Annotated in this window: 114 protein-coding genes (2 of these 114 cut by a window edge); 41 read left to right on the forward strand and 73 right to left on the reverse strand. The window is 67.4% G+C overall.

Going from position 1 to position 110,717, the window contains the following annotated elements; all coding sequences use genetic code 11:
- A protein-coding gene (locus ACYVG2_RS12825; protein ID WP_460781349.1) for an aminomethyl transferase family protein crosses the window boundary here: on the forward strand, nt 1-211 show its final stretch. 1,157 nt of this gene lie to the left of the window's left edge; only the last 211 of its 1,368 coding nucleotides appear in the window; the start codon falls outside the window, past its left edge; it ends in the stop codon at nt 209-211.
- A gap of 65 nt (nt 212-276) precedes the next feature.
- Nucleotides 277-1,113, forward strand: coding sequence for an IclR family transcriptional regulator (locus tag ACYVG2_RS12830; protein WP_460781350.1), 837 nt, complete (start codon nt 277-279; stop codon nt 1,111-1,113).
- Between the two features lie 30 nt (nt 1,114-1,143).
- Here ACYVG2_RS12830 and ACYVG2_RS12835 read toward each other — a convergent pair whose 3' ends face one another.
- Genes ACYVG2_RS12835 through ACYVG2_RS12845 form a run of 3 tightly spaced genes read right to left on the reverse strand, consistent with a single transcriptional unit; the run spans nt 1,144 to nt 4,797 of the window.
- Nucleotides 1,144-2,256: a 5-methyltetrahydropteroyltriglutamate--homocysteine S-methyltransferase gene (locus tag ACYVG2_RS12835; RefSeq protein WP_460781351.1), complete on the reverse strand. Its 1,113-nt coding sequence runs from the start codon at nt 2,254-2,256 to the stop codon at nt 1,144-1,146.
- Between the two features lie 54 nt (nt 2,257-2,310).
- On the reverse strand, nt 2,311-2,757 hold the full coding sequence (locus ACYVG2_RS12840) for a MarR family winged helix-turn-helix transcriptional regulator (protein ID WP_448964767.1): 447 nt from the start codon (nt 2,755-2,757) through the stop codon (nt 2,311-2,313).
- Nucleotides 2,758-2,787: 30 nt separating this feature from the next.
- On the reverse strand, nt 2,788-4,797 hold the full coding sequence (locus ACYVG2_RS12845; RefSeq protein ID WP_460781352.1) for a chorismate-binding protein: 2,010 nt from the start codon (nt 4,795-4,797) through the stop codon (nt 2,788-2,790).
- 186 nt (nt 4,798-4,983) lie between these two features.
- Between ACYVG2_RS12845 and ACYVG2_RS12850 the strand changes: the two genes are divergently transcribed.
- The 5 genes from ACYVG2_RS12850 (at nt 4,984) to folE (ending at nt 9,453) form a co-directional block, all read left to right on the forward strand.
- The gene (locus ACYVG2_RS12850; protein ID WP_460781468.1) at nt 4,984-5,790 is read left to right on the forward strand and encodes a methylenetetrahydrofolate reductase; all 807 of its coding nucleotides are present in this window, start codon (nt 4,984-4,986) and stop codon (nt 5,788-5,790) included.
- 19 nt (nt 5,791-5,809) lie between these two features.
- A complete protein-coding gene (purU, locus tag ACYVG2_RS12855; RefSeq protein WP_448964769.1) occupies nt 5,810-6,694 on the forward strand; it encodes a formyltetrahydrofolate deformylase in 885 nt (294 codons plus the stop codon).
- 44 nt (nt 6,695-6,738) lie between these two features.
- Nucleotides 6,739-8,145 carry a vanillate/3-O-methylgallate O-demethylase gene (gene ligM / locus ACYVG2_RS12860; protein ID WP_448964770.1) on the forward strand — a complete coding sequence of 469 codons (1,407 nt, stop codon included), beginning with the start codon at nt 6,739-6,741 and terminating at the stop codon, nt 8,143-8,145.
- Between the two features lie 104 nt (nt 8,146-8,249).
- Nucleotides 8,250-8,858 carry a PadR family transcriptional regulator gene (locus tag ACYVG2_RS12865; protein ID WP_460781353.1) on the forward strand — a complete coding sequence of 203 codons (609 nt, stop codon included), beginning with the start codon at nt 8,250-8,252 and terminating at the stop codon, nt 8,856-8,858.
- Nucleotides 8,845-9,453, forward strand: coding sequence for a GTP cyclohydrolase I (folE, locus tag ACYVG2_RS12870; RefSeq protein ID WP_460781354.1), 609 nt, complete (start codon nt 8,845-8,847; stop codon nt 9,451-9,453). The genes ACYVG2_RS12865 and folE overlap by 14 nt, the downstream gene beginning before the upstream one ends.
- Before the next feature lie 13 nt (nt 9,454-9,466).
- Here folE and ACYVG2_RS12875 read toward each other — a convergent pair whose 3' ends face one another.
- From ACYVG2_RS12875 to ACYVG2_RS12900, 6 genes are all read right to left on the reverse strand, one after another.
- Nucleotides 9,467-10,642, reverse strand: a complete 1,176-nt coding sequence (locus tag ACYVG2_RS12875) for an acyl-CoA dehydrogenase family protein (protein ID WP_460781355.1) — start codon at nt 10,640-10,642, stop codon at nt 9,467-9,469.
- Nucleotides 10,639-11,514 carry an amidohydrolase family protein gene (locus ACYVG2_RS12880; RefSeq protein WP_460781356.1) on the reverse strand — a complete coding sequence of 292 codons (876 nt, stop codon included), beginning with the start codon at nt 11,512-11,514 and terminating at the stop codon, nt 10,639-10,641. Before ACYVG2_RS12880 ends, ACYVG2_RS12875 begins: the two co-directional genes overlap by 4 nt.
- A gap of 21 nt (nt 11,515-11,535) precedes the next feature.
- On the reverse strand, nt 11,536-13,128 hold the full coding sequence (locus ACYVG2_RS12885; protein ID WP_460781357.1) for an AMP-binding protein: 1,593 nt from the start codon (nt 13,126-13,128) through the stop codon (nt 11,536-11,538).
- Nucleotide 13,129: 1 nt separating this feature from the next.
- Entirely contained in the window at nt 13,130-14,035 is a 906-nt protein-coding gene (locus ACYVG2_RS12890; RefSeq protein WP_460781358.1) for an SDR family oxidoreductase, read from the reverse strand.
- Nucleotides 14,032-14,496 carry a MaoC family dehydratase gene (locus tag ACYVG2_RS12895; RefSeq protein WP_460781359.1) on the reverse strand — a complete coding sequence of 155 codons (465 nt, stop codon included), beginning with the start codon at nt 14,494-14,496 and terminating at the stop codon, nt 14,032-14,034. Before ACYVG2_RS12895 ends, ACYVG2_RS12890 begins: the two co-directional genes overlap by 4 nt.
- Nucleotides 14,497-14,663: 167 nt before the next feature.
- Nucleotides 14,664-16,016 (reverse strand): aminomethyl transferase family protein, encoded by a 1,353-nt coding sequence (locus tag ACYVG2_RS12900; protein WP_460781360.1) that lies wholly within the window; start codon nt 16,014-16,016, stop codon nt 14,664-14,666.
- A 140-nt stretch (nt 16,017-16,156) separates the two neighbouring features.
- On the opposite strand from ACYVG2_RS12900, the gene ACYVG2_RS12905 reads away from it, so the two are divergent.
- Nucleotides 16,157-17,083 (forward strand): LysR family transcriptional regulator, encoded by a 927-nt coding sequence (locus ACYVG2_RS12905; protein WP_460781361.1) that lies wholly within the window; start codon nt 16,157-16,159, stop codon nt 17,081-17,083.
- 24 nt (nt 17,084-17,107) lie between these two features.
- Here ACYVG2_RS12905 and ACYVG2_RS12910 read toward each other — a convergent pair whose 3' ends face one another.
- On the reverse strand, nt 17,108-17,995 hold the full coding sequence (locus ACYVG2_RS12910; protein WP_460781362.1) for a bifunctional methylenetetrahydrofolate dehydrogenase/methenyltetrahydrofolate cyclohydrolase: 888 nt from the start codon (nt 17,993-17,995) through the stop codon (nt 17,108-17,110).
- Between the two features lie 94 nt (nt 17,996-18,089).
- Nucleotides 18,090-19,493 (reverse strand): vanillate/3-O-methylgallate O-demethylase, encoded by a 1,404-nt coding sequence (gene ligM / locus ACYVG2_RS12915; protein ID WP_460781363.1) that lies wholly within the window; start codon nt 19,491-19,493, stop codon nt 18,090-18,092.
- Nucleotides 19,494-19,717: 224 nt separating this feature from the next.
- Here ligM (ACYVG2_RS12915) and ACYVG2_RS12920 point away from each other — a divergent pair, with 224 nt between their 5' ends.
- On the forward strand, nt 19,718-20,665 hold the full coding sequence (locus ACYVG2_RS12920) for a VOC family protein (RefSeq protein WP_460781364.1): 948 nt from the start codon (nt 19,718-19,720) through the stop codon (nt 20,663-20,665).
- A 32-nt stretch (nt 20,666-20,697) separates the two neighbouring features.
- On the opposite strand, the gene ACYVG2_RS12925 is transcribed toward ACYVG2_RS12920, so the two are convergent.
- Genes ACYVG2_RS12925 through ACYVG2_RS12960 form a run of 8 tightly spaced genes read right to left on the reverse strand, consistent with a single transcriptional unit; the run spans nt 20,698 to nt 28,222 of the window.
- On the reverse strand, nt 20,698-21,435 hold the full coding sequence (locus ACYVG2_RS12925; protein WP_460781365.1) for an alpha/beta fold hydrolase: 738 nt from the start codon (nt 21,433-21,435) through the stop codon (nt 20,698-20,700).
- A 52-nt stretch (nt 21,436-21,487) separates the two neighbouring features.
- Nucleotides 21,488-22,186, reverse strand: a complete 699-nt coding sequence (locus ACYVG2_RS12930; RefSeq protein ID WP_460781366.1) for a substrate-binding domain-containing protein — start codon at nt 22,184-22,186, stop codon at nt 21,488-21,490.
- Nucleotides 22,183-23,157: an aldo/keto reductase gene (locus tag ACYVG2_RS12935; RefSeq protein WP_460781367.1), complete on the reverse strand. Its 975-nt coding sequence runs from the start codon at nt 23,155-23,157 to the stop codon at nt 22,183-22,185. Before ACYVG2_RS12935 ends, ACYVG2_RS12930 begins: the two co-directional genes overlap by 4 nt.
- A complete protein-coding gene (locus ACYVG2_RS12940; protein WP_460781368.1) occupies nt 23,154-24,107 on the reverse strand; it encodes a Gfo/Idh/MocA family oxidoreductase in 954 nt (317 codons plus the stop codon). Before ACYVG2_RS12940 ends, ACYVG2_RS12935 begins: the two co-directional genes overlap by 4 nt.
- 33 nt (nt 24,108-24,140) lie before the next feature.
- Nucleotides 24,141-25,547 carry a protocatechuate 4,5-dioxygenase subunit alpha/beta gene (locus ACYVG2_RS12945; RefSeq protein ID WP_460781369.1) on the reverse strand — a complete coding sequence of 469 codons (1,407 nt, stop codon included), beginning with the start codon at nt 25,545-25,547 and terminating at the stop codon, nt 24,141-24,143.
- A gap of 1 nt (nt 25,548) precedes the next feature.
- A complete protein-coding gene (locus ACYVG2_RS12950; RefSeq protein ID WP_460781370.1) occupies nt 25,549-26,484 on the reverse strand; it encodes an amidohydrolase family protein in 936 nt (311 codons plus the stop codon).
- 2 nt (nt 26,485-26,486) lie between these two features.
- A complete protein-coding gene (gene ligK, locus ACYVG2_RS12955) occupies nt 26,487-27,179 on the reverse strand; it encodes a 4-carboxy-4-hydroxy-2-oxoadipate aldolase/oxaloacetate decarboxylase (protein WP_448964789.1) in 693 nt (230 codons plus the stop codon).
- A gap of 11 nt (nt 27,180-27,190) precedes the next feature.
- Entirely contained in the window at nt 27,191-28,222 is a 1,032-nt protein-coding gene (locus ACYVG2_RS12960; protein WP_460781371.1) for an amidohydrolase family protein, read from the reverse strand.
- Between the two features lie 119 nt (nt 28,223-28,341).
- Here ACYVG2_RS12960 and ACYVG2_RS12965 point away from each other — a divergent pair, with 119 nt between their 5' ends.
- Nucleotides 28,342-29,259 carry a LysR family transcriptional regulator gene (locus ACYVG2_RS12965; protein ID WP_460781372.1) on the forward strand — a complete coding sequence of 306 codons (918 nt, stop codon included), beginning with the start codon at nt 28,342-28,344 and terminating at the stop codon, nt 29,257-29,259.
- On the opposite strand, the gene ACYVG2_RS12970 is transcribed toward ACYVG2_RS12965, so the two are convergent.
- Nucleotides 29,256-29,906 (reverse strand): nucleotidyltransferase domain-containing protein, encoded by a 651-nt coding sequence (locus tag ACYVG2_RS12970; RefSeq protein WP_460781373.1) that lies wholly within the window; start codon nt 29,904-29,906, stop codon nt 29,256-29,258. The two genes, ACYVG2_RS12965 and ACYVG2_RS12970, sit on opposite strands and share 4 nt — an antisense overlap.
- Before the next feature lie 67 nt (nt 29,907-29,973).
- Between ACYVG2_RS12970 and ACYVG2_RS12975 the strand changes: the two genes are divergently transcribed.
- Together ACYVG2_RS12975 and ACYVG2_RS12980 are read left to right on the forward strand one after the other, a co-directional pair.
- The gene (locus ACYVG2_RS12975; protein ID WP_460781374.1) at nt 29,974-30,723 is read left to right on the forward strand and encodes an IclR family transcriptional regulator; all 750 of its coding nucleotides are present in this window, start codon (nt 29,974-29,976) and stop codon (nt 30,721-30,723) included.
- 108 nt (nt 30,724-30,831) lie between these two features.
- Complete coding sequence (locus ACYVG2_RS12980) at nt 30,832-32,028, forward strand: 4-hydroxybenzoate 3-monooxygenase (RefSeq protein ID WP_460781375.1); 1,197 nt, start codon at nt 30,832-30,834, stop codon at nt 32,026-32,028.
- Here the strand turns inward: ACYVG2_RS12980 and ACYVG2_RS12985 are convergent.
- From ACYVG2_RS12985 to ACYVG2_RS13005, 5 genes are read right to left on the reverse strand one after another with little or no spacing between them, the layout of a single operon-like run.
- On the reverse strand, nt 32,021-32,854 hold the full coding sequence (locus ACYVG2_RS12985) for a DUF72 domain-containing protein (protein WP_460781376.1): 834 nt from the start codon (nt 32,852-32,854) through the stop codon (nt 32,021-32,023). The two genes, ACYVG2_RS12980 and ACYVG2_RS12985, sit on opposite strands and share 8 nt — an antisense overlap.
- Before the next feature lie 12 nt (nt 32,855-32,866).
- Nucleotides 32,867-33,439, reverse strand: coding sequence for a Dps family protein (locus tag ACYVG2_RS12990; RefSeq protein ID WP_460781377.1), 573 nt, complete (start codon nt 33,437-33,439; stop codon nt 32,867-32,869).
- A gap of 57 nt (nt 33,440-33,496) precedes the next feature.
- Entirely contained in the window at nt 33,497-36,016 is a 2,520-nt protein-coding gene (locus tag ACYVG2_RS12995; protein WP_460781378.1) for a glycoside hydrolase family 2 protein, read from the reverse strand.
- Entirely contained in the window at nt 36,013-36,852 is an 840-nt protein-coding gene (locus ACYVG2_RS13000; protein ID WP_460781379.1) for a tryptophan-rich sensory protein, read from the reverse strand. Before ACYVG2_RS13000 ends, ACYVG2_RS12995 begins: the two co-directional genes overlap by 4 nt.
- A gap of 30 nt (nt 36,853-36,882) precedes the next feature.
- On the reverse strand, nt 36,883-38,166 hold the full coding sequence (locus ACYVG2_RS13005; protein ID WP_460781380.1) for a serine hydrolase domain-containing protein: 1,284 nt from the start codon (nt 38,164-38,166) through the stop codon (nt 36,883-36,885).
- A gap of 99 nt (nt 38,167-38,265) precedes the next feature.
- Between ACYVG2_RS13005 and ACYVG2_RS13010 the strand changes: the two genes are divergently transcribed.
- Together ACYVG2_RS13010 and ACYVG2_RS13015 are read left to right on the forward strand one after the other, a co-directional pair.
- Nucleotides 38,266-38,580: a DUF2470 domain-containing protein gene (locus ACYVG2_RS13010; protein WP_460781381.1), complete on the forward strand. Its 315-nt coding sequence runs from the start codon at nt 38,266-38,268 to the stop codon at nt 38,578-38,580.
- A gap of 46 nt (nt 38,581-38,626) precedes the next feature.
- Entirely contained in the window at nt 38,627-39,274 is a 648-nt protein-coding gene (locus tag ACYVG2_RS13015; RefSeq protein ID WP_448964801.1) for a biliverdin-producing heme oxygenase, read from the forward strand.
- Nucleotides 39,275-39,278: 4 nt separating this feature from the next.
- Here ACYVG2_RS13015 and ACYVG2_RS13020 read toward each other — a convergent pair whose 3' ends face one another.
- Nucleotides 39,279-40,661 (reverse strand): ATP-dependent DNA helicase, encoded by a 1,383-nt coding sequence (locus tag ACYVG2_RS13020; RefSeq protein WP_448964802.1) that lies wholly within the window; start codon nt 40,659-40,661, stop codon nt 39,279-39,281.
- Between the two features lie 81 nt (nt 40,662-40,742).
- Here ACYVG2_RS13020 and ACYVG2_RS13025 point away from each other — a divergent pair, with 81 nt between their 5' ends.
- Nucleotides 40,743-41,801 (forward strand): hypothetical protein, encoded by a 1,059-nt coding sequence (locus ACYVG2_RS13025; RefSeq protein ID WP_460781382.1) that lies wholly within the window; start codon nt 40,743-40,745, stop codon nt 41,799-41,801.
- Nucleotides 41,802-41,805: 4 nt separating this feature from the next.
- Here ACYVG2_RS13025 and ACYVG2_RS13030 read toward each other — a convergent pair whose 3' ends face one another.
- From ACYVG2_RS13030 to ACYVG2_RS13110, 17 genes are all read right to left on the reverse strand, one after another.
- Complete coding sequence (locus ACYVG2_RS13030) at nt 41,806-43,812, reverse strand: cytochrome c oxidase assembly protein (RefSeq protein ID WP_460781383.1); 2,007 nt, start codon at nt 43,810-43,812, stop codon at nt 41,806-41,808.
- Between the two features lie 131 nt (nt 43,813-43,943).
- On the reverse strand, nt 43,944-44,231 hold the full coding sequence (locus tag ACYVG2_RS13035) for an HU family DNA-binding protein (RefSeq protein WP_033105720.1): 288 nt from the start codon (nt 44,229-44,231) through the stop codon (nt 43,944-43,946).
- A 369-nt stretch (nt 44,232-44,600) separates the two neighbouring features.
- A complete protein-coding gene (gene rpsN, locus ACYVG2_RS13040) occupies nt 44,601-44,906 on the reverse strand; it encodes a 30S ribosomal protein S14 (RefSeq protein WP_033105719.1) in 306 nt (101 codons plus the stop codon).
- 2 nt (nt 44,907-44,908) lie between these two features.
- A complete protein-coding gene (rpmG, locus tag ACYVG2_RS13045) occupies nt 44,909-45,079 on the reverse strand; it encodes a 50S ribosomal protein L33 (RefSeq protein WP_147038276.1) in 171 nt (56 codons plus the stop codon).
- Nucleotides 45,079-45,315 (reverse strand): 50S ribosomal protein L28, encoded by a 237-nt coding sequence (rpmB, locus tag ACYVG2_RS13050; protein ID WP_307359928.1) that lies wholly within the window; start codon nt 45,313-45,315, stop codon nt 45,079-45,081. Before rpmB ends, rpmG begins: the two co-directional genes overlap by 1 nt.
- Nucleotides 45,316-45,447: 132 nt before the next feature.
- A complete protein-coding gene (locus ACYVG2_RS13055; protein ID WP_460781384.1) occupies nt 45,448-46,110 on the reverse strand; it encodes a DNA-3-methyladenine glycosylase in 663 nt (220 codons plus the stop codon).
- A 4-nt stretch (nt 46,111-46,114) separates the two neighbouring features.
- A complete protein-coding gene (locus ACYVG2_RS13060; protein WP_460781385.1) occupies nt 46,115-47,833 on the reverse strand; it encodes a hypothetical protein in 1,719 nt (572 codons plus the stop codon).
- Complete coding sequence (locus ACYVG2_RS13065) at nt 47,823-48,620, reverse strand: TIGR03943 family putative permease subunit (RefSeq protein WP_460781386.1); 798 nt, start codon at nt 48,618-48,620, stop codon at nt 47,823-47,825. Before ACYVG2_RS13065 ends, ACYVG2_RS13060 begins: the two co-directional genes overlap by 11 nt.
- Nucleotides 48,613-49,578, reverse strand: coding sequence for a permease (locus tag ACYVG2_RS13070; RefSeq protein ID WP_460781469.1), 966 nt, complete (start codon nt 49,576-49,578; stop codon nt 48,613-48,615). Before ACYVG2_RS13070 ends, ACYVG2_RS13065 begins: the two co-directional genes overlap by 8 nt.
- A gap of 74 nt (nt 49,579-49,652) precedes the next feature.
- Nucleotides 49,653-50,072 carry a Fur family transcriptional regulator gene (locus tag ACYVG2_RS13075; protein ID WP_448964809.1) on the reverse strand — a complete coding sequence of 140 codons (420 nt, stop codon included), beginning with the start codon at nt 50,070-50,072 and terminating at the stop codon, nt 49,653-49,655.
- Nucleotides 50,073-50,081: 9 nt separating this feature from the next.
- A complete protein-coding gene (locus ACYVG2_RS13080; protein WP_460781470.1) occupies nt 50,082-50,966 on the reverse strand; it encodes a metal ABC transporter permease in 885 nt (294 codons plus the stop codon).
- A 148-nt stretch (nt 50,967-51,114) separates the two neighbouring features.
- Nucleotides 51,115-51,954 (reverse strand): metal ABC transporter ATP-binding protein, encoded by an 840-nt coding sequence (locus ACYVG2_RS13085; protein WP_460781387.1) that lies wholly within the window; start codon nt 51,952-51,954, stop codon nt 51,115-51,117.
- Nucleotides 51,951-52,988 (reverse strand): metal ABC transporter solute-binding protein, Zn/Mn family, encoded by a 1,038-nt coding sequence (locus ACYVG2_RS13090; protein ID WP_460781388.1) that lies wholly within the window; start codon nt 52,986-52,988, stop codon nt 51,951-51,953. The genes ACYVG2_RS13085 and ACYVG2_RS13090 overlap by 4 nt, the downstream gene beginning before the upstream one ends.
- 101 nt (nt 52,989-53,089) lie before the next feature.
- The gene (locus ACYVG2_RS13095; protein ID WP_460781389.1) at nt 53,090-54,793 is read right to left on the reverse strand and encodes a glycoside hydrolase family 13 protein; all 1,704 of its coding nucleotides are present in this window, start codon (nt 54,791-54,793) and stop codon (nt 53,090-53,092) included.
- 47 nt (nt 54,794-54,840) lie between these two features.
- On the reverse strand, nt 54,841-55,716 hold the full coding sequence (locus tag ACYVG2_RS13100; RefSeq protein ID WP_460781390.1) for a carbohydrate ABC transporter permease: 876 nt from the start codon (nt 55,714-55,716) through the stop codon (nt 54,841-54,843).
- A complete protein-coding gene (locus ACYVG2_RS13105) occupies nt 55,716-56,609 on the reverse strand; it encodes a carbohydrate ABC transporter permease (protein WP_460781471.1) in 894 nt (297 codons plus the stop codon). The genes ACYVG2_RS13100 and ACYVG2_RS13105 overlap by 1 nt, the downstream gene beginning before the upstream one ends.
- 59 nt (nt 56,610-56,668) lie before the next feature.
- Complete coding sequence (locus ACYVG2_RS13110; protein WP_460781391.1) at nt 56,669-57,994, reverse strand: ABC transporter substrate-binding protein; 1,326 nt, start codon at nt 57,992-57,994, stop codon at nt 56,669-56,671.
- 100 nt (nt 57,995-58,094) lie between these two features.
- Between ACYVG2_RS13110 and ACYVG2_RS13115 the strand changes: the two genes are divergently transcribed.
- Nucleotides 58,095-59,315, forward strand: coding sequence for an ROK family protein (locus ACYVG2_RS13115; protein WP_460781392.1), 1,221 nt, complete (start codon nt 58,095-58,097; stop codon nt 59,313-59,315).
- 20 nt (nt 59,316-59,335) lie between these two features.
- Here the strand turns inward: ACYVG2_RS13115 and ACYVG2_RS13120 are convergent, their stop codons facing one another.
- The 4 genes from ACYVG2_RS13120 to ACYVG2_RS13135 all read right to left on the reverse strand — a co-directional run bounded on the left by ACYVG2_RS13120 (nt 59,336) and on the right by ACYVG2_RS13135 (nt 63,952).
- Entirely contained in the window at nt 59,336-60,667 is a 1,332-nt protein-coding gene (locus tag ACYVG2_RS13120) for a dihydrolipoamide acetyltransferase family protein (RefSeq protein ID WP_460781393.1), read from the reverse strand.
- A 21-nt stretch (nt 60,668-60,688) separates the two neighbouring features.
- The gene (locus tag ACYVG2_RS13125; RefSeq protein WP_460781394.1) at nt 60,689-61,669 is read right to left on the reverse strand and encodes an alpha-ketoacid dehydrogenase subunit beta; all 981 of its coding nucleotides are present in this window, start codon (nt 61,667-61,669) and stop codon (nt 60,689-60,691) included.
- A complete protein-coding gene (locus ACYVG2_RS13130; RefSeq protein WP_460781395.1) occupies nt 61,666-62,799 on the reverse strand; it encodes a thiamine pyrophosphate-dependent enzyme in 1,134 nt (377 codons plus the stop codon). Before ACYVG2_RS13130 ends, ACYVG2_RS13125 begins: the two co-directional genes overlap by 4 nt.
- Nucleotides 62,800-62,884: 85 nt before the next feature.
- Nucleotides 62,885-63,952: a histidinol-phosphate transaminase gene (locus ACYVG2_RS13135; protein WP_460781396.1), complete on the reverse strand. Its 1,068-nt coding sequence runs from the start codon at nt 63,950-63,952 to the stop codon at nt 62,885-62,887.
- A 64-nt stretch (nt 63,953-64,016) separates the two neighbouring features.
- Here ACYVG2_RS13135 and ACYVG2_RS13140 point away from each other — a divergent pair, with 64 nt between their 5' ends.
- Complete coding sequence (locus tag ACYVG2_RS13140) at nt 64,017-64,418, forward strand: phage holin family protein (RefSeq protein ID WP_448964822.1); 402 nt, start codon at nt 64,017-64,019, stop codon at nt 64,416-64,418.
- A 49-nt stretch (nt 64,419-64,467) separates the two neighbouring features.
- Here ACYVG2_RS13140 and ACYVG2_RS13145 read toward each other — a convergent pair whose 3' ends face one another.
- Together ACYVG2_RS13145 and ACYVG2_RS13150 are read right to left on the reverse strand one after the other, a co-directional pair.
- Nucleotides 64,468-65,754, reverse strand: coding sequence for a hypothetical protein (locus tag ACYVG2_RS13145; protein WP_460781397.1), 1,287 nt, complete (start codon nt 65,752-65,754; stop codon nt 64,468-64,470).
- On the reverse strand, nt 65,751-66,014 hold the full coding sequence (locus ACYVG2_RS13150; protein WP_460781398.1) for a hypothetical protein: 264 nt from the start codon (nt 66,012-66,014) through the stop codon (nt 65,751-65,753). Before ACYVG2_RS13150 ends, ACYVG2_RS13145 begins: the two co-directional genes overlap by 4 nt.
- Nucleotides 66,015-66,218: 204 nt before the next feature.
- Between ACYVG2_RS13150 and ACYVG2_RS13155 the strand changes: the two genes are divergently transcribed.
- Both ACYVG2_RS13155 and purB read left to right on the forward strand, forming a co-directional pair.
- Nucleotides 66,219-66,683 carry a low molecular weight protein-tyrosine-phosphatase gene (locus ACYVG2_RS13155; RefSeq protein ID WP_460781473.1) on the forward strand — a complete coding sequence of 155 codons (465 nt, stop codon included), beginning with the start codon at nt 66,219-66,221 and terminating at the stop codon, nt 66,681-66,683.
- Nucleotides 66,684-66,706: 23 nt separating this feature from the next.
- Nucleotides 66,707-68,089 (forward strand): adenylosuccinate lyase, encoded by a 1,383-nt coding sequence (gene purB / locus ACYVG2_RS13160; protein ID WP_460781474.1) that lies wholly within the window; start codon nt 66,707-66,709, stop codon nt 68,087-68,089.
- Between the two features lie 124 nt (nt 68,090-68,213).
- Here purB and ACYVG2_RS13165 read toward each other — a convergent pair whose 3' ends face one another.
- Entirely contained in the window at nt 68,214-68,579 is a 366-nt protein-coding gene (locus tag ACYVG2_RS13165; protein WP_448964825.1) for a hypothetical protein, read from the reverse strand.
- Entirely contained in the window at nt 68,576-69,235 is a 660-nt protein-coding gene (locus ACYVG2_RS13170) for an acyl-CoA synthetase (RefSeq protein ID WP_460781399.1), read from the reverse strand. The genes ACYVG2_RS13165 and ACYVG2_RS13170 overlap by 4 nt, the downstream gene beginning before the upstream one ends.
- Before the next feature lie 301 nt (nt 69,236-69,536).
- Between ACYVG2_RS13170 and ACYVG2_RS13175 the strand changes: the two genes are divergently transcribed.
- The 5 genes from ACYVG2_RS13175 to ACYVG2_RS13195 are packed head-to-tail and all read left to right on the forward strand — an operon-like array spanning nt 69,537 to nt 75,529.
- Nucleotides 69,537-70,652, forward strand: coding sequence for a LacI family DNA-binding transcriptional regulator (locus ACYVG2_RS13175; protein ID WP_460781400.1), 1,116 nt, complete (start codon nt 69,537-69,539; stop codon nt 70,650-70,652).
- Nucleotides 70,639-72,264 carry an FAD-dependent oxidoreductase gene (locus ACYVG2_RS13180; protein ID WP_460781401.1) on the forward strand — a complete coding sequence of 542 codons (1,626 nt, stop codon included), beginning with the start codon at nt 70,639-70,641 and terminating at the stop codon, nt 72,262-72,264. Before ACYVG2_RS13175 ends, ACYVG2_RS13180 begins: the two co-directional genes overlap by 14 nt.
- A 48-nt stretch (nt 72,265-72,312) precedes the next feature.
- A complete protein-coding gene (locus tag ACYVG2_RS13185) occupies nt 72,313-73,620 on the forward strand; it encodes an ABC transporter substrate-binding protein (protein ID WP_460781402.1) in 1,308 nt (435 codons plus the stop codon).
- A gap of 6 nt (nt 73,621-73,626) precedes the next feature.
- Nucleotides 73,627-74,601, forward strand: coding sequence for a carbohydrate ABC transporter permease (locus ACYVG2_RS13190; RefSeq protein ID WP_460781403.1), 975 nt, complete (start codon nt 73,627-73,629; stop codon nt 74,599-74,601).
- Nucleotides 74,591-75,529 carry a carbohydrate ABC transporter permease gene (locus ACYVG2_RS13195; RefSeq protein WP_460781404.1) on the forward strand — a complete coding sequence of 313 codons (939 nt, stop codon included), beginning with the start codon at nt 74,591-74,593 and terminating at the stop codon, nt 75,527-75,529. The genes ACYVG2_RS13190 and ACYVG2_RS13195 overlap by 11 nt, the downstream gene beginning before the upstream one ends.
- 115 nt (nt 75,530-75,644) lie before the next feature.
- Here the strand turns inward: ACYVG2_RS13195 and ACYVG2_RS13200 are convergent, their stop codons facing one another.
- The 4 genes from ACYVG2_RS13200 to ACYVG2_RS13215 form a co-directional block, all read right to left on the reverse strand.
- Nucleotides 75,645-76,274, reverse strand: a complete 630-nt coding sequence (locus tag ACYVG2_RS13200) for a DUF6226 family protein (RefSeq protein WP_460781405.1) — start codon at nt 76,272-76,274, stop codon at nt 75,645-75,647.
- Nucleotides 76,275-76,278: 4 nt separating this feature from the next.
- Entirely contained in the window at nt 76,279-77,121 is an 843-nt protein-coding gene (locus ACYVG2_RS13205; protein WP_460781407.1) for a sulfurtransferase, read from the reverse strand.
- A 112-nt stretch (nt 77,122-77,233) separates the two neighbouring features.
- Entirely contained in the window at nt 77,234-79,060 is a 1,827-nt protein-coding gene (locus tag ACYVG2_RS13210; protein WP_460781408.1) for a beta-xylosidase family glycoside hydrolase, read from the reverse strand.
- Between the two features lie 183 nt (nt 79,061-79,243).
- A complete protein-coding gene (locus ACYVG2_RS13215; protein WP_460781409.1) occupies nt 79,244-80,026 on the reverse strand; it encodes a helix-turn-helix domain-containing protein in 783 nt (260 codons plus the stop codon).
- Nucleotides 80,027-80,137: 111 nt separating this feature from the next.
- On the opposite strand from ACYVG2_RS13215, the gene ACYVG2_RS13220 reads away from it, so the two are divergent.
- Nucleotides 80,138-80,491, forward strand: a complete 354-nt coding sequence (locus tag ACYVG2_RS13220) for a nuclear transport factor 2 family protein (RefSeq protein ID WP_460781410.1) — start codon at nt 80,138-80,140, stop codon at nt 80,489-80,491.
- 99 nt (nt 80,492-80,590) lie between these two features.
- Here the strand turns inward: ACYVG2_RS13220 and ACYVG2_RS13225 are convergent, their stop codons facing one another.
- Nucleotides 80,591-81,985, reverse strand: coding sequence for a cell division initiation protein (locus tag ACYVG2_RS13225; RefSeq protein ID WP_460781411.1), 1,395 nt, complete (start codon nt 81,983-81,985; stop codon nt 80,591-80,593).
- A gap of 243 nt (nt 81,986-82,228) precedes the next feature.
- Here ACYVG2_RS13225 and ACYVG2_RS13230 point away from each other — a divergent pair, with 243 nt between their 5' ends.
- From ACYVG2_RS13230 to ACYVG2_RS13240, 3 genes are all read left to right on the forward strand, one after another.
- Nucleotides 82,229-83,200 carry an acetylxylan esterase gene (locus tag ACYVG2_RS13230; RefSeq protein WP_460781412.1) on the forward strand — a complete coding sequence of 324 codons (972 nt, stop codon included), beginning with the start codon at nt 82,229-82,231 and terminating at the stop codon, nt 83,198-83,200.
- A 182-nt stretch (nt 83,201-83,382) separates the two neighbouring features.
- A complete protein-coding gene (locus ACYVG2_RS13235) occupies nt 83,383-83,745 on the forward strand; it encodes a helix-turn-helix domain-containing protein (protein WP_460781413.1) in 363 nt (120 codons plus the stop codon).
- A gap of 154 nt (nt 83,746-83,899) precedes the next feature.
- Complete coding sequence (locus ACYVG2_RS13240) at nt 83,900-84,376, forward strand: hypothetical protein (protein ID WP_460781414.1); 477 nt, start codon at nt 83,900-83,902, stop codon at nt 84,374-84,376.
- Here the strand turns inward: ACYVG2_RS13240 and ACYVG2_RS13245 are convergent.
- Together ACYVG2_RS13245 and ACYVG2_RS13250 are read right to left on the reverse strand one after the other, a co-directional pair.
- Nucleotides 84,373-84,963, reverse strand: a complete 591-nt coding sequence (locus tag ACYVG2_RS13245; protein WP_460781415.1) for a ClpP family protease — start codon at nt 84,961-84,963, stop codon at nt 84,373-84,375. The genes ACYVG2_RS13240 and ACYVG2_RS13245 overlap by 4 nt on opposite strands.
- Nucleotides 84,963-85,604, reverse strand: a complete 642-nt coding sequence (locus ACYVG2_RS13250; RefSeq protein ID WP_460781416.1) for a ClpP family protease — start codon at nt 85,602-85,604, stop codon at nt 84,963-84,965. Before ACYVG2_RS13250 ends, ACYVG2_RS13245 begins: the two co-directional genes overlap by 1 nt.
- A gap of 117 nt (nt 85,605-85,721) precedes the next feature.
- Here ACYVG2_RS13250 and ACYVG2_RS13255 point away from each other — a divergent pair, with 117 nt between their 5' ends.
- From ACYVG2_RS13255 to ACYVG2_RS13270, 4 genes are all read left to right on the forward strand, one after another.
- Nucleotides 85,722-86,195 carry an acyl-CoA thioesterase gene (locus ACYVG2_RS13255; protein ID WP_460781417.1) on the forward strand — a complete coding sequence of 158 codons (474 nt, stop codon included), beginning with the start codon at nt 85,722-85,724 and terminating at the stop codon, nt 86,193-86,195.
- Between the two features lie 189 nt (nt 86,196-86,384).
- The gene (locus ACYVG2_RS13260) at nt 86,385-87,314 is read left to right on the forward strand and encodes a metal ABC transporter substrate-binding protein (protein ID WP_460781418.1); all 930 of its coding nucleotides are present in this window, start codon (nt 86,385-86,387) and stop codon (nt 87,312-87,314) included.
- Entirely contained in the window at nt 87,311-88,051 is a 741-nt protein-coding gene (locus tag ACYVG2_RS13265) for a metal ABC transporter ATP-binding protein (protein WP_460781420.1), read from the forward strand. Before ACYVG2_RS13260 ends, ACYVG2_RS13265 begins: the two co-directional genes overlap by 4 nt.
- Complete coding sequence (locus ACYVG2_RS13270) at nt 88,048-88,938, forward strand: metal ABC transporter permease (RefSeq protein ID WP_460781421.1); 891 nt, start codon at nt 88,048-88,050, stop codon at nt 88,936-88,938. Before ACYVG2_RS13265 ends, ACYVG2_RS13270 begins: the two co-directional genes overlap by 4 nt.
- A 38-nt stretch (nt 88,939-88,976) precedes the next feature.
- Here ACYVG2_RS13270 and ACYVG2_RS13275 read toward each other — a convergent pair whose 3' ends face one another.
- Nucleotides 88,977-90,032, reverse strand: coding sequence for an NAD(P)-dependent alcohol dehydrogenase (locus ACYVG2_RS13275; RefSeq protein ID WP_460781422.1), 1,056 nt, complete (start codon nt 90,030-90,032; stop codon nt 88,977-88,979).
- Between the two features lie 71 nt (nt 90,033-90,103).
- Nucleotides 90,104-91,318, reverse strand: coding sequence for a trans-sulfuration enzyme family protein (locus ACYVG2_RS13280; protein WP_460781423.1), 1,215 nt, complete (start codon nt 91,316-91,318; stop codon nt 90,104-90,106).
- Between the two features lie 107 nt (nt 91,319-91,425).
- Here ACYVG2_RS13280 and ACYVG2_RS13285 point away from each other — a divergent pair, with 107 nt between their 5' ends.
- A complete protein-coding gene (locus tag ACYVG2_RS13285; RefSeq protein ID WP_460781424.1) occupies nt 91,426-91,896 on the forward strand; it encodes an Lrp/AsnC family transcriptional regulator in 471 nt (156 codons plus the stop codon).
- Nucleotides 91,897-91,899: 3 nt separating this feature from the next.
- Here ACYVG2_RS13285 and ACYVG2_RS13290 read toward each other — a convergent pair whose 3' ends face one another.
- The 12 genes from ACYVG2_RS13290 to idi form a co-directional block, all read right to left on the reverse strand.
- Nucleotides 91,900-93,372 (reverse strand): MATE family efflux transporter, encoded by a 1,473-nt coding sequence (locus ACYVG2_RS13290; protein WP_460781425.1) that lies wholly within the window; start codon nt 93,370-93,372, stop codon nt 91,900-91,902.
- A 139-nt stretch (nt 93,373-93,511) separates the two neighbouring features.
- A complete protein-coding gene (locus ACYVG2_RS13295; RefSeq protein ID WP_460781426.1) occupies nt 93,512-93,907 on the reverse strand; it encodes a hypothetical protein in 396 nt (131 codons plus the stop codon).
- A 139-nt stretch (nt 93,908-94,046) separates the two neighbouring features.
- The gene (locus ACYVG2_RS13300) at nt 94,047-95,306 is read right to left on the reverse strand and encodes a ferrochelatase (RefSeq protein WP_460781427.1); all 1,260 of its coding nucleotides are present in this window, start codon (nt 95,304-95,306) and stop codon (nt 94,047-94,049) included.
- Nucleotides 95,303-95,782: a pyrimidine dimer DNA glycosylase/endonuclease V gene (locus tag ACYVG2_RS13305; RefSeq protein WP_460781428.1), complete on the reverse strand. Its 480-nt coding sequence runs from the start codon at nt 95,780-95,782 to the stop codon at nt 95,303-95,305. The genes ACYVG2_RS13300 and ACYVG2_RS13305 overlap by 4 nt, the downstream gene beginning before the upstream one ends.
- Nucleotides 95,779-97,266: an SDR family oxidoreductase gene (locus ACYVG2_RS13310; protein ID WP_460781429.1), complete on the reverse strand. Its 1,488-nt coding sequence runs from the start codon at nt 97,264-97,266 to the stop codon at nt 95,779-95,781. The genes ACYVG2_RS13305 and ACYVG2_RS13310 overlap by 4 nt, the downstream gene beginning before the upstream one ends.
- Nucleotides 97,263-98,153: a prenyltransferase gene (locus ACYVG2_RS13315; protein WP_460781430.1), complete on the reverse strand. Its 891-nt coding sequence runs from the start codon at nt 98,151-98,153 to the stop codon at nt 97,263-97,265. The genes ACYVG2_RS13310 and ACYVG2_RS13315 overlap by 4 nt, the downstream gene beginning before the upstream one ends.
- The gene (locus ACYVG2_RS13320) at nt 98,146-98,505 is read right to left on the reverse strand and encodes a lycopene cyclase domain-containing protein (RefSeq protein WP_460781431.1); all 360 of its coding nucleotides are present in this window, start codon (nt 98,503-98,505) and stop codon (nt 98,146-98,148) included. The genes ACYVG2_RS13315 and ACYVG2_RS13320 overlap by 8 nt, the downstream gene beginning before the upstream one ends.
- The gene (locus tag ACYVG2_RS13325) at nt 98,502-98,831 is read right to left on the reverse strand and encodes a lycopene cyclase domain-containing protein (protein ID WP_460781432.1); all 330 of its coding nucleotides are present in this window, start codon (nt 98,829-98,831) and stop codon (nt 98,502-98,504) included. Before ACYVG2_RS13325 ends, ACYVG2_RS13320 begins: the two co-directional genes overlap by 4 nt.
- On the reverse strand, nt 98,828-100,387 hold the full coding sequence (gene crtI, locus ACYVG2_RS13330) for a phytoene desaturase family protein (protein ID WP_460781433.1): 1,560 nt from the start codon (nt 100,385-100,387) through the stop codon (nt 98,828-98,830). The genes ACYVG2_RS13325 and crtI overlap by 4 nt, the downstream gene beginning before the upstream one ends.
- Nucleotides 100,384-101,265, reverse strand: coding sequence for a phytoene/squalene synthase family protein (locus ACYVG2_RS13335; RefSeq protein WP_460781434.1), 882 nt, complete (start codon nt 101,263-101,265; stop codon nt 100,384-100,386). The genes crtI and ACYVG2_RS13335 overlap by 4 nt, the downstream gene beginning before the upstream one ends.
- Nucleotides 101,262-102,320, reverse strand: a complete 1,059-nt coding sequence (locus ACYVG2_RS13340; RefSeq protein ID WP_460781435.1) for a polyprenyl synthetase family protein — start codon at nt 102,318-102,320, stop codon at nt 101,262-101,264. Before ACYVG2_RS13340 ends, ACYVG2_RS13335 begins: the two co-directional genes overlap by 4 nt.
- On the reverse strand, nt 102,313-102,882 hold the full coding sequence (gene idi / locus ACYVG2_RS13345) for an isopentenyl-diphosphate Delta-isomerase (RefSeq protein ID WP_460781436.1): 570 nt from the start codon (nt 102,880-102,882) through the stop codon (nt 102,313-102,315). Before idi ends, ACYVG2_RS13340 begins: the two co-directional genes overlap by 8 nt.
- A gap of 66 nt (nt 102,883-102,948) precedes the next feature.
- Here idi and ACYVG2_RS13350 point away from each other — a divergent pair, with 66 nt between their 5' ends.
- Genes ACYVG2_RS13350 through ACYVG2_RS13360 form a run of 3 tightly spaced genes read left to right on the forward strand, consistent with a single transcriptional unit; the run spans nt 102,949 to nt 105,451 of the window.
- Nucleotides 102,949-103,497 carry a MarR family winged helix-turn-helix transcriptional regulator gene (locus tag ACYVG2_RS13350; protein WP_460781437.1) on the forward strand — a complete coding sequence of 183 codons (549 nt, stop codon included), beginning with the start codon at nt 102,949-102,951 and terminating at the stop codon, nt 103,495-103,497.
- 45 nt (nt 103,498-103,542) lie between these two features.
- Entirely contained in the window at nt 103,543-104,349 is an 807-nt protein-coding gene (locus ACYVG2_RS13355) for an alpha/beta fold hydrolase (protein ID WP_460781438.1), read from the forward strand.
- Between the two features lie 52 nt (nt 104,350-104,401).
- A complete protein-coding gene (locus tag ACYVG2_RS13360; protein ID WP_460781439.1) occupies nt 104,402-105,451 on the forward strand; it encodes an NAD(P)-dependent alcohol dehydrogenase in 1,050 nt (349 codons plus the stop codon).
- Between the two features lie 28 nt (nt 105,452-105,479).
- Here ACYVG2_RS13360 and ACYVG2_RS13365 read toward each other — a convergent pair whose 3' ends face one another.
- Nucleotides 105,480-105,974 (reverse strand): hypothetical protein, encoded by a 495-nt coding sequence (locus ACYVG2_RS13365; RefSeq protein ID WP_460781440.1) that lies wholly within the window; start codon nt 105,972-105,974, stop codon nt 105,480-105,482.
- 186 nt (nt 105,975-106,160) lie between these two features.
- On the opposite strand from ACYVG2_RS13365, the gene ACYVG2_RS13370 reads away from it, so the two are divergent.
- The 5 genes in view from ACYVG2_RS13370 to ACYVG2_RS13390 are tightly spaced (at most 23 nt apart) and all read left to right on the forward strand, a layout consistent with a single transcriptional unit that may run on beyond the window.
- Complete coding sequence (locus ACYVG2_RS13370; RefSeq protein WP_460781441.1) at nt 106,161-107,165, forward strand: LacI family DNA-binding transcriptional regulator; 1,005 nt, start codon at nt 106,161-106,163, stop codon at nt 107,163-107,165.
- A 23-nt stretch (nt 107,166-107,188) separates the two neighbouring features.
- Nucleotides 107,189-108,457 (forward strand): extracellular solute-binding protein, encoded by a 1,269-nt coding sequence (locus ACYVG2_RS13375; RefSeq protein ID WP_460781442.1) that lies wholly within the window; start codon nt 107,189-107,191, stop codon nt 108,455-108,457.
- A gap of 4 nt (nt 108,458-108,461) precedes the next feature.
- A complete protein-coding gene (locus ACYVG2_RS13380) occupies nt 108,462-109,358 on the forward strand; it encodes a carbohydrate ABC transporter permease (RefSeq protein ID WP_460781443.1) in 897 nt (298 codons plus the stop codon).
- Nucleotides 109,355-110,197, forward strand: coding sequence for a carbohydrate ABC transporter permease (locus ACYVG2_RS13385; RefSeq protein WP_206475548.1), 843 nt, complete (start codon nt 109,355-109,357; stop codon nt 110,195-110,197). The genes ACYVG2_RS13380 and ACYVG2_RS13385 overlap by 4 nt, the downstream gene beginning before the upstream one ends.
- Nucleotides 110,198-110,212: 15 nt before the next feature.
- Nucleotides 110,213-110,717: the 5' portion of a glycoside hydrolase family 130 protein gene (locus tag ACYVG2_RS13390; protein ID WP_460781444.1), read on the forward strand. It continues 470 nt past the right edge of the window; the window shows 505 of its 975 coding nt (coding positions 1-505); its start codon is at nt 110,213-110,215; its stop codon lies off the right edge, out of view.

The following is a 110,717-nucleotide window of genomic DNA, read 5'->3' on the forward strand; positions in this document are numbered from 1 at the left end:
GTACGTCGCCTACGACCAGCTGTACATGTCGCTCGCGACCCTCGACGTCTCGATCGACGACGGCGAGACCGTCGAAGTCGTGTGGGGAGAGGATCCCGTCTCCCGGAAGGCGGCCGTCGACGCGAACCACCGGCAGGTGCGGATACGCGCGACGGTGGCACCGGCTCCCTACCATTCCTTCGCGCGCACGACCTATCGCTCCGACGAATGATCCACGGGCATCCGCTCCGCCTCCCCGTCGAACTACGATGTGGACGAGGAGGAGAGGTGGAGCGGATGCCTGAGAGCGATTCGGTGCTTCACCGGCACCTGCGCGTTCTTGACACCTTCGACGTGCGGCACCCGTTCCTGACGCTCAGCGAGATCGCGGTCGCGTCGGGCCTGCCGGTCTCGACCACGCACCGGCTCGTCGGTGAGCTCGAGCGCGAGGGCCTGCTCGAGCGGCTCCCCGATCGTTCGTACCGCCTGGGCGTGCGGCTCTGGGAGTTCGCGAGCCGCGCCCCGAGGGCACTCGGGCTCCGCGAAGTCGCTCGACCGTGGCTCGAAGCCGTCCACGATCGCGTGAAGCAGCACACCCAGCTCGGAGTGCGAAGCGGCCGCAGCGTGCTCTTCATCGAACGGATGTCGACGCGCGAGTCGGTCATCAATGCCACGCTCATCGGCGGGCGCACCCCGCTGCATGCGTCCTCCAGCGGGCTCGTGCTTCTCGCGCATGCCGACGACGCCACGATCGCAGACGTCCTGGCGCACATCCCGCCCGATTTCCCCGATCCCCTCATGTGCACCGGCACCGGGCTGCGTCAACGCCTGCGTCAGGTGCGCGAGGACGGTTACGCCGTGGCGAACGGATACATCCATCCGGAATCGCGAGGGATCGCGGTGCCGGTTCGAGACGCCGACGGCGTCCATGCCGCGATCGGTGTGGTCGTCGCCAACGACGACGACTCACCGAACCCGCACATCGCCGTGCTGCACCGCGCTGCTGCGGGGATCGCCAGGGACCTCGCTCAGGCGTACCGTCCGGACATGGAGCATCGCATCCACGGCCTCCGACCGCACGTCGGACGCTCACGACGATCGCTCGAGTACCTCGAGGGTCTGGCGTCGGGCTGAGTCCGTCGCCATCGCTCCTGCAGCGGTTCGTCAGCTCCAGACGTCGGCGGCGATCTCCACGACCTCGCGCACCTTCGCCCACTGCTCGTCCTCGGTGAGGACATTGCCCTCCTCCGTCGACGCGAATCCGCATTGCGGGCTCAACCGGAGCTGGTCGAGAGGGACGAAGCTCGCCGCCTGGTCGATGCGGCTCTTGATGAACTGCGGATCCTCCAACTGCCCGGACTTCGAGGTGATCAGCCCGAGGACGACGCTCTTGTGCCCCTGAGGGAGGAAGCGCAACGGCTCGAAACCGCCCGCCCTCTCGTTGTCGTACTCGAGGAAGTAAGCGTCGTACGACGTGCCTGCCAGCAACTGCTCGGCGACCGGCTCGTACCCTCCGGACGAGATCCAGGTGGAGCGGAAATTGCCACGGCACACATGGGTGGCGATCACCAGATCATCGGGCTTGTCTGCGAGGACACGGTTGAGCAGATCCGCGTAGCGTTCGGCGATCCCGTCGACGCGGATGCCCCGCTGACGGGCCTTCTCCAATTCGACGTCGGAGCACAAGTACGCCCACGCCGTGTCGTCGAACTGGAGGTAGCGGGCGCCGGCGTCGTAGAGCGCTGCGACGGCGTCCCGGTACGCCGTCACGAGGTCGTCGACCAGGTCATCGCGGTCGTCATATACGGACGCGTCGACGGCTTCCTGCTCGAGTCGGAAGTCGAGCACGGTCGGGGCGGGAATGCTGAACTTCGGCACCGCGCCGGTGGTGCGCTCGACGATCGATCTGAGCGAGCGGAACTGCTCAAGGAATGGGTGCGACGCGTCGAACGAGATCCTTCCGTTCAGCTCGATGCCGCGCGGCTTGGTCTGAACGCCCTGGAACTGGATGCCGTGGTCGAGTTCGACGATATCGACACCGCTCAGGCCGTCGAAGAAATCGAAATGCCACCACGATCGACGGAACTCTCCGTCGGTGGCGAGCTTCAGTCCACTGTCCGCCTCGCGCGAGACGAGGTCCGAGATCGTCGCGTCCTCAACGGCGCGAAGCGCGTCGGCATCGATGTCGCCGCGCGCGAAACGTGCGCGAGCCTCGACGAGAGCGGGGGGACGGAGGAAGCTGCCGACGACGTCGGCGTGAAACGGTGCGGTGGTCACACTCCGACGATAGTGTCCTCCCGTCTTCCGCGCTGATCGGCCCGTCACGAGAGGTCACGTGCGCGGTCGCTGGTCCTCTCCTGACCCCAGACCGTGACGTGCGAGCCGCAGGAGCTTTTCCAACTGCGCCGCTTGGTCCTCGCTCATCGCCGAGGTGAGGCGGTCCTCTATCGCCTGCACGTCCACGCGCACCTCGCGCATCCGCTCGCGTCCGTCTCGGGTGATGAAGAGGAGGATCTGCCGCGCATGCTCGGGATCCGTCTCCCGGCGCACCAGCCCCGCCTCGATCAGGGGCGCGAGCGTCTGCGCCATCGACTGCGCGCGCACGAGCGATCTGCGGGCGAGTTCGGACGAGGTGATCCCGGGGAGCCGGTCCAAGACCGCGAGCGCCGTGTATTGAGCCGCCGACATTCCGTGCGACTTGACGGTGGCCATGAACGGTCGCCTCAACCCCGATTCGAGCTGCTTGATCACGTAGATCAGGTTCAGATTCTCACTCACTCCCCCATACTCCCTCACGCGAGCCCGTCGTCAGGAGGGGATGACCGGCGCCGTGGCAACGGAACGCGCCTTGTCCATCGCCTCATCGAGTTCATCCTCGGGATCGGATCCGATGATGATGCCTCCGCCGACATGGAGCCTGAGCCGACCGTTCGAGCCGTGAAGCGTGCGGATGACGACCGAGAACTCCGCGCGGGATCGATCGAACCAGCCCAGCGACCCCGAGTACAGCCCGCGCCCTGCCCACTCCACTTCCTGGATCAACTCCATCGTGCGCCGTTTGGGTGCACCGGTCATCGATCCGGCCGGGAAGACCGCCCTCAAGCAGTCGATGGGTCCGCACTCCGGTTCGAGCCTCGCGCCGATCGCAGAGACGAGCTGGTGGACTCCACGGTACGTCTCCACCTCCATCAGCTGAGTGACGGCGACCGAGCCCATCACGGCCACTGTTCCCAGGTCGTTGCGGATGAGGTCGGTGATCATCAGATTCTCGCGACGGAACTTGTCCTCGGACGCAAGCCGCCACCGCGCGATCGCGTCTTCTTGAGCGTTCAACGATCGCGGCAGGGTGCCCTTGATCGGACGGATCTCGGCGTCACCTGATCGCGTCACCGACAGCATCCGCTCGGGCGAGGCGGACAGCACGACCTCAGCACCGTGGCGCAGATACGCCGAGTACGGCGCAGGGCTCCTCGCGCGAAGCTCCAGATAATGGTCGAGTGAGTCGCCGTCGAGATCGAAGTCGAGGGGAAAGGTGAGGACCGCTTCGTACGTGTCACCTCGTCGGAGTGCCTCGTCGACACGCTGATACGCGGAGGCGTACCGTTCGCGTGGGACCGACGATCTGGGCGTCAGCCCCACTGATGAGACCCGGTTCGGGAGCGAGCGCAGCTCATCGAGGCTCTCGACGAGGCTCTCGACCTGGGCCTCGGAATCGGCGAAGCACGTGATGAGGTGAGACTCGTGGTCGAACACGACCGTGCGATTCGCTCGCATGAAGAACCCGTCCGCCGGGGATCCGATCGCTGCCGACGGCAGGATCTCCTGCGTGTCGTATCCCGCGACTCCCACCCAGCCGCCGACGCCGGGTGGTGCGTCGGCGGCCGGGTGGGGCGTCTCGGCGGACAGCCGGCCGAGGTGACGGAGGAACTCCGATCGAGGGATCGCCGTGACGCCGGCTGAGGTGTGCTCCGCCCCGCCGACCACCACGCTCTCGTCCTCGTCCTCGAGGTAGCCGAGGAGTGAGAAGCGCCCGCTCCATTCGCGGGTGTCGGCGGAGTCGAGCCAGAAGGCCCTGCTGCGTCCCCGCAGCAGATGCGTCGCCACGATCTCTGGAGCCATCCATTGCGGATACCGCCTGGAGGCCTGCCCGTGCGTGGTGTCCGTCCGTTCGCCTTCGGCAGCTGTCGGCGCGATCGCGGCGCCCCCTGCTGCCGCGTCGTCACGCAGGGCGAAGCCGGACAGCACGAGGAAGTTCCGCAGCATTCTCGCGCCTTCGCCCGTCAGGATCGATTCCGGGTGAAACTGCAGCCCGTACTGCGGCAGAATTCGGTGCGCCACTCCCATCACCGTTCCGTCGACGGTGCGAGCGGTCACCTCGAGCGCCGCAGGAACGTCGACGGCGCCCAGGGAGTGGTACCGCACGACGCGGGTGTTGGGCGTCACCCCTTCGAACAGCCCCGTGCCCGTGTGCTCGATCTCATCGAGTCGGCCGTGCGCGGGAGGCAGGCGATCGACGACCCCGCCGTGAGCGACGATCATGCCCTGATGCCCGAGGCAGACGCCGAGTGTCGGGAGCGTTCGCGTGGCGAACAGACGCAGGCAGACGTCGAAGGCGGGTTCCGTGGTCGGATGGCCGGGCCCCGGAGAGACGATGATCGCCGCGTAGTCCGATTCCCCGTGCAGGTCGAATCGGTCGACCTGCACGACCTCCGGCTCGACATCGATCAGCTGACCGACTGCCTGGACGAGGTTGTAGGTGTAGGAATCATAATTGTCGATGATCAGGATCCGCGCCGACGGATCCACGCTCTGCGCCATCGCCTTCATCGTCACCATCGTCCGACACCGTTCCCTCTTGCGATTACCTATCGTAATAGGTATTGTCCTTCAACAGAGGCGCAAAGCTGCGCATCTCGGACCCGAGAGGATCAGCACGTGGGAAACATCGCCCCAGCAACGACCAAGGCTGCTGCACGAGAGCTGGTGGATCAGTTCTCTCTGGAAATGACCGGCAAGGACGTTCCTGGCCTTCGCGAAGCCGCACATGCCATCCCTCAGGGCACCAAGATCAACGTCACCTTCCTCGGCAACGAGGACCTCGAGATGCGCGTCGCGGCGTCCAAGGCCGTGAAAGAGCTCGGGTTCGTCCCGGTCCCGCACATCTCTGCGCGCCGCCTGCAGAGCCAGGCCCAGCTCGAAGAGTTCCTCGCGCGACTTCAGGAAGTCGGTGCGACCGAGCATGTCTTCGCGGTGGGCGGCGACCCGGCGGAGCCCGAGGGCCCCTACCCGGACTCGCTCAGCGTCATCCGCTCCGGCATCCTTCAGAAGTACGGCGTCAAGGAGGTGTCCATCGCCGGATATCCGGAAGGGCATCCCGACATCCCCACAGATGTGCTCTGGCGTCACCTCGAGGAGAAGTCTGCCGCACTCAAGGAGCAGGGCCTGGATGCCGTCATACTCACCCAGTTCGCCTTCGACACGGACCCGGTGATGGAGTGGGTGACGGCCGTTCGTGATCGCGGCATCACGAGCCCGATCCGCATCGGCACCCCAGGGCCCGCCGGAATCAAGCGACTCATCGCGTTCTCGCGCCGCTTCGGCGTCGGCGCCAATGCGATGATCGTCAAGAAGTACGGCTTCTCGCTCACCAATCTGATGGGCACCGCCGGCCCCGACAAGTTCGTCTCGGACCTCTCCGGGCTGCTCGCTGCAGAACCGCGCACCGCGCCGGTGATGCTGCACTTCTACACCTTCGGCGGCCTGCTCGCCACGGCTGAGTGGACCCATGAGTACGTCAAGGCCCAGTCCTGACGTCGAACGGACAGACCTCATGCCGACATCACCTCACACGGCGCACCCTCAGGCCTGCCTGATCGTGCACGGCCCGGACCAGCCCGGCCTCGTATCGGCCATCACCGCTCTGATCACGCGGAACGACGCCAACATCATCACGCTCGACCAGTACTCGGAGGACGTGGACGAAGGTGCGTTCTTCCAGCGGGTCGTCTTCAGCAGGCCCGATCTCGGGGCCGCGCTACCGGAGCTCGAGGCCGACATCGAGAGGACGCTGGCCCCGTTCGGGATGCAGTGGCGGCTCACGGATCAGTCGGTGCCGAAACGGATGGCGATCCTGGTCTCCAAGAGCGACCATTGCCTGCTCGAGCTTCTCTGGCGTCATCGTCGGGGCGAGCTTCCGGTGACCATTCCGATGGTGATCTCCAACCACCCCGACACGGCCGAGGACGTCCGCTCGTTCGGCATCCCGTTCGTCCACATCCCGTCGCAGGGACCGGACAAGTCAGGGGCGGAGCGTCAGATCCTCGATCTACTCAAGGGCAACGTCGATTTCGTCGTGCTCGCCCGCTATATGCAGATCATCTCCGAGGACTTCCTCGACGAGATCGCCGTGCCGGTGATCAACATCCACCACTCCTTCCTGCCCGCATTCATCGGGGCCGCGCCCTACCGCAAGGCGCGCGAACGCGGGGTGAAGCTGATCGGGGCGACCTCCCACTACGTCACGAAGGACCTCGACGAGGGACCGATCATCGAGCAGGACGTCGCTCGCGTCGATCACCGCATGGATGCTGCCGCGCTGCAGTCACGCGGAGCCTATGTGGAACGTGCGGTGCTCTCGCGTGCCGTGCAGTGGCATGCCGAGGATCGCGTCATCCGAGACGGCAACCAGACCATCGTCTTCAACGACCGCCCATAACAACCGGAGCCCGCCCGGGCACCACGAACGAACAGAGGTTACTCATGGCTGACAACCTTCAGCAGATTCTCGACCAGACCAACCCGGTCGAGTTGCTTCGCAATTCCCAGATCGGCTCGTACATCTATCCGGTCGTCCCTGCGGACTTCCAGAACTGGATCAAGGAGCAGAAGGCATGGCGCGACACCGCGGTGCTGTACGACCAGTCGCACCACATGGACAACGTCTTCCTCAAGGGTTCAGACGCCATCAAGCTCATCTCGGACACGGCGATCAACTCGGTCGCGAACTTCGCGGTGAACAAGGCCAAGCAGTACGTGCCCACCACCGCTGCCGGACACGTGATCGGCGACGGCATCCTCTTCCGCGAGGCCGAGGACGAGTACGTGTACGTGGGTCGCGCGCCGGCCTCGAACTGGCTGCTGTACCACGGTGAGACCGGTGGATACTCGAACCTCGAGATCTCGGCCGACCGTCGTTCGCCCTCGCGCCCCTACGGCCACGCCGTCTCGCGCAACTACTATCGCTTCCAGATCCAGGGGCCCAACGCGTGGGCCGTCATCGAGAAGCTGAACGGCGGACCGCTGGAGAAGCTCGGCTTCTTCAACATGTCGACCATGAAGATCGCCGGCAAGGACGTTCGCACTCTCCGCCACGGCATGGCCGGAGCACCCGGCCTGGAGATCTGGGGTCCTTACGCTGACCACGACGCCATCCGCGACGCCATCGTCGAGGCCGGCGAAGAGTTCGGACTCCTGCCGGTCGGCTCACGCGCCTACCCTTCGAACACGCTGGAGTCGGGTTGGATCCCCTCCCCGCTCCCGGCGATCTACACCGGCGAGGCCGAGCGCGGATACCGCGAGTGGCTCGGCGCCGACAGCTATGAGGCCACCGGCACGTTGGCGGGGTCGTTCGTCTCCGACGACATCGAGGACTACTACCTGACCCCGTGGGAGCTCGGGTACGGCAACTTCATCAAGTTCGACCACGACTTCATCGGGCGCTCGGCGCTCGAGAAGATCGACCCGAGCACGCAGCGCCGCAAGGTCACGCTGGCATGGGATGCCGAAGACCTCGGCAAGGTGTGGACGTCGCTGCTGAACGTCGACGGGCCCAACTACAAGTTCTTCGACCTGCCGCTGGCGAACTACGGTTCCGCCAACTACGACTCGATCGTGGACGCCGACGGCAACAACGTCGGCCTGTCGATGTTCACCGGATACAGCGCCAACGAGCGCCGCGGGCTGTCCCTGGGCCTCGTCGACCACGACGTGCCGGAGGGCACCGAGCTGAAGGTCGTCTGGGGCGAGCCGGACGGCGGCACCACGAAGGCGTCCGTCGAACCGCACGAGCAGACAGAGGTCCGTGTCGTCGTGAGCCCCGTGCCATACTCGACCGTGGCACGTCAGACCTACCAGGGCGGCTGGCGCACCAACTACCAGACGGCCTGACCGATCCGGTGATGCGTGAGGGTGGTGCCGAGGTCGTCTCAGCACCACCCTCACGCGTTCCGGCGAGACGTTCTCCGTCGGCCCGATACGAACGAGGGAGATTCATGAGTCTTCGCTACGCACTTCTCGCGATACTGCGCGTCGGCCCCCTGTCCGGATACGACCTGCAGAAGCAGTTCTCACAGTCGGTGGGACATGTCTGGCACGCCCCCGATTCGCAGATCTACCCGGAGCTGCGCAAGATGGAGGCCGCTGGTCTCGTGGAAGGCGAGGATCAGGTCCGAGGCGCCCGCGGTACGCGCCGGGTGTACCACGTGACCGACGAAGGCGACAGGGCGTTCACGGAGTGGATGGGCTCTCCGCTGGACTACCAGCGCGTACGCGACCCCGCCCATCTTCGAGCGGCCTACCTCGAATCCACCTCCCCCGAATCCGCCCGCGAGTTCTTCCGGAGGCACATCCAGGTGTGGGAGGGCGAGCTGGCGCAGTTCGAGGGCGAGCTCACCCACATCCGAAACATGAGCAATCCGATGCTCGTCCGACGGCTCGAGAAGATGCCTGACGGAAACCGGGAAGCCACGATCGAGTACAAGCGACTCGCATACCAGGGGCTCGTCGACAGAGCACAGGTCGAGATCAAATGGGCACGGCGCGGCCTGGAGCTCGTCTCGCGCCTCGAGAAGGAGAAGGTGGACGACGATGTCCCTGATTGAGAAGAACACGCCGCTGCTCACACCGCAGATCGATCGCGAGCGGGCGGCGAGCGCCGTCCGCGAGCTCCTGGCAGCGGTGGGCGAGGACACCAGCCGGCGCGGCCTGCAGCGCACGCCGGAGCGTGTCGCCGACCTGTTCATCGCCATGCTCTCCGGAGTCGGAGTGGACCCCGCATCTGCGCTCGGGGCGCCAGTCCTCCTCGACGACGTCGACGCGATCGGAGACGTCGTCGGACTCACGGGAATCAGATTCTCCTCGCTCTGCGAGCACCATCTTCTCCCTTTCGAGGGGACCGTCGACATCTGGTACGCGCCCCGTGAGCACCTCGCCGGTCTGAGCCGCCTCGCTTCAGCCGTCGAAGTGGCCGCCCGCCGGCCGCAGCTGCAGGAAAGACTGGGCAGCGACCTCGCGAACGCCGTCATGGCAGTGCTTCGACCGCATGGCGTCTGCGTGCGCATCGAGGCCACACACGGCTGCGTCTCGCACATGGAGCCCCGCGCCTCGGAAGCGCGTGCCGTCACGATCGCGAAGATCGGTGTCGTGCCCGGTCTTCTGCTCGACACCGCAGAGGCGCGCGTCTCGACGGCGCCGTAGCCGGTTCAGGAGGTCAGCCGACGAACGAGCTGAGTCCTGTGATCGCTCGCCCGACGATGAGGGTGTTCATCTCTCTCGTGCCTTCGAAGGTGTAGACCGCCTCGGCATCGACGAAGAAACGAGCGACGTCGTACTCCAGCAGGATGCCGTTGCCCCCGAGCGTCTCGCGCGAGAGAGCGACGGACTCGCGCAGCCGATCTGAGACGACGATCTTCACGAGACTCGCCCCGACATCGTCAGCGGGCGCCTCGGCCATGCGAGACGCCAACGACAGCGTCTGCGCGATGTTCGCGACGATACGGACCAACTTCTCCTGAACCAATTGGAAGCCCGCGATGGGGCGGCCGAACTGCGTCCGCCGCGCGGCGTAGGCGAGGACGGCGTCGTACGCACCCAGCTGCATCCCCGCCGCAGTCCATGCGACGTCTGAACGCAACTCGCGCATCGCGCGGTTCACATCGCGAAAGCTCTCGATCCGCGGCAGCCGCCGCGTCTCGGAGACGTGCACGTCACGCAATGTGACCTCCGCGTTGTGCACGATCCTCGCCGCCGCCTTGTGCTCGATCACTCGGCATTCGACGCCCTCGGAATCCGCGGGCACCACGAAGGCGAGGATGCGGTCGCCGCCCCGCTCGCGCGCGATCACGACGATGTTGTCAGAGATCGTCGCATTGCCGATCCACCGCTTCTCTCCATCGAGAATCCAGCCGTCCCCCTGCCTGCGGGCGACTGTCTCCATCCCGCCGGCGATGTCCGATCCGTGATCCGGCTCGCTCAGAGCGAAGCATCCCGTGAAGGTGAAATCAAGGATCCCGCGATCCCATTCCGCGATCTGCTCCGGGGATCCGCCCGCGTGGATCAACGTCCGGAACATGTTCGCCTGTCCGCCGTACAGGATGGAGACGGCGAGGTCGAGACGACTGAGCTCCAGTGTGACGAAGCCGCGATAGAGCTCCCGAACAGCACCGGCCTCGGTGACGAGAGTGGGATCGTCGAGCAGTCTCAAGCGGGCGAGTCCGGCCCGGAAGTCCCCGAGGTTCGCCGCCGTCTCCCATCGCTCGGCGAGCACGGGGCGGATCTCGGTGTCGAGGAAGTCCCGAAGCCGCCGGATCTTGTCGACCTCCGCGGGGGTCAGCGCATTCGCGAACCCCAGGAGGTCGCCCGGATACAGGTCGGTCGCTTCGCTCATGATGTGAACGTATCCAACTCGAGAAGGCGCACGGCATTCTTCTTCAAGATCAGTTCGCGCACGTCCTCGGGGAGCTCGAGCCGCTCGAAGTCCGCCAGCCATCGGTCCGGCGTGATCGCGGGGAAGTCCGACCCGAACAGCACCTTCCTTTTCAAGAACGTTCTCGACGCCTTCACGAGTGCGGGGCTGAAGTACTTCGGAGACCACCCGGAGAGATCGATCCAGACGTTGGACTTGTGGGTGGCGATCGAGATCGCCTCGTCCTGCCACGGAACACTCGGGTGCGCCATGACGATCTGCAGTCCGGGGTGCCGCGCCGCGACGTCGTCCAGAAGAATCGGGTTCGACAATCCGAGCCGCAACCCGAGACCGCCAGGGGAACCGGCGCCGACACCGGTCTGGCCCGTGTGCACCACGATGGGGAGAAGGAGCTCCTCGATCGCGGCGAAGAGCGGAGTGAACTCCTCGCGCGAGGGGTCGAATCCCTGCACCGTCGGGTGGAACTTGAATCCGCGCACACCGAGATCCTGCGCCTGCCGATGCAGTTCCCCGATGGCAGCCTCACCTTGCAGCGGGTCGACGGAACCGAACGCGATGAGTGCATCCGGGTTGCGCTGCGCCCCGGCGACGATGTCGTCGATGCTGTTCGGGCGTCGCCCGGTGTTCGTCGTCGCGTCGACAGTGAAGACGACGGCCATCATCTTGCGCTCGCGATAGTAGGCAGCGGTCTCGTCGACGCTGAGCGCAGGATCCGATGTCCCGAAGTATCGGTCCATCCCCTCTCGCTGCTCGTCCGTCGCACCGAAATGCCCGTGACCGTCGACCTGGATGTGGACGTGGGTGTCGATCGCACGGACGGCGTCGAGATTCATTCGTGGCTCCATGTGCTCGTGCTAGCGCTCGAGGGCGATCTCTCGGCGCATTCGTGCGAGGTCGACCTTCCCCGTGGGGGTCCGGTCCATGCTCGCGCGGAACAGGATGTGTCTCGGGCGCTTGTATCCGGCGAGGATCGGATCGATGAAGCCGATCAGATCATCAGATGTGACCTCGCTCCGCGCCGTCCGTTCGACGACCGCCGTGACGATCTCACCGAACCGAGCGTCGGGCACCCCGACCACGACGACGTCAGCGACTTCCGGATGCGTCAGCAGCGCTTCCTCGACCTCCAACGGGTAGACCTTCTCCCCGCCTGTGTTGATCACCCCGCTGCCTCGACCGAGGAACTCGAAGTAGCCGTCTTCCTGAACGCGGACGAGATCCCCTGGCACCACGTGCCGGATTCCGTTGATCACCGGGAAGGTGGCAGCGGTCTTGTCAGGGTCGCCGTGGTAACCGATCGGCAGGGCACCTCGCTGCGCCAACACGCCGAGTGCACCGGGGCGGTCGTGGACCTCACGTTGCTCGTCGTCCAGCACGGTGGCCGTGGGCTGCAGGCGCGGACGGCCCGGCAGATCCTGCACGCCGGTCGTCGTGGTGACCGCGAACGCGCCGCCCTCGGAGGAGGCGAGCAGATCGATCACAGTGAGGGAGGTGATCGTGTGCAGACGCGCCTTCACTTCGGGGCTGAATCGCATTCCGGAACTGATCACCGAAGTGACGGTCGGCAGCCCCTGACCCAGCCTCTCGATCGACTCGACCAGCGGCACGGCCACCGCGTCGCCCGCCACGATGATCCTGGTCGCTGAGGCGTCGTTCGCGAAACGCACCGCTGCATCAGCATCCAGCTTCGGCGATGACGTCACCAGCACGGTCCCCCCGAGCGTGAACGTGTTCATGGATGTCGTCAGCGCGGTCCCGTGCATGAACGGCGCCAGCGGCAGGTTCACCGTCAACGGCGTGTCAGGGCTGGCGGCGATGCTCGCCGCTTCCGTCACCGTCTCGGGCCACGCGAGCCCCGCGAGCGTGTACGTCGAGAACATCTGGACCTCGAACATGTCCTGAGCGTCCCAGCGAACCGCCTTGGGTCTGCCGGTCGTACCGCCGGTGTAGATCCACAGCTCCGCATCGTCGGGGGCGTGGGCGGGGAGCTTCGCGTCCACGCCGATAGCCTCAGCCCAGGTGAGCCCTGGAGCGTCTGCGGACGACCCGTCGTCATCGACCTGTATCAGGGCGATGTCCCCCGTCGACTGTGCGACGGCGTCGGTCGCGACGTCGGTGAGCGAACTCGTGTAGACCAGCGCTTTGGCACCGGAGTCATCCAGCAGCGCCGCGACCTCGCCCGACCGGAATCGGAAGTTGAGCGGCACCGGGGTGATCCCGGCCCCGAGGCATGCGTAGAGCGCGACGAGGAACTCGGGACGGTTGTACAACAGCAGCGCGACTCGATCCCCTCTCGCCACCCCGCGCTGCGCCAGCGCACCGGCGAATGCGCCTGCCTCGCGCGTGAATCGCGCGTACGACCATTCCTCATCGGCGGTGCGGATCGCGACACGCTCAGGGAGCACCCGGGAGATCGCCTGCCACACATCGGAGTAGTGCGCGCGCATGTCAGGCCCCCTGCGGCCCGGAGCGTTGCGCGAGTCCGGCGAGATCGTCGCGCCATGCGCCGTCGATCTGCTCCGGCGACCATCCACCGTCGTGGTCCAGAGTCTTGAGCACCGCGGGGTGCGAGTAGAGCGTCAGGCGATCGCCGCCGACGCCGATCGCCTGGCCCGTGACGGCGGCGGATTCATCGGACGCCAGCCACACGATGAGCGAGGCCACGTCCTCCGCCGAGCCCAGGGCATGATCACGACGATACTCAGCAGGGATCTCACCGGTCTCCAGATAGTCCTCGTAGACCTTCGTGTACGCCGGGATCGTGGCGGTCATGGGCGAGAGCGCGGTCGGGATGACGGCGTTCGCAGTGATCCCCGCCCTGGCGAGTTCCAGCGACCAGGTGCGCGCCATCGCGACGAGGCCGGCCTTGGCTGCCGCATAGTTCGTCTGCCCGAAACTTCCGAACTGCCCTGCCGGCGAGCCGATGAGTATGATGCGACCGCCCTCCCCCTGCTCTCGCATGGCGATCGCAGCGGCGCGACCACAGGTGAACGATCCGCGCAGGTGCGTCTCCGTCACGAGATCGAAATCGTCGTCCCCCATCTTCCAGAGCACACGGTCCCGCAGCACACCGGCATTGGCGACGAGGATGTCGATGCGGCCGAACTCCTCCTGGGCAGCCGCCACGAGGGCCTCCGCCGTCGCGCTCGGACCCACCGGCGCAATGACGGACACGGCGCGGCCGCCGGCCTCGCGGATCGCCTCCACGGTCTGCCCAGCGCTCTCGGCATCGACATCGTTGACGACGACGGATGCCCCGACTGCGGCGAGCGCGATCGCGTAGGCGCGACCGAGGCTGCGCCCGGCGCCGGTGACGATCGCCGACCTGCCATCCAGGCGAATCGCGCCGCTCATCGGTAGTACCTCAGAACCAGTTCCGCCACGCACGCAGGCTTCTCACTGCCTTCGACGTCGAACACCACGCGAACGACGATCTGCGATCCGTCGGCGATCGGCTCGACCGCGAGGACCTCGCCGCGAACACGGATGCGCGAACCGACGGGAACAGGCGCGGGGAAGCGCACCTTGTTCATGCCGTAGTTCACCCCCATGCTGAATCCGGTCACCTCGAACACCTCGCGCATCAACGGAACGACGAGGCCGAGCGTGAGCATGCCGTGAGCGATCGTGCCGCCGAAGGGCGTGGCCGCAGCGAAGTCCGCGTCGAGATGAATCGGATTGTCATCGCCGGAGACACGCGCATAGAGGTCGACGTCGTCCTGAGTCACCTCGCGCCAATCGGAGGGACCGAACGACGCCCCCTCGACATGCGAGAGATCTTCGACCGGTGTGGACAGGGTCATGGCTGGCGTCATCGCATTGCATCCTTCTCGTCGAGCCGGCGGCTGTGCGCGCCGAGCATCATCGCTCCGATATCAGGTTACCTGAAACAGTCGGCGATGGCTACATGCGGTTGCGAAGCGAAACGGCCCTCACCCCGGTCGGGGCGAGGGCCGTTCACGATGCGTCCAGCGGATCCGGATCAGTTCGAGCGATAGCTCTCGCGAGCGAACCTCGAGTACGGGGCGGGTTCGACCGTCGCTCGGATCGACACCTGCCGGTGGCGTTCGACCGCCGGCTTGTCCGAGTTGGGCTCTTCACCCCATACGACGCTCACTTCCGTTCCCGGCGCCGCCACATCCTGATCCACGCTCGCCAGCGACGCGAAGACCTGCTCGTTGGTGATGTACCCGCAATCATGCGAGATCCCCACGGCACGGTCGCCGAGCAGTACGCGGTCCATCTGGTACTGCCCGTAGCGCGCCTTGGGGAAGTCGATGTACTTCGCCGGCACACCCTCCTCGAGCAGTGAACGCTGCGCTGCCGCGACATCCTCCGGGTTCCACACGAGCGTGACCTTGACCCGTTCGGGCGCGACGGCGATCTCCTCGAGCGCCTCGCGACCGATGAAGTCGTGGTCGAACGCCACACTGCGGCCATACCCCAGGTCGTACGGCGTCAGGTAATAGTCCTCGATATCGTCCGAATCGAAGCTTCCCGCCAGCGAACCCAGTCGCGCAGCAGGGAGCCAGGCGAGATAGTCGGAGGCCGCCCGCCCGGTGAAGATCGCCGGTATCGGCGATGGCACCCATGCCGATTCGAGGTTGGCTGAGGAGTACGCCTTCGAACCGACCAGAACGAGGCCGAACTCTTCGCCCGCCGCGATCAGCGCCTCACGAATCCGCTCCGCATCCACCCACGGTCCGAACAGTTCGAATCCGGGCTGGCCCGCCATGCCGTGCCGCAGCGACCTCACCTTCACACCGGCGATCTCGAAGTCGGCCATGCCGAAGAACCTGGTGGCCGGCACCGGCTCCCCGGTGACCTTCTCCATGAGCGCCATCGCATGAGGACCCTGCACCTCGTACCGGTAGAGCTTCGGATCCCCTTCCCGCGCCAAGGAGTTTCCGTCGCGCTCGAACGTGACGTCGTACCCGCTGGTCTCACCGTGGAACTGCAGCCAGTCGATGACCATGTGCCACCCGACCAGGTCGTAGACCCCCTCCTCGAGGTGGAAGAGGATCGCGTCGCCGATCAGGTAGCCCTCGTGACTGACGGCGATGAACTGCTTCGCCGAACCTGCGGGGAACGTGGCGAAGCTGTTCACCGCCACATCCGACAGCAGCTGCTGAGCATCCGGACCTGAGATGAACAGATCGGTCATGTGATGCGACTGATCCAGGAGGGCGACGGAGTCCCGCCACGCTCGCTGCTCGGATCGCCAGTTCGAGAACTCCGGCGTGACCGGGAACACCGTAGGTCGGGCGGGCGCATTCCGCAGCGCCGGCAGCACGCCACCCGCCTGTGCGATGACATCGGCAACTGTCTGTGACATGTGAACTCCCTCGTTACGTCCGGCCGAGTCTACTGAGGTCATGCTTCTTCCAATCATGATTGCCGATAAGATTCACTTATGATTGCGAGAGAGTTGCTTAGCCTCCGGGGTGCAGATTCCGACGGCTCGACGCACGGCCGATGATGGATCTGAATCTGGTCAAGGTCTTCGTCGCGATCTACGAAGCACGAAACCTCACGACCGCCGCCCGCAGGCTGTTCGTCACCCAACCTGCGGTGAGCCAGTCCTTGACACGGCTGCGCCGCGAACTGGATGACCCCCTGTTCCGTCGCAATGGTCGATCGATGGATTCCACCCCTCTGGCCGACTCGGTCTACCCCGGTTTTCGCCAGGCGATGGCGGGGATCGATCGAACGCTGGATGCTGTGCATCGATTCGATCCGAGTGACTCCACGAGACTCTTCCGCATCGCTCTGTCCGAGCTCGGGGAGATCGGCTGGTTCCCCGCGATCCTTTCCGCCGTGCGCGCAGCGGCGCCTCGCATCCGCCTCGCCGTCACTGCACTCCAGCCGGCGGAACTGCCGTCGTGGCTGGCCCGCGGGTCGGTGGACCTGGCGATCAGTACGGCGTCGATCCCCGGCTTCGAGCGCACACTCCTGAAGTCGCAGTCGTACGGCGTCGCGATGTCGCGCAGCAGCACTCTGCCGGACGAGCTGAGCGTGCGCGAGTATTCGGATGCGGATCACGTCGTCGTCTCGAGCGACTCAGGGCGAGACCTGCTCGAGGCAGCTCAGCGACGCGCCGGCGCGAGCTTCGAGGCGTCGGTGACCATCGACCACTGGGCGACATTGCCGCCGTTGCTGTCGGCACAACCCGGCCTGATCGCCACGGTGCCGGACAGCATCGCCGACGGCTGGGCGCAGACGTGGCCGATCCGCGTCGGAGCTCTTCCGTTCGCGATGCCCCCGGTCGAGGTGCACCTCTACCGCCGCGCGACGACTGTGCACACTGCCGCACTCGATTGGCTGTCCACGACGGTCGCCGACGCCGTGCGCGGTTCGTCCGGCCGCTTCTTCGCGATTCACGGCGACGCGCACCGGCCCTGAGTCGCCGGGACCGGCATCGACTTCTCAGCGGATGCCGCGCTCCGCCGTCTCCACGACGTTGGCGACCAGCATCGCGCGCGTCATCGGCCCCACCCCGCCCGGGTTCGGCGAGATCCAGCCGGCCGCATCGGCCACGGCGGGGTCGATGTCCCCCGCGAGCCGCGCCTTCCCCGAGTCCGTCGTTCCCACTCGCGTCACGCCGACGTCGAGGATCGCGGCGCCGGGCTTGATCCAGTCCGCCTTCACGAGGTGCGGCACACCGACAGCGGCGACGACGATGTCCGCGCGCCGGACCTCTGCGGCGAGATCGGCTGTGCGGGAGTGCGTCAGTGTGACGGTCGCGTCGGTGCCCTTGCGCGTGAGCAGAAGGCCGAGAGGGCGGCCCACGGTGATCCCTCTTCCGACGACAGTGACGTGCGCGCCCCGGATCGGCACCTCATAGCGCGTGAGAAGCTCGACGATTCCTGCGGGTGTGCACGGCAGAGGCGCCTCCACCGCAGTGCGAGGGTCGACTCCCAGAACCAGACGTCCGAGGTTCGTCGGGTGCAGACCGTCGGCATCTTTCGCAGGATCGATCAGTTCGATGATGCGGTTCTCGTCGATCCCCTCGGGCAAGGGCAGCTGAACGATGAAACCGGTGACCTGCGGATCGGCGTTCAACTCCCGGACGGCCGCCTCGATCTCTTCCTGGGTCGCCTCTGCAGGCAGCTCGATCCTGATCGATGCGACGCCGACCTCCGCGCAGTCACGATGCTTGCCCGTCACGTACGAGCGGGACCCCGCATCATCTCCGACGAGCAGGGTTCCCAGCCCCGGAACGATCCCGTGCGCTGCGAGACGGTTGACCCGTTCGGCCAGCTCGCTCTTGATGACGGCGGCCGTGGCCGCACCGTCCAGTATCTGCGCCGTCATGAAGGTCCCGTCATTCGAGGGTGGGTACGGACGATGCTGTTCCGGCCCGCCCATGACAGCGGGCCGGAACAGCGTTGACGCTCGGAGCTCCGGGTCAGAGCTTGCCGGTGGTGCGCCACCCGCCCTGGTACTCGCTGCGCGCTGTCTCGGCGTAGGGCACCGGGCTGACGATGGCTCGGACAGAGATCTGCTCGTGAGGCTCGACGGTCGTCTTCCCTGAACCGCCGTCCGGCTCGCCCCAGACGACGCGCACCTCGGCGCCGACCGGGACATCACGATCGACCGTAGCGAGCGAGAGTCCGCGCCGCTCGTTCGCGGTGACACCCGTGAACAGCGAGAGGCCCACGTTGTTGCCGTCGGCATCGATCACGGAGTCGTAGTTCGACGAGCCGTAGTTGGCGTTGGGCAGGTCGAAGAACTGGTAGCCGGGGCCACTGCGGTCGATCACCGAGGTGAGGATCTTCGCGAGGTCCTCGTCGTTCCAGGCGAGCGTGACCTTCTGCCGCTGCTGTTCGGGCTCGAGGGCCTCCAGTGCTTCGCGTCCGATGAAGTCGTGGTCGAACTTGACGAACGACCCGTAGCCGAGTTCCCAGGGGTTCAAGTAGTAGTCATCGATACTGTCCGAGACGAACGACCCGGCAAGAGCGTTGATGGCCTCGTAGCTGTTGCTCGGCAGCCACTCGCGGTATGCGCGCTCGCCTTCGCTGGAGTAGATCGCCGGAAGCGGCGAAGGGATCCAGCCCGACTCGAGAGTGTTCGACGAGTAGGCGCGCGAGCCGCAGGGCTCGATGCCGAACTCGGCTCCGGCCTGGAGGATCGCGTCCCGGATCCTGCCGTGGTGCTCGTACGGGCCCCAGAGCTCCAGACCGGGCGCGCCGGCCATGCCGTGGCGCAGCGTGCGCACCTCGACGCCGTCGATCACCATGCCGCCCATGTGGAAGAACTTGACCTTTTCGAGGGTGCCACCGTTGAGCTTCTCGATGATCGCCCACGCGCTGGGGCCCTGGATCTGGAATCGGAAGTACTCGCGCCCGACTGCAGCACCGTACGGACGCGACGGTGAGCGGTCGTCGTAGCGGAACTCGACGTCGTACCCGCCGGTCTCGGCGTGGAACTGCAACCAGTTCGCCCCCGGCGCGCGTCCGACGTACACGTAGTCGTTCTCGGCTTCGTGGAACAGGATCCCGTCACCGATCACACCTCCGTTGGACGCCGTCGGAACGAACTGCTTGGCCGTGTTGAGCGGAAAGTTGGCGAAGCTGTTGATGCCCGTGCGGCTGAGCAGCTTCAATGCGTCCGGACCCGACAGGAAGAAGTTGACCATGTGGTGGGACTGGTCGTAGAGCACAGCGGTCTCGCGCCAGGCCTTCTGCTCGCGACGCCAGTTGCTGAACTCTGCGGGAACGACGGGGTAGATGTACGTGCCCAGCTGCGAATCGCGCAGCATGTCGACGACATTCCCCTTCGAATCGATGAGCTGCTGAAGGTTCGTGGTCATGGGGTATCTCGACTTCCTTGTCTCGTGAGTAAGCGCGAGGTCACGCTAGCGAAGATTTTTACCTATGTCCAGACCCTACGTATATAGTGAAGCTTGATGCAGCCGTCATGAGTCGTCGGCAGAGTCGGCCGCGCGCACCAAGACAGAGGAGTCAGTGTGAACCCGAGCCGCACGTCGGGCGTTTCCTCGAACCCAGCGCAATCTCCCCCAGAAAAGGAAGTGCAATGACTCATCACTCATCGTTCGATGTCGCCCATCTCGCCAACGTCGAACTCCTCACGCCCACGCCCGCAGAGAGCCGGTGGTTCTTCGAGGAGCTCTTGGCGATGCGTGTCGTCGCCGAGCACGGAGACTCGGTCTACCTGCGCACGTGGGACGACTACGAGGTGTACACGATCAAGCTCACCACCTCGGATGCCGCCGGCGTCGGCCGCACGTCGTATCGCGCATCCTCGCAGGAGGCGCTCGAGCGACGGGTCGCCGCGATCGAAGCGACCGGGCTCGGAAAAGGATGGGTCGACGGCGAGGTCGGCACCGGCCGCACTTTCACTTTCACCGACCCGGATGGCCACGACATGGGCATCTACTACGACACCGAACGCTACGTCGCCACCGACGACAAGCCGGCGCTCAAGAACCAGGCATCACGATTCCCCGGACGCGGTGTCAACGCACGCCGCCTCGACCACATCAACTTCCTCGCGAAGGACGTCGAGGCCAACGGGGAGTTCATCGCGACGGCTCTGGCCGGCCGGGAGAGCGAGCGGATCCGTCAGGACGACGGCAAGTTCGCGGCGTGGTGGTTCCATTTCGCGCAGAAGTCGTACGACGTCGTCTACTCCGACGACTGGACCAAGCACGGCAACCGGCTGCACCACATCGCGTTCGCCCCTGACACCCGTGAAGACATCCTGAAGGCCGCCGACATCTTCCTCGAGAACGGCATCCACATCGAGTCCGGTCCGCACAAGCACGCGATCAACCAGACGTTCTTCCTCTATGTCTGGGAGCCAGGCGGCAACCGGATCGAGTTCGCTCAGGCCGGGGCTCGGCTTCTGCTCGACCCCGATCAGCCCGTCGTCGAATGGTCGCAGGAGGAGCGGAAGAAGGGTCAGGCCTGGGGCATGAAGACGATCGAGTCGTTCCACACGCACGGGACGCCGGTCAACTGAGGCACGGCGAGCCACTCATCGGGGTCGGGTGCTCAACGGCCGTCGACGAAAGACAGGATGTGCTTCACGAGCGCGTCCGGCTCCGTGACCATCGGGAAGTGACCGGTGGCGATCTCCGCAATGCTCCAGCCCGGTGTCTCGCGTGCACGCTTGCGCATCGGCTCGATGTTGGGATACCCCGGGTCATTGCAATCGATGAACTGTCGGGGGACGGATCGCAGAAGTGCCTCGTCGTAGATCAGCGGCTCACGGTACATCCCGAAGGGATGCGGCACATGGCGACGTCGCAGCCAATCCGCATCCTCGACGCTCAATCTGAAGCCGTCGGACGGGTCGGGTGCCGGTAGAGCGTTTCCGTGCTCGGCCGCGATCGCGAGGCGTGCAGCTGCGACCTCTGGGGTGTGACCTGCCCCCCATCCCTCCCCGGAGTACGGTGCCATCGCGTCGACGTAGATGAGAGCGCTCACCCGTCCGGGCGCAGCTGCCTGCAGCGCCGCGGCGGCACCGGTGATCACCATGCCACCATAGCTGTGCCCCACGAGCACGACGTTCTCCAGCTCTTCCGCTTCGACCAACCCGACCACGTCGTCGATGTGAGTCTGAAGCGAGATATCCGGACGTCGAAGATGCGCACGATCACCGTCGCCAGTCAGCGTTGCGGCATGGACCTCGTGCCCAGCCTGCCGAAGGGGATCGAGCACGCGCCGCCACACCCACGCACCGCCCCAGGCACCGTGCACGAGAACCAGGGTTGACGGTGAATCGGACATGATGCGCGCTCTCTACGAATCGATCAGTTGATGGGGTGTGAAATGACGAGGCTCAGGCGACGCCGAAGGCGTGAGCCGTCTTGATCGTCGTCGCAGCCGGAGATGCGAGGAACGCCAAGACCTCGGCGGCGGATGCCGGCTCATCAGATGCCGTGGCCACGGCCCCCGCGAAGACCGTGTCGATCGCACAGTCAGGCGGCATGACACCGAGGATGCGTACTCCCGCCTGCCCGACCAGTTCGCTGAGCTGCTGGAAGCCGAGGTCGACATCGCCGCCCGCGAGCGACTTCGCGACTGGGACGCCGGGCTTCGCCTGCACGAACCGATCCCCCAGCTCGACGGTCAGGCCCCAGTCGTCGATCATCTTCACCAGTGCGGTGCCGCTGGGCCCGGTCGAGTACCCGATGCGTGTGGCGGCGCGCAGCGCCTCGCGCAGTCCGTCTGCATCGGCGAACGCCGCGCCGGAGGGCCGTGCGGCAGGCTCGGACGAATCGGATGCCACGGCCACCGCCACCTGAGAGAGCACGATGGGAATCACCGTCGCGGCATCCACATGTCCCTCTTCAGCCAGCTTCCGCAGGGCCCCCGAAGCGAGGAACACCAGATCGAACGGCTCCCCCGCGGCCACCCGCTGCGCAGCATCCACCCCGCCGACCGACTCGATCTCGACCGGTGCGAGCCCGGCGGAAACCGCAGCGGCGGCGAGGTCGGCCAGCACGTGCCTGGTCGCCATCGACGAGATCGCCTTCACGCGGCATCCTCGAACTTTTCCGTATCGACGTCAGCGGCCGGTCCGGGCGCGTAGCGCGCCCCGGCCACGGTCGTCGTGTCGATCAGCTCGCCGGCGCGCGCCAGCAGCGCGGCGTCGACGCTCAGCGACCCGGCAGCGGAGTCTTCACGCCAATGCTCGATGCTCGTCGTGCCCGGGATCGGCACGACGTGCTCGCCTCGCGAAAGCAGCCAGGCGAGCGCGAGCTGCGCCGGCGTGCATCCGGCCTCCGCGGCGAGCGCACGCCAGGCCGGCAGCAGCGCGGCGTTGGCCGGCCAGTTCTCCGGGAGGAAGCGGGGCATCGCCCGGCGGATGTCCCTCTCCACGAAATCGGCGGGGTCGGCGACGCCGTCGCTGAGGAACCCACGCGCCACGGGTGAGAAAGCCACGAGGGCGACACCCGACTCACGCGTCGCCTCCAGCATCCCGAGCTCCGGATTGCGACTCCACAGCGAGTACTCGTTCTGCACGGCCGCGATCGGGGCGACGCCCTGCGCTTCGCGCAGCCGTTCCACCGACACCTCGGAAAGGCCGACAGCGCCGATCTTGCCCGCTTCGACAAGCGCGGCGAGCGCGGCGACGCTCTCGCCGATCGGCACCGTCTTGTCCCACCGGTGCAGGTAGTACAGGTCGATATGGTCGACACCGAGTCGGCCGAGCGAGGCATCCACCTGCCTGCGCAACGTCGACGGTCGTCCATCGATCCTGCGCACGCCGTCGACGATCGCCAGGCCGCCCTTGCTCGCGAGCACGATCTCGTCGCGTCGCCCGGCGATAGCGCGGCCGACGAGCTCCTCATTGCGGCCGCCCCCGTACAGGGTCGCTGTGTCCAGCATCTGCACGCCCTCGTCGAGGGCCGTGCGCAGCAGCGCGAGGCCGTCCTCGTCCGACGGCGGCACACCGTACGCGTGGCTGAGCGACATGCAGCCGAGTCCGATGCGGGGAAGCTTCACGCGAGCTGCTCCTCCAACTGGCCGAGCACCCGGTAGCAGTCGATCACCTGACGAAGCGAAGAGTTGGGCTCGCGCCCCTCGCGGATCGCGGCGATGAACTCACGGTCCTGCAGCTCTATACCGTTCATGCTGACCGCGACATGCGACACATCGATCTGCTCTTCCTGGCCGTTGAAGAGGTCGTCATAACGGGCGATGTACGTGTCGGTGTCGCCGATGTAGCGGAAGAACGTGCCGAACGGACCGTCGTTGTTGAACGACAGCGACAGCGTGCAGATCGCCCCGGATTCGCTCTTCAGCTGGATCGACATGTCCATCGCGATGCCGAGTTCGGGGTGGATCGGTCCCTGGATCGCGTTCGCCTGCACGATCTTGCCCGCCTGGTAGGCGAACAGATCGACCGTGTGCGCGGCGTGATGCCACAGCAGGTGATCGGTCCACGAACGCGCCTCGCCCTTGGCGTTCGTGTTGCTGCGACGGAAGAAGTACGTCTGCACATCCATCTGCTGCACGTTGAATTCGCCCGCGGCGATCCGGTCGTGCACGAGCTGGTGCGACGGGTTGAAGCGGCGCGTGTGTCCGACCATGGCCACACGGTCGGACTCTTCCGCCACGGCGAGCGTCGCCTCAGCATCCGCCAGCGAATCCGCCAGCGGGATCTCGACCTGCACGTGCTTGCCTGCGGCGAGCACTGCCTGCGTCTGCTCGGCGTGCAGGCCCGTCGGGGTCGCGAGGATGACGGCATCCACGTCCTCCCGTTCGAGCACGGCGTCGAGCCCGACGACAGCGTTCGCGACGCCGTACTGCTCGGCGACAGCGTCAGCCTTCTCCTGCGAGGTGGCGCTGACGACCGTGACCTCGGCGTCCTCGATGTTCTTCAAGCCGTCGAGGTGCTTCATTCCGAAGGCACCACTGGCGCCGACGACGGCGACGCGGATCTTTTCGGTCATTCGCTCTCCCTTTCGCGGTTCGATATCAGGATGTCAGGCGCTCGCCACGGCTGCGGTCTCCGCAGGCTCCGGGGCGTTCGCCTGATCCGCGGACTCCGCCTCGCCCGCCACCTCGTCGGCGACGTCGGTACGCCCCGCCGGGTTGCTGATGACGAGGTGGCCGACGGCGGTGTTGGATGCCGGAACGTGGTAGAACCGGTGGTCGACGTCGAGGGCCTCGCCGCCGAACTGGTCATCCATCGCACCGCGTGCGATCAGCCAGTCGACGAGTTCGATGCCTTCGGAGCCCGCCTCATCGACGTACTCCATGTGCGACCATTCGGTCAGGCCCAGCGGGTCTTGGATGAGGTGATCGAGGAACGCGTTGTCCCACTCCTCGTTGATCAGCCCCGCGCGGGGGCCCTGCAGCTGGTGGCTCATACCGCCGGTGCCCCAGATCTGCACGTTGAGCTCCTCGCCGTCCCACTTGTCGATCGCGCGGCGCAGGGCCTTGCCCAGCTCATAGCAGCGGCGTCCGGAGGGGACCGGGTACTGCACGACGTTCACGGCGAGCGGGATGACGCGCGTCGGCCACTGCTCGTCCGGGCCGAGCTCGCCGTAGACCAGCGACAGTGGAACCGTGAGCCCATGGTCGACCACCATCTCGTTGACGAGTGTGAGGTCGAAGTCATCCTGAATGATCGACTGCGCGAGGTGCGCGGCGAACTCGGGGTAACCCTTCACATCTGGCACCGGGCGCGGACCGTAGCCCTCGTCGGCGACCGGGTACTCCGCGCCCGTGCCGAGCACGAAGGTCGGGATGATGGAGGCGTCGAAGGCTGTCGCGTGGTCGTTGTAGACGAGGATGACGACGTCAGGAGTGTTCTCCTTGGCCCACTTGCGGGTCCACTGGTATCCGTCGAAGACCTTCTTCCAGTACGGCTCCTCGGTCTTGCCGAGATCCATCGCGGCGCCGATGGCGGGTACGTGCGAGGTGAACACCGCCGAGGTGAACTTCGCGGGGGCATCGGGCCGCATCGTGGTGGCCTTCTCGCCGGGCTCGGGAGGCGTCCAGCCGTCGAGATCCTTGAGACGGTTGCCCTCCGGACGACGGCCGCCGCTGACCATCATGTCGCGATAGGCTGCCTCGCTCATCCCGGTCATCGATCCGGCCATCTGCTGGAAGCTCATCCCATGCGTGGCGCCGATCTTCGCCAGGAAGTAGATGTTGCCGCCCTCTTCGATCATGGTGTTCATGTCCATGTCGAGCACGGCCTGGCGCTGCCGCGCATTGAGGGGCCACTCGTCCAGGTACGCTGCCTGATCCGCGAGGAAGCGCACGCGGTTCTCGGGCTTCATCATCGACATCGCGAACTGATTCAGATGGAAGCCCTTCCGGGCCTGCTCCGCATCGTAGATGGTGGTACCGGGAATGCTCTTGTACGGCTTGTCGAGTGCCATGTCATGCTCCTTCTTGCCAGTAGAGGCGACGCGGGTTGTCTACGAGCAGCTTCTGCTGCAGGTCGGGGGTCGTCGCGATCTGAGGGATGTAGTCGACCAGCAGCCCGTCGTCGGGCATGTGGTCTTTCAGGTTGGGGTGGGGCCAGTCGGTTCCCCACAGCACGCGGTCGGGGAATTCCTCGACCACGCGACGGGCGAACGGTACGACGTCGGTGTACGCATGCTGCTCGCCGTCCAGAGCTCGTGGCCCCGTCGCGCTCAGGCGCTCGGGGCACGAGACCTTGGTCCACACGTTCGGGTTCTCACGCATGAACCGCAGGAACAGCTCGAAGTCCGGGCCGTTCGGGTCCTTGGTCACGTCGGGCCGGCCCATGTGGTCGACGACGACGTCAGTAGGGATGCGGGAGAAGAAGTCGAAGAGCTCGGGAAGGTCCTCGGCCTCGAAGTAGATGACGACATGCCATCCGAGGGGGGCGATCTTTGCGACGATCTCCTCGAGAGAGTCGGTCGGCACGCGGTCGACGAGGCGCTTGACGAAGTTGAAGCGCACGCCGCGCACACCGGCCTCGTGCAGCTCGGCGAGCTGATCGTCGGTGATGTCGCGGCGCACTGTGGCGACGCCTCGAGCGCGGCCTTCGCTACGGTTGAGGGCATCGACCAGGGCGCTGTTGTCGGCGCCGTGGCAGGTCGCCTGCACGATCACGTTGCGGTCGAAGCCGAGGTGGTCGCGCAGGGCGAAGAGCTGCTCCGCAGATGCGTCGCAGGGGGTGTACTTGCGCTCCGGGGCGTAGGGGAACTGCTCGCCAGGGCCGAAGACGTGACAGTGCGCGTCGACTGCGCCTTCCGGCAGCGTGAACGTCGGCTTCGTCGGGCCGTCATACCAATCCAGCCAGCCTTCGCTCTTGGTGAAGTCGCCCGTGGTTTCGCCGTGTGCCATCGTCACTCCTCCACGTATTCCAGGCCGGCCGCAGCCAGTGGCTCGCGCATGCCGTAGAGGTCGAGCCCGAGCACGCCCTCCCGGAACTTCTGACGCTTGGACTCTTCGTTGTCCTCGCGCTTCTGGCTGGCATCCGCCACTGCGCCGACCAGCTCCCGCGGTACGACGACGACGCCGTCGACATCGGCGACGACCACGTCTCCGGGGTTGACGAGCGCGTTCGCTGCGACGACGGGGACGTTCACGGAACCGAGCGTGGCTTTGACAGTGCCCTTGGAGTTGATGGCGCGGGAGAAGACGGGGAAGCCCATCTTCTCGAGGTCGGCGACATCGCGGACCCCGCCGTCGATCACGAGGCCCTTGCAACCACGAGCGGTGAGCGAGGTGGCCAGCAGCTCTCCGAAGAAGCCGTCTTCGCTCTCGGTGGTGCAGCCTGCGACGATGACGTCCCCCTCCTGCACCTGCTCGGCGGCCACGTGGAACATCCAGTTGTCACCGGGCTGCAGCAGCACTGTGACGGCCGGGCCGCACAGCTTCGCACCGTTGTACGCCGGGCGGATGTAGGGGCGCATCAAACCGACGCGACCCATGGCCTCGTGGATCGTGGCGACGCCGAACTGCGCGAGCCGGGCCACGTCGTCGGGGTCTGGACGCTCGATGTTCGTGCGGACGATGCCGAGGTCGTTCAGTCGCATTGGTGTTCCTTTCACAGCCCGCGGGCGGAGAGTGCGCGGTCGAGGCGCGGGTAGACGCGGCGGGCGTTGCCCTCGAACACCTGCTGGCGCCCTTGCTCGCTCAGGTGGGGTGTCGCGTCGACGTAGCGCTTGGTGTCGTCGAAGTAGTGGCCCGTACGCGGGTCGATGTCGCGGACGGCGCCGATCATCTCGCTGGCGAACAGGATGTTGTCGGTCGGGATGACCTCGGTCAGCAGATTGATCCCCGGCTGGTGGTAGACGCAGGTGTCGAAGAACACGTTGTTCAACAGGTGCTCTTCGAGCTCGGGCTTGCCCAGCGCCATCGCGAGCCCGCGGAAGCGACCCCAGTGGTACGGCACGGCGCCGCCGCCGTGCGGGATCACGAGCTTGAGATCGGGGAAATCCGTGAACAGGTCGCCCTTGAGCAGCTGCATGAACGCGGTCGTGTCGGCACCCAGGTAATGGTCACCCGTGGTGTGGAACACGTCGGGACGGCAGGTCGTGCTGACATGCACCATCGCGGGGATCTCGTACTCGACGAGCTTCTCGTAGATCGGGTACCAGGAGCGGTCGGTGAGTGCAGGAGCGGACCACTTGCCGCCGGATGGATCGGGGTTGAGGTTGACGGTGACGGCGCCGAGCTCTTCGACGGCGCGCGTCAACTCGGCGACGGTGGTCTTCGGATCGACGCCCGGCGACTGCGGCAGCATCGCCCCCATGAGGAAGCGATCGGGGAACAGCTCGCTGACACGGGCGACGAGGTCGTTGCAGATGCGCGCCCAGGTCTGGCTGACCGCGAGGTCGCCGATGTGGTGAGCCATGAACGATGCGCGGGGGCTGAAGACGGTGATGTCGCTGCCGCGCTCGTTCATGAGCTTGAGCTGGTTGGCCTCGATGGTCTCGCGGATGTCGTCATCGCTGATGTGCAGGGATGCCGGATCCGGCGCCTCTCCCTGCCCCTTGGTGAAGGCGATCTGCAGGTCACGCCAGGCGCCCAGCTGCGCGGGGGCGGTCGTGTAGTGGCCGTGGATGTCGATGATCAACGCGTGTCGTCCTTGTCACTCGGATGCTGTCGCAAGGTGCTGCTGCTGCCGACTCTAGGTCGGGTGCTGTATATAGTCCAATAGATGCGAAGTACGTTTCCCATAGAGAGATTCAATAGATGGCACTGGCTGATCTGAACCAGCTGCGCACCTTCGTGGTGCTCTACGAACTGCGCAGCGTGACGGCCGCCGCAGAGCGGCTGCATGTCACGCAGCCGACCGTCAGCTACACGTTGCGGAGGCTTCGCGAGAAGTTCGGCGACGAACTGTTCCGCCGCGAGGGGCATGACATGGTGCCGACAGCGAAGGCCACCGCACTCTTCGCACCGCTGCATGAGGCTCTCGCCCAGATCGACGAGACGGTGAGCGATCCGGAGGCGTTCGAGCCAGCTGGATTCAACGGCGAACTGTCGCTGGGGCTCACCTCGATCGGGGAGCAGACGTTCCTGCCTCCGATCATGGCCGCGCTCGCTCGCGCAGCATCCAGCCCGCATCTGCAGGTGGCGCGCCTCGACTCCGATCAGGTGGAGGACGGACTGATCCGCGGCACGATCGACCTCGCGATGACCGTGTCGATGATCGGCAGTCCGCGTCTGTGGCGCACGCATGTGCGCGCCGTCGAGTACGTGGCGCTGTCCTCGGGGCAGCATCCGCTACCCGAGACCCGACCCGACATGTTCGAGGGCCGCCGCTTCGTGCGCGTCTCCGCCCGCGGCGGCCACGTGTTCCCACTGCAGGCGCTCACAGAGCACGGCCTCATGCCGCAGGTCGCGCTCACCGTCGAGGAGTACGCGACCGTGCCTGCGGTACTGGAGGCGACGGACCTGGCCGTGCTGTTGCCGCGGCACGTCGCCGAGGTGTTCTGCGGCTGGTTCCCCGGTCTGCGGATCGCCGAGCTGCCCTGGCCGGGGCAGAGCACTCCGGTGTCGCTGTACACCCGGCGCGAGGCGAGCCTTTCGCCGGCACAGAGGTGGTTCCGCGCGGTGGTGCTGGATGCCGTCGCCGCCGGTGAGTATCGACGGCGTCGTGCAGACTAGTTCTTCTTGCGGTTCCAGCTGGCCTTCGCGGGCGCGAAGGGGCTGCGCACGTGAATCGCCCACGTCGAATGCGGGTGGATGCGCAGCAGCGCGGTCTCGTAGAACGACACCGCGTCTGCGGCGAGTGTCGGCAGGACGGCATCCTTGTCCACGGTGTCCTCCGCACGAGGACGAAGCGCCTTCCAGACCAGCTGCACCTCAGGTGCGCCGGTGGGGATGCCGTCGACGTCGAGCACCGCGCGATCCCAAGGCAGTGTGAGCCGAGGGTCCCGCTTGTAGACCCAGGCCCGCGGGGCTCCGTCTTCGGCATTGACCTGAAGAACCCAGGCATTCTGCGCATCGTCGCGGATGAGCACCGGCTGCAGATCGGCGCCCTCCGGAGCATCGACGAACGGCACGACCTCGTCCTCACCCGGCACCCACGCACTGAAACCCTCAGGAAGTTTCCCGACCAGACCTCGGAGATCCGCAGCGACGACACTGACATCGATGTTCTCGCGGTCGCGGATCGGATGCCCGAGCCAGCGGTCGAGCGCGACGCCACCCGACAGCCACCAGCGAACGGATGCCGCGGCGAGGAGCCGGGCGACCGCTTCAGCGTCGAGCGGTTCCCACGGCGTCGCCGCGATGGGTGTGGAAGAGGGCATGGGATGAGGTTACCCGGCTCCGACCATTCGTCATCCGCTCCGCCACGACAGGTGGCAGGCTAGCCGCATGGCGAACTCCCCCTCCGGCGATTCGATGACCGATCGGATCGTCCGCGTGCTCGACACGTTCACCACCGAGCGCACGATGCAGACCGCCACGGAGATCGCGGAGCGTACCGGCCTTCCGCCGTCCACTGCGCACCGCATGGTCGGCGACCTCGTCGCAGCCGGGCTCCTGGAGCGCGATGAGGACCACCGCATCCGCCTCGGCATGCGCCTGTGGGAACTCGCGCTCCGGGGCTCGAGCGCGTTGCGACTGCGCCAGGCCGCCCTGCCGCATATGGAGCACGTGCAGACGCTGATCCGCGAGCACACCCAGCTCGCCGTGCTCGAGCACGAGGAGGCGCTCTTCCTCGAACGGCTGTCGCATCCGGATGCCGGCGCCAACATCACCCGAATCGCCGGGCGCCTGCCCCTGCATGCGTCATCGTCTGGACTGGTGCTGTTGGCCTACGCCGACCCTTCGATCCGCGAGCGGGTGCTGTCCGGGCCGCTGCGTGCAGTGGCCGTGGAGACGGTGACGGATGCCGAGACGCTGCGCGCCGTGCTCGCATCGATCCGGCGGCGCGGATACGTCGTCGCCCCCGGCTCGATCGAGGCGGTCTCCACCGGCGTCGCCGTGCCGGTTCGCGATCACGGGGAGGTGGTCGCCACGCTGTCGGTCGTGCTGCCGCGAGAGAGCGGGACGGATGCCGCGATCGCGGCGCTGCGCGATGCGGCGAAGGCCATCGAGAACGACCTCCGTCGATCGCGCTGAATCCCGTTCAACGGGATTGAATCGGTTGTCAGTCGCCACTGGCGGCACACTGGTCGGCACGGGCCCGAATCCGCCCGTCAGTGCCGAACACCCGTCGAAGGAGACGCCATGAGCGCAGCCGCGCCGCACCCGCAGAAGATCCGTACCCGTGTCGCGATCGTCGGCGCAGGCCCCGCAGGGCTGATCCTCTCCCATCTGCTGGCGGATGCCGGGATCGAGTCGGTCGTGATCGATCAGCGCTCGCGCGAAGATATCGAGTCGACCATCCGGGCCGGAATCCTCGAACAGGGCACCGTCGACCTGCTCACCGCGATCGATCCGAACACCCGAGTGAACACGATCGGCCACCGGCACGATGGCATCGAGCTGCGCTTCCAGGGCGAGGGACACCGCATCGACTTCCCCGGACTGGTGGGCCGCAGTGTCTGGCTCTATCCGCAGCACGAGGTACTCAAGGACATGCTGCGGTTGCGTCTCGGCGCCGGCCAGGATCTGCGATTCGGCGTGACCGCGACCCGCGTGGAAGACGCCGACACTGTCCACCCCCGCGTGATCGCGACGACCGCGGACGCAGGGGAGCTCACGATCGAGGCCGACTTCGTCGTCGGCGCCGACGGTTCGCGCTCGGTCGTCCGCCCCGCGATCACTGGCGACTCACGCAGCGGGTTCTTCCGCGAGTACCCGTTCGCGTGGTTCGGCATCCTCACCGAGGCGCCGCCGTCGGCCGAGGAGCTGATCTACAGCAACTCGTCGAACGGATTCGCCCTCATCAGCCAGCGCAGCCCCGAAGTGCAGCGGATGTACTTCCAGTGCGCCCCCGACGCCGATCCGAACGCACTGAGCGAGGAGCGGATCTGGGAGACACTGCAGTCCCGCGTGCCGGGGACCACGCTGAAGGAGGGGCCGATCTTCCAGCGCGACGTGCTGCGCTTCCGCAGCTTCGTCGCGCACGAACTCCGCCACGGGCGCGCAGCGCTCGTCGGCGACGCAGCCCACACGGTGCCGCCGACCGGCGCGAAGGGCATGAACCTCGCGATCGCCGACGTCGTGCTGCTCGCTCGCGCGCTGCGCGCACTGCTCGACGAGAACGATGAGCGCCTCATCGACGGCTACGCGGAGCAGGCGTCCCGCCGCATCTGGAAGGCGCAGCACTTCTCGTGGTGGATGACGAGCATGCTGCACACCGCACCCGACGCGAGCGACTTCGACCAGCACCGTCAGGCCGGCGAACTGCGATCCGTGGTCGAATCCGAAGCCGGCCGCACGTTCCTCGCCGAGGCGTACACGGGCTGGCCGCTCACCTGAAGCCCCACGGCGTCGTCCGCGCAGCGAGTGCCCGCGCGTCATGCGGTGCATGTCCGCGGGCGTCGTTGTCGAAGTACACGTAGACATCGCGCGGCGGCTCACCACCGGCCAGCCCGCCGATGATCCGCGCCCATCCGTCGAGCTCCCCCGGGGTGTAGCCGCTGCGATAGAGCTCCTGCGCCCCGTGCAGGCGGATGTAGGCGAAGTCGGCGGTCACCGCGTCGAAGCGCGGGAACCGGCCGGCAGTGTCGGCGACGACCATGGCGACACCGTGGGCACTGAGGAGGTCCTCGGCGCCGCGAAAGCTCTCCGATCGCGGCTCGAGCGCATGACGGATCGGGCGATCCTCGTCGATCTCCAGCCACGTCCGCCCCGCGAGCCTGGCGTCGTGACGTCCGGCCAGCGCGAGCGCCTCGCCCGTCGAATGCGGCAGCAGTCCGAGGAACGCATCGAGCAGCTCCGGCTGGAACTCCTGCCGCTCCGGCAGCTGCCACAGCACCGGTCCGAGCGACGCCCCCAATGCGAGCACGCCGGAGGCGAAGAAGTTCGCGAGCGCGGTCTCGACGTGACGCAGGCGCAGCATGTGGGTCACGTACCGCGACCCCTTGACGGCGAAGACGAACCCCTCCGGCACCGACGCACGCCACTGGTGATAGCTCGCCGGCCGTTGCAGCGAGTAGAACGACCCGTTGAGCTCGAGCGTCGTGAAGTGCTCCCCGATGTACTCGAGTTCGCGACGCTGCGGGAGCCCCGCCGGATAGAAGTCACCGCGCCACGAGGCGTACCGCCAGCCGGACGTGCCCACCCGCACGACGCCGGAGGCCACGGCGGACGCCGATCAGGCCCGCGCTGCGGGCTTCCTGTTCTCGGCGCTCGCCATCCACGCGAACTGCTCGAGCTTCTCGATGATCGCGTGCAGGATGTCGGCGCTGGTGGGATCCTCCTCGTCCACGCCGTCGTGCACCTCACGCATCGTGCCGACGACCGCCTCGAGCCTGACCGTGATCAGATCGACGGTCTCCGCCGTGTCGATCTCGCCCTGCGGGTACTCGGGCAGGGTGGTCGTCGCCGCCACCGTGTCGCTGCGACCGTCCGGAACCGCGTGCAGTGCCCGCATCCGTTCCGCGACGGTGTCACTGAACTCGCGCGTCGCTTCGATGATCTCGTCGAGCTGGAGGTGCGTGTCGCGGAAGTTGCGTCCGACGACGTTCCAGTGCGCCTGCTTGCCCTGCATGGCGAGTTCGATCAGGTCGACCAGCACTGCCTGCAGGCTCGCGCTCAAGTCCTTCGACGCGACGAACCCCTTCTCGGCGTTCTGCCGACGCGTGCTCTTCTCACCCGTGCCGCCGCGCGCCGCGCGGCGCGTGCCAGTGGATGCCTGTTTCTCGGATGCCTTCGTCGTTGCCATCATGACAGCGAAGGTATCCGCGGTCGGCCGACCAGACCCAGGGCCTTGACAAGCAGCGCATCATCTCAGCAGCTGATTCCCGGAGCGGGCGACCAGCGGGCCGATCACCGCATCCGCATCCGGCGTCCATGCGGCGGCGCCCGTGATGCGGAATCGTGCGTGCTCACCGGGCAGCAGCGTGACGAGCCCTCGATCCACCGTGGCCGAAGGGTCGAGCCGATCCACCAGCAGCGCGAGATCGCGCACGAGAGATTCGGCGGTGATCGTCACGTCGTACGTGCCCTGATCGTCCACAGCTTCGATCTCGGACGACAGCCGCGGCGCACCGAGCGCGCTGTCGCGGGGCTCGGCGAACCACCACAGCCCGCGCGTATCCAGCGCCTCGACCACCAGCACCTCTCGTGCCGCGTCACCGGCGACCGCGAGCGAAACGGGAACGTCGATCCGCACCGTCGCGCGCGCTGCGACCTCGGCGTCCACGGCATCCGACGCGAGCACGGTGCCGTCGAACGCGAGACGGCGCATGACGACGGCTCCCTGCCAGGGGCCGGCCGTGTCGTTCGACAGCACAGCGCTCAGTCCGGCATCCGCCGTCTGCGCGGAATCCGCCGATTGCACCGACACGGTCCGGGGTGCGAACGCGTTCTTCAGCGCGAAGTACAGCGGCTTCTCACGCCCGTCGCCGTCGATCGCCGCCCATGACGTGACCGGCCAGCAGTCGTTGAGCTGCCACACGATCGCCCCAGCGTTGTGCGGAGCGAGCGAGCGGAACCATTCGAGCGCGCACGACACGGCGTTCGCCTGATTGAGCTGCATCGCCCAGTGCCATGTCTCGACGTCCTCCGGAACGCGGTAGTGCGAGACGAGGCCGCCGGTGAGCTTGGCGTTGCCGTCGGCGGCCTTCTGATGAACGATCATGCCCGGCGATTCCGGCGTGAGCGGATCGTCGCTGATCGCGCGCGTCAGCGTGGTCCAGGCCGGCGGCCCCTGCCATCCGAACTCCGCGACGAGACGCGGTCTGTGCTCGCGGTACGTGGGCCAGTCGCGGCGATTCCACTGCTCCCACAGGTGCATCGAGCCGTGCTCCTCGTCGTTCGGATGCGGCCCGGTCTGCGCGCTCCCGTCCCAGCCGCCGCCGGGGCTGAACGGGCTGCCCGGCGCATAGGGCACGTGCGGCGCCAGTTCGGCGATCAACGCGGGCAGCAGCTCGTAGTAGTAGTGCGCACCCCAGGTCCTGCCGTCCAGGACGCTCTTCCATCCCCAGTCCTCGTAACCCCAGGTGTTCTCGTTGTTGCCCGTGAGCAGCACGAGCGATGCACGATGCGCGAGACGGGCGATGTTCTCGCGCGCCTCTGCCTCGATCTCCGCGCGCAGCGGATCCTCCTCCGCATATGCGGCGCACGCGAACAGGAAGTCCTGCCACACGAGCAGGCCGAGCTCGTCGGCGAGATCGTAGAAGTCCTCCGACTCGTAGATGCCCCCGCCCCAGACGCGGATCAGGTTGAGGTTCGCGTCCCTCGCCTGCTGCAGCCGGCCACGGTAGCGGTCGCGGTCGACGCGGCTCGGGAACGCGTCGTCCGGAATCCAGTTCACGCCCTTCACATAGATCGGCTGGTCGTTCACGATCAGGGTGAACGGGGTGCCGGCAGCATCCGGCGTCGTGTCCCACCGCAGATCGCGGAAGCCGACCTTGCGCGATGCAGAATCAAGAAGGACTCCGTCTGCCGCAAGCGTCACATCCACGTCGTACAGCACGGGTTCGCCGTACCCCGCCGGCCACCAGCGATCGACCTGGTCGAGCTGCACCTCGAGATCCACGGAGTCCGCGCCGGCAGGCACTTCGATGCCCTCCACCGCGCGAGCGCCGACCTGCACCGCGAGCGCGGCCGGTTGCTTCGAGGTGCGCTCGAGCTCGACGTGCACCCGCACGCTGCCGCCATCCCCGATGGCCTCGGCCCGCACGTCGACCAGGGCGAGCCGAGCGTCGGACCACGACTCCAGTCGCGCCTCGCGCCAGATCCCGCTCGTGCACGTGGCGATCCCCCAGTCCCAGCCGAAGCTGCACGCCGACTTGCGGATCGCGTCGTACGGGAGCGGATAGGGCCGGGGACGCACGCCGAGCGCGACGCTCTGCGCGTTCGCGTAACGCACCGGGCTGCGCAGCGCCACGACGAGCTCGTTGTCTCCCGCCGTGAGGATGCTCGTGACGTCGAAGCGGTACGAGCGGTGCTGGTTCGCGACGTCGGCGAGCGCCTGTCCGTTGAGCGTGATCGTCGCCACCGTGTCGATGCCGTCGAAGACGAGGTCGTGCCGTGCCGCAGCCTCGAGTGCGGCATCCGACACCGAGATCGTGGTGCGGTAGGTCCAATCGACCAGACCGATCCAGGCGAGCGCCGACTCGTTGTCGTCGAGATACGGGTCAGGGATGAGTCCGGCGCGCATCAGATCGAGGTGGACGACGCCCGGCACGATCGCGGGGATCGGATCAACGCCGACCTTGGCGGGACCGGCCGCCGCATGCACCTGCCAACCGGTGGTGAGCGGAGTGCGGATGAGGGCGGCGTGCGGCGAAGAGGTCACTGACCAACTGTGCCGTGCGGGACCAGGGGAAGTCCATCCTTCGCCCCGGTACGCCGCACGCGCGCACGGAAGCGCCATGCGGTCACGACCAGCACGACGACGGCGAGCACGACGGCGGTCGCCGCGACCGTCGGCGCTGACGGATCACCGGACCATCGTCCCACCGCGATCCACACGAGCCCCCAGACCGTCGCGACAGCGGGAGCCCACCTCCCACCGCGCCAGGCGGTGAACACGGCGACGAGCCCGGTGACGATGAGCGTGATCACCCCAGGTACGCCAGGGGCCGCGGTCCACTCCGTCATGTCGAGCGCGCCGAGCCAGGCCGCGAGGTTCGCGGCGGCGGCGACCGTCACCCATCCGAGGTACAGACCGATCGTCCCGTCCACGAGCACGATCTCGGCGATCGTGCCGCGACGCGGTCTGCGGCTGACCCTGACGAACGTGACCAGCAGCACCCCGAGCAGGATCACGATGATCACGAACGACTCGGCGATGCGCCACGCCTGCACGCACATGATCCACACGGCGTTGAGCAGGGCGGATGCCGCGACGCCGTATCCGACCGCACGGTGAAGCGGCTTCGCCGCCTGCGAAGGCACCAGTTGCCACAGCGCGTACGCCACGAGGCCGAGGTAGATCACCGACCAGATCGCGAACGCGAAGCCCGCCGGCGCGAGCACGGTGGCGTCGGCGGCGAACGCGCCTCCCGCAGCCTCTGGCATCGGACTGCCGCCCAGCAGGCCCGAACCGAAGACCGCGGCGATCACCGCCCCCGCGACGGTCAATGCGACGACGAGGCGGCGGACGCGATCAGACTTCTCCGTCTGGGCCATGCCCCCACAGTAGACGGGGCCCTGCGTTGACTACTCCGCTGCCGGCGGCGTGGCGCAGATGGCGCCGTCGACGATGGCCTGGTGGTACTGCTCGGCGGTAAAGGGCAGCCCGAACTCCGGTGCCGTCTCCCCGCCAGCCGCAGGCGCCTTCGAGGCGATCGCCGCGAGTTCCCACGCGAGGTAGGCGGCGGGTGAGCTTCCGGCTGTCGAGTTGTTCAGCACGACGGCGACGGTGAACCCGGTCGTCGGGTCGGAGTACGCGGCCGTCGCATAGCCGGGGGTCCACCCGTGCTGACCGATCAACGGTCCGACCATGAACGCGCCGCCGGTGGCCTGATACCAGGACTCTGCGCCCTCGTACGCGGGCAGCGGAGCCGAGAACCGTCCGGGCTCGGCGCCCTCTTCGCGCAGTCCCTGGCGTGCCGTCGCCTGGGCGTAGCGCCCCAGGTCGTCGATCGTCGAGACGACACCGGAATCGGTGAAGCCCGTGCTCGATGAGAGCACCGTGATCTCGGAACGCGCCGCGCAGTCGAAACCGCCGTCGATGGGCGGCAGAAGGGTTCCGCTGAGCGAGACCTCGCCAGGGGCCGCCGCCTTCGGCGCAGGAAGGGAGGTTCCCGCGAGGTCCAGCGGGCTCGTCACGTACTCGGCGATGAGCTGCGATGCGCTCTTGCCCGATGCGCGCTCGAGCGCCAGGCCGAGCAGCAGGTAACCGGCATCCGAATCGCGGTACGTCGTGTGCGGAGCCACCGGCGTCTGCCCGAGACCGAACGACGCCAACTCCAGCGCGGGCCACTCGCGCTCAGGGGTGTTCAGCCACATCGGCTTGACGGCTGCTTCGGACGAGCCGGCGCCGCTGGTGCCGTTGCAGAGATCGAGGAGGGTGATGTCCTCCATCTGCGCGACCCCCGAGACGTACTCCGGCACGGAGGCGTCGAGCTCGACCACGCCGTCGTCGACGAGTCCGTAGAGGACATCGCAGGTCATCATGCGCGTGACGTCCGCGACGCGGAATGTCATGTCGGTCGAGACCGCCGTCTGATCCTCGACAGACTGCGTGCCGAGTCCGGTGACCCAGGTGCCGCTCCACGGCACCCACACACCGACGATCGCGCCGGTCGAACCGGTCGCGACCATCGCATTCTCGACGGCGGCCTGCAGCTGCGCGACGGTGTCATCCGCGAGTGCGGCATCGACCTGCTCGGGAGGCGTGTAGGAGAAGGACTCCTCCCCTGAGCAGCCGGTCAGGACGAGCGCGAGCGCAGCGGCGCCTGCGACGGCGGCACGCCAGCGGCGCGGCGAGAGAAGGTGCATGAAGGAAGCTCCAGGAAGATTTATTCTCCCGAGTCTAAAGCGCTCATCGCGAAACACGGCATCCATCGCGCGGACACCAGGCAGACGTACAGTGATCACGTGACCCATATCTTCGAAGCCGACGTCGTCGCAGCCATCCTCCGTCACATGAACGGCGATCACACCGACGACAACCTCCTCATCGCCCGCGCGTTCTCAACGGAATCCGACGTGCCGATCACGAGCGCCGTGATGACGGATCTGGACGGCTCGGGCGGCGTCTGGCAGATCACGCGCGCCGGCGTCCCGGAAGAGCTTCGCGTCCCGTGGCCCGGCGGTGAGATCTCCGAGCGACCGGCAGTGCGCCGCGAGGTCGTGGCGCTGTACGACGCCGCCTGCGAGAGGCTCGGCATCGAGCCGCGACCGCACGCGTGAGGAATCCGCACTTCTGCTGAGGTTAGGTTGCCCTTACACTGAGGGCATGGCCGAAATCCTCTCCTTCTCCGCCGCTCTGCGTGAGCGCTCCTCGAGTTCGCATTCGCGCAGCGAGCACGCCGGATTCATGGCCGACCTGCTCAAGGGCGAGGGCTCCCGCGAGGACTACATCGCACTCGTGGCGCAGCACTACTTCATCTACGAAGCCCTCGAGGGCGCGGGCGATCGCATGCGCAACGACCCGGTCGCCGCGGTCTTCATCAGCGACAGGCTGACACGGCTGCCCGCACTCGAGGCGGACCTGGAGTTCCTCATCGGGCCCGACTGGCGCGACACCATCACGCCGTTGCCGACGACGCAGCGCTACGTCGACCGCATCAACGAGGTCGGGGCGACCTGGGTGGGCGGCTTCGTCGCACACCACTACACCCGCTACCTCGGCGACCTCTCCGGCGGCATCTTCATCGGGCGGGTCATGCAGCGGAGATTCGGCTTCGAGACGAACGGCGTCGGCTTCTACCTGTTCGACGACATCGCCGACCCTGCCGCGTTCAAGGACGTCTACCGCGAGCAGCTGGACGCCGCGCCGTGGGACGACGCGGAACGCGAACGGGTGATCGATGAGGTGCTGCTGGCGTACCAGTTCAACACCGAGCTGTTCCTCGACCTCGATCGGGTGCGATCCGCGGCCTGATCCGTCAGGCGTTGACCTCGGGCGTCGACGCCCTCTCCCACGCTTCGCGCATGAAGCGGCGCACATCCTCGTCGACTCTGATGTCGCTCGGACGCAGCGGCCGGGACAGGTACAACCCGTCCAGTGACGTCAACCGCGACAGCGCGACGTAGGTCTGGCCAGGGGCGAACGCCCCTCCGCCGAGATCGATGATCGCCCGGTCGTAGGTCTTGCCCTGCGACTTGTGGATAGTGACCGCCCAGGCGAGGCGCAGCGGGAACTGCATGAACTCCGCGATCACGTCACGGCTGAGGGTCTTGGTGCTCTGGTCGTAGGAGTAGCGGAACCTCTCCCAGACCGCGGGCTCGACATCGACGTCCTCGCCGTCGATCTCGACTCGCACCGAACCGCCGATGATGCGCTTCACCGTGCCGATCGTGCCGTTCACCCAGCGCGGAGGCTCGCCCGTCATCGAGACGTCGTTGCGCAGGAACATGACCTGCGCCCCGACCTTGAGCTTCAGTTCCGCATCGGCGGGGTAGGACGCGTCGCCCCTCCCGAAGTCGCCGTTGATCTCCGCCCTCGCGGTCTGCTCCTTGCCGGCGAGCGCGGCGAGGTGGCGGCGGTTGATGTTGTTGACGATGTCGTTGCGGGTCGCGAGCGTGATCATCGGCACCTCGCCGGGCTCCGGCTCCGGGGGAGTGCGGGCGCCCTGCGAGTTGAGGACGCCGGCGATCTCGGCCGTGACGCGCCCGTAGCGCACGGCGTTCAACATCGCCTTGAAACCGTCGTCCGACTGCCGGTGGATCTGCACCAGCTCTCGAACATGCAGTTCGGCGCCGTGCCTGCCCAGATCGATGAGACCGTCGGACTCGCCCATCGTCGCACCAGCCCACACCTTCGCATCGAAGAACCAGAAGGAACGGTAGTGATCCTGCACGTAGCGCAGCTCATCTCCGCGCGGCGGCACGGGCGCCAGCTGGTACGGATCGCCGAACATCACGATCTGCACGCCGCCGAAGGGCTCAGCGCGCCGTCCCCTCGCCTGGCGCAGGGCGCGATCCATGCCGTCCATGAGATCGGCGTTCACCATCGAGATCTCATCGATCACGAGCGTGTCGATGGCATTGAGGATGCGGCGGGTGGCGTCGTTCTGCTCGATCTCGCTCTCGGCGATGAGTCCGATCGGGAGACGGAAGAGCGAATGGATCGTCTGGCCCTCGACGTTCAGCGCCGCGACGCCGGTCGGTGCGCAGATCGCGATCTGCTTCTGCGTGTTCCAGGCGAAGTACTGCAGCAGGGTCGACTTGCCGGTTCCCGCGCGCCCGGTGATGAACACGTGCTCCCTGGTGTCCTCGATGAGACGGAACAGCTCCTGCTGCTCGGCGGAGAGGGCGGGAAAGGACACGATTCTCATCGTACGTCGAGCGCGGCGTCACAGTCCGCCGACGCTCGGCACTGTCTCAGGCCCCTCTCCTAGACTGGCGCCATGGATCGCCCTCAGCCGACGTCGCCGCGGCGCCGACGCCTCTGGGTCGACCTCACCACCCTGGCGGTCATCGGCGTCCTGCTCCTCGGCGCGATCGCCGCCGGCGGTGCGGCTCTGTACAAGGAGTACTACGGCCCAGGCGCGTTCGTCACGAGGTACCTCGATCTTCTGGCGACCGGTCGCGCCGCCGACGCCCTGCGCGTGCCGGGCGTCGCCATCGATCGCGAGACCCTCGAGGATGCCGGGATAGAGGCGACGGCATCCGAGGCGCTGCTGCGCCAGGCGGCGCTCGCACCTCTCACGGAGATCGACGTCGTCGAAGAGGTCACCGTGGACGGTGTCACGTCGGTGACGGTCTCCTACGTCGCGGGATCCCACCCCGGCAAGAGCACCTTCGAGGTGACGCAGGACGGGTGGGCCGGCGTGACACCCGACTGGCGTTTCGCGCACACGCCCCTCGCGGCGATCTCGCTGCGCGTGCTCGGCTCCGATCAGTTCGCCGTCAACGGATTCGAGATCGATCGTCGTCAGGTGTCATCCGCAGGAGTGGAAGCCGAAGCGCTCGACCCCCTGCCGATGCTGGTGTTCACCCCCGGCGTCTACTCGGTCACCGTGGACACGGCGATCTCCCGGTCTCCAGGAGTCGGCGTCCTCGCCGATTCCCCTCTGACCCAGACCCCGGTCGACCTTCAGACCGAACCGACTGAGGAGTTCCTCGCCGTCGTGCAGACCCGCGTCGAGGAGTTCCTCACCGAGTGCACCACGCAGCAAGTGCTGCAGCCCACGGCATGCCCCTTCGGGCTCGAGGTGCAGAATCGCATCGCGAACCTGCCCACCTGGACGATCGCGCAGCAACCGAAGGTCACCGTGGAGCCGGACGGCGCACAGTGGATGATCCCCGCGAGCGAAGCCGTCGCGCACATCGAGGTCGACATCCGCTCGCTCTTCGACGGCTCCATCGAGCACGTGTCGGAGGATGTGCCCTTCCGCGTGAGCGGCACGATCTCGATCCTCCCCGATGGATCGGCCTCGATCAGGGTCGGCTCGGCGGGATCCTGATCCGTCAGCCCTTCCGGGCCTCCTGACGCGCATCACGGTCGGCCAGCGCCGCGAGCTTGGCGTTGTACTCCTCGAGCTCCGCGTCTCCGGTGCGATCGGCATGGCGGTCGTTGCGCCGCTGCACCTTGGTGTCGTCTCGGCTCCACTGGATCGCCACGGTGATGGCCACGATGACGGTGGGGATCTCACCCACCGACCAGGCGATGCCGCCGCCGATGTACTGATCCTCCATCGGGGTCGGACCCCACGGCCGGGCCATGGAGCCGAACCACTCGGCGACCATGAGGCCCTCCTGCATCATGATCGCGATCCCGAAGAACGCGTGCATGGCCATGATGGCGATCAGCGTGATCAGTCGCCCTGGGTACGGCAGCCGGTACGGCACGGGGTCGATGCCGACCAGGCTCATGGTGAAGAGGTAGCCGGCCAGGAGGAAGTGGATGATCATCCACTCGTGGCCGAGGTGCTCGTACATCACCCACCGCACGATGTCGGTGAAGTAGAACGCCCACAGCGATCCGATGAAGATGCCGGCGGCGACGAACGGGTGGGTGATGATCCGGGAGAAGGGCGAGTGTACCGCCCACATGATCCATTCCCGCCCGCCGCGGGTGCCGTCGTCGCGCTTGTGGATCGCGCGCAGCGCGAGGGTGATCGGCGCTCCGGAGACGAGCAGCAGCGGAATGGCCATCGAGAGCATCATGTGCCCGAGCATGTGCACGCTGAAGAGGTAGTCCTGGTACAGGTTGATCGGACCGCAGGTGACCCAGACGAGCATGAGCATGCCGAGCACCCAGAACACGGTGCGGTGGATCGGCCAGCGGTCTCCCCTGCTGCGCATCCGCAGGACGCCGGCGAGGTAGAAGAACAGTCCGAGGGCGGCGGCCACCGCCCAGAGGATGTCGACGTCCCAGCCCGTGAACCACATGTCGAGCGTGAACTCGGGTGGAAGCGGCGAGTCCGTGAGCAGTTCGGCGGGCGTCTTCAGGATCGCCGCGGTCTCGCCGGTGGGAGGAGGCGTGCGCGCCAGCGCCGCGGCAGCGCCGGATGCCAGCCCCATCAGGGCGACTTCGCAGAGCACCAGCATCCAGAACCAGCGCGAAGCGCTCTCGCCGCCCAGGCGCGGGATGAGACGAGCGCGGTACCAGGCGCCGAGCAGCCCCATTCCGCCGAGCAGCACGACCTTCGCGAGGATGATGAGGCCGTACGGCGTCCAGAGCCCGTCCCATCCGCCGAGGCCGACGGTGGAGCGCATGACGCCGGACACCGCGACGACGAAGAACGCGGCGATCGCGAGCGATGAGTAGCGGCGCACCAGCGCCGTACGGTCGACACCGGCGGTGCGGCGCAGGACGACCAGCAGGAACAGGCCGCCCAGCCAGACGGCCGCCCCCACCGTGTGCAGCAGGATCGAGTTGACGGCGATGACGTGACCGGCGAGCTCACCGGAATGGCCCTGATTGGCCATCGGGACCAGCGCCGCGACGGCGATCCCGGCCGTGATGAGCGTGGGCGTCCAGCTGCGCCACGCGAAAGCGAGGATCGTGACGATCGCGCCCATGATGGTGGTGATCAGCCAGGCCTGGCCGAGGGGAAGCGTGAGCAGAAAGCGTCCCAGTTGCTCGCCGAACTGCTGTTCGAGGCTGAGCTGCACGTTGAACGCACCGAGGAACGTGAGGAACGCGGTGGCAGCCGAGGAGACCGTGAAGACGGCTGCGCCGATGGATGCCGTGTCCAGTGCCGTCTCGAACGGCTTCTCGCCGGCCTTCAGGGCGAACAGCGCGAGCACCATCGAACCGATCATGACGGCGGCGCTGATGTTGTTCACCATTCGCGCGGCGGGCAGCCCCCATCGCACGAAGGGCCCAGGATCGCTGAGCAGCAGCGGCGCCGCTCCCCCGCCGAGCTGCAACGACACCACGAGCGCGACGACCGCGGCGATGACGAGGATCGCGAAACCGGCCGCACGGTACGCCGAAGCCTGCGTCGTGCGCAGGTCGGGAGAAGTCACCCGTCCAGCCTAAGCGCGTATGACAACAGGCGCGGACGCCCGGATGCACCGCGCCCTCTGTGGACGCGCCGTCTGTGAGACGCGCGAAGGCCGCCCCCGACGAACAGGGGCGGCCTTCGAGAGGAGCGGTCTTACTTGACAGCTGCCTTGAGCTTGGAGCCGGCGGTCACCTTGACGCGCTTGCCTGCCGGGATCTTGATCTCGGCGCCGGTCTGGGGGTTGCGGCCGGTGCGAGCCGCGGTGTCGACCTGCTCGAACGAGATCCAGCCCGGGATCGAGACCTTGCTGCCCTTGGCGACAGCGTCGGAGACGGTGCCGAAGAGTGCGTCGAGGACACCGGAGACGGTGGCCTGGCTCTGGCCGGTGGCGCTTGCGATGCTCGCGACGAGCTCGGTCTTGGTGATGGACTTGTCAGCCATGTCATCCTCCAGCGACAAAGTGTCGCATCGTTGTGGTTCGGGAGGCGGATGCCGCCCGCTGGTCGAGTGACCGCCTCGAATGTATCAACCACTGCCCGCATTTCCGCGTCATTTCGCGGGTTTTGGGGTTTTCCTAGGCGTGTCGCGTCACATTGGTCACTCCAGTCACAGAATCAGCTTTGCTTTTCCCCTCATCGGTGGGAGGTTCTCGCATGCTCCTCGCGCCATGCAGGAGCGAAAAGCTCCCATCGATCCCGGTTGCGAAGCCGGGAGCGGCTCACGTGGCCGCCGTCCATATGGCGCGGCAGGGTCCGAGTACGCGAAAGGGGGCGAGGATCCGAAGATCCTCGCCCCCTTTGAAAGCGTTGCTTACCAGCTCGACTTGGTGATACCGGGCAGCTCGCCACGGTGTGCCATGTCGCGGAAGCGCACACGCGAGATGCCGAACTTCGTCAGCATGCCACGGGGGCGGCCGTCGATGGCGTCACGCGAACGCACGCGCACCGGCGATGCGTTGCGCGGCAGCTTCTGCAGGCCGACGCGAGCAGCCTCGCGGGCCTCGTCGGTCGCGGCCGGGTCGACCAGGGTCTTCTTCAGCTCGGCACGACGTGCGGCGTAGCGCTCGACGATGACCTTGCGCTGCTCGTTGCGAGCGATCTTGCTCTTCTTAGCCATGTTTAGCGCTCCTCTCGGAATTCGACGTGCTTGCGGACGACCGGGTCGTACTTCTTCAGCACGAGGCGGTCGGGGGTGTTGCGACGGTTCTTCTTGGTCACGTACGTGAACCCGGTGCCTGCCGTCGAACGCAGCTTGATGATCGGACGGACGTCCTGAGCCTTCTTGGCCATTAGAGCTTCACACCCTTCGCCTTGAGGTCCTTGACCACGTTCTCGATGCCACGCACGTCGATCACCTTGATGCCCTTGGCGGACACGTTCAGGGTGACCTTACGGCCGAGCGACGGCACGAAATAGGTCTTCTTCTGCACGTTCGGGTCGAAGCGGCGCTTCGTCCGGCGGTGCGAGTGCGAGATGTTGTGACCGAAGCCGGGAACAGCTCCTGTCACCTGGCACACTGCTGCCATGTGATTACTCCTTCATTACCGTGAGACCGGACGGCCTCACCCAAGATCCCTTGTCTGCGCGCCGCACCTCTCGGATGACCCAGGAGGGAGACAGCACACGAACTACGCACAGGAGTGTGCGCAGACAAGGAGTCAGTTTAGCATGGCCTGCGCGTCGGCTGCGCCCCGCCCCCAGCGGAACACCGAGACAGACGGGTCTCCCTCGATCCAGAATCTCCAGGGGAACGCGTGCGTGCCTGCGACCCCCGCGACGCCGACGCGCGGTCCTGTCGCGATCGGGACCTCAGCGTCCGCCAGCCACAGTTCGGCGCCGGCTCCGTGCAGTTCCGCCCCCGTGATCGCGTCGATCCCGTCGTGGAGCGGATGCCGCAGGCCCGACACCTGCCCGAATCGTCCGGGGCCTCTGGCGAGGTCGCGCCCTGTCCTGCCCGATCGTGCGGTCGCAGCATCCACGCCCTCGACGACCGAGCCGGCACGCAGCAGCACACCACCGGCGATCCCGTCCGGTGCGCACACGACGTTGACGCACGAGTGGATGCCGTGGCTGAGGTACACGTAGAGATGCCCCGGCTCGCCCCACATCGTGGCGTTGCGGGCGGTCCTGCCCATGCGCGCGTGGGATCCGGGGTCGGCGAGCTCCCCCGTGCCGCGGCCGTGGTAGGCCTCGACCTCGGTGATCCGCAGGCGCACCTCGGCTCCGTCGACGACCGTGCGAAGCTCGCCGCCGAGCAGTCGGGGCGCGACCGCGAGCGGCAGGGCGGCGAGGTCGCCTCTGGTGGCACGGCGCAGCGTCATCGGCTCAGAACTGCGGCGCCATCTGGCACCACGAGGCGTCGAAACCGGTGAGCACGACCATCTCCTCGCCGGAGCGAAGGTCGATCAGATGCGTCTGCAGGGTCTTCGGAAGCGGCACGAGCATGTCGTCGTACGGGTTCTCGACGAGCGTGGGCGCGACGGTCACCGCGGCGTACTGACCGCTCGGGGACGGGCACGCCTGCAGGATCGCATTGCCGGAGGCGACGTCGAACAGCGAGGTCGCGGCACCGTCGTCGTCGACCCTGATGATCGCCTGACCGGTGGGGAGGCCGTTCGCGTCGCGCGCCACGATGTGCCGCAGGGTGCCGCCGGGGTACGGGGTGATCGTGGTCGCCGGACCGAAATCGGGGTCGGATGCCGCGAGCGGCGTCTCCGAGCCGTCGGCGAGGTTCAACTCGACTGTCGCGCCGTCCGCACGCCGCACGATCGCCGTGTACGTGCCCCGCGAGATGCCCAGCAGGCTCATGGCGATGCCCATGTTCTGCGCGCCCTCATCGCCGGATCGGTCGTCGAGTGAGAGCGTGCCGTCGAAGTCGATGAACAGCACCGCGGCCGAGTCGGGCACGAACTGCCACTCGGCGATGCTGGCCTCGGCGTCGCCGACCTGCGCGATGTGCGGCTCGTCGTCACCGCTGAGCGATTGCGTGACGAGCACGCTCGCGCGTCCGGTGTCCTCCGTGAGCTCGCGATCGGAGTACGTGTAGCCGACCAGCCCGCCGCGTTCGGAGACCTGCACCGAGCTCACGAACCCGTCGCCGGGCAGGGTCAGCTCGCGCACATTCGCGCCGTTGTGGTCCATGACGAGGATGCGCGATTCCTCCTCTTCCTCGATCGCGACGACGAGGCGGGTCGACGTCGAGCGGAAGTCGTTGATGCGCGGATGAGTGAACACGGGCACCGCGTTCTCGCCGCCGAGATCGGTGCGGAAGATCGAGTCGTCATTGTCAGACCTGTTGAGCAGGAAGATCTCGGCGGCCGGCGTCGTGAAGCTGGTCGAGAGGTCGGATGCCGGGCCCCCGCCCGTGCCCGTGGCACCGGCGACCCTCACGGTGTACTCGGTCGCGTCGTCGAGAGGGACGGTGAAGCGGATGCCGATGCTGCGCCCCGCGGCATCCACGGTGAACGGCACGGCGGGCTCGACCGTGACCTGCGACTCGTCGATCTGCTGCAGCGACTGATTGGCCGTGAGGATGACGCGGCTTCCTGAGACGTCGATGGCCTCTGCTGCGTCGACCTGCACCTCGCTGACGCGCGGCCCCTGGAACAGGCTGATGGCGCCGAGCCCAGCGACGACGACCACGAGCACGGTGACCACCGCGAGGATCGTGTACAGGAAACGGCGGTCCTTGGGGGCGGCGAGGCGATGGGCGGCCGCGCTGGAGGAGCCACGAGCCGGCTCGGCGGCAGGTTCAGCGCCCGGGAAACCTGCACCGGTGGGCTCAGTGGTCGGCAGAGCGACGCCGGCGGCAGGGACAGGCTGCACGACGGCAGGGAGGAATGTCGCGTCGGCCGGAGCGGGTGGGATCGCTGGCGCGTCGCCGGGCTCAGTCGTCGGACGCCGCTCCGCGGCCTCCGCCGCCTCGTGCTCCGCGACGCCTCGCTCAGCGGATTCGCGCTCCGCGGCCCCGTGCTCAGCGGCCTCGCGCGCCGCACGCGCTTCGGCTCGGGTGCGCGGTACGTCCGGATGATCCTCAGTACTCATAAGGATCCCCCGGCTCATCGATCTGGACGACCGAGGTGGGGACGACGCGCAGCGAGCCGTCACCGTCGGCGGTGACCGTGCCGGTGACCTCGATCCACTGCCCTGTGCTGAACTGGCCCTTGCCGCTCTCGCCGGCATCGACCGCCACCGGCACCGCGGCCGGCTGCGCATCGATCACGCAGTGCGTGATGATCATGCGGGTGAGGTTCACGGCATCCGCATCGGCGCCGGGCGTGACGAAGCCGGTCAGAGTGACCGTCGAGCCGTCGTAGGCCTCAGGACGCGTAGCCGTCGCGAAGACGCTCGACCACTCCCCGACCCCGAAGGTCGTGGTGTCCGCGACGCCGAGCGTCGGGGTGTCCGCACCGGCGAAGAGGGTACCGGTCGCATCCGCCCGCGACATCGCGAGTTCGACAGACAGCGATGCGGGCGGCAGCACGAGTGCGGCGACGACGACTCCGCTCGCGACGACCCCGGCCGAGACGACACCGGCCACCTTGAGGGCGCGTTTCGGGGGTGCGACGGGCGCAGCATCCGATGGGGCGGGTCCGTGATCGTGGCCATGATCCGTCTCTGCTCCCAACGGGAGCGTGCACGACCAGATCGCTCCGGCGAGCACGACGACCGCACCTGCGCACGCGAACCAGATCGATTCGGGGCTGATGTAGAGGGTGAGCTGGCCGGTGATGCCGAGACCGAGGGTCACGACCGAGATGACGACGGCGAGGCCGAGGCCGAGCCAGCGCGTCGCGATGGCTTGCCAGCGGGGGCGGGACTGCTCAGCCAAAGACGTTCACCCCGATCCCGATCGCGAACGCGCTCATCACGACGACCGCGACCACGCCGACGAGCGTGCGGGTGGTGAACGTCGTGCGCAGCAGCGCGAGCATCTTGATGTCGACCAGTGGTCCCACCAGGAGGAAGGCGATCAGCGCACCGGAGGAGAACGTCGAGGCGAACGACAGGGCGAAGAAGGCGTCGACGTTGGAGCAGATCGCGACCGTCATCGCGAGCGCCATCATCGCGACGATCGAGAGCACCGGGTTCGAGCCGATCGCGAGCAGCATGTCGCGCGGCACGAGCACCTGCACGGCCCCCGCGAGTGCCGAGCCGATCACGAGGGCGGGCATGACGGCGCGCAGTTCGATCAGGAACTGCGTGAGACTGCGACGGGTCGGGGTGCCGTGCTCGTGCTGCACCCGCTCGCACGTGGCGGTGAACTGCTGGGTGAGCAGGGCGTCGGGCGAGGGATGACGGCTGTAGATCCAGCCGATCAGGTTCGCGATCAGGTAACCGCCGACGAGCCGCGCGACGAGGATGCCGCCGTCCCAGCCGAACGCGGCGTGCGTGGTGATGATGACGATCGGGTTCACGATGGGCGCGGCGATCAGGAAGGTCATCGCCTCCGCCGGCGCGAGGCCGCGCATCATCAGACCACGGGCGAAGGGCACGTTGCCGCACTCGCACACCGGGATCAGCATCCCGAGCAGCGAGAGCACCGCACGGCGCGCCCAGCCGCGCGTAGGCAGCCAGCGCTGGATGAGATCCGGCGGCAGCCACACCTGCACGACGATCGACAGCACCACGCCGAGCACGACGAACGGCAGCGCCTCGATCAGCACGCTCAGTGCGAGGGTCAGTCCGTCCTGCGCGCGGTTAGGCAGCGATGCCTGGAACAGCGACGGTGCGAACCTGTCGATCAGGAACAGCGCCGCAATGATGACGACACCGATGCCGACGCCGATCCACGGCGAGCGAGGGGCGCGCGAGTTGCGACCCGGCCCAGCAGCAGTCGACGCGCGCGGCGGGCTGACGGTGCTCACGCGGACGCTGATCCCTCAGCGGCTGCGCGCCGGTTCGCGCACGGAGTGCACAGTCCGAAGATGTCGACGACGTGCTCGGCCTCGCTGAAGCCGTGCAGCGACGCGGTGCGCTGCGCCCAGGCCTCGACGTCCTTCGCCTCGATCTCGACGGTCAGACCGCACGAACGGCAGATCAGGTGGTGGTGGTGGCCCTCGGTCGAACAGGCGCGGTAGAGCGCCTCGCCCTCCGGGCTCTGCAGCGAATCGGCGTCGCCCGCTGTGGCGAGGCCCGACAGCGTGCGGTAGACCGTGGCGAGACCGATTCCGGTGTTCTCGTCGCGAAGCGTCGCGTGAAGAGTCTGCGCGCTCACGAAACCGCGCGCATCCGCGAGCGCCTCACGCACGCGCTCACGCTGCCAGGTATTGCGCTGAACCATACCGAGAGTCTAGGCCGCGGCGCTTGTCACGGGCTGAGAGCGTCGTGTCACCCGTGCGCGCGAGCGCTGCACCAGCCAGCATCCCGCGTAGATGAGGAACGAGATGGTCGTGATGTACGGGCTCACCGGCAGGGTGCCTGCGAGCGCGAGCAGGATGCCGCCGACGGCGGAGACGAACCCGAACAGCGCCGCGAGGAGGGGCACGGTGAGGGGGCCGGCCGCCACGCGCATGGCCGCCGCGGCGGGGGTCACCAGCAGCGCCATGACCAGCAGCGCGCCGATGATGTGCACGCTGACGGCGACGATGAGTCCGAGCAGCACCATGAACGCCAGGCTCAGCGCGCCGGTGGGGATGCCGCGGGCGCTGGCGGCGACGTTGTCGAGCGAGTCGAACCGCAGCGGGTTCCACATCACCAGCAACCCGATCAGCACGAAAGCGCTGATGCCGATCAGCCCCCCGAGGTCGGGGCTGGACACCGAGACGATCTGGCCCGTGAGCAGACTGAAGCGGTTGGCGCTGCGCCCGTCGTAGAGCGACAGGAACAGGATGCCGAGGCCGAGGCCGAACGGCATCAGCACACCGACGATCGAATTGCGGTCGCGCGCCTTCGAACCGAGGATGCCGATCAGGATCGCGGCGACCAAGGCGCCTCCGAGCGATCCTGCCACCACGCTGCCGCCGAACAGCAGGGCCGCGGCGGCACCGGCGAACGACAACTCGCTCACGCCGTGCACGGCGAAGGCGAGGTCGCGCTGCATCACGAAGACGCCGATCAGCCCGCCGACGATGCCCAGCACCGCCCCCGCGATTATCGAGTTCGCGAGCAGGGCGACGAGTGCGCCGTAGTCCTGGAACGAGAAGACGTCTCCCCAGTCGATGCTGTGCACGATCATGCGGTCACCCCCGCGCAGCATCCGGGCACGATTGCCGACGCCGGGCCGAGCACCGACTTCGGAGAAGTGCAGCTGACTCGGAGAGATTCGTGCGATGCCTCCGAAGAACGTGCAGTTCTCCGCAGCTGCTGCACACCCGACGGCGCGATCATGCGACTTCTCCCGCGTCGTGATCGTGGTGCGGCTCGGCATCCGGCACGCCGACGACGACCAGGCGGTCGCCGGCACGGAGCACGAAGACCGGGGTTCCGTACAGGTCGGTGAGCACGCGGCTCTGCAGCACCTCGTCCGGGGTGCCGAGCACGAAGCGGCCGCCCGCGATGTAGAGGATGCGGTCGACCCTGCCCAGGATCGGGTTGATGTCGTGCGTCACGAACAGCACGGCGGCATCGCGATCGCGGCGCTGACGGTCGATGATGTCGGTGATGCCGAGCTGGTTCGCGAGGTCGAGGTTCGACAGCGGTTCGTCGCAGAGCAGCAGCGTCGGCGCATCCGCGAGGGCCTGCCCCACTCGCAGCCGCTGCTGCTCCCCTCCGGAGAGGAGCCCCACGCGGCGTTCGGCGAAGTGGGAGGCTCCGACGCCCTCGAGCAGTGCGTCGACCCTGGCCCTGTCACCGCGGCGCGGGATGGGCAGTCCGAATCGCGTGCCGTTCACGCCGAGGGCGACCACGTCGCGGGCACGCATGCTGGTGTCCGGAGGCAGCGGCCGCTGCTGAGGGATGTACCCGATGCGCGGGTTGCCTCGACGAACCGGATGCCCCGCGACGCGGATGCTGCCCGAGCTCAGCGGCTGCAGACCGAGGATCGCGCGCATGAGCGTGGTCTTGCCCGAGCCCGACGGCCCGAGCACGGCGATGAACTCACCGGGCTGGACGGTCAGATCGAGTCCGGACCACAGTTCCCTGTGCCCGCGATGAAGCGCCGCCCCGGTGATCTCGAGTACGGGCGCCGATCGGCCCGCGCTCGCTCCGGTGTCGGCCCCACTCACTTCTCGAGTGCGGCGGCGAGGTCCTGGATCGCATCACGCATCCACTCAGAGTACGACGATCCGTCCTCGAGCAGCTCCGTGAATGCGACGACGGGGATGCCGGCGGCCTCAGCCGCCTCCTCGACGCGCTCGGTCTCGGCGCCGCCGGTCTGCGCGTTCGTGAGCAGCGCCTTGACCTCGCCGCCCTCGATGACTTCGAGTGCCGCGAGAAGCGTCGCGGGAGAGACATCCGTGCCCTCTTCCACCGCTTCCGCGAAGCCCTCGGGCGTCACGTCGGTGAGGCCGGCGGCTGCCGCGATGTAACCGGGCAGCGGCTCGGTGATGAACACCGACGCTCCGCCGGCGTCGACGCCGAGCGTCTCGAGCTCGGCCTCGAAGCCCTCGAGGTCGCTGATGATCTCGGCGGCCGCTGCAGTGAAGTCGGCCTCGCCATCGGGGTCGAGCTCGGTGAACTCCTCTGCCATGCCCTCGACCACGTGGATCATGGTGTGCGGGTCGAACCAGACGTGCTCGTTGAAGCCCTCGATGTGATCGTGGCCCTCGTGACCCTCTTCTTCGGCGTGGTCGTGGCTCTCTTCCTCGGCGGCGTGCTCCTCCTCGGAGTGGCCTTCCTCCGCGTGGCCCTCTTCCGCGTGCTCATCGGTCGTGGCATCCTCATGCCCCTCGTTGCCGGGGAAGTCGTGCGAGAAGGATGCCGCCGTGAAGACGTGCACGTCGGACTCACCGATGAGGGTGTCGACGAACGAGTCGTAGCCTCCGCCGTTCTCGATGACGAGGTCGGCATCCTGCACGGTCAGGCGGTCGCGCGCTGACGCCTCGTAGGAGTGCGGGTCCTGCGAAGCCGAGGTGATGATCGAGGTCACGTCGACGCGGTCGCCGCCGATCTGCGCGGCGAGCGATCCGTAGACATTGGTGCTGGCCACGACCTGGATCACGCCGTCTCCGCCGCTCTCCGGAGCGGGAGTGGTGGAGCATCCGGCCAGGACGATGGCGGAGACGGATGCGACGGCGAATGCGGCGACGGACTTCTTCATGCCCTCTATTCTACACGCTAATGATAACCATTCTCACCAGACTTCCTACGAGGCGACCGAGCATGGCGCCGCGAGGCCCCGGACGCGGACGCCCGCGGCGCTCAGCCGAGAAGATCGCCCGGCGCGATCCAGGCCGTGGTCTCGCCCGGCAGCGACTGTCCGTCGAGTGCCCGGCTCGAGAGCACGACACCGGCGGCATCCGCGCCGAGTTCGAGCGGATCCTCGCCGAAGTTCGTGACGATCTGCCAGCCGTTCGGCCTCGTGAAGCGCAGCACATCGGCGCGCCCGGTGTCGTTCCACACCAGTGTCTCGCCGGTCTGCAGCAGATGCCGCAGGCGCAGCGCCTCGCGGTACAGCGACAGGGTGGACGACGGATCATCCGCCTCGACGTCGACGGCGTACTCGGCGAACCACTCCGGCTGCGGCAGATGAGCACCGTCGGTGCCGAATCCGAACGAGGATCCGGATGCCGTCCACGGCAGCGGCACGCGGCATCCGTCCCGCCCGAGTCCGTCGAACTCGGCACCGCGGAAGAACGCCGGATCCTGACGCTGCGCTGCCGTGATCGTCGCGACCTCGTGCAGTCCCAGCTCCTCTCCCTGGTAGAGGTAGGTGCTGCCGGGAAGCCCCAGCAGCAGCAACGTCGCCGCGTTCGCCCGGCGGGCCCCTCGTGCACGGTCGAGCTTGTCCTCCGGACCGCCGGCCGCCACCCACTCGACGCCCTGCTTGACCGGGCGCCCTCCGAGGGGGGCGAGGCCGTACCGCGTGGCATGTCGGGTGACGTCGTGGTTGGAGAGCACCCACGTGCTCGATGACCCGGTCACCCGGGCCTGCTCGAGGTTGTCGGCGATGATGCTCCGGAACTGACCGGCATCGAAGTCGGCGACGAGGAGGTCGAAGTTGAATGCCTGGCCGAGTCCCTCCGCCGACGCGTACTTCGCCCGGCGCTCCGGTGTCGCCACCCACGCCTCGGCGACCGCCGTGCGCGGCGGGTCGTACTCGTTGAACACGCGACGCCACTCGGCGTAGATGTCGTGCACCTCATCACGGTCGCTGAGAGGATGCCGGCCCGACGAACGGTCGATCAGCTCGAGGTCTGCACGTGAGGGCAGCGGCTCCGTGAGGTCTTTGGTGAGCATGTGCGCGACATCGATGCGGAACCCGTCGACTCCGCGGTCGGACCAGAAGCGCAGGGTCTTCAGGAAGTCCGCGCGGACCTCGGGGTGATCCCAGTTCAGATCGGGCTGCTCGGTGGCGAAACTGTGCAGGTACCACTGCCCGTCCTCCACGCGCTCCCATGCCGGGCCGCCGAACGCCGCTCCCCAGTCGGTGGGCGGCTCAGCCCCGTCGGGGCCCGCGCCCTCGCGGAAGATGTACCGCTCGCGCGCCGCGGATCCGCGCCCGGCGGCGAGCGCCTCCTGGAACCACTCGTGCAGGTCGGACGTGTGATTGGGGACGATGTCGACGACGACGTGGATACCCCGCTCGTGCAGCGCCGCGACCATGGCGTCGAAATCCTCCAGTGTGCCGAGCCTCGGATCGACGTCGCGGTAGTCGGCGACGTCGTAGCCGCCGTCCGCGAGCGCCGAGGGGTAGAACGGGCTCAGCCACACCGCGTCTATGCCGAGCTGCGCGAGATAGTCGGCGCGGCTGACGATGCCGGGGATGTCACCGAGCCCGTCCCCGTTCGCATCCGCGAAGCTGCGCGGGTAGATCTGGTAGACGGCTGCCTGCCGCCACCACGCCGCCGTGCTGTCGCCTGCGGTGATGTCGTCGCGGGTCTCGGTGAGAGGCGCATCGGTCATGAGGGGTGTTGCTCCTTCTGTCTTTCGATGGTCTGAGGTCGTGAGGATCAGCCCTTGACGGCGCCCTGCGTGACGCCCTCCATGACGAAGCGCTGCGTGAACAGGTACGCCAGGATCGCCGGGGCCATCGCCATCAGGTACGAGGCGAACGACACGTTGTAGTTGTTGCTGAACTGCGTCTGGAACAGGTTCTGACGCACCGGCAAGGTCTGCAGCGCCGGATCCGAGATGATGAGCGACGGCATCATGAAGTCGTTCCACGCGTAGAGGAACGCGAAGATGCCGACCGTCGCACTCATCGGGGCGAGCAGCGGGAAGATCAGTTGCCAGAACGTCTGCCACGTACTGGCGCCGTCGATGCGCGCGCTCTCCTCCAGTTCGAGCGGGATCGACCGGAGGAAGGCGGTGAACAGCAGCACGCTGAAGCTCAGTTGGAACATGGTCGCGAGGATGATGACGCCGAGCGGGTTGTCCAGCCCCACGCGTCCCGTCAGCTGGATCTGCGGCAGAGCCACGACGGGGAACGGGATGAACATCGCTGCGAGCAGGTAGAAGAACGAGTAACGGAACAGCCGCCGATCCCAGTTGCGCACGATCGCGTACGACGCGAACGCGGCGAGCAGTATCGTCGCGATCACGGTGCCCGCGGTCACCAGCAGCGAGATCGCCGCACCGACGGGGAACTTGGTGAGGTTCCAGGCCTCGACGAACCCGTCGATGCTGAACGGTGCGGGAAGCGAGAAGGCGTTGCCGTCGACCGCCTGTCCCGTGGTCTTGAACGCCATCGAGATCGTGACGTACAGCGGCAGGAGCACCGTGACCGCGCACAGGATCAGGATGATCGTGCCTGACCAGTTCACGCGCTCCATGCGCACGCGCGGCTTCTTCCCCACGGTCTGGGTGGTGATCGTCTGCGTCGACATCAGAGGGCATTCCTTCCGCGGGTCAGCGAGAGCTGAAGGAGCGAGATCAGTACGGCGACGATGAAGAAGATCGTCGCGTTGGCCATCTGGTAGGCGTAGTCGCCGCTGTTGAAGCCGGCGATGATCGTCATCGCGACGCTGCGGGTGGCGGTCCCCGGCCCGCCGTTGGTGAGGCCGACGATGATGTCGTAGGCGTTCAGGAACCCCTTGAAGCCGAGGATCACGTTGATCACGACGTACCCCGCGACGAGCGGGACCGTGATGCGCGTGAGTTGCTGCGGCTTGCTCGCGCCGTCGATGCTCGCCGCCTCGTACACCTCGTTCGGCACCGAGAGCAGGCCGGCGATGTAGATCAGTAGCGCACCGGGGACGGCCTGCCACGCGGTCACGATCACGATCGCCACCCACGCCAGATCAGGATTCGCCAGCAGGCTGGTCTCGAGCCACGGGATGCCGGTGGCCGCACCGGCGGCAGGAATCGAGTTCGAGAACAGGAAGTTGAACACGTACGCGATGATGATGCCCGAGATCACCATCGGGATCACGAAGATCGTGCGCAGGCCCGTCTTGAACCGGATGCGGGAGGTGAGGCCCACTGCGAGCAGGAACGCGATGACGTTGACGACGATCACTGTGGCGATCGAGAACCCGAACGTGAACAGGTAGCTCTGCAGGATCGCCGGGTCGCTGAACATGGCGATGTAGTTGGTCACCCCGTTGAAACTCCACTCACCGATCCCGATCGAGTCGGTGAAGCTGAAGAAGATCCCCATCACCGCCGGCAGCGTGATCGCGAGGGTGAAGAGCACGAGCGTCGGAAGCAGGAACAGGTAGTAGATCGGCTCGACCCTTCGGGTGCGCCGTCGAAGCCTGCGTCCCTGTCCTGTGACGATGGAGGTCGTGTCCGTGGTCGGACTGTTGGGCCGCGTGATGTTCGCGGATGCGGTGGTGCTCACGGTGCGGACTCCTCTGTCTCGCCTGCGGCCGCATCTTCTGTGGTGGGGATCGGAGCGCGGAAGGCGATGCGAGCCCAGTCCGCGTCCATCGTGCGCAGCGTCGATGTCGTCGAGGCGCCCAGCACCATCGCCTGGGCGTAGTTCATCACCGGGATCGTCTTGGGAACGAGCACCGACGCGCCCTGATAGATCTGCCCGTTCTCGTAGTAGTCGATCATCCCCTCGATCCTCGGGTCGTTCGGAGCAGGAGCGTCCTTGGTCGGCGTGAAGCCGAGCTGGGATTCGTTGTACGCCTCGATGTTCTCGGGGAGGTACAGATACTCGAGGAAGTCGCGTGCCGCATCCTGGTGCCGTGAACCCTCGGGGATCATCGCGCCGAGATCCATGTTCACGCGTACGCCGAGGTCGGCCGGATCGTCGGTCATGGGCAGGGGAAAAGTGCCGAGCTCGAGGTCGGGCGCGGTCTTCGCGATCTCACTGAAAGCCCACGGGCCCTGCATGTACATCGCCGCCTGGCCTTCGCCGAACGCGAGGTTGCCGTCGCCGTAGCCCCGGCTCTCGGCATCCTCATTCGTGTACTCGGTCGCGAGCTGCATCATCTGCTCCATGGACTCGGCGAAGTCCTTCTCGAACGAGACGTCCGAGTCGGGACCCACCGCTGCGCCTTCGATCGCCATGGCGTCGAAGAAGTCGATCGTGTCGACAGAGCCGCCGATCGTGTAGTCGTACCAACCCTGACCGACAGTCCAGTCGTCCTTGAACGTGCCGTAGAACGGGTCGATCCCGGCATCCTTGAGCTGGTCGCACACGGCGATCAGCTCGTCCCAGGTCTGCGGCACCTCCAGCCCCTCGGCCCGGAAGATCTCCTTGTTGTAGATCACGGAGGCCGCCATCACCGAGTACGGCAGGGCGCTCGTGCGGCCCTCGCACGAGCCGTACTGCTCCATGAGCGGTTGCAGGTCGTCCCGGATGGCGGAGGCCGCATCCGTCTCGGAGAGATCGATCAGGGCGCAGCGTTGCACGAAACGCGCGATCTCGTAGTTGTAGTTGCCGAGGATGAGGTCGGGCGGGTTGCCCCGCACGAAGCTGGCGGAGATGACGTCCGGCCCCGACGTGTCGATCTCCACCCGCACGTCATCCTGAGACGCGTTGTACTCGGCGACGAGCTCGGTCATGAACGGGATCGCCTCGCGCTTGTTGAAGGTGAAGCGGATCGTCTCCGCAGACGACCCGGCCGCGCAACTCGTGAGAGCCGCACCGACCATCGCGAGGCCGAGGCCACCGGCGACCATCCGCAGCGCGCGTGTTCGTTTCTCAGACACCGTCGTCCTTCCGATCCGATAGATCCGAACATTAAATCTAATGAACGAATTTACTGTCGGGAGGTACTCTCTCATTGGAACGAGAGGAAGGTCAAGCGTTGTGACAGAAGTCGCCGCAGGGCTCGGAACCGGACGCGCGAGCGTCGGGGCCGTCCTCGACTTCGCCTGGGAGGCGGGGCAGTTCACCGCCACCGAGGTCATGGCCGCCACATCGCTGACGCGCTCCACCGCCATCGATGCGATCGACACGCTCGTCGGAGCCGAGGTCCTGCGGGAGCTCCCCAATGCTCGTGCAGCAGGCAGCTATCGCTCCGGACGCCCGGCCAGGCGCTTCGCCCTCTCCGACGACCTCGGCGTCGTCGTGGGCATCGACGCCGGCGACACGCATCTCGCCGTCACAGTCGCCGACCCGCTCGATCGCACGCTCGTGCATCACCGTGTCGAGATCTCCTCGGCGCAGTCCGCCGACGAGCGGCGGGCGACCATCATCGAGCAGCTGCGTACGGCTCTCGACGAGGCCGGCATCCCCCGAGACCGCGTGCTCGCACTCTGCGCCGGTGTCGCCGCGCCCGTGAACCGCGACGGCGTCTCGCCGCCTCACCCCGACGGCTTCTGGGAGCGGACGAACCCCGGCCTCGCCGAGGCGCTGCGCGACTGGGCTCCCGTCGTCGAGATCAAGAACGACGCCCAGCTCGCCGCCATCGCCGAGGGTGCGGTGGGGGCGGCGATCGGATGCCGCGACTATGTCGCCCTCCTCGCCAGTGAGCGCTTCGGCGGCGGAGTGGTCGTCGACGGGCATGTGCTGCACGGTGCGCACGGTGGTGTCGGCGAGAGCATCGTGTTCGATCACATCGTCGGTGTCGGCTCGGCCTTCGGGCTCCGGTACGCCGTGCAGAATCAGGCCAGAGCCGCGGTGAAGGCCGGCGAGATCACCGCAGACAGCGCGGTGGGGCGACTCGTGGCGGAGGAGCGCATCGATTCGCGGGTCGTACTGACTCTCGCGGCGTCAGGAGACGCGGATGCCGTGCTCGTCACCGACCGCGTCGGTGCGACTGTCGCACGCGTCGTCGGAGTGCTCGGCAGCATGTACGACCCCTCGCGCGTGATCGTGTGCGGGGCGATCGCCGAGAGCATCGAGCCAGTGCTCGCCGCCGCGCGGCGCATCCTGCCGGAGGAGCTTCACCTCCCCGCGCCCGAGATCGTCGCCTCGACCCTCGGTGCCGCCGTCGTCTCCGCCGGAGCCGTCGCGACCGCGCGCCGCGCGGCGCGCGAGCGAGCCGTGCCCCGACTCGCCGAGCAGCGACTGAGCGCGCCCTCCTAGTCGCGGCATCCGACCGAGCGTCAGTCGACGAGCAGCGCGGGCTCCTCAAGGATGCTGGCGACGTCGGCGATGAAGCGGCTCATGCCGTCGCCATCGATGACGCGGTGATCGAAGGACCCGGCAACCGTGGTGACGTACCGCGGACGCACCTCGCCGTCGACGACCCACGGCTTCTGGCTGATCGTGCCCATCGCCACGATGCCGGCCTCGCCGGGGTTGATGATCGGGGTTCCGGCATCCATCCCGAACACGCCGATGTTGGTGATCGTGATCGTGCCGCCCTGCTGATCGGCCGGCGGGGTCTTGCCCTCGCGCGCGGTCAGCGTGAGACGGTTGAGCGCCCGCGCGAGCTCGCGCATGTTGAGGTCCTGCGCGTCCTTGATGTTGGGCACGAGCAGTCCGCGCGGGGTCGCCGCGGCGATGCCGAGGTTGACGTAGTGGCGTACCGAGATCTCGGCACCGCCGTCGGTCTCGACCCAGGCCGCGTTGACCATCGGGTTACGGCGCACCGCCCAGATCACGGCGCGCGCCACGATCAGCAGCGGCGACACCTTGATGTCGGCGTAGTCGGGCGAGGTCTTCAAGCGCTTGACGAGCTCCATCGTGCGCGTCGCGTCGACTTCCTTCCAGACCGTGACGTGCGGCGCGGTGTACGCACTCTGCACCATGGCCGAAGCGCTGACCTTGCGCACGCCCTTGACGGGGATCGACTCGGTGCGTGCATCCGAATCGTGAGACGCGGACGCAGCGACTCCGCGGGCGAGGCCGGCCGGAGCGGGCTTCGGCGCCACCGTCTCCTCGCGCACCGCGCCCCACTCCGGGGTCTCGATGTTGCGGAACACGCTCGCCTGCGACGCCTGCTTCACCACGTCATCGCGGGTGACCTCGCCGTCGGCGCCGGTCGGGGTGATCGAGGAGAGATCGACGCCGAGGTCGCGGGCCAGCTTGCGGATCGGCGGCTTCGCGATAACGCCGACCGACGAGCGCACCGGACGCACTGCGGGGCGCGTGCGACGGGAGGTCGCGCCCGCACCGGTGCCGTACCCGACGAGAACCGAGCCGCCCGGCTCGTCCGCAGGGGCGGGTGGCTGCGTGACCGCGGCTGCCCCGGCATCCGACACGAAACTGATGATGGGGGTGCCGACCTCGACCGTCGTGCCCTCGCCGACCAGCAGATCGCCGACGACGCCGGCGTACGGCGACGGCAGCTCGACGAGCGACTTGGCCGTCTCGATCTCGCAGATCACGTCGTTGACGGCGACATCGTCACCAGGAGCGACCTTCCACGTGACGATCTCGGCCTCGGTCAGGCCCTCGCCGACGTCGGGGAGGTTGAAGTTCTGCGTGCTCATTGCGAGTCCTTTCGGAACTGGTCAGTAGGCCAATGACCGGTCGACGGCCTCGAGGATGCGGTCGGCATCCGGGAGGAACGTTCCCTCGAGCTTGGCGGGCGGGAACGGGGTGTCGTAACCCGACACCCTCAGCACGGGGGCTTCGAGCGCGTAGAAGGCGCGCTCCATCACGGTCGCGGCGATCTCGCTGCCGAGGCTGTTGAACCCCGGCGCCTCCTGCGCGTAGACCACGCGACCGGTCTTGCGGGCCGAGTCGAGGATGGGACCGTAATCGACCGGTGACAGCGACCGCACGTCGACGACCTCGCAGCTCGTGCCCTCGCCCTCGGCGAGCGCAGCAGCCTGCAGCAGCGTCGTGACCATCGCGCCGTGGCCGACCAGGGTGACGTCGGTACCGGTGCGCACCACGCGCGACGAGTGCAGCGGCGCGGCGGACCTGTCGAACTCGACCTCGCCCTTCTGCCAATACTTGCTCTTCGGCTCGAGGAAGATGACCGGATCATTCGAGGCGATCGCCTCCTGGATCATCCAGTACGCATCGTTCGGTGTCGACGGCGCGACGACCCTCAGCCCCGGCGTGTGCGTGAAGTAGGCCTCCGGGCTCTCCTGGTGGTGCTCGATCGCGCCGATGTGGCCGCCGTACGGGATGCGGATCACGATCGGCATAGACAGCGCACCTTCGTGCCGGTTGGTCATCTTCGCCAGCTGCGAGGTGATCTGATCGAACGCGGGGAACACGAAGCCGTCGAACTGGATCTCGCAGACCGGCCGGAACCCGGCCATCGCGAGCCCGATCGCCGTGCCGACGATGCCGGACTCCGCGAGCGGCGTGTCGAGCACGCGCTTGTCGCCGAAGTCGCGCTGCAGATGCTCGGTGATGCGGAACACCCCGCCGAGCTTGCCGATGTCCTCACCCATGAGGAGCACGCTCTGGTCGTCTTCCATCGCCTTGCGAAGGCCGGCGTTGAGGGCCTTGCTGAGCGGCATCGTCTCGAGCGTCATGACTGGGCTCCCGGCTGTTCGAAGGACGCCTCGTACTCGGCGCGCCACGCGCGCTGCTCGTCCATGAGCGGATGCGGCTCGCTGTACACGTGATCGAAGATCTTGTTCGCAGGGGGCGATTCGAGTGCGAGGGAGCGGACGCGGAGGTCTTCCGCGGCGTCGGCGGCTTCGGCATCCACCTCCTCGAAGAACGATCCTGCGGCGCCCCGCCCCTCGAGGAACGCGCGCATGCGCGGGATCGGATCCCGCAGCTGCCACGACTGCTCCTCATCGCTGGTGCGGTACTTCGTCGGGTCGTCGCTCGTGGTGTGCGCGCCGAGGCGATAGGTCTCCGCCTCGATCGCGCGGGGGCCCTTTCCGGCGCGGGCTTCGTCGAGAGCGACGCGCGAGACGGCGTAGCTCGCGAGCACGTCGTTGCCGTCGACGCGGATGCTGTCGATGCCGTAACCCTCACTGCGTCGTGCGAACGGCACCCTGGTCTGCGTGGAGACGGGCACCGAGATCGCCCACTGGTTGTTCTGCAGGAAGAAGACGGTCGGGGTCTGGTAGCTGGCGGCGAAGACCATCGCCTCATGCACGTCGCCCTGGCTGGAGGCGCCGTCGCCGTAGTAGACGATCACTGCTTCATCGCGCTCGGGGTCTCCGGTGCCGGTGCGGTCGCCGAAGTTCAGACCCATGGCGTACCCCGTAGCGTGCAGCACCTGCGAGCCGAGCACCAGCGTGTACAGCCGGGTGTTGCCGTTGGCCGGATCGGTCGGATCCCATCCGCCGTGCGAGATACCGCGCATCAGCTTGATGATGCCGATCGGATCGACGCCCCGGATGCGAGTGACGGCGTGCTCGCGGTACGAGGGGAACACGGTGTCCTGCGCGCGCGCGGCCCTGGCCGATCCCACCTGCGCCGCCTCCTGGCCCCGGCTCGGCGGCCACAGTGCCAGCTGCCCCTGGCGCTGCAGGTTGGTGGCTTGATTGTCGATCGCGCGGATGACGACCATGTCGCGGTAGAACTGCTCGAGCTCTGCATCGCTGATCGCTTCGATCAGTGGCAGATACTGCTCGGCGGCAGGGCTGGGCGCGAAGCGGCCATCCGCCTCGAGGACGCGGACGATATCGGTCTCTGACGAGGTCACGGTTCTACGCTAACCGAGCCGACATGCCCGGTCACGTATACCTAGGACGCCCTCGTATCTGCCTGGAGTCCGGAGAAACCGCTGATCAGCGCGCAGTGGAGGCGACGTGGAGCACCCGGTCGATCGAGGCGTCCTCGCCGACGGAGATGCGGATGCCGTCGCCGGAGAACGGCCTGACGACGATGTCGGCGGCCACGAATGCCGCGGCGATCTCATCGGTGCGATCGCCGGTGGGCAGCCACACGAAGTTGCCCTGCGCGTCGGGTACGTCCCAGCCCAGTGCACGCAGTCCGTCCAGCAGGCGCGCCCGCCGCTCGACGATCACCGCGACCCGGTCGAGCAGTTCGGTCGCGGCATCGAGGCTCGCGATCGCGGCGGCCTCCGCGGCGGCCGTGACAGACAGTGGAACACTGGTCGCCCTCGCCGCATCGAGCACCTTGGCCTGACCGATCGCGTATCCGACGCGGAGCCCGGCGAGTCCGTACGCCTTCGAGAAGGTGCGCAGCACCACGACGTTCGGATGCTGCTCGAACACGCGCGAGGCCAGCCCGTCCACCGCACCCTCCGCGGTGACGAACTCGGCGTAGGCCTCATCGAGGATGACCAGCACGTCGGAGGGGACCTTGCCGATGAACGCGGTGAACTCGTCGCCCGTGATGATCGGACCAGTGGGGTTGTTGGGGGTGCACAACAGGATCGCGCGGGTGCGCTCGGTGACGGCATCCGCCATCGCGTCGAGATCGTGCCGTGCATCTGCGGTCAGCGGCACCGGTACGCCGGTCGCCCCGGCGACGAGGGGCAGACCCGGGTAGGCCTCGAACGAGCGCCACGCGTAGACGACCTCGTCGCCGACGGATGCCGCGGCCTGCACCAGTTGGTAGAGGATGGCGACGCTGCCGCTGGCGACGTGCACCTGGTCGACCTCGACGCCGTAGCGGGCCGCGAGGCGCTCGCGCAGGCGGGTCGCCGAGGCGTCGGGATAGCGGTTGATCGGCGTGGTGCGGCCGAGAGCCTCCAGCACGGACGGCAGCGGATCGAACGGGTTCTCGTTGCTGGAGAGCTTGAATGCATCCGGCCCCGCCTGCTTGCCCTGCCGGTACGGCGCGAGGGCGGCGATCTCTGGACGGATGCGGGGAAGGATCGGCTCGGTCACGAGGTCAGTCTACGAGTGACCGTCCGGTGACAACCGTCATCGGTCGTGCGAGACTGAATCCACCATGCGTTTCATCATCCGAGTCGTCATCAACGCGTTCGCACTGTGGGTCGTCACGCTGATCCCGGCGCTGCAGGTCGCGATCGTCGCGTTCCCTCCAGGGGAGACCCTGCAGCTCGTGCTCACACTGCTCGCGGTCGGCGCGATCTTCGCGCTCGTCAACACGATCATCGGCACGGTCGTGAAGATCCTGGCGTTCCCGCTCTACATCCTCACGCTCGGGCTCATCGGTCTCATCATCAACGGCTTCCTGCTGTGGCTCACCGCGTGGATCACGTCCGGCTTCGGCTGGGGTCTCACTGTCGGCAGCTTCTGGTGGGGCGTGCTCGCGGCGATCATCATCTCGATCATCAACGCGGTGTTCGGCGGCATCCTCCGCCCGCAGCGCAAGCAGCGTCGCGACTGACCCTCGGCCCACGGGACTGATCCTCGGCCCACGGGACGGATCGGACGCATCACCGCCTCCGCGCGACGTACTCCGTCGATTCGATCGCGACGGCCTCGTTCAGCTCTCCGGCCTTGGCGAGCCATGCTTCCAAGCGCACGTCGCCAGACTCGTCCGCCATCTCCGCGGTCTCGGTGTAGCTCTCCATCATGTGCGCCGGGAACACCGCGTCGAAGGGATCGCCGTCCCTGGTCACGACGACGCTGTCCGCTGAGCCGGTGCCGCCCGGCGCTCCGCCGCCGGCGAGGCTGCTGACGAAATCGTCGGTGTGCCGCAACTCGATGAGCAGTTGGTCCTCTGCCACCACCGGATGCACCGGGCTGCCCGCTGTCACCTGCACGGTCACGTCGAAGTCGCTCTGCGTCGAGAGATAAGCGGCGTTCATCGCCGACTGCGAGTGCGCGTACACGTGCACCTCGTCTCCCGGCTGCGCCCCCGCCGCTTCCAGAGCCTCGACGGTCGCGGCGTACGACGCCGACTCCTGCCCCGCGTACAGATCGAGGTTCGACTTCAGATCGAAGGGCTCCTTCGGGTCGAGGCTGGGCTGCGTTCCCTTCGCGTAGAGCACGAACCTGTTCGTGCCGTCGGGCATCGTGTACTTCTCGACCTTGAGCTGCGCGCCTGTCGCGTCGGGGAAGCGCCTCAGCGCCTCGGCCAGGCTCGTCGGCGGAGCGATCTGCGTGCCCGTCCGCACGGGCGTCACCGACACCGGGCGGCCGCTCCCCGACAGCGTCGCGTTCGGTGAGAGTCTGCCGGAGCCGGTCGCTGCGGCCGCCGCGACCACACCCAGCAGCGTTCCCAGATCCGGAACGACGCCGGGGCCCGTACCCATCGGTCCCATGTCGAGCTGTCCGTCCAGCCCCTCGAATCGCTTCGCGTGCCAGTTCGCGAGCAGCCACTTCTCCATCTCGACCACTCGCGGATCGGACCTCTCGAGCTGCGCGATGCGCGCGTCGATGGCGAAGGCCTGCGCCGTGTCCTGCACTGCCAGCGCTGACAGCTGCGCGCGCAGTTCGACGAGTTCGTAAACATCGGCCATCAGCAGCGTGTTGGCCGACGCGGTCAGGCATTCCGCGTGCAGCGCATCGATCCGCTGCCCGCTCGCCCACAGCGCCACCGTGTCGACCTGAGCGCTGAGCTGCGGCGTGGCGACGATGAAACCGTGTGCGCTGCGTACCGCGGCCGCGGCATCGGCGATCGTCGGTGCGATCGCGCCCAACGCCGTCGCGACGGCACGCAGCGCGTCGGGGTCGACGGCGATCGCGCCGCCGTGGGTGATGTCGATGTCGTCGCTCATGCTCGACCAGCCGTGTCCAACTCCCACAGGCGGCTGCTCAGCACGCCGACCTCGGTCGTGGTGCGCTCCTTCATGTCGATGATGAGCGCGTGCAGGGCTCGCACGCCCTCGGCCTGCCACTCGCTCGCCGCCACGAGCGGAAGCAGCCCCACTCCCGCGTCGTCGAGGGCGCTGATCGCTTCATCGACGGCGCGCCGTGCGGAGAACCATGTCCAGAGGGCATCCGAAGCCCAGCCGTCTGAGGCGATGATGTTCAGCATGCGCCCAAGGATGGCGCGCTCCGCCGTCCGGCGCCCCGAGCAGGAGCGCGAACCGTGCAGAGCCCGCTCCGCGAGGTGATGGTGCAGAAAGAGAGCGAGTGCGGCTGTGCAGGAATGGCACCGACGGGCAGAATGGGACGCGTGACATCGCCCGAGCCCTTCCGCGTGATCTTCGTGTGCACGGGCAACATCTGCCGCTCTCCCATGGCAGAGGTGGTGTTCCGTGATCTCGCCGAGCGACAGGGACTCGGGGCTCGGATCGTCTCGAGCAGCGCCAGCACCGGCGAGTGGCATGTGGGCGAGCGCGCCGATGCCAGGACGATCGAGGCCCTCGAACGACGGGGGTACGACGGGTCGCGCCATCGCGCGAAACCGTTCACCGCGGCATCCTTCGCCGAAAACGACCTCGTCGTCGCCCTGGATCGCACGCACGAGCGCATCCTGCGCGAGTGGGCGCGCGATGAGGACCAGGAGGGCAAGGTGACGCTGCTGCTGTCGTTCGACCGCGATGCCGAGAACCTCGACGTACCCGATCCGTACTACGCGGAGGCACCGATGTTCGACTCGGTGCTGGCTATGATTGAGACCGCGACCAGGGGCCTGTTCCGCCAGCTCGAACCCGCCCTGCGCTCCAGCCGCATGATGCCGCGCACGTTGCCCCAGAACTGAGGGGCCCGATCAGGAGGACTCCCCTGACTTCCCCGAACTCCTTCCCCGTCCAGCCGCTGAGCCCCCTCGACGGGCGCTACCGCCCGGCCGTCGCCGCTCTCGGCGACTACCTCTCCGAGGCGGGCCTGAACCGTGCCCGCGTCGAGGCTGAGGTGGAGTGGCTGGTCGCACTGACCGACCGTTCGCTGTTCGGCACCGCGCCACTGACCGATGCCGACAAGGAGCGCCTGCGCGGCCTCTACCGCGACTTCGGCCAGAACGAGATCGACTGGCTCGCCGAGAAGGAAGCGGTCACGCGCCACGATGTGAAGGCCGTCGAGTACCTCGTGCGCGACCGCCTTCACGCGCTGGGCCTCGACTCGATCGCCGAGCTCACCCACTTCGCCTGCACGAGCGAGGACATCAACTCCGTCTCATACGCGCTCACCGTCAAGCGCGCCGTAGAGGATGTGTGGCTGCCGGCCTTCGACGGCCTGATCGCGGGGCTCCGCGAGCTGTCCGTCGAGCACGCGGATGCCGCGATGCTCTCCCGCACGCACGGTCAGCCCGCGACGCCGTCGACCATGGGCAAAGAGCTCGCAGTCTTCGCGTGGCGCCTCGAGCGCGTGCGCGCCCAACTCGCCGGCTCCGACTTCCTCGCGAAGTTCTCCGGTGCGACCGGCACGTGGTCGGCGCACCTCGCCGCAGATCCCGATGCCGACTGGCCGACGATCGCCCGCGAGTACGTCGAGGGCCTGGGTCTCGGCTTCAACGTGCTGACGACGCAGATCGAGTCGCACGACTGGCAAGTCGAGCTCTACGACCGCATGCGTCACGCCGGCGGCATCCTGCACAACCTCGCGACCGACATCTGGACCTACATCTCGATCGGCTACTTCACGCAGATCCCGGTCGCCGGCGCCACAGGTTCCTCGACGATGCCGCACAAGATCAACCCGATCCGTTTCGAGAACGCCGAGGCGAACCTCGAGCTCTCCGCCGCCCTGTTGGGTTCGCTGTCGCAGACCCTGGTCACCTCGCGGATGCAGCGCGACCTCACCGACTCGACGACGCAGCGCAACATCGGCGTCGCGTTCGGCCACTCGCTGCTCGCCCTCGACAACCTGCGCCGCGGCCTGAACGAGATCTCGCTGGCCCGCGACGTGCTCCTCGCCGACCTCGACGTGAACTGGGAGGTCCTCGCCGAGGCCATCCAGACAGTCATCCGCGCCGAGGTCGTCGCCGGCCGCTCGACGATCAGCGATCCCTATGCACTGCTCAAGGAACTGACCCGTGGTCACCGCGTCGGGGCAGCGGAACTGGCATCCTTCGTCGAGGGTCTCGAGATCGGGGATGCCGCGAAGCAGCGTCTGCTCGCACTCACACCCGCGACGTACACCGGCATCGCCGAGCGCCTCGCGAAGTAGCCCGCGCGGGGCTTGTCCCTGCACGCGCTACACATCTCGGCATCCGCGGCATCGATCGATGTACCGCCTGCTGAGATGTGTAGCGCACGCGAAAACTGCGCACTACGCGCACTCGCGGACGGCGTCAGCGCTCAGAGGTGGACGGACCCGATTCTCCGCTGCCGGCAGCGTCGTCGTCGCCCGGCTCTTCGTCGTAGAGAACCGGACGGTCGAGCGTCTGGTCCTGGTACTCGCGCGGGTCGACGGCGAGGATCAGCATGGACATGATCAGAAGCGTCACGATGAACGCGCCGCCGCCGATCACCAGGCCGAGCGTGACGGGTGTGAGGCCCTCGTAGGAGCCGTTCGCGATCGCGACGTTGACGCGGGACGTGAAGGCTCCGGTCGAGACCAGCGTGACCACGGCCGCGAAGATTCCGCACACGAGCGCGATCCCGAGCAGGTGCAGCGGGCGCAGCAGCTCTCGACGATTGGGCTTCTTCTCGCTCACGCGGATCCTCCAGTCTCGACCGCGGCGCTCGTGGCGCCGTCGGTGTCGGCATCCTTCGTCTCGTCGCTCGTCGTGCCAGGGCGATTCGGTGAGAAGCCGGCGATCGCGAGGAACACCGCGACGATGGCGGTGTAGCCGCCGACCATACCGACGGCCAGGATGATGCCGGTGAGCGTCAATGCCCCAGCGCCGTCGACCGAGTACTGCAGCGAGTATCCGGCGGGGATGATGAGCAGGACGACCGCGAGGAGCAGTCCGAGGGCGCCGACCGTGATCGAGTCCTTCGCGGTCGGATCCGTTCGCCGCGCGCGCAGGCCTGCGATGAGCTCCACGAGACCGGTCGCTGCGGCCCAGATGATGACGACGACGAAGAACACCGCGTCGGTGCGCCAGGTGGGAACTCCGCTCACGATCGCGGTGAGCACGTCGATGACGCCCAGCAGGATGAGAGGCCAGCGCGACCCGGCGGGCACCGCGAGCCATGCGCCGAGCAGGAGGATGAATCCGCTCGCGGCGACGAACCCGCCGAACACCGCGAACCCGACGGCCGCCGAGTGGTCGGAGGAGAACGTGATCATGAGCGCCGACGCCGCCGCGAAGAGAGCGCGCAGCAGTTGGATGTTGCGCACGGTGAAGGTGCGAGCTGGGGCAGACATGACGATTCCTCGGTCTTCCGGGGTGGTGCATCCAGTCTACGCGTGGGCGCACGGCACCCGCGTACGCCGGGTCACCGCGGGATCACGGGACTCGGTGGCGTGACAGCGCCACGACATGCGGTATCCGCATAATACGGATTTGCAGACGCAGGAGCCGACGTCCCCGCCGCGCATCCACTCGCTAATAATGCGCATTATCAGATTGACCCCGTGCGCTTCACGGCGCAGACTTCTGTCTCGTCACCTGCCAGCCGTCAGACCCGCACCGTCGGCAGGAAAGCCCGCAGATCGAGGAGGATCGATGCCGCGTCACCGCTTCACGCAAGCCGATGTCGCCGCGATGGCCGGCGTCAGCCAGTCGACCGTGAGCTTCGTGCTGAACGGGAACGCCCCTGCCGGCGTCCGTATCTCCGACGAGACACGCAAGCGCGTGCTCGACGCCATCCGGATCACTGGCTACTCCGCGAACCCGGTGGCCCAGCGGCTCGCGGGCGGTCGCAACCAGATCCTCGGCGTCTTCACGTATGAGGCGACCTTCCCGCGCGGCGGCCGCGACTTCTACGGCGCCTTCCTCATCGGCATAGAGCATGCTGCCGAACAGCTCGGCGTCGACATGCTGCTCTTCACCTCAGCGCGCGTCGTCGACGGGCGACGCCAGCTCGCCCGTGACGGCTGGCAGCGCCTCGGCATCGCCGACGGCTGCCTCCTGCTCGGCCAGCACGAGGATCGCGGCGAACTGCAGCATCTGCTCGACACGAAGTATCCGTTCGTGTTCATCGGCAAACGCGTCAGCGAAGGCCGGTTGCTCCCGTACGTCGGCGCCGACTATCTCACCGCGACGTCTCGCCAGGTGGAGCGACTCATAGAGAAGGGGCACACCCGCATCGGGTACGCCGGACCCCAGTCGAGTGATCAGCCGACGCTCGATCGCGTCGAGGGGTACCGGCAGGCCATGCGCGCACGGGGGCTTCCGCTGCGCTTCGTCGACGTGCATGACGTCGCAGGCGCCGCCGAGGAGATCGCGGAACGACGGCTCACTTCGATCCTCGTCGCGCCCGAGAACTACCCGGAGGAGCTCGCGGACGAACTCGAGTCCCGTGGGTTGCGGATGCCGGACGACGTGTCGATGCTGCTGCTCGGCCAACCGCATCATCCCCGCCACGGCGGTCGCAGCTGGTCCGGATTCGCCGTCCCCCGCGAGGAGATGGGCGCCCGAGCCCTCGTGCTGCTGTCGCGGATCGTCGACCAGGAGTCGCCCGCCCCGCGCTCACCGGAGGGGCGGATGCCGAACGCCCCTGCCCTGGACGAAACCGACTACCACCAGATGCTCGACTGCCCCGACATCGACGGCGCCTCACTGGCTCCGGTCCCCACCACCGCCCGCAACACCGAAGGAACCATCCGTGACCACGCGTGAACTGACCACCGACATCCTCATCGTCGGAGCCGGATTGGGAGGCGTCGCCGCCGCCCTCGCGGCAGCCGACCGCGGATCGCGCGTGATCCTGACCGAGGAGTTCCCGTGGATCGGCGGACAGCTGACCTCACAGGCCGTGCCACCGGACGAGCATCCGTGGGTCGAGGAATTCGGGATCACCGCCCGGTATCGCGCATTGCGCGACGGCATCCGCGACGTCTACCGCCGTCGCTATCCCCTGATCGAACACGCCCGCGAGCGCGCTGACCTCAACCCGGGTGCCGGCTGGGTCTCGAAACTGTGTCATGAGCCGCGCATCGCCGTCGGTGTGCTCGAGGAGATGCTCGCCCCGCATCGCTCGACCGGCCGGATCACCCTGCTCGAGCGCACCCGCCCCATCGCGGCGACGGTCGAGGGCGACCGCGTGAGCGGAGTCACCCTGGAATCCGTCGAGGGCGAGGGCACCGTCACGGTCAGCGCCCCCTACGTGATCGACGCCACCGAGACCGGCGAGCTGCTGCCGTTGACCGGGACTGAGTTCGTCACCGGGTTCGAGTCCCGCCACGAGACCGGGGAGCCGAGCGCTCCGGAGACGGCGCAGCCCGACAACATCCAGGCGTTGAGCGTCTGCTTCGCCGTCGAGCACGTCGAGGGCGATCACACGATCGAGCGCCCCGAGAACTACGGCTTCTGGCGCGAGTACGCACCGGCCGCATGGCAGGGCGAGCGGATGCTTTCATGGCAAGCACCGAATCCGCGCACCCTGCAGATCGGCACCCGCGCCTTCGAACCGAACCCCGGCGACGACGTCCTCGCGGTCGATGCCGACCAGTCCCGCAACGCCGGCGACCAGAACCTCTGGAACTTCCGCCGCATCGCGGCCCGCGACCTCTTCGAGGACGGCTTCTACGCGAGCGACATCTGCCTGGTCAACTGGCCCAGCATCGACTACTTCGTCGCTCCGGTCATCGGTGCATCACGAGACCAGGAGCTCGCGCACTACGAGGCGGCCCGGCAGTTGAGCCTGTCGATGTTCTATTGGATGCAGACCGAGGCGCCTCGCGCCGACGGCGGGTTCGGCTTCCCCGGACTACGGCTCCGCCCCGACGTCATGGGCTCGGCCGACGGACTGGCCCAGGCCCCGTACCACCGCGAGTCCCGCCGTATCCGCGCTCTCACGACGATCACCGAGAACGACGTGTCCTACGCGATCCGTGGCGATGCGGGTGCGACCCGCTACGAGGAGTCGGTCGGCGTCGGGATGTACCGGATCGACCTGCACCCCTCGACCGGTGGAGACACCTACATCGACGTGGCGTCCACGCCGTTCGAGATCCCGCTGGGCGCGCTCATCCCGCAGCGCGTGACCAACCTTCTCGCGGCGAACAAGAACATCGGGACGACGCACATCACCAACGGCTGCTATCGACTGCACCCCGTGGAGTGGAACATCGGCGAGGCCGCCGGGCATCTCGCCGCGTTCTGCCTCGCGAACAGCACCACCCCGCACACCGTGCACTCCGACACCGCGCAGCGCGAGGCGTACCAGGGCGAACTCGACGCCACGGGTGTCGAGCGGCACTGGCCGGAGGGACGCGTCCACGCGTACTGAGATCCGACACACCACCCGAACACCACGATTCACAGAATGGAGAGACACATGAGTCACCCGCAATCACGTAGACGTGCACACCTCGCGGTCGGCGCCGGCATCGCAGCCGTCGCCCTCACCCTCGCCGGATGCAGCAGCGGCGGAACCCCCGAGACCGAGACGCCGGACGAACCCGTCGAACTGCGCATGACCGTCTGGACCGCCGATGAGACGCAGCTCGCGCTGTTCCAGGAGATCGCCGATGCGTATGTCGCCGAGAACCCCGAGCTGGTGTCGGACGTGACGTTCGAGCCCATCCCGTTCGATGCGTACACGACGACCCTGACCACGCAGCTCGCCGGAGGCAACGCGCCCGATCTCGGCTGGATCCTGGAGAGCTACGCGCCAGAGTTCGTGCAGAGCGGTGCGCTTGTAGACCTCGCACCGACGTTGCAGGAGGCCGAAGGCTACGAGTACGACGACCTGCTGGACTCTTCTCTCGCGCTCTGGCAGCAGGATGACGGACTCTTCGCCTATCCGTTCTCCAACAGCCCGTTCGCGATGTTCGTCAACACCGATCAGCTCGCGGCAGCGGGACAGGCGAATCCCGCCGATCTCGTCGCATCCGGAGACTGGACCTTCGACGCCGCTCGAGACATGTCGGCTGCGGCGTCCACCGCATCGGGGAAGCAGGGCCTCGTGGTCCGTGACTTCGACTACAAGGCGTGGGAGGTGCTCGCATCGGTGTGGAACGGATGGGGCGCGGCCCCGTGGAGTGAGGACGGCACGCAGTGCACGCTCACTGATCCCGAGATGGTCGACGCGATGACCTGGATCCACGACGCGATCTTCACGGATGCCGCGATGCCCGGCCCGGGCGTCACGGCAGACTTCTTCGCCGGCGACGCTGCGATGACGATCACCCAGATCAGCCGCGCATCCGCACTCGACGACTCGTTCGGCTGGGACATCGTTCCGCTACCCGCAGGCCCCGAGGGACAGCAGAACGTGATCGGGCAGGCCGGCATCGGTGTCTTCGCGAACGCGAAGCATCCGACGATCGCGGCCGACTTCCTCGCCTACTTCACCGCCCCGGAGAACGCCGAGAAGCTCGCGACGTACTTCCCGCCGCCGCGCGAGTCCCTGCTCAACGCCGAGACCTTGGGGGCAGCCAACCCCAAGCTCAGCGAAGAGCAGCTGCAGGCTGTCGTCGTCGACGGCATCCAGGATGCTGTGACGAAACCGACGCACGCCAACTTCGCGAAGCTGCAGGACACCGTGCGCGCCGAGCTCGACGCATTGTGGGCCGCGGATGCTGACGTCGAGGCCGTCCTCGAAGACACCTGCGGCGCCATCTCGCCGCTGCTGGAGGGCTGATACCGCATGACCACCACCGCCGCCGACGGCGCGGCCGAGACCGCGGAGCGGAGAGGGCGCGTACAGCGTCCTCCCCGCCCCGTGGGTGCGCAGAAGCGGCGGGCGGCCGCCACTCGAGGCGACTGGATCGTCGGTTACACGATGGTCGCGCCGGCTGTGCTCGGGTCGCTCGCCTTCGTCATCGCGCCGCTCATCGCGGTGTTCTGGTTCTCGCTTCACGACTGGAACGTTCTGGCGAACACATTCGTGTTCTCCGGAACCGACAACTACGAGCGGATGCTGAGCGATCAGGGCCTGCACGATTCGCTGCTCGCGAGCCTGTGGTTCTCGATCGGCCTGGTCGTGCTGAACATCGCACTCGCGCTGTTCCTCGCCGTGCTGCTCAACCAGAAGCTGCCGGGCACGACCACATTCCGCACCTTCTTCTTCTCGCCCGTCGTCGTGTCGCTGGTCGCCTGGACGATCGTCTGGAGCTTCCTGCTGCAGGCTGACGGAGGCATCAACGGGTTCCTGTCACTGATCGGGGTCGACGGACCGAACTGGCTGCGCGACGACTTCACGGCCATGGTGTCCGTGATCATCGTGCAGGTCTTCAAGAACGTGGGCATGAACATGATCCTGTTCCTCGCCGCACTGCAGGGTGTGCCGGAGGAGATCATGGAGGCAGCCCGCATCGACGGCGCCGGAGCGTGGCGCCGCTTCCGCTCGGTCACGCTGCCCATGATCAGCCCGACGATCCTGCTGGTCTCGATCCTGACGATCGTCGGATCGCTCGAGGTGTTCGCGCAGATCGCAGTGCTCACCGGCGGCGGTCCAGGAAACTCCACCACGGTGCTCGTCTACTACCTGTATCAGCAGGCGTTCCGCTTCAACGACTTCGGCTACGCCAGCGGCATCTCCGTGCTGCTGTTCATGATCGTGCTGGTGCTCACCCTCATCCAGTGGCAGACACGAAAGAGGTGGGTCTTCAATGAGAACTGACGCTCCCCTGGCGGATGTCGCGCCGATAGACACGACGACCGTCGTGACCGGATCCACCGTTCCTCGGCGCCGCACGCGCGCCGGCAGCTCGCGCGCGAAGCGTCGGTGGGTGACGATCGGACTGGTCGCACTGCTCGCGATCATCAGCATCCCGTTCGTCTTCCCGACCTGGTGGATGGCGACGTCGAGCCTCAAGCCGATGAGCGAGATCCTCCGCAAGGTGCCGACGCTGTGGCCGGAGAACCCGAGCTTCGACGCCTACGGCGAGGTGTTCCGTCTGCAGCCGTTCGCGCAGCAGTACTGGAACAGTCTCTACATCGCGGTGATCGTGACCATCGGGACGCTGCTGGTCGCCGCGATGGCGGGCTATGCGTTCGCCCGGATCCGCTTCCCCGGCGCCAACGCACTGTTCCTGGTGGTGCTGGTCGGTCTGCTCGTTCCGAGCGAGGTGACGATCGTGCCGCTGTTCCGGCTCGTCAACGGCATGGGTCTGATCGACACGCACTGGCCGCTGATCGTGATCCCGATCTTCGGTGCACCGGCTGTGCTGTCGATCTTCATCATGCGCCAGTTCTTCCTCGGTCTCCCCTCCGAGCTGGAGGAGGCAGGACGCATGGACGGTCTCAGCCGCTGGGGGATCTTCTGGCGGATCGCGTTCCCGCTGTCACGCCCCGCTCTGGCCGCGGTCGCGATCTTCACGTTCCTGAAGTCGTGGAACCTCTACCTCGAGCCGATCGTGTACCTCTCGAGCAAGGACATGTTCACGCTGCCGCAGGCGCTCACGCAGTACGTCGACGCCTACGGCGGGCCGATGTGGAACGTACAGCTGGCCGCGACCACTCTGACGGTGGTGCCGGTGCTGCTCGTGTTCCTGTTCGCGCAGAAGCAGTTCGTGCAGGGCCTGGCGCACACCGGCCTGAAGGGTTAGCGCTTCGCTGAACACTTCGATCGAAGAAGAGTTTCACGGCTCTCCGCCGATCAGAACCCGTGAAACTCTTCTTCCATCGCGCCTGGCCAGCGGCATCGCGTCTCTCGGACGACTGTCACCGACTCCTGGGCCACGCCTTCCAGACATCGATGTCCGAGAGCGTCCGCACCGCGGCATCCAGCCGTGCTCGTGGAATGTCCTGGCTCCGTCCTGATCCGCCACGCATGCCTCTTTCGTCGGCAAGGCGGAACTCGACGCCGCTCCGTCCGACCCGTTCCTCGTACCCGCCGGCTACGACGGTCTGCACATCCCATTCCATCTTGTCGGCGATGCGCTCCCAGTCCTCATCGCACGCATCACAGGTGCAGACCGGATAGAGGAAGTCATGCAGGAGGCCGGCGTGGATCACCACTGAAGGATGCGAGGTGAACACGAACGTCAGCGGTGCCGCGACCGGATCCGCCGGCGTCACGCGCACGACGAGCTCGACGTCGTCACGGGGATGCATCAGGTCGGAAGCCAGCGATACGTCGTCTTCGACGGTCACTTCGTAATCCGCGACGAGCGCATCAATCAGAGCCGCAGAAATCGCGTGCAGCGGACGGAAGCGCTCGACGTTGGAGAGCACTGAGTACGAGTCCTCCGGTGGCGATTCCCCTCCCCAGCGGTTTCCGTACTCGATCACGACGCCGTCGTCATCGCGGAAGACGACCGGCTCGATCACCGGTCGGCGATAGGAATCCATTCGGCTAATCTCCGGTCGCGACCGGCCGCCCTGGCGTGTTCGACCACTGGCTCCACGAGCCGTGGAAGATCTTCGCGTCGACGCCCGCTTCGGCGAGCACCAGTGCGGTGTGCGCCGCTGTGATTCCCGAGCCGCAGTAGGCGGCGACCGGCGTGCCCTCTGCGATGCCCGCATCCGCGAAGTTCTTCCTGAGCGTTTCGAGGTCGCGCAGGGTGCCGTCCTCGGCGACGTGCTTGCCTGTGGGCAGATTGACCGCCCCGGGAATGTGTCCGGCGATCGGATCGAGCGGCTCGCTCTCACCGCGGAAGCGCTCCGGCGCTCGCACGTCGAGCAGGACACCGGATGCCGGGAACTCAGCGGCCTCGTCGATCGTGAGGCTGCCCCCGGCGATATCCGCGAGGGTCACCGTACCGGGTGCGTACTCGGAGGATCCGCTCTCGATGTCGCCGCCGGCTTCCTTCCAGGCCTGCCAGCCGCCGTCGAGAACGCGCACGTCCACACCGCCCTGACGCAGCAGCCACCACGCGCGCGCCGCCGGCAACCCTCCGGCATCGTCGTACGCGACGACCACGTCACCGTCGTTCAGACCCCATCGGCGGGCGGCATCCTGCACGTGCGCGGTCGACGGAATCGGATGCCGGCCCTCATCCGGCCGACCATGGCGCGAGAGCTCCGTCTCGAGATCGACGAACACCGCCCCAGGGATGTGACCGTGGAGATACTCCTCCCGGCCGTCCGGCTGCGCGCGCCCGCCCGGAACGCTCAGACGCCAGCGCACGTCGAGCACACGCACGGCATCGTCGCGCACCAGCTCGGCCAGTTCATTCACACTCACCAGATGAGACATGGTTCCAGGTTACGAGGTCGCCCCGCCCGAGCAATGCCCGGATGCCGGTGCCGGCGGGCGGGCATCCGACGTATCCTGCGCCGCCCGCCGAACTCACCATCGGCGGATCCCGTCAGAACGGGGACGTCCAGGGACCGTTGCCGTGGCCGTTTCCGGGCCCTTGACCGTTTCCGGGGCCGTTTCCGGGGCCGTGTCCGTGACCGTTCCCCGGGCCATTACCGTGCCCGTTCCCTGGCCCGTTGCCGTGACCGTTCCCCGGTCCGTGGCCGGAACCGTCCTCGCACGCTGCCAGTTCGTCCTCGCTCGGCGTGAACCGCAGCCAGTCGAATCGCGCATCGGTGTCGGGAGCGCCCGCGGTACCGCGGAAGGCCGATACTCCGATGCCGGTGGCGGCGAGTACGTCCGACTCGATGGGCTGACCGATGCGCACGAACTTCTCACCGTCGGTGGACAGCGACGCGGTCACCCATTCGCCGTCGCTGCTCATGCGCAGCCACACGGTGCCGCCCATGTCCGCCGGAGGGAAGACGCTGTCCTCCCACGTCCAGGTGTCGAAGCGGTCCTTGCCGTTGTTCTTCCAGGTGAAGTCGAATCGCTGGCCCTGCTGTGCGTACGACCAGACGAGCTTGGCGTTGTTCAGGTCATCGCGGTACAGCACGAGTCCTGCCTGCTGGTACTTCTCCACGGGCGCATAGTCCAGCTCGGTCGTGACCTCCCACGCCCCATCCGGAACCGGCAGTTGCGGGATGGTCGCTCCGCCTATCGATGTGGGAGGAGACGACATCACCAGATCACCGTCCTCCACGCGTTGACGGTCCTCGCCGTCGCGGACGACACTCCACGCCGCGCCCAGCGCCTCGCCGTCGAACTCGTCCGAGCCCTCGCCAGCGCACAGTTCGTACATCGGGTCCTCGGAATGGGTGTTGAGCGGATCCCTCGTGCCTTCTGGGTCGAGCACCGCGTGCGCGATCGTCGTGCCGCTGCGTCCGCCGATCTCGAAGATCATGTGGGTGATGCCGTCCTCTTCCACGATCTGCGGCGAGGAGGTGCGGCCCTCCTCCGGCGGGAACGGGCTCGGGATGTACAACGGCATCGGGTCGCCGACGCTGCGGAGATTCTCATCGAGCTTCTTGGCGAATATGGTGCCCGCACTCGATCCGTAGAGCACGTACTGCGTGCCGTTCCATTCCCAGATCTCTGGCCCTGCGACGTTCGTCCCCTCGACCGCCGTCGGTTCGACGACCCATCCGGGCTGCGCCTGCCAGTTGATCAGATCGTGCGAATAGGCGAGCCCTATGCGTCGCACGTTCGAGGTGTCGTTGACCATGAAGAACATCGCGTACTCCCACCCGTTCTCCGGGAACGGGTTGGCGAAGACGCGGTTGTACGAGGTCTCGGTGGCGTTCTGGCCGAACTGCTCGGTCGTCATCACCACGCCGCCGTAGTCGAAGTGCACGCCGTCCGCCGACGTGGCGTATCGATCGGTGTCGTTCTCGCCGTGGAAGTACAGGAACACCTGCCCGGTGTCCTCGTTCCAGACGGCATCCGGTGCGGACACATGCGAGACGTCGTAGATGCCATCCCAGACATTCGACACGATCGGGTTGACGTCGTGATGAGTCCACGGCCCGTCGAGCGAATCGGCGTACATGAGGTTGATGCCGCCGGGGGCGTCATGCGGCGCGAAGTAGACGTACCACTCGCCGAGAGGGTTCTCGAGGTACTCCCCCGCGTGGAACACGGACGGGAAGATGAACTCGTTCCCCGGATTCCAGGTCTCGTCGGTGAAACGGTCGATGATCGGCCCCTGCGTGGTGAAGACCGGAAGCTCTTCCTCCGGTGCGGCGGATGCCGCGGTCGACGCCGTTCCAGTGATGAACGCAGTGACGACGAGCGTCAGCGAGACCGTTGCCGCGGCGATTCTCCTTCGGATGGCCATGGGCTGCTCCTCTCGGCGCCTTCATCGGCGCCGCTCAGGCAAGGCACCCGCCTTGCTCACAGCGCCCGATCGTACTCACGACGAGCGGCCGTAGTCACGGCCATAATGCGCATTATTTGGCGGTGCGGCGCATTATCGGGATGCCTGTTCGCTGGGGCGCATGCGAGTGGAGCCGCTGCGCCTCTACGCCTGCGTGATCGCCGCCGCCGTTGCGGCATCCGCCGGGTAGAACGCCTCGATGTGGAGATCATCCACCGTGACGTCGACCGCGGACACGACGGATGCGGCGATGCTGAAGAACGACAGTTCCTGGTCGCCGACGCCCAGTCGGAGCGGCACGACGACCTCGCGCGGCGCGGCTCCCGCAGCGTCCGGGCCGGGGTAGCGCGTCGCCTCTTCGAGAAGCGCGCCCAGTTGCGGGTCGGCTGTGCGCTCGAATCGATGCCGCACCTGACCGAGAAGGAACGACCTCCACTGCCCGAGGTTGCGGATGCGCGGCGCCAACCCGTCCGGATGCAGCGACAGCCGAACGGCGTTCACGGGCGGTTCGAGCAGATCATCGGAGCATCCGGCGAGAAGCAGATCGGTGGCGGCATTGCGATCCACCACGTTCCACCAGCGATCCAGGACGAGAGCGGGATGAGGCATGTGGGCATCGAGGAGCACGCGGAACGCGTCGGCGATCGCATGCAGTTCGGGTGATCGAAGATCGCGCTCCGAGTACTGCGGTGCATATCCGGCGGCGAGGAACAGTTCGTTCCGCTCACGCAGGGGCACCTCCAATGACTCCGAGAGGCGATCGATCATGGCCGGCGTCGGTCGCGATCTCCCCGTCTCGACGAAGCTCAGATGCCTCGCCGACACCTCGGTGTCCAGCGCGAGCTGCATCTGCGTCAGCCGTCGACGCTCTCGCCACCTCTTGAGAAGCACGCCCACCGGGGCATCGTCCTGCATCGTCACTGTCACGCCTCCGACCCTAGCCACCTCGTGCTCCTGGTCGACTACCTCAGAGGTAATCGACCAGATGACCTCCATGCGATCGACTGTGGTCATCACCACACCGATAGGAGACACACCATGAACGACATCACCACCGCATACCTCGACACGTGGAACGCCCCGACCACCGCCGCCACGGAGGAGCTTCTCGAGCGGCACTGGTCCGTCGACGCCACGTACGTCGACCCGCTGGCAGAGGTCAGCGGACGCGAGAGCATCGGCGCGGTCATCGCCGCCGTCCACGAGCAGTTCCCCGGTTTCGTGTTCAGCCTCGTCTCCGGGCCGGACGCTCACCACTCACAGACACGTTTCCAGTGGGGACTCGGCCCTGCCGGCGAAGAGCCGCTCATCATCGGGTTCGATGTCGTCACCGTCGACGACGAGGGACGCATCCGCACCGTGGTCGGCTTCCTCGACAGAGTGCCTGCCTGAGTCGGGCTCTGCCGCATGCAGTGAAAGGAGGAAAGTGTCGGCCCCGATGGACGGGAATCGACACTTTCCTCCTTTCACGCGCTGGGCGCGAGGGACGAGTCAGGCCTTGGCGTCGTCCTCGTCGGACTCCTCATCGTCCTCATCGGACTCTGCGTCGTCTTCCTCCGGCGCCAGCTCGATGATCTCGTCGCCCTCCTCGAGCACATCGACATCGTCTGCGTCTTCCGTGTCGCCGTCGTCGGTGGCATCCGATCCGAGCACACCGTCGGGGCGGATGAGCTCGCGCACCTCGGCCATGAAGCTGTTCAACTGCTGCTGCTGCCAACGCAGCTGGCGGGTGCGGTCCTCGGCGTCGCGCAGCACTTCGGTGGTGTGGCCGGTGACCGTGCTGACGATCTTCTGCGCCTTGACCCGTGCGCGCTCCAGCGTCTCGCGGGCGCGGACCTGTGCGTCGGCCTCGATGGCCTGGGCCTGCGAGCGCATCAGCCGCTCGTAATCATCGGCCTTCGCCGAGATGCGCTTGGAGTGCTCGAGGGACGCCGCGACCTGCTCGTTCGCGTCGGTCGTGATCCGCTCTGCGTGGGCGACGGCCTGGTTGTGCAGCAGCAGGAACTCCTGCTGCGCGTCGTCCTGCCGACGGGTCAGGGTCTCTTCGAACTCCAGAACCCGTGCGTTCATCTCGCGCACCTCGCGCTCGGCATCCGCGCGCTGCTGACTGGTCTCGCGGGTGACCATCGAGCGCAGTGCCGCCGAGCCCTTCTCGGCCTCGGTGCGCACAGTCGCCGCCTCCTGCTCGGCCTGGATGACCTTCTCGGCGGCGTGCGCAGCCTCGCGCTGGATGGTCGCTTCGTGCGCCGTGTACTCGGTGTCGATCCGCAGACGCACCTGGTCGGCGTCGTGCTGCGCCTGCGCGGTGATGCGGTCGACCTCCGCGGCGAGCTCGACCCGGCGCGACTCCGCCTCTTCTCGCGCAGCCTCGAGCAGGCGCTCGGCCTGCACCGCGGCGTTCTGGATCAGGACGGATGCCTGTTCTTCTGCGACACGCAGCACGGCCTCGAACTGCAGACGTGAACCTTCGGTCTCCGCGCCTGTCTTGGGAGCATCCACGAGTTCGTTGGTCAGCGTCGCGACCTGCTGCTCGGCGTCATCGGCCTGCGCACGCGCGGCGGCGAGATCCGCCTCCAACGCGGCGACGCGAGCCTCGTTCTGCGCCTCGAGCTCCGCGATGCGCGCCTCGCTCTCCGAGAGTTTCTTCTCGACCTCCGAGCGCACAGACTCGACGTCGCGGCTCACACCGGCGCGGGCCTCTGCGAGCTCAGCATCCGCCCGCTGCACCTGCATCCGCAGGCCGGCGAGCGCCGCATCCACCTCGCCGCGGTCGTACCCACGGAAGCCGATCGTGAAGTTGCCCTGTTCGCGAGGCTGGCCCTGAGCCAGCTGGTCGAAGAAGTCGGCCCCGTGCTCGTCGACGTTGTTCTCGGCGGAGTTGCTCACAGGGAATGCCTTTCTGGAGGTGCTCACCGAGCAGCCCTCGCGACACAAGGCATCAGAGAGGGAGGGTGACGGCTAGCAGAAATGGGGGGAGGATCGAGCTGCGAACTCGCTACTCAGCCTAATGAGTTCACCAGTCATACGGAACCGTGAATCCTGGCGCGGGTGACCGTCCGGGTGCGCCGTTGCCGTGTCCGCCCTCCACGCCGATAAACTGCCGCCGACCCCGAGAAGAAGGATGCCGCAATGCCGCGTTTCGATCTGCCGCTGGAGGAGCTGCGCTCCTATCGCCCCGATGTCGCGGAGCCCGCAGACTTCGACGACTTCTGGGAGCAGACCCTCGAGGAATCGCGTGCGGCCGCTCAGCCGATCCAGTTGCGTCGCATCGACTCCCCCTTGCAGTCGGTCGAGGTGTACGACGTGACCTTCAGCGGATACGACGGCGACCCTGTCGGGGGTTGGCTGCTTCTTCCCGCAGACACCGACGAGCCGCTGCCCGCCGTGGTGGAGTTCAACGGTTACGGCGGAGGTCGCGGTCTGCCGCACGAGCGCTTGGGATGGGCATCATCGGGCTATGCGCACTTCTTCATGGACACCCGCGGCCAGGGCAGCGCATGGGGAACCGGCGGCGTGACCCCCGACCCGCATGGCTCGGGCCCCGCGACACCCGGGTTCATGACCCGAGGGATCGACGACCCGAGCAGCTACTACTACCGCCGTGTCTACACCGACGCCGTGCTCGCCATCGATGCCATCCGCTCCCTGGACCGCGTCGACGCCGCGCGCGTGGCCGTGTGCGGCGGAAGCCAGGGCGGCGGCATCGCGATCGCCGCCGCCGGCCTTTCCACCGGCCTCATCGCCGCGATGCCTGACGTGCCGTTCCTCTGCCAGTTCGAGCGCGCTGTGGGCCTGACCGGACGCGACCCGTACAACGAGATCGTGCGGTACCTGTCGATCCATCGCGGCGCAGAGGACCGCGTGTTCGAGACGCTGTCGTACTTCGACGGTGTGAACCTCGCACGCAGGGCCACCGCACCCGCCCTGTTCTCGGTCGCACTGATGGACCCGGTCTGCCCGCCGTCGACGGTGTTCGCCGCGCGCAACAACTGGGGCGGGGTCGCCGAGATCACCGAGTACGCGTTCAACGAGCATGAGGGCGGACAGGGCGTGCAGTGGCAGAAGCAGGCCGCGTTCCTCGCCGAGCAGCTCGCCGGCTGACGCCGCGGGCCGGCGGTGGACTGAGGGTCGACCGCCGTCGGACACTTGTCAGCCCAGATCACGGATGTCAGCCGGAATCCGGTGGTTTCGACTGACAGATGTGATCCGGGCTGACAAGTGCGTGCGTTCTGCTCTGAGCAGAACAGCGGTGACACCGACGGACGGCGGCGTTACCGTGAACCATGGCCGAGATCGTCCCCTTCACCCGTACGCCTCATCCGCCGCGCCGACCGCGCCCGCAGTCCGACCCGGAGCCGCTCTGGCGCCATCTGCTCGGCGATCAGCTTCGTCGCCGCCGGCATGAGCGCGAAGAGACCCTCACCGAGACCGCGGACAAGGCCGGCGTCTCGCCGCAGTACCTCTCCGAGATCGAGCGCGGGCTCAAGGAGCCGTCCAGCGAGATGATCGCCGCGGTCGCCGGGGCCCTCGACACGACGCTCATCGAACTCGCCAGCAGCGTCGCCGATGAGCTGCGTACGGCCTCGGTGCCGGCATCCGCGGTCGTGTCCGCCGGCGCCCGCGGCGCGTTCGCCCTCGCCGCCTGACGTCGATCAGACACCGGCTGCGCCCGACTGGATTGACCCGCCTGACTCGGACCGATCCAGAGCGCCGTCGATCGTCGGCGGCTCACCCGGCCGGGTGAGCCGGTTCGCCCCGCGGGAGGATGGCAGGCACTCGAGGCCTCATCACGATTGAGGTATGACACGTCCGAGCACCGCCTCAGCCCGCTCCCGCTCTGATCGCTCCGCCGAGTCGCGACGCGGCGGAGTGACCGCACGCCCCGACCGGCTCACAGTCTCGGCCGCGATCGTGCTGCTGGTCATCTGCGTGCTTCACACCGTGGCTTTCGCCGTGCATCCGTGGTGGGGCGCATGGATGGCCGGCCCCTTCCGAACAGCTCAGCTGCCGGTCGATGCGGCCGTGCAGTTCTGGGGACTCCCTGGCGGCTTCGTCGTGCCAGGTGTTCTGCTCGCGCTCCTCATCCTGCGCACCGGCCGAGGCGGGAGCACGGTTCCGCTGTACTTCGCGATCACGCTCGCCGCCTGGGCCCTCGTCTGCATCTGGATGGTCGGGCCGAGCGGATTCGTGCTGCTGCTGATTCCGGCCGTGCTGCTGCTCGTCGCGAGTGTCAGGTCTCGACGTCGCCTCGCACGTCGTGATCAGCGGCTGCCCTAGCCGCGCTCGCCCAGCACTCGGTCGATCAATCCGTACTCGAGCGCGGCGGATGCCGTGAACACCCGATCCCGGTCGGTGTCAGCGCGCAGCGCCTCGACCGTGCGGCCGGTGTGTCTGGCGAGGACCGCCTCCATGTCGCTTCTCACCCGCACCACCTCGTCCGCAGCGAGGATGAGGTCGGGGATCGCCCCGCGGGACTGCCCGGCCGGTTGATGCAGCACGATGCGCGCATGCTCGAGAGCGGCGCGCTGCTCCGGTGCTCCGGCGGCGGCGAGGAGCGCAGCGGGTCCGATCGCCTGGCCGACGACCGTCGTCGCGATGCCGGGCCGGATGTGCTGCATGGTGTCGTAGATGGCCAACGCGGCACCCGGATCGCCGCCCTCGCTGTTGATGTAGAACTGGATGCCGGCGTCGGGGCTGTCGGCATCCAGATGCAGCAGCTGCGCGATCAACGCGTTCGCGACGCCGGCGTCTATTCCGGTGCCGAGGTAGATGACCCGCTCCGCGAGCAGGTGAGAGTAGACGTCCATGACGCGCTCACCCCGCGGATGCTGCGCGATGACGTTCGGGATCGTGTAGCTGCTCATCACTTCTCTCCTTCCGTGGCGGATGCGACGGCATCCGTTCCCAAACCGACCCGCACGCGACGGCGCGGCATGACCTCGGTGACCGACGAGACGATCGCGTCGATGAAGCCGTACTCCCGTGCCTGCGCTGTCGTATACCAGCGATCGTGCAGAGAGTCCTCGAAGATGCGTTCTGCGGGCTGACCCGTGTCATCGGAGATGAGCCCGAGCACGGTGTCGCGCATCTGCCGCAGGTCGTCGGCCTGCACCTCGATCTCCACAGCGGATCCGCCGATGCCTGCCGAACCCTGGTGCATCAGGATGCGGGCGTGAGGCAGAGCGCGACGCTTGCCCTTCGTTCCGGCGGAGAGCAGGAACTGCCCCGCGCTGGCAGCGGTCCCGAGTGCGAGGGTGGCCACATCGTTCGGGATGAGGCGCATGATGTCGCGGATCGCCAGCATCGACGGCACCGAGCCACCGGGCGAATGGATCCACAGGGCGATGTCGGCGACCGGGTCCTCCGCCGACAACGTGAGCAGCTGCGTCATCAGCAGCGTTCCGTTGTCGTCGTCGAGGGCGCCGTCGAGCACCAGGATGCGGTCGTGGAACAGCGCGCGTCTGGCCTCTGGGCCGAACTGCGGGATGGGGTTCTCTTCGCTCATGCCTTCAGCCTGCGCCGCCCGCTGGCCGGCCGGTCGAGAATCTGCTCACGGCGGCTCTGCTCAGGGCGGATCGGTCCGCGTAACATCGCCGAATCATCCGCCTTCTACGCTCAGTGCATGGCTCAGCAGCACGCATCCGGATGGAACCCCTCCGACGACGGCATCAACTTCCACACCCGCAAATGGGTTCGGCCAGAAGATCTGAATGCGAATGGGTCTCTGTTCGGCGGAAGCCTGCTGAAGTGGATCGATGAGGAAGCCGCGATCTACGCGATCGTGCAGCTCGGCAACTACCGCGTGGTGACCAAGCTCATCTCGGAGATCAACTTCGAGGCATCCGCTCTGCAGGGTGACCTCATCGAGATGGGCCTGACCGCGACGCACTTCGGCCGCACCTCTCTCACGATGCGCGCCGTGGTGCGGAACATGATCACGCGCAAGCGCATCCTCACCATTGAGAAGATCATCTTCATCAGCCTCGATGAGGACGGACATCCGACACCGCACGGGCACTCGTCCATCACATACAACCGCGACCGGATGCCGCACGAGCACCCCGGCACTGGCACGATCAGACTCCCCTCCTCCTGACGGACGGTCGGCCGACACCGCCGGCCGCCCGCCGCCCGCCGCCCGCCGCCCGCACACTTGCAGGTCCATCGAACACTTGCAGTTCGGACTCGCGGCGATTCGCCCTGCATCCGTGCGTATCCCTGCATCCGTGCAGATGCAGGGATACGCACGGTTGTTTTCGGCGCACCTAAAGGGTACGTTTTCGGTGTGCCTAAAACTTCCCGCGTCGTGGCGGCTGTCGCCCTCGCCGGCGTCGTCGCGAGTGCCGTCGCGCTCACCGGATGCGCAGGCCCGGATGCCGCCACCGACGACGATCGCCCTGTCGTGTTGACCACCTTCACCGTGCTCGCCGACATCGCGCAGAACGTGGCAGGCGAACATCTGCGCGTGGAATCGATCACGAAGCCGGGCGCGGAGATCCACGGCTATGAGCCGACGCCGGGCGACGTGCGCAAAGCGACGGACGCCGACCTGATCCTCGACAACGGACTGAACCTCGAGGTGTGGTTCGCCCAGTTCGTCGACTCGGTCGAAGTGCCGCACGCGGTCGTCTCCGACGGCATCGACGTGATCGACATCACCGAAGACGCGTACGCAGGCAAGCCCAATCCGCACGCGTGGATGAGCCCCTCGAACGCGCAGGTCTACGTCGACAACATGGTCTCGGCCTTCAGCGACTTCGACCCTGCGCATGCAGAGGAGTACACCGCGAACGCCGATGCGTACAAGGCCGAACTGCAGCAGGTGCAGGACGAGCTCACCGCACAGCTGAGCGCGCTGCCCGAGAACGAGCGGGCACTCGTCACCTGTGAGGGCGCGTTCTCGTACCTCGCTCGGGACGCCGGACTCGCCGAGGCGTACATCTGGGCCGTGAACGCCGAGCAGCAGGCGACACCACGGCAGATCGCCGCCACCATCGAGTTCGTGGACGACAACGAGGTGCCTGCGGTGTTCTGCGAGTCGACCGTGTCGGACAAGGCGATGCAGCAGGTCGTCGAGGCCACCGGCGCGACCTTCGGCGGCACGCTCTACGTCGATTCGCTGTCGGATGCCGACGGGCCGGTGCCCACGTATCTCGAACTGATCCGGCACGACGCCGAAGTGATCGTCGCCGGGCTCACCGGGAACGGATCATGAGCACGATCGACGTCAGCGGTCTCACCGTGCGGTACGGCGACGTGCTCGCGCTCGACGATGTCTCGCTCCGCGTCGAGGCGGGACGCGTGACGGGACTGATCGGCATGAACGGATCGGGGAAGTCGACGCTGTTCAAGTCGATCATCGGCCTCGTGCGGCCGGCCGCAGGCCGCGTGCGACTGGAGGGAGCGGATCCGGCATCCGCCCGCCGACGTGGGCTGATCGGTTACGTGCCGCAGAGCGAGGATGTCGACTGGACGTTCCCGGTCTCGGTGCGCGATGTCGTGATGATGGGCCGCTACGGCCACCAGGGGCCGTTGCGGCGAGCGCGCGCCACCGACAAGCTGGCTGTTGACGAGGCGCTGGAGCGCGTCGAGCTCACCGACCTTGCCGACCGGCAGATCGGGCAGCTCTCCGGAGGTCAGCGCAAACGCGCGTTCGTCGCCCGCGGGATCGCCCAGGGTGCAGGCATCCTGCTGCTCGATGAGCCGTTCGCGGGGGTCGACAAGCGCAGCGAGGCGACGATCGTGCGCCTGCTGCGCGAGCTCGCGGCATCCGGCAGCACCGTGCTCGTCTCCACGCACGACCTGCATGCGCTGCCCTCGCTCGCGGACGAGGCCGTACTGCTGCTGCGGCGGGTGCTGTTTCACGGTTCGGTGTCCGAGGCGCTGGAGCCAGGCAACCTCGCGCGCGCATTCGGCCTGGACAGCGTCGCCGACGAAGAGGAGGCGCCATGATCTGGGACTGGATCCTCGAGCCGCTGCAGTACGACTTCATGGTGCGGGCGCTCGTCACGACGGCCATCGCCGCTGTCGTGTGCGCTGTGCTGTCGTGCTGGCTGGTGCTGGTGGGCTGGTCGCTGATGGGTGACGCGGTCTCGCACGCCGTGCTGCCCGGCGTCGTGCTCGCATACATCTTCGGAGCGCCGTTCGCCCTCGGCGCCCTGGTCTTCGGCCTGCTCGCCGTAGGACTGATCGGCCTCATCCGCGGCACGAGCAGGGTCAAGGAGGACGCCGCGATCGGCATCGTCTTCACGACCCTGTTCGCGCTCGGGCTCGTCCTGATCTCGGTGACCCCGAGTCAGACGGATCTCAACCACATCATCTTCGGGAACATCCTCGGCGTCTCGGAGGGCGACCTGCTGCAGATCGGGATCCTCGCCGCAGTGGCATTCGGCGTACTGATCGTCAAGCGCCGCGACCTCACCCTGTATGCGTTCGACCCGACGCATGCGTTCGCGATCGGGTTGTCCCCCCGCCTGCTCGGCGCCCTGCTGCTCGGCGTGCTCGCGCTGACCTCGGTCGTCGCCCTGCAGGTGGTCGGCGTCGTGCTGGTCGTGGCGATGCTGATCATCCCCGGTGCGACGGCCTACCTGCTGACGGACCGCTTCGGACGGATGCTGGTGATCGCTCCCGTGATGTCAGCGCTGTGCAGCGTGGTCGGGATCTATCTCAGCTACTGGATCGACGCGGCATCCGGTGGTCTCGTGGTCGTCGTGCAGGGCTGCGTGTTCGCGCTCGTGTACCTGTTCAGCCCTCGGCAGGGCGTGATCGGGCGGCGCCTGTCACGGCGACGCGCGGCGGCGTTCACTCCTCAAGAGTTGCCGAGATCCGCTCAGAACTGAGCTGCCACCGGTTCGCACCGGCTGTTTCTGAGGAACAGTTACGAGGCGCGGCCGTTCGGCGTCACGACGGCGCGACCCGACAGCTCTCCTGCCTCGAGCTTGCGATAGGCCTCGAGCGCGTCATCCATGTCGTAGTACTCGATATCCGGAGAGATCTGTCCTGCGCGATAGAGGGCTGCGACCTCGTGCAGCTCCTCGATCGTGCCCCAGTAGGTGCTGGTGAAGTCGACCTCGTACGGCACCTTGAAGAAGCTCCACGCGTACTCGCCACCGGCGATGCCGACGACGGTGAGCCGACCCTGACGGGCGACGGATGCTGCGGCGAGCGCGATCGTCGGTGCGATGCCGACGAAGTCGAAGACGGCATTGACGCCCTTGCCTCCGGTCAGCTCGCGAATGCGCTCTGCCTGACCTTCGCCGCCGGGAACGGTGACGGCACCGAACTCCTCGGCGCGAGCCATCGCCTCTGGCTTCATGTCCGTGGCGATGACGGTCGCTCCGGTGATCGCCGTGAGGATCTGCACGGCGATGAGTCCGAGGCCGCCGAGGCCGATGACGAGGGCGGTCGTGCCACCGCCGGCCAGCTTCGGCAGCGACAGCTTGATCGCGTGGTACGGCGTCAGACCGGCATCCGCCAGCGGCGCCGCCGCATAAGGATCGGCGTCGCCGAGTGGAACGAGGTTGCGTGCCGGGACTGTCATGTACTCTGCCATTCCACCGTCACGGCCCAGACCGGATGCCATGTACGACATGTCCGCGACGTTCTCGCAGTAGGTGTCCTGGCCGCGCGAGCAGGGCGCGCAGTGGCCACAGCCGATCGGGCCGTAGACGAGGAAGGCGTCCCCCTTGTTGAGACCTGTGACGCCCTCGCCGAGCTCTTCGATCCAGCCCGAGGTCTCGTGACCGAGGATGTAGCTCGGCTCGAGCTGGGTCATCCCCATGCTCTCGTCGTAGTCCGAGTACACCGCGACGTCCGAGTGGCATGCACCGGCCCCCGCGACCTTCAGCAGCACCTCACCGGGTCCTGGCGTCGGCTTGTCCACCTCGGCAAGGGTGGGCGGGGTCTTCCACTGCTCGAATACGACTGCACGCATGATGCCTCCTGTTCGATCGGACGTCTCTGCCTGCGACGCTACTGACTCCGCACCGGATAAGACAATCAGCCTCAGCCACCCTGAGACGCGGCTCCGGCCGCGTCGACTGCGCTCACGCGAGCGAACGCCTGGGCGAGGTCGGCGATCAGGTCGCCCGCGTTCTCCAGCCCGACCGACAATCGCAGCACGTCGGCATCGGGCCGGGCATCGGCGGGCACCGGTCGGTGCGTGAGCGCCGCCGGATGCTGGATGAGCGAGTCCACGCCACCGAGCGAGACGGCGTGCGTGAACAGCTTCACCGAAGATGCGACGGCACTCGCCGCGGCGTAGCCTCCGCTCATCCGCATCGCGACCATCGCCCCTGGGCCGCGCATCTGACGTTCCAGGATCCCCTGCGGGTCGCCGTCGAGTCCGGGGAAGAACACCTCGTCGATCTCGGGCCGGTCGATCAACCACTGCACGATCTGCTGCGCGTTCTCCTGCTGCTGGCGCATCCTGACCGGAAGCGTGGTGAGCCCACGGTGCAGCAGATACGCGCCGAGCGGGTGCACCAGTCCCCCGGTCACCGCTCGCACACGGCGCAGCGACTCTGCGGTCTCTTCGCTGCACGCCACGACGCCGGCGATCACATCGCCGTGACCTCCGAGGTACTTGGTCGCGCTGTGCAGCGACATCGCGGCACCGTGATCGAGCGGATTCTGCAGCAGCGGCGTCGCGAACGTGTTGTCGACGACCACAGGTACGTCTCCCGCCGCCGCGACGATCTCGGCGATGTCCACGAGCTCGAGAGTGGGGTTGGCCGGAGTCTCCACGACGACGAGCCCGGTGTCGGCCCGCAGCACCGATCGCACTTCGGACGGATGGCAGTAAGAGGTCTCGGTGCCGAGCAGGCCGGAGCCGAGCAGATGGTCGGTGCCCCCGTAGAGCGGTCGCACCGCGACGACGTGACGCGTGCCCGTCGCACTAGTGTGGGCGAGGATCACTGCGGTCATCGCCGCCATCCCCGACGAGAATGCGACCGCAGCCTCTGCGTGCTCCATCTCGGCGAGCGCGTCCTCGAAGCGTGCGACGGTCGGGTTCCACAGTCTCGCGTAGACCATGCTGCCGCCGTCGATCGGACGACCGCCGGTCGCCATCGCCTCGTACGAGTCGCCGCCGCGCTCGATGTCCGGCAGCGGATTCGTGGTCGACAGGTCGATCGGCAGGGCGTGCACGCCGAGTTCGGCGAGATCGGCCCTGCCGCTGTGCACGGCCACCGTGTCGGGATGCAGATGCTGGTCAGTCATGCTTCCACGTTGCCCGAATCGCAATCGCGGTGGGAGAATTCGACAGTATCCGCCGATGGATCGGCAGAGTCCACACTTTCCAGCGAACTGAGACAGCAAGAAGGGTGATGGGATTGGCGAAAGCGCAACTCGACGAACTCGATCTGGAGATCCTCGCCGCGCTCAGCGCCCGCGCCGATCTCACGAACAAGGCGCTCGCGCAGCATCTGGGGCTCGCGGAATCGACCTGCGCGCACAGGGTGCGAAGCCTCCGCGATCGAGGGGTCATCCGTGACACCCGCATCCGACTCGATGCATCCGCGCTCGGGTATCCGCTCGAGGCCATCATCAAAGTGCGCCTCGCGAACCACACCGGTGAGAAAGTGAACGCGCTGTTCGACGCGCTCGTCGCGACCCCGCAGGTGCTGCAGGTGTTCCACGTCGCGGGTGTCGACGACTTCCTCGTGCACGTCGCGGTCCAGGATGCCGTGGCCCTCCGTGACATCGTGCTCGAGCACATCACGGTGCACCCGGTCGTGCGGGGCACGGAGACCCAGCTGGTCTTCGAGCTGCGCGACGGCCGCGGCGTACTCTCCTGACGGCTAGCGGCGCAGCAGCTTCTTCCATCGTCGCTGCACGATGACGGGCACGGGCTGGGTGACGACGGCATCCACCGTCAGTGAGCTGTTGTCGGGTCCGACGAGCGCGATCGGCGTGGTGAGCGTCGGCTCGAGGGGGTCGACGGGCATCTTCGCCAGTGCGCGGTGCGCCTTCACGTAGGCGGGGATGAGGATCAGGACCGCGCCGACCCAGGCGAGCGGGTTGCTCGCCGCGACTCCGCCGAACCCGAGCAGCGCACCGAGCAGGACAGCGGCCCCGACCCGCATGAACAGTTCGACGACGCCGGTGATCGTCGGGATCATCGCCTGACCGAGCCCCTGCAGGGCGCCGCGCAGGACGAAAAGCACGCCCAGCAGCGCGTACGAAGAACCGTTGATGATGAGCATGAGATGGGCGAGCTCGACCACCTCATCGGATCCCTCGCCGACGAACAGACGCACGAGGTGTGTTCCGAACGCGATCAGGACGACGCCGAGGATGACAGAGGCGATGATCGCCATCCAGGTCGCCTGCTTCACTCCGGCACGGATGCGGTCGGGCCGTCGTCCGCCGAAGTTCTGCGCCACGTACATCGACACGGCGAGGCCCAGCGAGGCGAGCAGCGCGGTCGCGAGACTGTCGACACGGCTCGCCGTCGTGTACGCCGCGACCGCTTCCGCCCCGAGCATGTTCAGCGCCACCTGCACGACCAGCGTGCCGATCGCGATGATCGACGCCTGGAAGCCCATCGGCAGGCCGAGTCGCAGGTGATCGACGATGTCGTCGCGGGTGACCTTCCAGTCCGCGCGCCGCACGTGCAGCATCGGCATCCGTCGCCTGACGAATTCGAGACACAGCAGCACTGACACCGCCTGCGAGACGACGGTCGCCAGCGCGGCCCCCGCGACGCCCCAGCCGACCGGGCCGACGAGCACGATGACGAGCACGACGTTCAGCGCGCACGCGATCGTGAGGAAAACCAGCGGCGTCTTGGAATCGCCGATCGCACGGATGATCGCGGACAGGTAGTTGAAGAACATCGTCGCGCCACCGCCGAGGAAGCTCACCTGCGTGAACAGCGTGGCCTCGGCGAGCAGCTCGGGAGGCGTCTGCATGAGCACCAGCACCGGCTCGGCGAGCAGCGGCCCGCCGATCGTGATGAGGATGCTGGCCGCCGCCGACAGCAGGGTGCCTGTGGCGACGGAACGCCGTACCGCCGCATCGTCCTTCGCGCCGTAGGCCTGCGCTGTGGGGATCGCGAAACCGCTCGTCATGCCCCACGCGAAGCCGAGCAGCAGGAACAGCAGACTTCCGGTCGCCCCGACGGCGGCGAGCGAGTTCACGCCGAGCTCCCGTCCGACCACGATCGTGTCGACGACCTGGTAGAGCTGCTGCACGACATTGCCGATGAGCAGAGGGACGGAGAACGACAGGATGACACGCCAGGGGCGGCCCGTGGTGAGGGAGGTGGCCATGCGGAGGAGAACTTCCGGAACGCGGGGAGGATGGGGGATCGGATGCCGGGAACGACGAAGCGACCAGTTTATCGAATCGATTCGGCAACGGAAGACCTTCGCGAAGGAATGCGCCGACGGGGCAGCACCTCGACCGCGACTACCGCTGAACGAGAACCGTGCCGAGGCCTGCGCCGCCGAGGCCCTCCGGTCGACGCGGGCGCGCAGGAGAGGCGGGAGCCGTCGCGGCGCCGATCGGCTCCGGACGTTCGGGCCGGGCCGGGCGCCTGTTCAGCACGACCTGCACGAGCCCGCCGATCACGAGCGCTGCGACCAGCGCGCCGCCGGCGGCGGCAGTCGGAATCCACTGACCCGAGAATCCCGCGGCGATGCTGAGCATCATGCCACCGATCCACACGGCGGTGGCTCCGCCGCACAGGCCCACCGCTCCACGAGCGAGGGCGACGCCGGCCACGATCGCGCAGATCACCGCGATGCCCGCACCGGTGAGTCCGACAGGCAGGAAGAACGCTGCCAGCTCACGTAACGCACTCATTGACGACATAATGTCCAAACCCCCCGGTTCAGCCTCCGTGTATCCAAAGATACGGAGCTTCCGCGGCGTCCGCATCCATCTCGAGGATGATGTTACTCAATCGGTCATCTGGCGTCACCCGTTGATACATCGTGCGGTGTCAGGGCTGCAGACCCGCGATCGCCGGCGAGAATCCGAGGCGCTTGTTCGCGCAGCATCCGGGGCGGCACACATCGAACCACGGGCCCAGCGCGGTCGCGTTCGCCCGCTGTCCGACCGGCCGTCCGACGATGCGCTCCTGCACGAGATCGACGAGCGCACCGACGAACGCCTGGTGCGTGCCCGGCGTCGCGGTTCGGAGGCTCCACAGGCCCAGACGCTCCGCGGTCTCGGTCGCCTCGGTGTCGAGATCCCAGATGACCTCCATGTGATCGCTCACGAACCCGAGCGGCACGATCAGCACGGCGCTGCGGTGCTCGAGCGCCTCGAGCGCCTCGTTGATGTCGGGCTCGAGCCACGGCTGCGAAGGCGGGCCCGACCGCGACTGGTAGACGAGCTGCCACGAGACGCCCGGTGCCGCGGCGGCCATGACCTCTTCGGCGACGGCCAGATGCTGCGCGGCGTAGCCTCCGCCGTCGACGTCGGTGAACAGGCCCGCACCCGACAACTCGGCGTCCTGGGTGGGGATGCTGTGCGTGGAGAACAGCACCTCGACGCTCGACGCGTCATGCCCGGACTGCGCCGCGGCCGCGATGCCGTCGCGCACACCCTCGATGAACGGCTGGATGAAACCGGGGTGCGAGAAGAACTGCCTGACCTTGTCGATCTGGATGACCCCCTGCGTACCGCTCGCCTCGAGCGCGTCGGCCCAGTCCTCGCGGTACTGCCGGCACGACGAGTACGACGAGTACGCGCTGGTCGGGATCGCGATCATCCGGCGGATGCCGTCGTTCGCGGCGTTCTCGAGCGCCTCATCCAGGTACGGCGCCCAGTTGCGGTTGCCCCAGTAGACCGGCAGATCCAGGCCGGCATCCGCGAGGGCGGACTTCAGCGCCTGGCGCAGAAGCCGGTTCTGGTCGTTGATCGGGCTCACGCCGCCGAACCGGCGGTAGTGGTGGGCGACCTCTTCCAGGCGCTCATCGGGGATGCCGCGACCACGCGTCACGTTGCGGAGGAAAGGCAGCACGTCGTCCTGACCCTCCGGGCCGCCGAAACCCGAAAGCAGGATCGCGTCGTACGCGACGGGTTCGACGACGTGCTCCGGCCCGGACTGCGCCGCCGGTGAGGCGGAGGGCACCTTCGCACCCTGCTCGAGATGCACTCCCGACGCCTTCGGAGGCTTGAGCTCACGACGGTCGGATGCTGCGGGCTCACCCGCCCCGGCGGAACGATCGTACTGCTGCTCTGGTTCGGTGCTCATGTTCCTGCCTCCTGTTGACCTGTGATGCTGCGAGCGGGGTCGGGCGACGCGACCTTCTCCCACTCGGCGATCGGACCGCTGACGACCGTGAAGCCCGGATGCGGGTCGGGGATCAGCACCCCGCGCCACCGCTCCCACACCGACGGACTGCGGCGTTCGAGCTTCGCCAGCAGGTGCGTCCATTCGTAGGCGAGCTGGCCGTCGTTCACCGGCATCGCCCTGCCGTACCCGGTCGCGCGGATCTTGTCCCTGGCGAAGCGGTACCCGCGAGCATCCGCCTCATCGACGATCGCGCTGAGATAGTCGCCGATCGCCGTACGCGGCTCGTCGGTCTCCTGGAACCTTTTCAGCTGCGGATGCCGGGAGTAGCCTCTGCCCGGTTCGGAGATCACGGCCTGGGCGAGCAGACCCTCGCGCCAGCACGCCGTGAGCGCCTGGCGGTCGAAGTACTTGGGATGCACCGACCAGAGCCTCACGCCGCCTCCGCCTGCGTGCTCTCGCCCTGGGCGCGCTCGGCCGACCGTAGGATGCTCTGCGCCATGCCGTTGAAGATCACACCGTGGAAGGGCAGCAGCATCGCCCAGTACAACCGCCCGGTGAGCCCCTTCGGGAAGTACACCGCGCGCTGCCGGTAGAGGGTTTCGGCGCCCGCCGGCTCGACACCGAGCTCGAGCCACCCTCGCCCCGGCATCCGCATCTCCGCTCGAAGGCGCAGCGTGCGCCCGTGCTCGACCGCCTCGACCCGCCAGACGTCGATCACATCGCCGGTGTGCAACCGCGTCGGGTGCCGGCGGCCGCGTCGCATGCCGACGCCGCCGACGAGCCGATCGATCCAGCCGCGCGCGGCCCACGCCAGCGGGAACGAGTACCAGCCCTTCTCGCCACCGATCGACTCGATGACGTCCCAGACGGCCGCAGTGGAGGCGCTCGTTCGCCTCTCACGGAGGTCGGTGAAGACGGTGTGCCCTGCCCAGTCCGGGTCGCTCGGGAGAGGGTCGCTCGGCGCGCCGGGCACCGTGGCGCTCTGCCAGCTCGTCTCGACCTGGCCCTCCTCCTCGCGCTTCAACGCCAGCCGCACGGCCATCCGGTACGGCAGCAGCCCGCCCTCCGGCGGTTCGATGTGCTCGTCGATGTCGTGCTCGCTCATGACGCAGTCGTTCTGCAGCGAGGCGATGATCGGCACCGCGATCGATCGCGGAACCGGGCTCACCAGGCTCACCCACTGCGAGGCGAGCCATGGCGTGAGCACCGGGAGCGCGGCGATCCCGCGCTGGGGAAGTCCCGCCTCGACCGCGTACCCGTTCATCATCTGGCCGTAGCGGAGGATGTCCGGTCCGCCGATGTCGAACGTGCGATTGAGCCCGTCCGGCAGCGACACCGCGCGCACCAGGTAGCGCAGCACGTCGCGGATGGCGATGGGCTGCACATGATTGCGCACCCAGCGGGGCGCGGGCATGTACGGCAGCACCTCGGTGAGGTGGCGGATCATCTCGAAGGACGCCGACCCGGAACCGATCACGATGCCGGCCTGGAAGACGATGGCAGGCACCTCGCCGTCGAGGAAGGTCTGGCCGACCGCGGCCCGCGAGGAGAGATGCTTCGACAGTTGCGCGCCGTCGGGGTGCAGGCCGCCGAGGTAGACGATCCTGCTCACCTTCGCAGCCGCGGCGACCTCGGCGAACTGCTCTGCGTCGCGCTTCTCGGCATCCACGAAATCCCGGCCGGCGCTCATCGAGTGCACGAGGTAGAACGCCGTGTCCACGCCGTTCAGCGCGCGGCGGGTGGCCACGGCATCCGAGAAGTCGCCCTTGAAGACCGTGACCTGCTGCCGCCACGGCACGTCGCGCAGCTTCCACGGCGAGCGCACGTACACGCTCACCTCGTGCCCTGCGGCGAGGAGCTGGGGAACGAGGCGACCGCCGATGTAGCCGGTCGCGCCGGTGACGAGCACTCTGGTCATGCGAACAGTCCTCTCGTCGTGCAGAGAATGAGCAGCAGGGTGATCGCGAACCCCACGGCGTAGTTGATGAACAGGAAGCGCCGCCACGCGCGGTTGACGTCGCCGGAGTGCGCGTCGTCCACGCGGAGGTACGGCGCCGCGCTGAGCAGGTACGGCAGTGCGGCGAGCGCCGCGAGGTTCGCCGGCCACGGCACGAGGAGCATGAGTGCACCGGCGACGGCCCACAGCGCGAACGCGAACCAGACGGTCCTCGATGCGCCGAGCACCGTCGCGATCGACCCGATGCCGGCCTCGCGATCGGGGACGATGTCCTGCACGGCGCCGAACGCGTGGCTCGCCATCCCCCAGCAGAAGAACGCGGCCATGGTCACGACGATCGGGGCGGTGACATCCGTGCCGGCGAGCGCCATGGCGTACAGGGCGGGCGTCACGAAGTGCGTGCTGGAGGTGATCGAGTCGAGGAACGGGATCTCCTTGAACCGCAGGCCGCGCACCGAGTAGGCGACGACCGCGAACAGGCTCACCGCGAGCACCGCCCACGACATCGGCCGATGCGCACCGAGGATCAGCAGTGCGATCACGAAGGGCGCGGCGAGCAGACCGGAGGCGAGCAGCGTGACGCGGTGCAGCCGAGGCGGCAGCTTCGCCCCTTCCGCTCCGCCCTTGCGGGGATTGGCGAGGTCGGACTCGTAGTCGAAGACGTCGTTGATGCCGTACATCGCGAGGTTGTACGGCACGAGGAAGAACAGGGTGCCGACCACGAGGCCGACATCGACGCGCCCGGTCGTGAGCAGGTAGACCGCGGCGAACGGGTACGCCGTGTTGATCCAGCTCAGCGGGCGGGAGGCGGTGAGCAGCGTGCGGCTCGTCGAGACGATCTCAGACATCGCGGCTCTCCTCTCTGCGGCCGGTACGAGTCCGGCGGGTGCCGCCCTCGCCCCCGAGCATCTGCCACGTACCGCTGAGCAGCAGAGCGCCGGCGATCGGGTAGAGCAGATCCTCGATCGGTATCAGCCCGAGGCGCACGCCGGAGATGTGCGCGACGCCGTAGTCGAAGAAGCCGGCCGCCATCATCACGTTGTCGAAGATGACGGTGAGGACGACGAGGGATGCCGTGGCCACCGCCCACGCCGACAGGTAGCCGGCGAACGATCCGTACCGCCGCGCGTGCACAGCGCCGAAGACGAACACCAGCAGGGCGACGGCGACGAACGGCAGCGACATGAGCAGGTAGGTCATCGGCTCCCCCTCGCGTTCCGGTCCCGCAGGTGCCGCCACCCGCTGAGCAGCACCAGCGTGAGGTAGCAGAGGAAGACGAGGAACAGCAGCTCCTCGATCGGGAACTGCGGGGCGAGCAGGATGCCGGTGGCCCACCGCGAGTCGACGTGACGGAACACACCAAGACCGATGCCGACCGCATCCCAGACGATGAAGAACGCCAGTCCGGCGAGCAGCACGACCGCTGAGCGCGCCGGTGTGCGTGCGAAGACGAGCCGGAAACGCACATCGAGCAGGACGAGGCACGCGAGGCTCAGCAGCAGCGACGCCGCGTAGACGAGATTCACGGTTCCTCCAGCGGGCCCGGGGAATGCTCGCCACTGACGTGCTTGAGCACGAGTTCGGCGCTGATGAGGCACATGGGCAGTCCGACGCCGGGCACCGACGTCGCGCCCGTGTAGAACAGGCCGTCGACTCTGCGCGACCGCGTCACTCCGCGGAAGAAGGCGCTCTGGGCGAGGGTGTGCGCGGGGCCGAGGGCGCTGCCGCGGAAGGTGTTGAACTCCGCCTCGAAGTCGGCCGGTCCGAATGTGCGCTGCACGACGATCCTCGACTCCAGGTCGGAGATGCCCGCCCATGCGCCGATCTGAGCGATCGCACGGTCGGCGACCAGGCGGACGACGTCATCGCCTGAGCCGTCCACGCCGCCGCGCCCGATCTCGGTGTCGGCCGGGAGCGGCACGAGCACGAACAGGTTCTCGTGCCCCTCGGGTGCCACGTCGTCATCGGTGGCGCTCGGTTTGCACACGTACAGCGACGGCGCTTCGGGGATGCGGGTCGGCGAGCCGAAGATCGCGTCGAAGTTGTCGTGCCAGTCGTTCGAGAAGAACAGCGTGTGGTGACGCAGTTGCGGCAGGGCGCCTCGCACGCCGAGCATGACGAGGACGGCGCTGGGGCCGGAGACCTGCGCGTCCCAGCGCTTCTGCGGATACGAGCGGTCGGCGGGTTCGAGAAGCACGGTCTCGGTGTGGTGCTCATCGATCGCCGAGACGACGACGTCGGCGTACAGCCGGTGGGCCTCGCCGTTGCGGGTGAACTCGACCGACCGCACCGCACCGTTCGCACTGGAGATCGCCCGCACATCGCTGTCGGCGAGGAGCTCGACGCCGTTCTCGCGTGCGATGTCGACGAGTGAGGCGACGAACGCGCGGAATCCTCCCCGCGGGTACTTCACTCCGTCGACGAGGTCCATATGGCTCATGAGGTGATACAGCGCCGGAGCGGCGAACGGTGACGTGCCGAGGAACACGGCCGGGTACGCGAGGATCTGCCGCAACCGCAGGTCCTGGAAGCGGCGAGCGGCGAACGACCACAGCGACCGGAACAGCAACGGCAGCACGGCGGGCGCGGCAGTCACCACAGCTCGCGAGGTGAAGTCGCGCCAGGACGAGAACGGGTTGTAGAGGAACGAGCGCACCGCCGCGCGGTACGTCTTCGTCGCGGATGCGAGATACGCGCTGATCCGCCCGCCCGCTCCGCTCTCGCGGCTCTCGAAGAGAGCGGCGACGGCCTGCTCCCCCGCCGGAACGTCGATGGGTGCCTCCGGTTCCGCCCCCGTCGGTTCGCCGTAGATGCGGTACCCCGGTTGCAGCGGCACGAGGTCGAGTTGCTCCGCGGTGCTGGTGCCCATCATCCGGTAGAAGTGCTCGAACACCTCCGGCATGAGGTACCACGAAGGCCCGGTGTCGAACGTGAAGCCGTCCTTCTCCCAGACACCGGCGCGACCGCCGAACGCACCGTTCTTCTCGAGGACGGTCACCTCGTGCCCGTCGCGAGCGAGCAGGCACGCGGTGGCCAGGCCGCTGACGCCGCCACCGACGACGACGACCCTCTTGCCGCTCACTGACGCGCCTTCATCGCCAGGGCGCGCACCAGGATCCTGGCTTTGACAGGGTCGGGCACCCTGACTCTGGTGGTCATCAGCACGGACGCGGGTGTCGATTCGAGGCGGTCGGTGAGCTCGCCGAACATCGCCCTCGCGGCCCAGACCGCAGGGCGGCACGCCGGGTCGAGGAGCGGGATGGCTTCGTCTGCCACGCGGAGATCTTCGCGGATCGACGTGACGGCCTCGGACTTGGATGCCTCGGTGAGCGCCGGTGCAGGGCTCGTCGAAGCCTCGGCCGGGAGATACGTGCGCCCGAGGTCGTCGTGATCGCCGGCGAAGTCGCGAAGGAAGTTGACCTTCTGGAACGCCGCTCCGAGGCGGCGCGCGCCCTCTTGGAGCTGTTCGCGCTCGCTGGCGCCGCGGACGGCCCCGGCCTCGAAGATCGCGAGGCACATGAGTCCGACGACCTCGGCGGATCCGTGGATGTACTCGTCGAGCTCGGCGTCGTTGAACACGGTCGCATCGAGGTCTCTGCGCATCGACGCGAAGAACGGCTCGCACAGGTCCATGCCGATCCCGTGCGCACGGGCGGTCGCGGCGAAGGCATGCACGACGAGGTTCGTGCTGAACCCCAGTCTCAGTGCTCGCGCCGTCTCGGCCTCCAGGTCGTCCAGCATCTCCGCGCGGTTCTCGCGGTCGACGCCAGCGGCCTCGGCGGGACCGTCGACCAGTTCGTCGGCGATGCGCACGAGTGCGTAGATGCGGGCGATGTGGTCGCGCATCGATCCGGAGAGGAGTCGGCTCGCCCACCCGAACGACGTCGAGTAGCGGCGGATGACGACGCGGGCGCTGGCGTCAGCGGTCGCGGTGTAGAGGGCGAGGTCGGTCGACTTCATGACGTGCGCGTGCCGCAGGTCGAGACAAGGTCGATCAGCTGCTCGACCATCGGCGCGGGCAGGTGCGACTCCCGGATGAGTGCGTGCACGTCCGTGCAGCGTTCGGAGATGAGCGACTCGACGAACAACAGGGCGCCCGACTCCTCGATGACGCGCCGAAGGCTCTCCCCCTCCGAGGCGCTCATCTCCTCGTCGCCGAAGTACGGCTCGACGGTGGCCCAGGCCGGGTCCGAGCGCGCATACGACACGAGGAGGGTCTCCTTTCCCTCGCGCAGGTCGCCGAGAGCGGACTTGCCGGTCTCGCGTTCGTCGCCGAACACCCCGAGGACATCGTCTCTGAGCTGGTAGATCACGCCGATGCGACGAGCGATCAGCGTCAGCTCCTCGATGAGGCTCGACGGCGCGCCGGCGAGCACCGCAGCGAGGGTGAGCGGGGCCTGGAACGAGTAGGCGGCGGTCTTCTGATCGACCATGGCCAGCACATCGTCGGCCGTCGCCGATTCGAGATGCAGGCTGAGCCACACGTCGTGGTGCTCGCCCGCTGCGCTCTCGAAGACGGTGTCGTCGAAGATGTCGAGCAGGGCCTGCCGGCGCGACTCGTCCACGTCGAGCCTGGCGAGCACGGAATGCGCGAGCGTGAGCATGAGATCACCGGCGAGCAGGGAGGATGCTTCTCCCCACGCGTGCGCCTCTCGCCTCGGCGCGCCGCGCAGCAGTGCCTCGGATGCGAATCGACCCGTGATGTTCATCTCGCCGCGGCGGACGAGGTCACGATCGATCACGTCGTCATGGATCACGAGCGCGACGTGCAGCAGTTCGATCGCGCAGGCGGCGTCGACGGCCGCGCGTTCATCCGTGCCCCCGAGGGCCGCGTACGCGTCCAGCAGCAGTCGCGGCCGCACCTTCTTGCCGCCCGACGCCAGTCGCTCGAGGGCATCCCACAACTGCTCGTACGTCGCGGAGAACGCTCGAGACCGTTCCCTCCTGAGGGCGAGGATCTCGGTGAGTCTCGCGTCGAACACGGCGACGGCGCCATCGACGGCTGGGTCACGCATGCTCACCCTCCTCTGAGGGCGAGCCGGCGCCATGCTCGTTCCCGCCGGGAAGGTGCGGAAGCACCTGCGGGAGGTGCTCCACGAGCCAGGGGCTGAACGCCCACGGGACCGCGCCGGCAGCGACTGCCAGTTCGGACGCCGTGGTCCAGCGCGCTTCGGCGACCTCGTCGGGATTCGGAGACAGTGCGGACGCGGCGGTGGCGATGAAGACCGGGCAGTACTCGTTCTCCTGGATGCCGGACGCATCGCGGGCGACGTAGCTGAACTCCGGTGCGACGCACTCGATCGCATCGACCGCGAGGCCGAGCTCGAAGGCCGCGCGGCGTCGCACGGCATCCTCGAGGCTCTCGTCCGGTGCCGGATGACCGCAGAACGAGTTCGTCCACACACCCGGCCAGGTCTGCTTCGTCAGGGCCCGCCTCGTGACGAGAAGGCGACCATCGCCGTCGATGACATGGCACGAGAACGCCAGGTGTCGAGGAGTCGCAGGTCCATGCGTCGTCGCCTTGCTGCGCGTGCCGACCGGAGTGCCCGCGTCGTCGACCAGAACGACCATCTCCATCGCACGCACCTCATTTCGTTAGCTAAGCGAGAGTTCAACTTATCATAAGAACTGTATGCTGAGACAGTGCCAGATCCGAAGCGCGACGTCTACGATGACGCCGGCATGCGCTACTTCTCCCGCGACTCGGACCTTGTCGACCGTTCGGATCTCACCGAAGCCGACATCGACCAGTGCGTGAGGGTCATGGAGGCGCTGCGTGGTTGGCAGGAGGCGGCCCGCACGCTCTCCGAGGCGTCGAAGAAGTACATGAAGCTCAACGAGAGCGACATGCGCGCGATCCGCATGATCGTCCGGGCGCAGCAGCAGGGGCGCGTGGTCACCCCGAAGGACATCGCCCGCGAGGTCGGCATCTCCAGCGCATCCACGACGAAGCTGGTCGATCGGCTCGTCGCCGGTGGTCACCTCGTTCGCGCGCAGCATCCGAGTGACCGCCGAACGGTCTGCATCGAGGTCACGGAACCCACGCGGATCTCGGCGCACGAGACCATCGGGCGCCAGCACGCACGTCGATTCGCCGCAGCCGCCGCAATGCCTCCCGGCGACCGCGAAGCGGTGATCCGCTTCCTCACGGCGCTCACCGAGGCCGACGAGCCGCAGGGCGAGCTCGCCTGACGCGCCGCCGAGCCCCGGCGGAGGCTCGGGTGCCATGATGGAGGAGTGGCTGCCCCTCTCGCTGAACTGACCCGGATGCCGAATCCACAGCTCGTGTACGCCGCTGACGGCACGCGGCTCGCGACCTACACCTGGGGCGACGTCGACGCCCCTGTCGTCGTCATCGTGCACGGCTTCGCCTCGAACGCACGCGACAACTGGGTGCTCACCGGGTGGGTGCGCGATCTCACCGGCGCCGGCTATCGCGTGCTGGCGATCGATCAGCGCGGCCACGGGGCCAGTGACAAGCCCCACGAAGCGTCGGCGTACGCGATCCGCACGCTGGCCACCGATGTGGAGACGGTCATGGACGTCTACCTCGTCGAGGAGGCGGTCTACGTCGGATACTCGCTCGGCGCCAGAGTGGGCTGGGAGGTCGTGCGCGATCTTCCGCAGCGGATCACCAGGGCCGTGCTCGGCGGCGTGCCGGACGGCATCCCGCTCGAGCGTCTCGACATCGATCAGGTGCGTGCGTACGTCGATCGCGGTGAGCCGGTGCAGGACCAGACGACCAGGAACTACATCGCGCTGACCGAACGCGTCGCAGGCAACGACCTGAACTCGCTCCTGGCGCTGGCGGAGGGGATGCGCCTCACGCGGACGGTCGACCCCGATCCGTCCAACGCACCCACCAGCCCCATCCTGTTCGCGACGGGGTCGAAGGATGCGATCATCGAGGGCTCGCGTGCGCTGGCGGATGCCGCGCCGCAGGGCCGGTTCTTCGAGATACCGGATCGGAATCACTTCAACGCGCCGGGCTCGCGTGCGTTCAAGGATGCGGCGCTGGAGTTCCTCGGCGAAGCCGCGGACTGACCTCGAAGCCGCGCAGTCGCCACCGTTTCGGCATCCGGTCTACGCTCGGATCATGACCACTGTGATCCCCGCCATCGTCGCGCCCTCCGCCACAGAGCCGCTCTTCCTCGGCACGATCGAACGTCGCGACGTCGGCGCGAAGGACGTGCGCATCGACATCCGCTGGGCCGGCATCTGCCACTCCGACATCCACACGGTGCAGGGCGACTGGGGGGCACAGCAGTACCCGCTGACAGTCGGCCACGAGATCGTCGGCACCGTGGCCGAGGTGGGCTCCGAGGTGACGAAGTTCGCGGTCGGCGACCGCGTCGGCGTCGGATGCCTCGTGAACTCCTGCGGTGAGTGCGAGAACTGTGCGTCCGGCAACGAGCAGCACTGCGTGAAGGGCGCGATCGGCACGTACGCCGCGACCGACGTCGACGGCACGATCACGCAGGGCGGCTATTCCACCGGCGTCGTCGTCACCGAGGACTTCGTGCTGCGCGTGCCCGAGGCGATCCCCTACGAGAAGGCCGCTCCCCTGCTGTGCGCGGGCATCACCACGTACTCGCCGCTGCGGCACTGGAACGCCGGCCCCGGAAAGCGGGTCGCCGTCGTCGGCCTCGGCGGGCTCGGCCACATGGCAGTCAAGATCGCGCACGCCATGGGCGCCGAGGTCACCGTGCTGTCGCGCTCGCTGAGCAAGAAGGACGACGCGCTGGCACTCGGCGCCGACCACTACTTCGCCACCGAGGATCGGGAGACGTTCCGTTCGCTGCGCTCGAGCTTCGACCTGATCATCAACTCCGTGTCCGCGGCGATCGACATCAACTCCTACCTGAACCTGCTGGCCATGAACGGCACACTCGTCAACGTGGGCGCACCGGCAGAGCCGATGGCCGTCAACGCCGGCACGCTGATCGGCGGGCGACGCTCGTTCGCCGGATCGAACATCGGCGGCATCGGGGAGACCCAGGAGATGCTCGACTTCTGCGCCGAGCACGGCATCGCACCCGACATCGAGATCACGTCGGCCGACCAGGTCAATGAGGCCTGGGCACGCGTTCTGTCATCCGATGTGCGCTACCGGTTCGTGATCGACATCGAGACGCTGAAGGGCTGACGCGGCTGCGGCCGCGTTCGCCGCACGGTCACTGCGCAGGAAGGCAGCCGCCGTCCATGATGTATCCGCCGACCTCGACGGACACCGCCGCCGCAGTGACGACGCCGAACACGCAACCGCCCTCCGGTCCGTCGACGCCGAACAGGACGTCGCCGTGATCCTCGCGCACCTGTGGAAGCTCGAGTCCGGCAGCTGCGATCGCCTGTGTGACGGCGTCGACACTGACGCCGCCCGACGCCCGAAGCTCCTCGAGGACCTGACGAAGCGGTGCGGCGAGCGCCTCGGCCGCCGCGGCCGCCTCCGCTGACATCTCCATCCGATCGCGATGTCGTTCGTTCTGCACCATCGCCTGATCTGGATCGTACGGTGCGCACTCCGCGGGTAGCTCGGCACCTTCCACCTGAGGGCACGCGACGGTCGGTGCGGGAGTTGATGCCTGGCCGGGTGCGAACGGCTGCGGGGCGCAGCCGGTGAGCAGGATGGCCACGGCGATCACACCCCACGCGCGTGAAGTTCGTGTCATTTCATCCGTTCGTCGTGCTGCAAGTGTCGCCGGTGGGCCGGCTCTCGTCCAGCATGAACCATCGGCGGTGCGATCTGCCGTGCCCAGCATCCCGTTGACACATGCCGTCAAACCGGTTTACACTTTCGTCAAACCGGTTCACGCGAGTTTATTCGGGTGCTCCGACGACAGCTAAGAGGAGGTGGCATGACTCGCACGACGATCGCAGACGTGGCCCGCGAGGCCGGGGTCACGAAAGCCACCGTGTCGCACGCTCTCAGCGGGAATCGGCCGATCTCGACCGAGACGCGCGACAGGGTGCTCGCGGCGGCGGAGCGCCTCAACTGGGTGCCGAGCCAGAGTGCTCGCGCGCTGGCGACCCGGCGGGCCAATGCGATCGCCGTCGTCCTGGCGCGTGACCCTGAAGTCATAGCCAACGACTCGTTCTTCCCCGCATTCATCGCCGGTGTGGAATCGGTGCTCGCCCCGACAGAGACGGCACTGATCCTCCAGGTCGTTCCCGACCGCGCGGCGGAGGAACGCGCGTATCGCGCACTCAGCCGCGGCCGGGCAGACGGGGCGCTCCTGCTCGACCTGCGCACCGACGATTGGCGCGTCTCGCTCCTCGGCGAGCTGAACCTGCCGACCGTGCTGGTCGGCGCGTACGATCGGCCGACCAGGTTCTCCTGCGTGCGCACCGACGATGCCGCGCCGATTCGGGCGATCGTCGACAAGCTCCGCGCCGACGGACATGAACGCATCGCCCACGTCTCCGGACCGCTCGACTACGTGCATTCGAAGGCGCGCGCAGACGCTTACACAGACGCGATGGGCGGCGGCGATCTGCTTCGCGAGGGCGACTTCACCGCTGCGAGCGGCCGCAGGCTCACCGCCGAGCTGCTCGCCCTGCCGAATCGGCCATCCGCGATTCTCTATGCGAACGACACCATGGCGATCGCCGGGCTGTCCTATGCCCGCTCGCAGGGACTCTCGATCCCGCGTGATCTCGCGATCTCCGGATTCGACGACGACCACCTGTCCGCCCACCTCTCGCCGGCGTTGACCAGCGTGTCGTCCGACCCCGCCGCTCGCGGCCGCGCGGCCGCCCGCCTTCTGCGGGAAGACATCCTCGGCGCCGAGCCTCGCACCGAGATCGTCGACTGCAACGTCGTCCATTTCCGAGAGAGCACCGAGCCCGCATCACCCGCATAACCCGAAGTGTCAAGGAGGACACCATGAAGAAGACACGCGCAGCAGCAGTCATCGCCGCCGTCGCACTCGTCGCGACCGGATGTTCGTCCGGCGGCGGCGGAGGTGGCGAGGGCGGCGCCGAGGGCACGGGCCCCATCGACATCTGGCTGTCGAACAACGAGCAGGAGGTCGCCTGGGGCACAGCCGTGGTCGAGGCCTGGAACGCCGAGCATCCCGACGAGAAGGTGACGGCGCAGGAGATCCCGGCCGGATCGTCCTCGGAAGAGGCGATCACGGCAGCGATCACCGCCGGCACCGCCCCTTGCCTCGTGTACAACGTCGCTCCGGCCGCCGTCTCCGGCTGGGTCAAGCAGGGCGGACTGGTCGATCTCAGCTCCATCGAAGGCGGCAGCGACTACATCAGTGAGCGGGGCGGAGACGTCGAGGCATACTCGAGCGACGGAAGTTTCCATCAACTGCCGTGGAAGTCGAATCCCGTCATGGTGATGTACAACAAGGCGCTGTTCGAGGCAGCGGGCATCGACCCTGAGGACCCGCAGATGGAATCCCACGATGCGTTCCTGGAGAAGTCTCGAGCGATCGTCGACTCCGGCGTGCAGAGCGCCATCTGGCCTGCACCGACGAGCGAGTTCTTCCAGCCGTGGTTCGACTTCTACCCGCTCTATCTCGCCGAGACCGACGGGACGATGCTCGTCGAAGACGGCACGTCCACTTTCGATTCGGATGAGGGACGAGCCGTCGCCGAGTTCTGGGCGACGTTCTACGAGGAGAAGCTGTCCCCCAACGAGGCGTCGACCGACGACGCGATGTCGGCCGGGACCACTGCCATGCAGCTCGCTGGCCCATGGGCGATCCCGTCCTACGCGGAGACCGTCGACGTGGGCTTCATGCCGGTGCCGACCAGCGACGGGCGCGAGAATCCGGTGACCTTCGCCGACTCCAAGAGCGTCTCGATGTTCACCGCGTGCGAGAACCAGGCCACTGCATGGGAGTTCCTCAAGTTCTCGACCAGCGAGGAAAGCGACGGGCAGCTGCTCGAACTCACCGGACAGATGCCGATGCGCACCGACCTCACGGACACCTATGCCGACTACTTCGAGGCGAACCCGAACTACGTGGCGTTCGCCGAGCAGGCGGAGTCGACCGCCGACGTGCCCAGCATCCCGAACTCGGTGGAGGCGTGGCAGGCGTTCCGCGACGAGTACTCGGCAGCCGTGATCTTCGGCAAGAACTCGATCGACGACTTCCTGAAGAACGCAGCAGCGAAGATCGACGACCTCGTCGCCGAGTGACCTCATGACCGACAACCGGCGGCTGCGCGCCCGATGGCTGGGCGCGCAGCCGATCGGCGGCCTCTTCGCGCTGCCGTACTTCGTGTTCGTGATCGCGATCTTCGCGTACCCGCTCGCCTTCGCGGTCTACATCGCCTTCCACGACTACTTCTTCACCGCCCCCGGCGCCGAGGTCGACCGCCCGTTCGTCGGCTTCGACAACTTCGTCACCGTGCTGACCGACCCGCGTGTGCTCGGATCGTTCCGGAACACGCTGATCTTCCTGGTCATCAACGTCCCTCTGACCGCCGTGCTCTCGCTCGTACTCGCGGCGGCGCTGAACACCGGCATCCGCTGGGTGGGCGCGTATCGCGTCGCGTTCTACGTCCCTTATCTGACGGCGAGCGTGTCCCTTGTCGGCGTATGGATGCTGCTGTTCTCCGGCAACGGGCTGATCAACACGATCCTCGGCCCGCTCGCACCCGATCCGTCCTGGCTCGTGAACGGTGCGCTGGCGATGCCGATGATCGCGCTGTACGTGACCTGGAAGCAGTTGGGCTTCTACATCCTGCTGTATCTGGCGGCGCTGCAGAACGTGCCGAAGGAGCTATACGAATCGGCTGAGACCGACGGCGCCGGAGCGTTCAAACGCTTCCTGCACGTGACGGTTCCCGGTGTGCGAAGCGCGACCACGCTCGTGCTGATCCTGTCGATCATCACCGGCGCGAACCTGTTCACCGAGCCGTACCTGCTGACCAACGGTGGCGGCCCCGACGGCGCTTCCTCCACGCCAGTGCTGCTCATCTACCAGCTCGGGATCCAGCAGCAGAACCCGGACACGGCGGCTGCGATCGGCATGATCCTCGTGATCCTTGTCGGGATGCTGTCGCTGGCAGCCAACCGTGCCACGAAGGAGAGATGATGAAGCGCACACGCAAGGCGCCCCGCATCCTGAGCATCATCCTGCTCACGATCGCAGCAATCGCCTTCGCCTTCCCGTTCTACTTCATGCTGGTCGGCGCGTTCCAGACGAACCCGACCAATGCGCCGGACGAGCTGTTCCCGACCGGCGGCTGGACAGTGGACAACTTCGTCGCGATCGACTCGCGGATCGATCTCGCCGGATCGCTCCTCAACTCGCTGATCTTCACCGCGGGCGTGCTGCTGGGCACGGTGGTGTTCGGGCTGCTGGCCGGCTACGCCATCGCGCGCCTCGACTTCCGCGGCCGAGGAGTGATCTGGGTGCTGATGCTGCTCGTGCAGATGGTGCCGTTCCAGCTCCTGATGATCCCGCTCTACGTCCAGATCACCCGCAACTACGGACTGGGTGACTCGCACCTCGGAATGATCCTGCCGTTCCTCATCAACACGACGGCGGTGTTCATCTTCGTGCAGTTCTTCAAGGCGCTGCCGGTGGAGATTTTCGAAGCGGCGCGGATCGACGGTGCAGGCGAGATCCGACTACTGACATCGGTGGCGATCCCGCTCATCCGTCCCGTACTCGTGACAGTGATCCTCGTCACCTTCATAGGCCCGTGGAACGAATTCCTCTGGCCGTTCCTCATCACGAAGGACGCCTCGCTCCAACCACTCGCGGTGTCGCTCGCGAACTACATCTCCAACGTCGCGCAGTCCACTGCGAACCCGAACGGCGCGATCCTCGCCGGCGCCACGGCACTCGCGTTCCCCGTCGTGATCCTGTTCATCGTCTTCCAGCGGTTCTTCAAAGCCACCGACCTCGGAGCAGCCGTCAAAGGCTGACCAGAAAGGGAATCCATGTTCACCGGAGCCTCCTTCCCCCTCGGCCCGTTCACCCCGTACGAGGGCAACCCGATCCTGCGTCCGCGCGGTGACAGCTGGGAATCGGCCAACCTCTACAACCCGGCCGCGCTCGTCGACGGCGACGAGGTCGTGCTGCTCTACCGCGCGCACGCCGACGACATCGTGTCGCACATCGGCATGGCCCGATCCGCCGACGGCGTGAACTTCACTCGCGAGGATGCGCCGATCCTCTCCCCTTCCGAGGACTACGAGCGCTTCGGATGCGAAGACCCGCGCATCGCGTTCATCGATGGCACCTATTACCTCACCTACACCGGCTGGGATCGTCACAGCGCTCAGCTGTGTCTCGCCACCTCATCGGACCTGCGCACCTGGACCAAGCACGGGCCTCTGTTCGAGGACTTCGACACGTTCAAGACAATGGACCCGCGCGGGTTCAACTGGTCGAAGGCCGGGGTGATCGTGCCGGTGAAGATGCACGGCAAGTGGTGGATGTACT

This window comes from Microbacterium shaanxiense, assembly GCF_054779995.1.

Bases quoted from the DNA above. Each gene is read 5' to 3' on its own strand.
- ACYVG2_RS13320 (WP_460781431.1), bottom strand. From the start codon at position 98,505: ATGACCTACCTGCTCATGTCGCTGCCGTTCGTCGCCGTCGCCCTGCTG.
- ACYVG2_RS13120 (WP_460781393.1), bottom strand. From the start codon at position 60,667: ATGAGCACGCAGAACTTCAACCTCCCCGACGTCGGCGAGGGCCTGACC.
- ACYVG2_RS12875 (WP_460781355.1), bottom strand. From the start codon at position 10,642: ATGAGCGAAGCGACCGACCTGTATCCGGGCGACCTCCTGGGGTTCGCG.
- ACYVG2_RS12940 (WP_460781368.1), bottom strand. From the start codon at position 24,107: ATGACCGAAAAGATCCGCGTCGCCGTCGTCGGCGCCAGTGGTGCCTTC.
- ACYVG2_RS13150 (WP_460781398.1), bottom strand. From the start codon at position 66,014: ATGCTGAACATCATCGCCTCAGACGGCTGGGCTTCGGATGCCCTCTGG.
- ACYVG2_RS12900 (WP_460781360.1), bottom strand. From the start codon at position 16,016: ATGTCACAGACAGTTGCCGATGTCATCGCACAGGCGGGTGGCGTGCTG.
- rpmG (WP_147038276.1), bottom strand. From the start codon at position 45,079: ATGGCCAAGAAGGCTCAGGACGTCCGTCCGATCATCAAGCTGCGTTCG.
- rpmB (WP_307359928.1), bottom strand. From the start codon at position 45,315: ATGGCAGCAGTGTGCCAGGTGACAGGAGCTGTTCCCGGCTTCGGTCAC.
- ACYVG2_RS12965 (WP_460781372.1), top strand. From the start codon at position 28,342: ATGGCACTGGCTGATCTGAACCAGCTGCGCACCTTCGTGGTGCTCTAC.
- ACYVG2_RS13315 (WP_460781430.1), bottom strand. From the start codon at position 98,153: ATGTCTGAGATCGTCTCGACGAGCCGCACGCTGCTCACCGCCTCCCGC.
- ACYVG2_RS13025 (WP_460781382.1), top strand. From the start codon at position 40,743: ATGGATCGCCCTCAGCCGACGTCGCCGCGGCGCCGACGCCTCTGGGTC.
- ACYVG2_RS13290 (WP_460781425.1), bottom strand. From the start codon at position 93,372: ATGGCCACCTCCCTCACCACGGGCCGCCCCTGGCGTGTCATCCTGTCG.
- ACYVG2_RS13270 (WP_460781421.1), top strand. From the start codon at position 88,048: ATGATCTGGGACTGGATCCTCGAGCCGCTGCAGTACGACTTCATGGTG.
- ACYVG2_RS13195 (WP_460781404.1), top strand. From the start codon at position 74,591: ATGAGAACTGACGCTCCCCTGGCGGATGTCGCGCCGATAGACACGACG.
- ACYVG2_RS12980 (WP_460781375.1), top strand. From the start codon at position 30,832: ATGAGCGCAGCCGCGCCGCACCCGCAGAAGATCCGTACCCGTGTCGCG.
- ACYVG2_RS13060 (WP_460781385.1), bottom strand. From the start codon at position 47,833: ATGAGTACTGAGGATCATCCGGACGTACCGCGCACCCGAGCCGAAGCG.
- ACYVG2_RS13300 (WP_460781427.1), bottom strand. From the start codon at position 95,306: ATGAGCACCGAACCAGAGCAGCAGTACGATCGTTCCGCCGGGGCGGGT.
- rpsN (WP_033105719.1), bottom strand. From the start codon at position 44,906: ATGGCTAAGAAGAGCAAGATCGCTCGCAACGAGCAGCGCAAGGTCATC.
- ACYVG2_RS13240 (WP_460781414.1), top strand. From the start codon at position 83,900: ATGACACGTCCGAGCACCGCCTCAGCCCGCTCCCGCTCTGATCGCTCC.
- ACYVG2_RS13055 (WP_460781384.1), bottom strand. From the start codon at position 46,110: ATGACGCTGCGCCGTGCCACCAGAGGCGACCTCGCCGCCCTGCCGCTC.
- ACYVG2_RS13340 (WP_460781435.1), bottom strand. From the start codon at position 102,320: ATGCGTGACCCAGCCGTCGATGGCGCCGTCGCCGTGTTCGACGCGAGA.
- ACYVG2_RS13175 (WP_460781400.1), top strand. From the start codon at position 69,537: ATGCCGCGTCACCGCTTCACGCAAGCCGATGTCGCCGCGATGGCCGGC.
- ACYVG2_RS13005 (WP_460781380.1), bottom strand. From the start codon at position 38,166: ATGCACCTTCTCTCGCCGCGCCGCTGGCGTGCCGCCGTCGCAGGCGCC.
- ACYVG2_RS13015 (WP_448964801.1), top strand. From the start codon at position 38,627: ATGGCCGAAATCCTCTCCTTCTCCGCCGCTCTGCGTGAGCGCTCCTCG.
- ACYVG2_RS12920 (WP_460781364.1), top strand. From the start codon at position 19,718: ATGACTCATCACTCATCGTTCGATGTCGCCCATCTCGCCAACGTCGAA.
- ACYVG2_RS12975 (WP_460781374.1), top strand. From the start codon at position 29,974: ATGGCGAACTCCCCCTCCGGCGATTCGATGACCGATCGGATCGTCCGC.
- ACYVG2_RS12850 (WP_460781468.1), top strand. From the start codon at position 4,984: ATGACCGGCAAGGACGTTCCTGGCCTTCGCGAAGCCGCACATGCCATC.
- ACYVG2_RS13170 (WP_460781399.1), bottom strand. From the start codon at position 69,235: ATGTCTGCCCCAGCTCGCACCTTCACCGTGCGCAACATCCAACTGCTG.
- ACYVG2_RS13190 (WP_460781403.1), top strand. From the start codon at position 73,627: ATGACCACCACCGCCGCCGACGGCGCGGCCGAGACCGCGGAGCGGAGA.
- ACYVG2_RS13385 (WP_206475548.1), top strand. From the start codon at position 109,355: ATGATGAAGCGCACACGCAAGGCGCCCCGCATCCTGAGCATCATCCTG.
- ACYVG2_RS13075 (WP_448964809.1), bottom strand. From the start codon at position 50,072: ATGGTTCAGCGCAATACCTGGCAGCGTGAGCGCGTGCGTGAGGCGCTC.
- ACYVG2_RS13250 (WP_460781416.1), bottom strand. From the start codon at position 85,604: ATGAGCGAAGAGAACCCCATCCCGCAGTTCGGCCCAGAGGCCAGACGC.
- ACYVG2_RS12945 (WP_460781369.1), bottom strand. From the start codon at position 25,547: ATGGCACTCGACAAGCCGTACAAGAGCATTCCCGGTACCACCATCTAC.
- ACYVG2_RS13185 (WP_460781402.1), top strand. From the start codon at position 72,313: ATGAGTCACCCGCAATCACGTAGACGTGCACACCTCGCGGTCGGCGCC.
- ACYVG2_RS12885 (WP_460781357.1), bottom strand. From the start codon at position 13,128: ATGCGCGCGCACTACTCCGATGTGTGGCAGGCGATCTCCCGGGTGCTC.
- ACYVG2_RS13285 (WP_460781424.1), top strand. From the start codon at position 91,426: ATGGGATTGGCGAAAGCGCAACTCGACGAACTCGATCTGGAGATCCTC.
- ACYVG2_RS13230 (WP_460781412.1), top strand. From the start codon at position 82,229: ATGCCGCGTTTCGATCTGCCGCTGGAGGAGCTGCGCTCCTATCGCCCC.
- ACYVG2_RS13245 (WP_460781415.1), bottom strand. From the start codon at position 84,963: ATGAGCAGCTACACGATCCCGAACGTCATCGCGCAGCATCCGCGGGGT.
- ACYVG2_RS13375 (WP_460781442.1), top strand. From the start codon at position 107,189: ATGAAGAAGACACGCGCAGCAGCAGTCATCGCCGCCGTCGCACTCGTC.
- ACYVG2_RS12880 (WP_460781356.1), bottom strand. From the start codon at position 11,514: ATGAATCTCGACGCCGTCCGTGCGATCGACACCCACGTCCACATCCAG.
- ACYVG2_RS13365 (WP_460781440.1), bottom strand. From the start codon at position 105,974: ATGACACGAACTTCACGCGCGTGGGGTGTGATCGCCGTGGCCATCCTG.
- ACYVG2_RS12910 (WP_460781362.1), bottom strand. From the start codon at position 17,995: ATGACGGCGCAGATACTGGACGGTGCGGCCACGGCCGCCGTCATCAAG.
- ACYVG2_RS13095 (WP_460781389.1), bottom strand. From the start codon at position 54,793: ATGACCGATGCGCCTCTCACCGAGACCCGCGACGACATCACCGCAGGC.
- ACYVG2_RS13090 (WP_460781388.1), bottom strand. From the start codon at position 52,988: ATGAAGAAGTCCGTCGCCGCATTCGCCGTCGCATCCGTCTCCGCCATC.
- ACYVG2_RS12895 (WP_460781359.1), bottom strand. From the start codon at position 14,496: ATGACGCCAGCCATGACCCTGTCCACACCGGTCGAAGATCTCTCGCAT.
- ACYVG2_RS13265 (WP_460781420.1), top strand. From the start codon at position 87,311: ATGAGCACGATCGACGTCAGCGGTCTCACCGTGCGGTACGGCGACGTG.
- ACYVG2_RS13000 (WP_460781379.1), bottom strand. From the start codon at position 36,852: ATGGCCCAGACGGAGAAGTCTGATCGCGTCCGCCGCCTCGTCGTCGCA.
- ACYVG2_RS12905 (WP_460781361.1), top strand. From the start codon at position 16,157: ATGATGGATCTGAATCTGGTCAAGGTCTTCGTCGCGATCTACGAAGCA.
- ligM (WP_460781363.1), bottom strand. From the start codon at position 19,493: ATGACCACGAACCTTCAGCAGCTCATCGATTCGAAGGGGAATGTCGTC.
- ACYVG2_RS12845 (WP_460781352.1), bottom strand. From the start codon at position 4,797: ATGGCGCAGAGCGTGGATCCGTCGGCGCGGATCCTGATCATCGACAAT.
- ACYVG2_RS12865 (WP_460781353.1), top strand. From the start codon at position 8,250: ATGAGTCTTCGCTACGCACTTCTCGCGATACTGCGCGTCGGCCCCCTG.
- ligM (WP_448964770.1), top strand. From the start codon at position 6,739: ATGGCTGACAACCTTCAGCAGATTCTCGACCAGACCAACCCGGTCGAG.
- ACYVG2_RS13080 (WP_460781470.1), bottom strand. From the start codon at position 50,966: ATGATCGTGCACAGCATCGACTGGGGAGACGTCTTCTCGTTCCAGGAC.
- ACYVG2_RS12970 (WP_460781373.1), bottom strand. From the start codon at position 29,906: ATGCCCTCTTCCACACCCATCGCGGCGACGCCGTGGGAACCGCTCGAC.
- idi (WP_460781436.1), bottom strand. From the start codon at position 102,882: ATGGAGATGGTCGTTCTGGTCGACGACGCGGGCACTCCGGTCGGCACG.
- ACYVG2_RS13100 (WP_460781390.1), bottom strand. From the start codon at position 55,716: ATGTCGACGCAGACGATCACCACCCAGACCGTGGGGAAGAAGCCGCGC.
- ACYVG2_RS13210 (WP_460781408.1), bottom strand. From the start codon at position 79,060: ATGGCCATCCGAAGGAGAATCGCCGCGGCAACGGTCTCGCTGACGCTC.
- ACYVG2_RS13235 (WP_460781413.1), top strand. From the start codon at position 83,383: ATGGCCGAGATCGTCCCCTTCACCCGTACGCCTCATCCGCCGCGCCGA.
- ligK (WP_448964789.1), bottom strand. From the start codon at position 27,179: ATGCGACTGAACGACCTCGGCATCGTCCGCACGAACATCGAGCGTCCA.
- ACYVG2_RS12990 (WP_460781377.1), bottom strand. From the start codon at position 33,439: ATGATGGCAACGACGAAGGCATCCGAGAAACAGGCATCCACTGGCACG.
- ACYVG2_RS13295 (WP_460781426.1), bottom strand. From the start codon at position 93,907: ATGAGTGCGTTACGTGAGCTGGCAGCGTTCTTCCTGCCTGTCGGACTC.
- ACYVG2_RS13200 (WP_460781405.1), bottom strand. From the start codon at position 76,274: ATGGATTCCTATCGCCGACCGGTGATCGAGCCGGTCGTCTTCCGCGAT.
- ACYVG2_RS13280 (WP_460781423.1), bottom strand. From the start codon at position 91,318: ATGACTGACCAGCATCTGCATCCCGACACGGTGGCCGTGCACAGCGGC.
- ACYVG2_RS13380 (WP_460781443.1), top strand. From the start codon at position 108,462: ATGACCGACAACCGGCGGCTGCGCGCCCGATGGCTGGGCGCGCAGCCG.
- ACYVG2_RS13125 (WP_460781394.1), bottom strand. From the start codon at position 61,669: ATGACGCTCGAGACGATGCCGCTCAGCAAGGCCCTCAACGCCGGCCTT.
- ACYVG2_RS13370 (WP_460781441.1), top strand. From the start codon at position 106,161: ATGACTCGCACGACGATCGCAGACGTGGCCCGCGAGGCCGGGGTCACG.
- ACYVG2_RS13310 (WP_460781429.1), bottom strand. From the start codon at position 97,266: ATGACCAGAGTGCTCGTCACCGGCGCGACCGGCTACATCGGCGGTCGC.
- ACYVG2_RS13145 (WP_460781397.1), bottom strand. From the start codon at position 65,754: ATGAGCGACGACATCGACATCACCCACGGCGGCGCGATCGCCGTCGAC.
- folE (WP_460781354.1), top strand. From the start codon at position 8,845: ATGTCCCTGATTGAGAAGAACACGCCGCTGCTCACACCGCAGATCGAT.
- ACYVG2_RS13255 (WP_460781417.1), top strand. From the start codon at position 85,722: ATGGCTCAGCAGCACGCATCCGGATGGAACCCCTCCGACGACGGCATC.
- ACYVG2_RS13360 (WP_460781439.1), top strand. From the start codon at position 104,402: ATGACCACTGTGATCCCCGCCATCGTCGCGCCCTCCGCCACAGAGCCG.
- ACYVG2_RS13155 (WP_460781473.1), top strand. From the start codon at position 66,219: ATGGCAGAGGTGGTGTTCCGTGATCTCGCCGAGCGACAGGGACTCGGG.
- ACYVG2_RS13205 (WP_460781407.1), bottom strand. From the start codon at position 77,121: ATGTCTCATCTGGTGAGTGTGAATGAACTGGCCGAGCTGGTGCGCGAC.
- ACYVG2_RS12950 (WP_460781370.1), bottom strand. From the start codon at position 26,484: ATGGCACACGGCGAAACCACGGGCGACTTCACCAAGAGCGAAGGCTGG.
- ACYVG2_RS13035 (WP_033105720.1), bottom strand. From the start codon at position 44,231: ATGGCTGACAAGTCCATCACCAAGACCGAGCTCGTCGCGAGCATCGCA.
- ACYVG2_RS13140 (WP_448964822.1), top strand. From the start codon at position 64,017: ATGCGTTTCATCATCCGAGTCGTCATCAACGCGTTCGCACTGTGGGTC.
- ACYVG2_RS13275 (WP_460781422.1), bottom strand. From the start codon at position 90,032: ATGCGTGCAGTCGTATTCGAGCAGTGGAAGACCCCGCCCACCCTTGCC.
- ACYVG2_RS12830 (WP_460781350.1), top strand. From the start codon at position 277: ATGCCTGAGAGCGATTCGGTGCTTCACCGGCACCTGCGCGTTCTTGAC.
- ACYVG2_RS13335 (WP_460781434.1), bottom strand. From the start codon at position 101,265: ATGAAGTCGACCGACCTCGCCCTCTACACCGCGACCGCTGACGCCAGC.
- ACYVG2_RS12890 (WP_460781358.1), bottom strand. From the start codon at position 14,035: ATGAGCGGCGCGATTCGCCTGGATGGCAGGTCGGCGATCGTCACCGGC.
- purU (WP_448964769.1), top strand. From the start codon at position 5,810: ATGCCGACATCACCTCACACGGCGCACCCTCAGGCCTGCCTGATCGTG.
- ACYVG2_RS12925 (WP_460781365.1), bottom strand. From the start codon at position 21,435: ATGTCCGATTCACCGTCAACCCTGGTTCTCGTGCACGGTGCCTGGGGC.
- ACYVG2_RS13220 (WP_460781410.1), top strand. From the start codon at position 80,138: ATGAACGACATCACCACCGCATACCTCGACACGTGGAACGCCCCGACC.